The sequence below is a fragment of the Oceanobacillus massiliensis str. N'diop genome, assembly GCF_000285495.1.
GTDB classification, from domain to species: Bacteria; Bacillota; Bacilli; order Bacillales; family Amphibacillaceae; genus Oceanobacillus; species Oceanobacillus massiliensis.
Window position 1 is genome coordinate 74,858 of sequence record NZ_HE610977.1, and the last position, 115,343, is coordinate 190,200.

The 115,343-nt window shown below is 41.1% G+C and carries 119 protein-coding genes and 3 pseudogenes (1 of these 122 cut by a window edge); 4 read left to right on the forward strand and 118 right to left on the reverse strand.

Features of this window, described 5'->3' with window-relative positions:
- Positions 1–38 precede the first annotated feature (38 nt).
- The 105 genes and pseudogenes from rny to smc form a co-directional block, all read right to left on the reverse strand.
- Positions 39–1,601 (reverse strand): ribonuclease Y, encoded by a 1,563-nt coding sequence (gene rny / locus OMHG_RS05965; RefSeq protein ID WP_010649203.1) that lies wholly within the window; start codon positions 1,599–1,601, stop codon positions 39–41.
- 238 nt (positions 1,602–1,839) lie between these two features.
- The gene (recA, locus tag OMHG_RS05970; RefSeq protein ID WP_010649204.1) at positions 1,840–2,883 is read right to left on the reverse strand and encodes a recombinase RecA; all 1,044 of its coding nucleotides are present in this window, start codon (positions 2,881–2,883) and stop codon (positions 1,840–1,842) included.
- Positions 2,884–3,027: 144 nt separating this feature from the next.
- Positions 3,028–4,305 (reverse strand): competence/damage-inducible protein A, encoded by a 1,278-nt coding sequence (locus OMHG_RS05975; RefSeq protein ID WP_010649205.1) that lies wholly within the window; start codon positions 4,303–4,305, stop codon positions 3,028–3,030.
- Entirely contained in the window at positions 4,305–4,883 is a 579-nt protein-coding gene (gene pgsA, locus OMHG_RS05980) for a CDP-diacylglycerol--glycerol-3-phosphate 3-phosphatidyltransferase (RefSeq protein WP_010649206.1), read from the reverse strand. The genes OMHG_RS05975 and pgsA overlap by 1 nt, the downstream gene beginning before the upstream one ends.
- Positions 4,884–4,988: 105 nt before the next feature.
- Positions 4,989–5,927, reverse strand: coding sequence for a helix-turn-helix domain-containing protein (locus tag OMHG_RS05985; protein ID WP_010649207.1), 939 nt, complete (start codon positions 5,925–5,927; stop codon positions 4,989–4,991).
- A gap of 17 nt (positions 5,928–5,944) precedes the next feature.
- Positions 5,945–6,733: a YmfK family protein gene (locus OMHG_RS05990; protein WP_010649209.1), complete on the reverse strand. Its 789-nt coding sequence runs from the start codon at positions 6,731–6,733 to the stop codon at positions 5,945–5,947.
- Positions 6,734–7,009: 276 nt separating this feature from the next.
- The gene (locus tag OMHG_RS05995) at positions 7,010–7,258 is read right to left on the reverse strand and encodes a DUF3243 domain-containing protein (protein WP_010649210.1); all 249 of its coding nucleotides are present in this window, start codon (positions 7,256–7,258) and stop codon (positions 7,010–7,012) included.
- A gap of 78 nt (positions 7,259–7,336) precedes the next feature.
- Entirely contained in the window at positions 7,337–8,056 is a 720-nt protein-coding gene (gene ymfI / locus OMHG_RS06000) for an elongation factor P 5-aminopentanone reductase (protein ID WP_010649211.1), read from the reverse strand.
- A gap of 15 nt (positions 8,057–8,071) precedes the next feature.
- Positions 8,072–9,355, reverse strand: coding sequence for an EF-P 5-aminopentanol modification-associated protein YfmH (gene yfmH, locus OMHG_RS06005; protein ID WP_010649212.1), 1,284 nt, complete (start codon positions 9,353–9,355; stop codon positions 8,072–8,074).
- A complete protein-coding gene (gene yfmF, locus OMHG_RS06010; RefSeq protein WP_010649213.1) occupies positions 9,348–10,640 on the reverse strand; it encodes an EF-P 5-aminopentanol modification-associated protein YfmF in 1,293 nt (430 codons plus the stop codon). The genes yfmH and yfmF overlap by 8 nt, the downstream gene beginning before the upstream one ends.
- A gap of 153 nt (positions 10,641–10,793) precedes the next feature.
- Positions 10,794–11,747, reverse strand: coding sequence for an ABC transporter permease (locus OMHG_RS06015; protein ID WP_010649214.1), 954 nt, complete (start codon positions 11,745–11,747; stop codon positions 10,794–10,796).
- Complete coding sequence (locus OMHG_RS06020; RefSeq protein WP_010649215.1) at positions 11,748–12,794, reverse strand: ABC transporter permease; 1,047 nt, start codon at positions 12,792–12,794, stop codon at positions 11,748–11,750.
- Positions 12,781–14,319, reverse strand: coding sequence for an ABC transporter ATP-binding protein (locus OMHG_RS06025; protein ID WP_010649217.1), 1,539 nt, complete (start codon positions 14,317–14,319; stop codon positions 12,781–12,783). Before OMHG_RS06025 ends, OMHG_RS06020 begins: the two co-directional genes overlap by 14 nt.
- A gap of 158 nt (positions 14,320–14,477) precedes the next feature.
- Positions 14,478–15,596 carry a BMP family lipoprotein gene (locus tag OMHG_RS06030; protein ID WP_010649219.1) on the reverse strand — a complete coding sequence of 373 codons (1,119 nt, stop codon included), beginning with the start codon at positions 15,594–15,596 and terminating at the stop codon, positions 14,478–14,480.
- 105 nt (positions 15,597–15,701) lie between these two features.
- On the reverse strand, positions 15,702–16,427 hold the full coding sequence (locus OMHG_RS06035; protein ID WP_010649220.1) for a GntR family transcriptional regulator: 726 nt from the start codon (positions 16,425–16,427) through the stop codon (positions 15,702–15,704).
- 265 nt (positions 16,428–16,692) lie between these two features.
- A pseudogene (locus tag OMHG_RS06040) lies at positions 16,693–18,979 on the reverse strand (FtsK/SpoIIIE family DNA translocase).
- A 112-nt stretch (positions 18,980–19,091) separates the two neighbouring features.
- Positions 19,092–19,298 (reverse strand): YlzJ-like family protein, encoded by a 207-nt coding sequence (locus OMHG_RS06045; RefSeq protein WP_010649222.1) that lies wholly within the window; start codon positions 19,296–19,298, stop codon positions 19,092–19,094.
- Entirely contained in the window at positions 19,295–20,032 is a 738-nt protein-coding gene (locus tag OMHG_RS06050) for a ClpP family protease (RefSeq protein ID WP_010649223.1), read from the reverse strand. The genes OMHG_RS06045 and OMHG_RS06050 overlap by 4 nt, the downstream gene beginning before the upstream one ends.
- Before the next feature lie 136 nt (positions 20,033–20,168).
- Complete coding sequence (gene dapA / locus OMHG_RS06055; RefSeq protein WP_010649225.1) at positions 20,169–21,035, reverse strand: 4-hydroxy-tetrahydrodipicolinate synthase; 867 nt, start codon at positions 21,033–21,035, stop codon at positions 20,169–20,171.
- A gap of 64 nt (positions 21,036–21,099) precedes the next feature.
- On the reverse strand, positions 21,100–22,329 hold the full coding sequence (gene dapG, locus OMHG_RS06060; protein WP_010649226.1) for an aspartate kinase: 1,230 nt from the start codon (positions 22,327–22,329) through the stop codon (positions 21,100–21,102).
- Positions 22,330–22,405: 76 nt separating this feature from the next.
- Positions 22,406–23,452, reverse strand: a complete 1,047-nt coding sequence (gene asd / locus OMHG_RS06065) for an aspartate-semialdehyde dehydrogenase (RefSeq protein ID WP_010649228.1) — start codon at positions 23,450–23,452, stop codon at positions 22,406–22,408.
- Between the two features lie 58 nt (positions 23,453–23,510).
- A complete protein-coding gene (dpaB, locus tag OMHG_RS06070) occupies positions 23,511–24,116 on the reverse strand; it encodes a dipicolinate synthase subunit B (RefSeq protein WP_010649229.1) in 606 nt (201 codons plus the stop codon).
- Complete coding sequence (gene dpaA / locus OMHG_RS06075) at positions 24,113–24,997, reverse strand: dipicolinic acid synthetase subunit A (protein WP_010649231.1); 885 nt, start codon at positions 24,995–24,997, stop codon at positions 24,113–24,115. The genes dpaB and dpaA overlap by 4 nt, the downstream gene beginning before the upstream one ends.
- 147 nt (positions 24,998–25,144) lie before the next feature.
- Positions 25,145–25,387 (reverse strand): YlmC/YmxH family sporulation protein, encoded by a 243-nt coding sequence (locus OMHG_RS06080; protein WP_010649233.1) that lies wholly within the window; start codon positions 25,385–25,387, stop codon positions 25,145–25,147.
- 628 nt (positions 25,388–26,015) lie between these two features.
- A complete protein-coding gene (locus OMHG_RS06085) occupies positions 26,016–27,242 on the reverse strand; it encodes a M16 family metallopeptidase (protein ID WP_010649234.1) in 1,227 nt (408 codons plus the stop codon).
- Between the two features lie 58 nt (positions 27,243–27,300).
- Positions 27,301–28,245: a polysaccharide deacetylase family protein gene (locus OMHG_RS06090; protein WP_010649236.1), complete on the reverse strand. Its 945-nt coding sequence runs from the start codon at positions 28,243–28,245 to the stop codon at positions 27,301–27,303.
- A 149-nt stretch (positions 28,246–28,394) separates the two neighbouring features.
- Positions 28,395–30,509 carry a polyribonucleotide nucleotidyltransferase gene (locus OMHG_RS06095; RefSeq protein ID WP_010649240.1) on the reverse strand — a complete coding sequence of 705 codons (2,115 nt, stop codon included), beginning with the start codon at positions 30,507–30,509 and terminating at the stop codon, positions 28,395–28,397.
- Between the two features lie 239 nt (positions 30,510–30,748).
- Positions 30,749–31,018 carry a 30S ribosomal protein S15 gene (gene rpsO, locus OMHG_RS06100; protein ID WP_010649241.1) on the reverse strand — a complete coding sequence of 90 codons (270 nt, stop codon included), beginning with the start codon at positions 31,016–31,018 and terminating at the stop codon, positions 30,749–30,751.
- A gap of 150 nt (positions 31,019–31,168) precedes the next feature.
- Positions 31,169–32,107, reverse strand: a complete 939-nt coding sequence (locus OMHG_RS06105) for a bifunctional riboflavin kinase/FAD synthetase (protein WP_010649242.1) — start codon at positions 32,105–32,107, stop codon at positions 31,169–31,171.
- Between the two features lie 23 nt (positions 32,108–32,130).
- Positions 32,131–33,024, reverse strand: a complete 894-nt coding sequence (gene truB / locus OMHG_RS06110) for a tRNA pseudouridine(55) synthase TruB (RefSeq protein WP_010649243.1) — start codon at positions 33,022–33,024, stop codon at positions 32,131–32,133.
- Positions 33,025–33,120: 96 nt separating this feature from the next.
- Positions 33,121–33,462 carry a 30S ribosome-binding factor RbfA gene (gene rbfA, locus OMHG_RS06115; RefSeq protein ID WP_010649245.1) on the reverse strand — a complete coding sequence of 114 codons (342 nt, stop codon included), beginning with the start codon at positions 33,460–33,462 and terminating at the stop codon, positions 33,121–33,123.
- A gap of 30 nt (positions 33,463–33,492) precedes the next feature.
- A complete protein-coding gene (locus tag OMHG_RS06120) occupies positions 33,493–33,771 on the reverse strand; it encodes a DUF503 domain-containing protein (RefSeq protein ID WP_010649248.1) in 279 nt (92 codons plus the stop codon).
- Positions 33,768–35,921, reverse strand: coding sequence for a translation initiation factor IF-2 (infB, locus tag OMHG_RS06125; RefSeq protein WP_010649250.1), 2,154 nt, complete (start codon positions 35,919–35,921; stop codon positions 33,768–33,770). The genes OMHG_RS06120 and infB overlap by 4 nt, the downstream gene beginning before the upstream one ends.
- 20 nt (positions 35,922–35,941) lie before the next feature.
- Positions 35,942–36,241, reverse strand: a complete 300-nt coding sequence (locus tag OMHG_RS06130; RefSeq protein ID WP_010649251.1) for a L7Ae/L30e/S12e/Gadd45 family ribosomal protein — start codon at positions 36,239–36,241, stop codon at positions 35,942–35,944.
- A complete protein-coding gene (gene rnpM, locus OMHG_RS06135) occupies positions 36,238–36,513 on the reverse strand; it encodes an RNase P modulator RnpM (RefSeq protein WP_010649252.1) in 276 nt (91 codons plus the stop codon). Before rnpM ends, OMHG_RS06130 begins: the two co-directional genes overlap by 4 nt.
- Positions 36,514–36,524: 11 nt before the next feature.
- Entirely contained in the window at positions 36,525–37,628 is a 1,104-nt protein-coding gene (gene nusA / locus OMHG_RS06140) for a transcription termination factor NusA (protein WP_010649253.1), read from the reverse strand.
- Positions 37,629–37,647: 19 nt separating this feature from the next.
- The gene (gene rimP / locus OMHG_RS06145; protein ID WP_010649254.1) at positions 37,648–38,118 is read right to left on the reverse strand and encodes a ribosome maturation factor RimP; all 471 of its coding nucleotides are present in this window, start codon (positions 38,116–38,118) and stop codon (positions 37,648–37,650) included.
- Positions 38,119–38,368: 250 nt separating this feature from the next.
- Positions 38,369–39,199, reverse strand: a complete 831-nt coding sequence (locus tag OMHG_RS06150; RefSeq protein ID WP_010649255.1) for an STAS domain-containing protein — start codon at positions 39,197–39,199, stop codon at positions 38,369–38,371.
- A 354-nt stretch (positions 39,200–39,553) separates the two neighbouring features.
- The gene (locus tag OMHG_RS06155) at positions 39,554–43,843 is read right to left on the reverse strand and encodes a PolC-type DNA polymerase III (protein WP_010649256.1); all 4,290 of its coding nucleotides are present in this window, start codon (positions 43,841–43,843) and stop codon (positions 39,554–39,556) included.
- 127 nt (positions 43,844–43,970) lie between these two features.
- On the reverse strand, positions 43,971–45,245 hold the full coding sequence (gene rseP / locus OMHG_RS06160; RefSeq protein ID WP_010649257.1) for an RIP metalloprotease RseP: 1,275 nt from the start codon (positions 45,243–45,245) through the stop codon (positions 43,971–43,973).
- Between the two features lie 154 nt (positions 45,246–45,399).
- Positions 45,400–46,191 (reverse strand): phosphatidate cytidylyltransferase, encoded by a 792-nt coding sequence (locus OMHG_RS06165; RefSeq protein WP_010649258.1) that lies wholly within the window; start codon positions 46,189–46,191, stop codon positions 45,400–45,402.
- Between the two features lie 12 nt (positions 46,192–46,203).
- A complete protein-coding gene (locus tag OMHG_RS06170; RefSeq protein ID WP_010649259.1) occupies positions 46,204–46,965 on the reverse strand; it encodes an isoprenyl transferase in 762 nt (253 codons plus the stop codon).
- 252 nt (positions 46,966–47,217) lie between these two features.
- Positions 47,218–47,775, reverse strand: coding sequence for a ribosome recycling factor (frr, locus tag OMHG_RS06175; protein ID WP_010649260.1), 558 nt, complete (start codon positions 47,773–47,775; stop codon positions 47,218–47,220).
- Between the two features lie 2 nt (positions 47,776–47,777).
- Positions 47,778–48,500, reverse strand: a complete 723-nt coding sequence (pyrH, locus tag OMHG_RS06180; RefSeq protein ID WP_010649262.1) for a UMP kinase — start codon at positions 48,498–48,500, stop codon at positions 47,778–47,780.
- 136 nt (positions 48,501–48,636) lie between these two features.
- A complete protein-coding gene (gene tsf, locus OMHG_RS06185; protein WP_010649264.1) occupies positions 48,637–49,518 on the reverse strand; it encodes a translation elongation factor Ts in 882 nt (293 codons plus the stop codon).
- A 98-nt stretch (positions 49,519–49,616) separates the two neighbouring features.
- Positions 49,617–50,375: a 30S ribosomal protein S2 gene (gene rpsB / locus OMHG_RS06190; RefSeq protein WP_010649266.1), complete on the reverse strand. Its 759-nt coding sequence runs from the start codon at positions 50,373–50,375 to the stop codon at positions 49,617–49,619.
- A gap of 179 nt (positions 50,376–50,554) precedes the next feature.
- On the reverse strand, positions 50,555–51,010 hold the full coding sequence (locus tag OMHG_RS06195; protein WP_010649267.1) for a DUF6115 domain-containing protein: 456 nt from the start codon (positions 51,008–51,010) through the stop codon (positions 50,555–50,557).
- Between the two features lie 12 nt (positions 51,011–51,022).
- Positions 51,023–51,325 carry a hypothetical protein gene (locus tag OMHG_RS06200; protein WP_010649268.1) on the reverse strand — a complete coding sequence of 101 codons (303 nt, stop codon included), beginning with the start codon at positions 51,323–51,325 and terminating at the stop codon, positions 51,023–51,025.
- 22 nt (positions 51,326–51,347) lie between these two features.
- Positions 51,348–52,721, reverse strand: a complete 1,374-nt coding sequence (locus tag OMHG_RS06205; protein WP_010649269.1) for a DUF342 domain-containing protein — start codon at positions 52,719–52,721, stop codon at positions 51,348–51,350.
- Between the two features lie 48 nt (positions 52,722–52,769).
- Positions 52,770–53,549 carry a FliA/WhiG family RNA polymerase sigma factor gene (locus OMHG_RS06210; RefSeq protein ID WP_010649270.1) on the reverse strand — a complete coding sequence of 260 codons (780 nt, stop codon included), beginning with the start codon at positions 53,547–53,549 and terminating at the stop codon, positions 52,770–52,772.
- A 40-nt stretch (positions 53,550–53,589) separates the two neighbouring features.
- Positions 53,590–54,087, reverse strand: a complete 498-nt coding sequence (locus tag OMHG_RS06215) for a chemotaxis protein CheD (RefSeq protein ID WP_010649276.1) — start codon at positions 54,085–54,087, stop codon at positions 53,590–53,592.
- The gene (locus OMHG_RS06220; protein ID WP_010649277.1) at positions 54,080–54,715 is read right to left on the reverse strand and encodes a chemotaxis protein CheC; all 636 of its coding nucleotides are present in this window, start codon (positions 54,713–54,715) and stop codon (positions 54,080–54,082) included. Before OMHG_RS06220 ends, OMHG_RS06215 begins: the two co-directional genes overlap by 8 nt.
- Before the next feature lie 3 nt (positions 54,716–54,718).
- Positions 54,719–55,189 (reverse strand): chemotaxis protein CheW, encoded by a 471-nt coding sequence (locus tag OMHG_RS06225; protein WP_010649278.1) that lies wholly within the window; start codon positions 55,187–55,189, stop codon positions 54,719–54,721.
- Positions 55,190–55,239: 50 nt separating this feature from the next.
- Positions 55,240–56,292, reverse strand: coding sequence for a protein-glutamate methylesterase/protein-glutamine glutaminase (locus tag OMHG_RS06230; protein ID WP_010649279.1), 1,053 nt, complete (start codon positions 56,290–56,292; stop codon positions 55,240–55,242).
- A gap of 5 nt (positions 56,293–56,297) precedes the next feature.
- The gene (locus OMHG_RS06235) at positions 56,298–57,164 is read right to left on the reverse strand and encodes a MinD/ParA family protein (protein WP_237566154.1); all 867 of its coding nucleotides are present in this window, start codon (positions 57,162–57,164) and stop codon (positions 56,298–56,300) included.
- A complete protein-coding gene (gene flhF / locus OMHG_RS06240) occupies positions 57,151–58,062 on the reverse strand; it encodes a flagellar biosynthesis GTPase FlhF (RefSeq protein WP_237566155.1) in 912 nt (303 codons plus the stop codon). Before flhF ends, OMHG_RS06235 begins: the two co-directional genes overlap by 14 nt.
- Positions 57,987–58,268, reverse strand: coding sequence for a hypothetical protein (locus OMHG_RS18990; RefSeq protein ID WP_237566156.1), 282 nt, complete (start codon positions 58,266–58,268; stop codon positions 57,987–57,989). The genes flhF and OMHG_RS18990 overlap by 76 nt, the downstream gene beginning before the upstream one ends.
- A complete protein-coding gene (flhA, locus tag OMHG_RS06245; protein ID WP_010649281.1) occupies positions 58,265–60,298 on the reverse strand; it encodes a flagellar biosynthesis protein FlhA in 2,034 nt (677 codons plus the stop codon). The genes OMHG_RS18990 and flhA overlap by 4 nt, the downstream gene beginning before the upstream one ends.
- Positions 60,299–60,317: 19 nt before the next feature.
- Positions 60,318–61,397, reverse strand: a complete 1,080-nt coding sequence (gene flhB, locus OMHG_RS06250) for a flagellar biosynthesis protein FlhB (RefSeq protein ID WP_010649285.1) — start codon at positions 61,395–61,397, stop codon at positions 60,318–60,320.
- Between the two features lies 1 nt (position 61,398).
- Positions 61,399–62,178 carry a flagellar biosynthetic protein FliR gene (gene fliR / locus OMHG_RS06255; RefSeq protein WP_010649286.1) on the reverse strand — a complete coding sequence of 260 codons (780 nt, stop codon included), beginning with the start codon at positions 62,176–62,178 and terminating at the stop codon, positions 61,399–61,401.
- A gap of 3 nt (positions 62,179–62,181) precedes the next feature.
- A complete protein-coding gene (fliQ, locus tag OMHG_RS06260) occupies positions 62,182–62,451 on the reverse strand; it encodes a flagellar biosynthesis protein FliQ (RefSeq protein ID WP_010649287.1) in 270 nt (89 codons plus the stop codon).
- 18 nt (positions 62,452–62,469) lie between these two features.
- The gene (fliP, locus tag OMHG_RS06265; protein ID WP_010649288.1) at positions 62,470–63,135 is read right to left on the reverse strand and encodes a flagellar type III secretion system pore protein FliP; all 666 of its coding nucleotides are present in this window, start codon (positions 63,133–63,135) and stop codon (positions 62,470–62,472) included.
- Positions 63,128–63,787, reverse strand: coding sequence for a flagellar biosynthetic protein FliO (locus OMHG_RS06270; RefSeq protein ID WP_161603060.1), 660 nt, complete (start codon positions 63,785–63,787; stop codon positions 63,128–63,130). Before OMHG_RS06270 ends, fliP begins: the two co-directional genes overlap by 8 nt.
- 7 nt (positions 63,788–63,794) lie before the next feature.
- Positions 63,795–64,157 carry a response regulator gene (locus OMHG_RS06275; RefSeq protein WP_010649291.1) on the reverse strand — a complete coding sequence of 121 codons (363 nt, stop codon included), beginning with the start codon at positions 64,155–64,157 and terminating at the stop codon, positions 63,795–63,797.
- Positions 64,158–64,180: 23 nt separating this feature from the next.
- Positions 64,181–65,344, reverse strand: coding sequence for a flagellar motor switch phosphatase FliY (fliY, locus tag OMHG_RS06280; RefSeq protein WP_010649292.1), 1,164 nt, complete (start codon positions 65,342–65,344; stop codon positions 64,181–64,183).
- The gene (fliM, locus tag OMHG_RS06285) at positions 65,334–66,329 is read right to left on the reverse strand and encodes a flagellar motor switch protein FliM (protein ID WP_010649294.1); all 996 of its coding nucleotides are present in this window, start codon (positions 66,327–66,329) and stop codon (positions 65,334–65,336) included. Before fliM ends, fliY begins: the two co-directional genes overlap by 11 nt.
- 33 nt (positions 66,330–66,362) lie before the next feature.
- Entirely contained in the window at positions 66,363–66,782 is a 420-nt protein-coding gene (fliL, locus tag OMHG_RS06290) for a flagellar basal body-associated protein FliL (RefSeq protein ID WP_010649297.1), read from the reverse strand.
- Positions 66,779–66,994: a flagellar FlbD family protein gene (locus OMHG_RS06295; protein WP_044476848.1), complete on the reverse strand. Its 216-nt coding sequence runs from the start codon at positions 66,992–66,994 to the stop codon at positions 66,779–66,781. Before OMHG_RS06295 ends, fliL begins: the two co-directional genes overlap by 4 nt.
- Before the next feature lie 51 nt (positions 66,995–67,045).
- Entirely contained in the window at positions 67,046–67,924 is an 879-nt protein-coding gene (gene flgG, locus OMHG_RS06300) for a flagellar basal body rod protein FlgG (RefSeq protein ID WP_010649300.1), read from the reverse strand.
- A 91-nt stretch (positions 67,925–68,015) separates the two neighbouring features.
- Positions 68,016–68,390: a TIGR02530 family flagellar biosynthesis protein gene (locus tag OMHG_RS06305; RefSeq protein ID WP_010649301.1), complete on the reverse strand. Its 375-nt coding sequence runs from the start codon at positions 68,388–68,390 to the stop codon at positions 68,016–68,018.
- 25 nt (positions 68,391–68,415) lie between these two features.
- Entirely contained in the window at positions 68,416–68,874 is a 459-nt protein-coding gene (gene flgD / locus OMHG_RS06310) for a flagellar hook assembly protein FlgD (RefSeq protein ID WP_044476810.1), read from the reverse strand.
- 9 nt (positions 68,875–68,883) lie between these two features.
- Positions 68,884–70,269 carry a flagellar hook-length control protein FliK gene (locus OMHG_RS06315; RefSeq protein WP_010649303.1) on the reverse strand — a complete coding sequence of 462 codons (1,386 nt, stop codon included), beginning with the start codon at positions 70,267–70,269 and terminating at the stop codon, positions 68,884–68,886.
- A gap of 31 nt (positions 70,270–70,300) precedes the next feature.
- Positions 70,301–70,858: a MotE family protein gene (locus OMHG_RS06320; RefSeq protein ID WP_010649304.1), complete on the reverse strand. Its 558-nt coding sequence runs from the start codon at positions 70,856–70,858 to the stop codon at positions 70,301–70,303.
- A 37-nt stretch (positions 70,859–70,895) separates the two neighbouring features.
- Positions 70,896–71,342: a flagellar export protein FliJ gene (fliJ, locus tag OMHG_RS06325; protein ID WP_010649306.1), complete on the reverse strand. Its 447-nt coding sequence runs from the start codon at positions 71,340–71,342 to the stop codon at positions 70,896–70,898.
- Positions 71,343–72,665 (reverse strand): flagellar protein export ATPase FliI, encoded by a 1,323-nt coding sequence (gene fliI / locus OMHG_RS06330; RefSeq protein WP_010649308.1) that lies wholly within the window; start codon positions 72,663–72,665, stop codon positions 71,343–71,345.
- On the reverse strand, positions 72,662–73,423 hold the full coding sequence (gene fliH / locus OMHG_RS06335; RefSeq protein ID WP_010649310.1) for a flagellar assembly protein FliH: 762 nt from the start codon (positions 73,421–73,423) through the stop codon (positions 72,662–72,664). The genes fliI and fliH overlap by 4 nt, the downstream gene beginning before the upstream one ends.
- The gene (gene fliG, locus OMHG_RS06340; protein WP_010649312.1) at positions 73,416–74,429 is read right to left on the reverse strand and encodes a flagellar motor switch protein FliG; all 1,014 of its coding nucleotides are present in this window, start codon (positions 74,427–74,429) and stop codon (positions 73,416–73,418) included. Before fliG ends, fliH begins: the two co-directional genes overlap by 8 nt.
- Before the next feature lie 11 nt (positions 74,430–74,440).
- Positions 74,441–74,998, reverse strand: coding sequence for a hypothetical protein (locus tag OMHG_RS06345; protein ID WP_081498503.1), 558 nt, complete (start codon positions 74,996–74,998; stop codon positions 74,441–74,443).
- 23 nt (positions 74,999–75,021) lie between these two features.
- Positions 75,022–75,327 (reverse strand): annotated as a pseudogene (gene fliE, locus OMHG_RS06350) (flagellar hook-basal body complex protein FliE); the annotation flags it as partial.
- Positions 75,328–75,352: 25 nt separating this feature from the next.
- Positions 75,353–75,802 (reverse strand): flagellar basal body rod protein FlgC, encoded by a 450-nt coding sequence (gene flgC, locus OMHG_RS06355; protein WP_010649318.1) that lies wholly within the window; start codon positions 75,800–75,802, stop codon positions 75,353–75,355.
- Positions 75,803–75,805: 3 nt separating this feature from the next.
- The gene (flgB, locus tag OMHG_RS06360) at positions 75,806–76,201 is read right to left on the reverse strand and encodes a flagellar basal body rod protein FlgB (protein ID WP_010649319.1); all 396 of its coding nucleotides are present in this window, start codon (positions 76,199–76,201) and stop codon (positions 75,806–75,808) included.
- A gap of 435 nt (positions 76,202–76,636) precedes the next feature.
- Positions 76,637–77,416, reverse strand: a complete 780-nt coding sequence (gene codY / locus OMHG_RS06365; RefSeq protein ID WP_010649321.1) for a GTP-sensing pleiotropic transcriptional regulator CodY — start codon at positions 77,414–77,416, stop codon at positions 76,637–76,639.
- A 27-nt stretch (positions 77,417–77,443) separates the two neighbouring features.
- A complete protein-coding gene (gene hslU, locus OMHG_RS06370; protein WP_010649323.1) occupies positions 77,444–78,841 on the reverse strand; it encodes an HslU--HslV peptidase ATPase subunit in 1,398 nt (465 codons plus the stop codon).
- Positions 78,842–78,862: 21 nt separating this feature from the next.
- Entirely contained in the window at positions 78,863–79,408 is a 546-nt protein-coding gene (gene hslV, locus OMHG_RS06375; protein WP_010649328.1) for an ATP-dependent protease subunit HslV, read from the reverse strand.
- 25 nt (positions 79,409–79,433) lie between these two features.
- Positions 79,434–80,342, reverse strand: coding sequence for a tyrosine recombinase XerC (gene xerC / locus OMHG_RS06380; RefSeq protein ID WP_010649330.1), 909 nt, complete (start codon positions 80,340–80,342; stop codon positions 79,434–79,436).
- Positions 80,343–80,652: 310 nt separating this feature from the next.
- Entirely contained in the window at positions 80,653–80,967 is a 315-nt protein-coding gene (locus OMHG_RS06385; protein WP_010649331.1) for a hypothetical protein, read from the reverse strand.
- Positions 80,968–81,075: 108 nt separating this feature from the next.
- Positions 81,076–83,154, reverse strand: coding sequence for a type I DNA topoisomerase (gene topA / locus OMHG_RS06390; protein WP_010649333.1), 2,079 nt, complete (start codon positions 83,152–83,154; stop codon positions 81,076–81,078).
- A gap of 128 nt (positions 83,155–83,282) precedes the next feature.
- The gene (dprA, locus tag OMHG_RS06395) at positions 83,283–84,215 is read right to left on the reverse strand and encodes a DNA-processing protein DprA (protein ID WP_237566157.1); all 933 of its coding nucleotides are present in this window, start codon (positions 84,213–84,215) and stop codon (positions 83,283–83,285) included.
- 101 nt (positions 84,216–84,316) lie between these two features.
- Positions 84,317–85,219 (reverse strand): succinate--CoA ligase subunit alpha, encoded by a 903-nt coding sequence (gene sucD, locus OMHG_RS06400; protein ID WP_010649337.1) that lies wholly within the window; start codon positions 85,217–85,219, stop codon positions 84,317–84,319.
- A 41-nt stretch (positions 85,220–85,260) separates the two neighbouring features.
- The gene (gene sucC, locus OMHG_RS06405) at positions 85,261–86,421 is read right to left on the reverse strand and encodes an ADP-forming succinate--CoA ligase subunit beta (RefSeq protein WP_010649339.1); all 1,161 of its coding nucleotides are present in this window, start codon (positions 86,419–86,421) and stop codon (positions 85,261–85,263) included.
- 107 nt (positions 86,422–86,528) lie between these two features.
- The gene (locus OMHG_RS06410; RefSeq protein WP_010649340.1) at positions 86,529–86,801 is read right to left on the reverse strand and encodes an EscU/YscU/HrcU family type III secretion system export apparatus switch protein; all 273 of its coding nucleotides are present in this window, start codon (positions 86,799–86,801) and stop codon (positions 86,529–86,531) included.
- On the reverse strand, positions 86,798–88,576 hold the full coding sequence (locus OMHG_RS06415) for a hypothetical protein (protein ID WP_010649342.1): 1,779 nt from the start codon (positions 88,574–88,576) through the stop codon (positions 86,798–86,800). The genes OMHG_RS06410 and OMHG_RS06415 overlap by 4 nt, the downstream gene beginning before the upstream one ends.
- A 24-nt stretch (positions 88,577–88,600) precedes the next feature.
- Positions 88,601–89,371, reverse strand: coding sequence for a ribonuclease HII (locus tag OMHG_RS06420; protein ID WP_010649344.1), 771 nt, complete (start codon positions 89,369–89,371; stop codon positions 88,601–88,603).
- A gap of 87 nt (positions 89,372–89,458) precedes the next feature.
- Positions 89,459–90,310, reverse strand: coding sequence for a ribosome biogenesis GTPase YlqF (ylqF, locus tag OMHG_RS06425; protein ID WP_010649346.1), 852 nt, complete (start codon positions 90,308–90,310; stop codon positions 89,459–89,461).
- A 3-nt stretch (positions 90,311–90,313) separates the two neighbouring features.
- Complete coding sequence (lepB, locus tag OMHG_RS06430; RefSeq protein ID WP_010649347.1) at positions 90,314–90,886, reverse strand: signal peptidase I; 573 nt, start codon at positions 90,884–90,886, stop codon at positions 90,314–90,316.
- A 156-nt stretch (positions 90,887–91,042) separates the two neighbouring features.
- Positions 91,043–91,387 (reverse strand): 50S ribosomal protein L19, encoded by a 345-nt coding sequence (gene rplS / locus OMHG_RS06435; RefSeq protein WP_010649349.1) that lies wholly within the window; start codon positions 91,385–91,387, stop codon positions 91,043–91,045.
- Between the two features lie 154 nt (positions 91,388–91,541).
- Positions 91,542–92,282, reverse strand: a complete 741-nt coding sequence (gene trmD, locus OMHG_RS06440) for a tRNA (guanosine(37)-N1)-methyltransferase TrmD (RefSeq protein WP_010649351.1) — start codon at positions 92,280–92,282, stop codon at positions 91,542–91,544.
- On the reverse strand, positions 92,282–92,794 hold the full coding sequence (gene rimM / locus OMHG_RS06445; RefSeq protein WP_010649353.1) for a ribosome maturation factor RimM: 513 nt from the start codon (positions 92,792–92,794) through the stop codon (positions 92,282–92,284). The genes trmD and rimM overlap by 1 nt, the downstream gene beginning before the upstream one ends.
- A gap of 11 nt (positions 92,795–92,805) precedes the next feature.
- A complete protein-coding gene (locus OMHG_RS06450; RefSeq protein WP_010649355.1) occupies positions 92,806–93,192 on the reverse strand; it encodes a YlqD family protein in 387 nt (128 codons plus the stop codon).
- A gap of 143 nt (positions 93,193–93,335) precedes the next feature.
- Complete coding sequence (locus OMHG_RS06455; protein WP_010649358.1) at positions 93,336–93,563, reverse strand: KH domain-containing protein; 228 nt, start codon at positions 93,561–93,563, stop codon at positions 93,336–93,338.
- Between the two features lie 13 nt (positions 93,564–93,576).
- Complete coding sequence (gene rpsP, locus OMHG_RS06460) at positions 93,577–93,849, reverse strand: 30S ribosomal protein S16 (RefSeq protein ID WP_010649363.1); 273 nt, start codon at positions 93,847–93,849, stop codon at positions 93,577–93,579.
- A 176-nt stretch (positions 93,850–94,025) separates the two neighbouring features.
- Positions 94,026–95,369: a signal recognition particle protein gene (ffh, locus tag OMHG_RS06465; protein WP_010649365.1), complete on the reverse strand. Its 1,344-nt coding sequence runs from the start codon at positions 95,367–95,369 to the stop codon at positions 94,026–94,028.
- Between the two features lie 13 nt (positions 95,370–95,382).
- Positions 95,383–95,700 (reverse strand): putative DNA-binding protein, encoded by a 318-nt coding sequence (locus OMHG_RS06470; RefSeq protein WP_010649367.1) that lies wholly within the window; start codon positions 95,698–95,700, stop codon positions 95,383–95,385.
- 78 nt (positions 95,701–95,778) lie between these two features.
- Complete coding sequence (gene ftsY / locus OMHG_RS06475) at positions 95,779–96,771, reverse strand: signal recognition particle-docking protein FtsY (protein ID WP_010649369.1); 993 nt, start codon at positions 96,769–96,771, stop codon at positions 95,779–95,781.
- A 14-nt stretch (positions 96,772–96,785) separates the two neighbouring features.
- A complete protein-coding gene (smc, locus tag OMHG_RS06480; protein ID WP_010649370.1) occupies positions 96,786–100,352 on the reverse strand; it encodes a chromosome segregation protein SMC in 3,567 nt (1,188 codons plus the stop codon).
- A 176-nt stretch (positions 100,353–100,528) separates the two neighbouring features.
- On the opposite strand from smc, the gene OMHG_RS06485 reads away from it, so the two are divergent.
- Both OMHG_RS06485 and OMHG_RS18265 read left to right on the forward strand, forming a co-directional pair.
- Positions 100,529–100,750 (forward strand): DUF1128 domain-containing protein, encoded by a 222-nt coding sequence (locus OMHG_RS06485; RefSeq protein WP_010649372.1) that lies wholly within the window; start codon positions 100,529–100,531, stop codon positions 100,748–100,750.
- 306 nt (positions 100,751–101,056) lie between these two features.
- Positions 101,057–101,446 carry a hypothetical protein gene (locus OMHG_RS18265; protein WP_147629025.1) on the forward strand — a complete coding sequence of 130 codons (390 nt, stop codon included), beginning with the start codon at positions 101,057–101,059 and terminating at the stop codon, positions 101,444–101,446.
- 4 nt (positions 101,447–101,450) lie between these two features.
- On the opposite strand, the gene rnc is transcribed toward OMHG_RS18265, so the two are convergent.
- The 9 genes and pseudogenes from rnc to sdaAB all read right to left on the reverse strand — a co-directional run bounded on the left by rnc (position 101,451) and on the right by sdaAB (position 109,533).
- Positions 101,451–102,134 carry a ribonuclease III gene (gene rnc, locus OMHG_RS06490; RefSeq protein ID WP_010649374.1) on the reverse strand — a complete coding sequence of 228 codons (684 nt, stop codon included), beginning with the start codon at positions 102,132–102,134 and terminating at the stop codon, positions 101,451–101,453.
- A gap of 65 nt (positions 102,135–102,199) precedes the next feature.
- Positions 102,200–102,433 (reverse strand): acyl carrier protein, encoded by a 234-nt coding sequence (gene acpP, locus OMHG_RS06495; protein ID WP_010649376.1) that lies wholly within the window; start codon positions 102,431–102,433, stop codon positions 102,200–102,202.
- Positions 102,434–102,574: 141 nt separating this feature from the next.
- Entirely contained in the window at positions 102,575–103,315 is a 741-nt protein-coding gene (gene fabG / locus OMHG_RS06500; protein ID WP_010649378.1) for a 3-oxoacyl-[acyl-carrier-protein] reductase, read from the reverse strand.
- Positions 103,315–104,253, reverse strand: a complete 939-nt coding sequence (gene fabD / locus OMHG_RS06505; protein ID WP_010649380.1) for an ACP S-malonyltransferase — start codon at positions 104,251–104,253, stop codon at positions 103,315–103,317. Before fabD ends, fabG begins: the two co-directional genes overlap by 1 nt.
- 4 nt (positions 104,254–104,257) lie before the next feature.
- The gene (gene plsX, locus OMHG_RS06510; RefSeq protein WP_010649381.1) at positions 104,258–105,256 is read right to left on the reverse strand and encodes a phosphate acyltransferase PlsX; all 999 of its coding nucleotides are present in this window, start codon (positions 105,254–105,256) and stop codon (positions 104,258–104,260) included.
- Position 105,257: 1 nt separating this feature from the next.
- Positions 105,258–105,834 (reverse strand): annotated as a pseudogene (gene fapR / locus OMHG_RS06515) (transcription factor FapR).
- A 91-nt stretch (positions 105,835–105,925) separates the two neighbouring features.
- The gene (recG, locus tag OMHG_RS06520; RefSeq protein WP_010649382.1) at positions 105,926–107,959 is read right to left on the reverse strand and encodes an ATP-dependent DNA helicase RecG; all 2,034 of its coding nucleotides are present in this window, start codon (positions 107,957–107,959) and stop codon (positions 105,926–105,928) included.
- A 15-nt stretch (positions 107,960–107,974) separates the two neighbouring features.
- On the reverse strand, positions 107,975–108,850 hold the full coding sequence (gene sdaAA, locus OMHG_RS06525; protein ID WP_010649383.1) for an L-serine ammonia-lyase, iron-sulfur-dependent, subunit alpha: 876 nt from the start codon (positions 108,848–108,850) through the stop codon (positions 107,975–107,977).
- Between the two features lie 20 nt (positions 108,851–108,870).
- Complete coding sequence (gene sdaAB, locus OMHG_RS06530; protein WP_010649384.1) at positions 108,871–109,533, reverse strand: L-serine ammonia-lyase, iron-sulfur-dependent subunit beta; 663 nt, start codon at positions 109,531–109,533, stop codon at positions 108,871–108,873.
- 213 nt (positions 109,534–109,746) lie between these two features.
- On the opposite strand from sdaAB, the gene OMHG_RS06535 reads away from it, so the two are divergent.
- The gene (locus OMHG_RS06535) at positions 109,747–111,018 is read left to right on the forward strand and encodes an NCS2 family permease (protein ID WP_010649385.1); all 1,272 of its coding nucleotides are present in this window, start codon (positions 109,747–109,749) and stop codon (positions 111,016–111,018) included.
- Positions 111,019–111,070: 52 nt separating this feature from the next.
- Here the strand turns inward: OMHG_RS06535 and OMHG_RS06540 are convergent, their stop codons facing one another.
- From OMHG_RS06540 to OMHG_RS06550, 3 genes are all read right to left on the reverse strand, one after another.
- Positions 111,071–111,577: a DUF1648 domain-containing protein gene (locus tag OMHG_RS06540; RefSeq protein ID WP_010649387.1), complete on the reverse strand. Its 507-nt coding sequence runs from the start codon at positions 111,575–111,577 to the stop codon at positions 111,071–111,073.
- A gap of 371 nt (positions 111,578–111,948) precedes the next feature.
- Positions 111,949–113,610, reverse strand: coding sequence for a DAK2 domain-containing protein (locus OMHG_RS06545; protein WP_010649388.1), 1,662 nt, complete (start codon positions 113,608–113,610; stop codon positions 111,949–111,951).
- Positions 113,611–113,637: 27 nt separating this feature from the next.
- Positions 113,638–114,000, reverse strand: coding sequence for an Asp23/Gls24 family envelope stress response protein (locus OMHG_RS06550; RefSeq protein ID WP_010649389.1), 363 nt, complete (start codon positions 113,998–114,000; stop codon positions 113,638–113,640).
- 816 nt (positions 114,001–114,816) lie between these two features.
- Here OMHG_RS06550 and rpmB point away from each other — a divergent pair.
- A complete protein-coding gene (rpmB, locus tag OMHG_RS06555) occupies positions 114,817–115,005 on the forward strand; it encodes a 50S ribosomal protein L28 (protein ID WP_010649390.1) in 189 nt (62 codons plus the stop codon).
- Between the two features lie 284 nt (positions 115,006–115,289).
- Here rpmB and spoVM read toward each other — a convergent pair whose 3' ends face one another.
- Positions 115,290–115,343 carry the 3' portion of a stage V sporulation protein SpoVM gene (gene spoVM, locus OMHG_RS06560; RefSeq protein ID WP_010649391.1) on the reverse strand. The gene runs 30 nt beyond the window's last position, so the window shows 54 of its 84 coding nt (coding positions 31–84); its start codon lies beyond the right edge, outside the window; the stop codon is at positions 115,290–115,292.

Sequence of the window (115,343 nt, forward strand, 5' to 3'; positions counted from 1 at the left end):
AAAATAAAAACAAAAGCGATCATAGACCGCTTTTGCTTCTATTTTGCATATTCAACTGCTCTTGTTTCTCTGATTACAGTTACTTTAATGTGACCAGGATAATCGAGCTCTCCTTCGATTCGTTTCCTTATATCACGTGCGATGCGAACGGATTCGATATCATCAATTTCATCAGGTCGAACCATAATTCGAATTTCTCTACCTGCCTGGATGGCAAATGATTTCTCTACCCCTTCAAAAGACTCGGAAATTTCTTCCAGTTTTTCCAGTCGTTTGATGTAATTCTCCAAAGTTTCGCTTCTAGCACCCGGTCTTGCAGCAGATAAAGCATCAGCTGCAGCAACAAGCACCGCGATAACGGAAGTAGCTTCTTCATCACCATGGTGGGAAGCAATCGAATTGATGACAACCTCATGCTCTTTGTACTTCATTGCAAGCTCTTTACCGATTTCAACGTGACTGCCTTCTACTTCATGATCAATTGCTTTACCGATATCATGGAGTAATCCGGCTCTTCTTGCCAGTGTTACGTCTTCACCAAGTTCTGCAGCAAGCAATCCTGACAAGTAAGCAACTTCAGTTGAGTGTTTCAGTACATTTTGTCCATAGCTTGTACGATATTTTAAACGACCGAGTATTTTCACTAAATCCGGATGCAGTCCATGCACACCAACTTCAAACGTTGTTTCTTCTCCAACTTCCCGTATATATTCGTCAACTTCACGTCTGGCTTTATCCACCATTTCTTCGATTCTTGCAGGGTGGATTCGTCCGTCTTGTACCAGTTTCTCTAATGCCATACGGGCTATTTCCCGCCTGATTGGATCAAAACCGGATAAGATTACTGCTTCTGGTGTATCATCAATGATTAAGTCGATACCTGTTAACGTTTCTAATGTTCGTATATTACGTCCTTCACGACCTATTATACGACCTTTCATTTCATCATTAGGCAGGTTAACAACAGATACTGTTGTTTCAGCAACATGATCTGCGGCACACCGCTGCAAGGCAAGCGATAAGAGATTTTTCGCTTTCTTATCTGCTTCTTCTTTTGCACGATTTTCAGCTTCTTTAATCATTACAGCAGATTCATGTTGTATTTCACTTTCGATTCGTTCTAAAATAATCTGTTTAGCCTGGTCAGATGTATATCCTGAAATGCGCTCAAGCTCAGTTTGCTGCTCTTGTTTCATAGCTTCCACTTTGCTTTTCATTTCTTCAATTTGTTGTTGTCTCTCTGTTAGGGAGTGTTCTCTCTTCTCTAACATAGATTCACGTTTGTCTAATGTTTCACTTTTTCTGTCCAGATTCTCTTCTTTTTGCATCAGACGGTTTTCATGTTTCTGAGCTTCCATACGCCGCTCACGCAACTCTTCTTCTGTCTGTTGTCTAAGCTTATGATTTTCATCTTTTGCTTCAAGAAGCGCTTCTTTTTTAGTAGCATCTGCATTTCTATGTGCTTCCTCGACAATCTGTTTTGCCAAGGCTTCCGCACTTGAAATTTTAGCTTCTGCAATAGATTTACGTATCAGATAACCAACAACAATACCGACGATCAGAGCAAGCAAAATGGAGATGACTAAGAGAATAATGTCCATGATTTCACCTCCTATTGCTATAAAATTGTACAATTCATATTTGTCGGCATGTAACATTTCTGAATGCATAAAATACCAATTAATTTCATAATAAAAATTATAAAATTATACATCTTTAATATTAATTCCCATAACGAGTAATGTCAAGGAAACGTCACAATTATTTATACTTTCTCTTATTATGGGAAAAGACCTTTTCCACTAGTACTCGGAAAAGGTCTTTTTAACTGCCATGAAATTATACGTCAAGACTGTCCTGAACAGATTCTTCTTTTTCATTTTCTGTATTTGGATCCTCGTCAAGGCTGTAATGTTTACGGATTGCTGCGTGAATCTCACCCATAATGTCTTCATTTTCACGCAGGAAGATTTTTGCGTTTTCCCGTCCTTGCCCGAGTCGTTCTCCATTGTAGGAGTACCATGCACCACTTTTGTCCACAATATCCAGCTCGGAACCCACATCGAGTATTTCACCCTCTTTAGAGATTCCTTCACCATACATTATATCCACTTCCGCTTGTTTGAACGGCGGTGCTACCTTGTTTTTAACGACTTTGATTCTTGCCTTGTTACCAACCATTTCATTACCTTGTTTTAACGTTTCTGCACGGCGCACTTCCAGTCTTACAGAAGAGTAGAACTTAAGCGCACGTCCGCCCGGTGTCGTTTCAGGATTACCGAACATAACCCCGATCTTTTCACGGACCTGGTTAATGAAAATGGCAGTTGAATGTGATTTGTTGATAGCTCCTGAAAGCTTTCTTAAAGCCTGTGACATCAGACGTGCCTGCAGACCCATATGGGAATCTCCCATCTCGCCTTCAATTTCGGCTTTTGGAACCAATGCAGCAACAGAATCGACAACCAGAATATCCACTGCACCGCTTCGAACAAGAGCTTCAGCTATTTCCAATGCCTGCTCCCCTGTATCCGGCTGGGATAGAAGCAATTCATCAATATTTACTCCCAATGCCCTTGCATAGGTTGGATCAAGTGCATGTTCTGCATCGATAAATGCTGCTTGTCCGCCCTTTTTCTGAGCTTCCGCAATTGCATGAAGCGCAACCGTCGTTTTACCGGAAGATTCTGGACCATATATTTCAATAACTCTTCCGCGCGGATATCCGCCTATACCTAATGCAACATCCAATGCCAGCGATCCACTGGGAATCGTGTCCAGTTTTTGCATGGGAGTTTCACCAAGCTTCATCACCGAACCTTTACCGAATTGTTTCTCTATTTGTCTCAAAGCCATATCTAAAGCTTGTTTTCTATCACTCAAAGAAACTACCTCCTTAAATTATCTATCTCCATCATACATTGTTTTAATCTATTTAACAAGAAAAAAACGAATGGATGTTCTTATATTTTTAAACTTAAAATAATGAAACAATAGAATCCTGCCACTTAAACATGGCATCAAAATTCAATTTTGGCCATTGAACTGTTTCATAGATTGCGATTTCAAGTAATTATAAATTATTTCCAGCCCTTTAAGGCAGGCCCTTTTTCTTATCGAGGAACGATTGCCGGTAAATAAATATTGATTCGTGCTGGTGTAGCCATCTTCATCACTGATCGAAATAAATACAGTGCCAGCCGGCTTCCCTTCCAATAGATCTGGCCCTGCAACCCCGGTAAAGCTGATGCCAATCTGTGTTCCAAATAACGTCCTTGCCTTTTCAGCCATCTCCTGGGCACATTCCTCACTGACTGTTCCCTTCGTTTGAATTGTCCGTTCCGATACACCAAGAATATTATGCTTGATTTCAGCAGCATAACTGACGATTCCACCGGGGCATACACTTGATGCACCGCTGACCGACACAATTTTTTCTGTGAAAAGTCCGCCCGTCAAGCTCTCCGCTGCTGAAAGCTGCTTATTCTGCTGTTTAAGAAGATCAACAATAACCTGCTCAATGGTTTGGTCATCAGAACCGAAATAGTAGTCTCCGACCTTACCTAGAATCTGTTCTTTTGATTTTTCCAGCAGATTGACAAGCTGTGCTTCCGTTCTCTCTTTTGCTGTCAGCCTTATAACTACGCCATCTTCCTGGGCAAGCGGTGCAATTGTCGGATTGCTCTGTCCCTGAACGATATCCTTTAGTTCATGTTCCAGTGCAGATTCACCAATGCCAATAAATTTTAGAACTAAAGATTTTATCCTTTGTTCATTACCTGTCAGCCTGCTTAAATATGGCATTATTTCATCAGCTGCTATTTGCTTCATTTCTTTGGGAACACCTGGCAGGAAGAACCATGTCTTGCCTGCTAGTTCAACTCTCATCCCAGGCGCCATTCCAACGTTATTTGCCAGTACAGCAGAACCCTTGAAAACACGGGCCTGCTTGCGATTGTTGGCAGTCATGTTTAATTTGTGGTTCTTAAAGAATAATTCAATCTTGTTCATGGAAGCACGATCTTCTGCCATTTCCAGTCCGCTTATCAGCTGAAAGGCTTCCCTCGTCAAATCATCTTCAGTCGGTCCAAGGCCGCCGGTAACAATAATGATATCGGATCGGTCCTGAGCCTGCCGGAAAACTTCTTCAACCCGTTTCAGGTTATCTCCCACAACAGCATGATTATAGACGTTAATCCCATATAAAGCTAACTGCTGTGATAACCATTGTGCATTGGTATTGGCTATTTGTCCAAGCAATAATTCTGTTCCAACGGCAACAATTTCCGCTTTATACTGTTTCATTATTTGGAATCCTTCATCACATGCCAGTTTTTCACGAAATAATCAACACCCGATACGATGGTAAAGAATAGTGCAATATATAATATGATTATTCCAAATGGGAAATCAATAAAGGAGAACGGAAAATTATGCAATAATAAAACGGCAATGGCAATCATTTGTGTTGCCGTCTTCAATTTCCCCATCTGACCTGCAGCAAGTACGATTCCTTCTCCGGCTGCAACCAGTCGCAAACCTGTAACAGCAAACTCTCTACTGATTATAATGATGACAACCCATGCAGGCGCAAGTCCCATTTCAATCAGCAGGATAAGTGCAGCAGACACGAGCAGTTTGTCTGCCAGAGGATCCATAAATTTCCCTAGATTTGTAACCAGATTATATTTTCGGGCATAGTACCCATCCACCCAATCGGTACCCGCTGCAACGATAAATAACAATGCTGCAATAAAATGTGCTACCGGCAATTCAGCCGCTCCGATGTCCCAACTGCCAAATTCAAAAGGCACCGATAACAAAATGATGAAAACAGGAATCATAAAAATTCGTGATAAGGTTAGTTTATTTGGTAAGTTCATTGGTAAAATTCCTCCTAGTTTTGATTGTGTGATCTGGCTTACAATCAGATAAAACCCTTCCGAAATAATCAAAGGAAGGGTTTTATCTGAAAAAAAACTGTATTGCTATTCGGCCTTGTTGATATTTAAATGCAATCTCTGGTGTACCTTAGAGATATCAACCGGATATTCGAGCGCTTCTCCATTGATTAGAATGTTAAGTGCCGGCGCGTTACCTACATTAAAGTAAATCGCTTCTGCATCACTGACATCCAGTTCCACTGGAGAGGTTTCCGCATTAAAATCAGCATTATATAGAGACTCATCCGTACCTTCATTTCTGATTTCGAGCCATGTGTGGTCATCAGCATTTGAAGATTCCAGTGTGATAATCACTTCATCCGGGGCATCATTCAATTCCAGTGTAGATTCTGGTGATTGACCTGTTCCCTCTTCGGCAACGGTTATTTCGGCTTCCGATGGTTCTTCTTCAGGATCATCGGATGCATCGCCATCTTCTGAATTTTCCTCATCAGTATCTGTTTCTTCTGCATCTGTTGCTCCCTCTTCACTTTGATTTTCGTCACCAGAATCAGATCCCGTATTATCCGGATTTGTGATGATGACATTATTGTCTTGAGGCTCTTCAACAGGTTCAGATCCATTTTCAGACGTATTTTCCCTGATAAACCACCATGTAACTGCCACAATCCCTATTATAAGCAAAGCGACAATTATCATTGGTATGACAGAAGAAATTCCGGGCCCCTTGTCAGTACTCTGTTCTTTCCTTGTACGCTGCATTCTTGTGTATTGGACATTTTCCTCTTCCGTGCTGGGTATTTCTTCTTTATATTCCTCCAGCAGTTCATTGGAGTCCAAGCCGACTGCATTGGCATATTCTTTTATGAACGCCCTTGCATAAAATTTCCCTGGGAGAATATGCAGATTTCCCTCTTCAATAGCAAGCAAATATCGTTTTTGTATCTTTGTTGTCTCCTGCAGGCTGTCCAGCGACAGTCCGCTTGCAAGACGTGCTTCCTTAAGCTTCGCCCCTACATCCATAAATAACACCTTCCATTTTAGAAATCGAACATAGATAAGCCGCTTTGTTCACTGAATTCCTTCTTAATCGGCTCATATGTAATTTCTTCCTCTTCATCTGTTCGTAATTCAATAATATAATCAAAATCATCCATATTATATTCTGTAGACTGCACAAAAATATCCGGATGCTCCACAACCTTAATGGCGGGAAGCTGCATGATTTCCCTTATCAATTGCCAATGCTTCTCATTAGCCTTCCTTTTGGAAACTACTCCATCAATAATATAAATATTATCAGGGTTATATTCCCCTTCAATCAACTGGCTTCGCACCGTCTGCTTTATCATCGTACTGGAGACAAATAACCATCGCTTATTTGCACAAACACTTGCAGCAACAATCGATTCCGTCTTCCCGACCCTTGGCATGCCGCGTATTCCAATTAGCTTATGTCCCTCTTGCTTATACAGTTCAGCCATGAAATCGACGAGCAGTCCGAGCTCACCCCGAACAAAACGGATTGTTTTTTTATCATCACTATCTGTATGGATGTACTTCCCATGGCGGACAGCCATTTTGTCCCTTAATTTCGGCTTCCTCAATTTAAACAATTTGATCGTATCCATTGTTTGCAGAATCGATTTTAACCTTGAAATATTTTCATCATATTGTGAAAGAAGCAGCATTCCTCTGCGGGAATTCTCAACTCCATTGATTGTTATGATATTAATGGACAGCATTCCTAATAAAGAGGAGATATCTCCTAATAATCCAGGACGGTTTATAATATTTTCATATTCGAGATACCATTCTGTTTTTTCCATAGCGAACCCCTTTATTTTACCACTTTCCCTATTTTAAGCAATTAATACCTATACATATTCAATCATATAAGATTCTTTCTATTAGTAATATAACATTATTTTCTATTTTTCTAAATAGCATTGCCGTATGTTTCCAAATTTTTTAATCATAGAAAAATCCGCATATTTCTGGAGAGACCTAATTAAATGAGACAGAGGAAAAAGCACCCCTTAGTCGTATATAAACACTAACGACTATTAGGAGGTGCTTTTTTCGTGGATGATTTTATTTACTCGTCACTTATTGTGTACAAGCTTGATCATAATATTTGCGATTGCTTGTTGTTCCTGTTCAGATGCAGCACTCCATAGCTCTTTTAAAACAGCCTCTTCGCCATTTTTGGCATCTACACTTTGCGCCAGGTAATCTCCCACTTCAGCAGCAACGTTTGAAATGGTTTTCTGATCCATTCCTTGCTGCTCTGCCTGTTGAAGCCGATCAGCCAAAAAACCCTTCCATGAATCGAAATTATCAAGAACTGACATTGGCATGCCTCCTCTATTCATTTTATCCTGCATAGTATTTGATGTTTCCGATTATTTATGCAGGATAAACAGCGTTTTCTACCATCCTCCCGTAATATTGATAATTTCGCCCTGAATATAGCTTGATCTTTCATCGAGCAGAAAGCTGACAGAGTGGGCAACTTCACTGGGAAGTCCAGCTCGGTTCAAAGGTATTTCGCCGACGATTGTCTGCCTTTCTTCGTCAGTTAGATGACCATTCATCTTCGTATCAATAAAGCCTGGGCTGATTGCATTGACAGATATTCCAGAAGGTGCAGCCTCCTTTGCAAGGGCTTTTACAAAACTGTTCTGTGCACCTTTAACCGATGAATAGATGACTTCAAAGCTAGCCCCCGTGTTCCCCCAAATAGATGTAATTAAGATTATCTTCCCGCGTTTCCGTTGTATCATGGAAGGCAATAGATATTTGGAGATCATCCACGGGGCCTTCACATGCAGCGTAAGCATGTTATCCATGACATCCTCCGCAGTATCCTGAAACAATCCGTAGTGCGCACTTCCGCCGGCAAACACAACATGGTCAACAGGCAATACAAGCTTTGTAAGGAAATGTCTGATTTCATCACTCCTGCTTAGATCTGCCTGAATAACGGAAAGTATTGTCTCCGCACTCAACTTTTCTCTTAATGCATCTATTTTCTGTCTGTTTTGATTATAGTGAAGCAGAATATTATAGCCATCCATTGCAAGACGTTCTGCAATCGCAATCCCGATATCGCCGCTCGCACCGATGATTAAGACATTCTTCCCCGTCATATAACTATACGCTCCTTACTCAGCAGCAATCGTACAGACTGCCAAACGCTCTTCGCTTATCCAATTTTTCATAAAATCATTGGCATCATCCAATGTCAATTTCTGAATGGCAGGAATAACCTCAAATAGGTTGATGCCTGCTGTATGATAGGAAACATATTTATTTGCAATAAACTCCAAGGAATTCATCGCTCTTAATAATTGTCCTATTTTCTTTTTCTTCATCCGTCCAAATTCTTCGTCTGTTAGCTGCATCTGATTGGTGGACAACAATAAAGCCTTAACCTTGCCAGCAAATTTATCCGGATCAGCGGTATTGCTCCCAACCATGGAATAACCGAAATTCCTTTCCAGATTCGATTCAAAATAGAAACTGTCATCGATGAGGTTTGTCTTATACAATTGCTGATAAAACGATCCACCCGTCGAAAAGAAATGGCTAAGCATCATATTTCCCAAGAGATCACGGCGCAGAAATTCATCTGCTGCCAGTTCTTCACTTGCATCCTTAATACCAACTGTACACTTCGGAATGGAAACCGGCATGATGATTTTATTTTCTTTCATAGCAACTTCTTCTGGTTCCTCAGGAAAGGTTCGCTTAAGCTCTGCCATATCCATAAATGATTTCTTTTTCTGATTAGTTTTAATCATCTCCATCATCTTGTCCGCATCAAAATTACCTGCAACAAATAACGACATATTCTCGGGATGATAGAAGGTATTATAGCAAGTGTACAGATCATCTTTCGTAATCGACATAATGGAATCCACTGTCCCAGCAATATCAATCTTTACCGGATGGTTCTTGAACATGCTTTTAATGGTGCCCATAAATGACTGCCAATCCGGCTGGTCATCATACATTTTGATCTCCTGAGAAATAATCCCTTTCTCCTTTTCGACAGATTTCTCGGAAAAATAAGGATCTTGTACAAAATCGATTAACGTCTCCACGTTTTTTTCAATCTGGTCTGTTGCCGAAAATAAATATGCAGTCTTGCCAAATGAGGTGAATGCGTTCGGCGAAGCACCCAGCTTTCCAAAATCTGCAAACACATCCCGATCTTCTTTTTCGAAAAGTTTATGTTCCAGAAAATGGGCGACCCCTTCCGGCACATTAATTTCCTCTGTTTCACCTATTGGCACAAAGGTTTGATCAATCGATCCGTAATTTGTGGAAAAGATGCCATAAGCCTTGGCCATTTCCGGCTTTGGCAATAAAAAAACGGTCAGACCATTATCCAGTTTTTCCGAATAGATTGTCTCGGCTATATCCTGATATGTCTGTTTATTCATCATTTGACCCTCCTTCACTCGTCAATAAGTACACCGTATCCTCTTCAATTTTTTCCGCTATCTGAACAACCTGTTCCTTTGTGACATTTCTTATTCCATCGATTAATTGTTCTGGTGGCATCGTTTTATTTCCGACAACCTGCTGATACAGCATTTCAATCAAACCTTGAGGGTGGTCCATTGTTTCTTTCAGCTGATTGATAATCAATTCCTTTGTCTCAGACAGTTCCGTTTCAGTAAAGTCACCATCTTTCATGGCTATGACCTGTAAACGAATAATATCCCTTGCCTTCTCGAAATCCTCCGGCGCAATTCCGCTGAACACAAACAATAATCCCTTATGGCTTTCGAGTCGGGAAGATGCATAATAGGCGAGGCTGTTTTTTTCCCTGACATTAATAAACAGTTTCGAGCTTGGAAATCCGCCGAATATGCCATTGAACACCTGAAGTGCGAAATAATCGTCATCCTTGAACAATGTATTGGTCCGATATCCGATATGCAGTTTGGCCTGCTGGACATTCTGCTTTTCGATGACTTCCTTCGGTTCTTCCGACTTTTTATTGGCTTTGGATATTACCTGGTTCTGATTGTCCTGTTGCTGTTCTCTATGCATTTCGGATGTAAGCTTTTGCTTTATTGAGTCCTCATCAAAATCACCAAGAACATATAGATCCAATTCATCCTGCTTCAGAATTGATTTATAGTAAGCATATAACGCTTCGTTCGTAAGATTATTCAGATCTTCCTCATATCCATGGACATGGAGCTGGTATGGTTCATCTTTACACATTTCATCAATGAGTCTCCTATTGGCATAGCTCATCTTATCGTCCTTAACTGCATGTATCTTTTGCTTTAATGTATCTTTTTCCCGATTGAATATCGCCTCATCAAATCCATTTTCTTTGATGTTCGGCTTAAACAATACTTCACTGAAGAGACTAAGCGCATCATCGATAATTGCCGATTCATCTGGAATGAATTTTTCATTCGCAACTTCCAGGCGAATGGAAATGATATGGTTCTCCCCTTTTTTCGATCCATCAGCAGATAGCACTGCTCCATATAAATCATCCAATTTCAGCTGAAGCTCACTTCTGCTCGGATAATTTTTGGTCGCTTGCTTCAGGATATAAGGCAGAAGTGCCCGTTTGGTGATGGTTTCCCTCTCCAAAGGTGCCCGTAACTTAGCTACAATGTTAATTGTTTTGTATTTTTTGCTTTGTATAAAATGAAGTTTCAGACCGTTTTCTTGTAATTTCTTTTCCTGAATGGTATCCATATATATCCTCCGATACTATGTAAGTTTAGTTCCCCATCGAATATTTTGCACATTTTTACCAGTTGTCATCCATTATACGGCAAAAAAAACGGACTTGCTATTAAAAGCAAGTCCGTTCGCACACTATATTCTTTAAAAATCTTCGTAAAAAATTTATCTGTTCCCTTTTATATACGGCTCTCCATTAGCCCGTGGTGCATCCGCACGGCCGATAAATCCTGCAAGGGCCAGAATGGTCAATACATATGGCGCAATCAGCAGGAATATTTGCGGCACATCCTGAAGAACAGGGATGCTTGAGCCGATAACACTCAAACTTTGAGCGAAACCGAAGAATAATGCTGCACCCATTGCTCCAAGCGGATGCCATTTTCCAAAAATAACGGCCGCCAACGCCATAAATCCTTGTCCGACAATAGTCGAATGCGAGAAATTTGAAGCGATTGTGAGCGCAAATATGGATCCGCCCAATCCACCAAACGCCCCGGAAATGATTACTGCTGTATAACGCATACGCGAAACATTAATACCGTTCGTATCTGCAGCCATCGGATGTTCGCCCACCGCACGGAGCCTCAGACCGAATGGGGTTCGATACAAGATAAACCAGGCAGCAAAGGCAACGATAATCGCCAAGTAGGATGTAATATAAATTCCTTGGAAAAAGATAGAACCGATAACAGGAACCTCAGAAAGAAAAGGAACATCGGTTGTATAAAATGGCCGGTCCACCATATCTGTCTGTCCTTTACCATACCACTGTTTCGTCAGATAAACACCAATACCTAATGCAAGCATATTTATCGCCACACCACTTACCACCTGACTTGCATGGAAGGAAACGGATGCAATAGCATGGATGATTGAGAAAATAGCGGAGACAACCATCGCTGTAAGGATTGCCAGCCATGGTGTCCAATCTCCAAAAACATCTGCAAACGTCAGATTGAAGACGATACCGACAAATGCGCCCATTACCATAAGACCTTCAAGTCCGATGTTGACGACACCGGATCTTTCACTGAACACTCCACCTAATGCGGTGAAAATCAGTGGTGCTGAATAAAATAGCGTTGTAGGGATGACTGACTGTAATATTTCAATCATTTATTTCCCCTCCTTTTTAAAGCGAAGAATAGCCCAGCGAATGATATAGCCAGATGCTACAAAGAATATGATCAAGGCAATAATAATATCGACAAGCTCAGTTGGAACACCGGCACCGGTAGGCATTTCTCCTGCACCCTCTTTTAGAGCACCAAATAGGAAGGCAGCGATAACTACACCAAAGGCAGTGTTCGCACCGAGTAATGCAACGGCAATTCCATCAAAGCCCATGTTCGGAAAGCTCGACATTACGGAAATAGTTCCATAGGTTCCAAGACCTTCCATCGCACCGGCAAGACCAGCGAATACCCCTGCGATTACCATCGACAATATGATATTTTTACTTACATTCATTCCTGCATATTGTGAGGCATGCTGATTAAATCCAACTGCCTTCAATTCATATCCGATTGTCGTTCGTTGGATGATGAACCACATAATCACTGCAGCAAACAATGCAAGCAAGATTCCGTAGTGAACCCGGGAATAAAACGTTATGCTCTGCAAAAACTCAGATGCAAGCGATGCTGATGCCGGAATAGCCTCCGTTGTAGTCTGACCTTCTGTTAAAACAGATCTGATAATTTCATTCGTCACATATAAAGCAATATAGTTCATCATGATCGTAACAATTACTTCGTGCACACCAAGCTTCGCCTTTAGGATCCCAGGGATAAATGCCCAAATTGCACCTGCAATCGCCGCCGAAAGAATGGCAAGCGGCAGATGAATATAAATCGGTGCATCAACAGCCAGTCCAACCCAAACAGCCGCCAGCCAACCTACGATTACTTGGCCCTCAGCTCCAATATTAAATAGTCCAGTACGAAAGGCAAAAGCGATGGAAAGACCCGTCAGAATATAGGGAGTCGATCTTCTAATGGTTTCACCTAATGTATACGAGTCACCAAATGCCCCGTTCCATAACGCTCCGTAGCCCTCTATCGGATTAAAACCCGATACTAGCATAATAATAGCACCCGCCAATAATCCAAGAATAACGGATACAATCGGTATTAATAACGTATATAACTTATTTGACGACATTCGTTTCACCCGCTTTCACTTGACTGCCAGCCATCAATAAACCAAGCTCTTGTTCAGTCGTTTCTTCGGGCTTCACTTCGGCCACGATCTTTCCATCAAACATGACTGCTATCCGATCACTTACATTCATGATCTCATCCAGTTCGAAGGAAATAAGAAGGATGGCTTTACCTTTATCCCGCTCTTCTATCAATTTTTTATGAATGAATTCAATTGCACCTACATCAAGTCCTCTCGTAGGCTGAGCAGCTATCAGCAGGTCCGGCGAACGGTCCACTTCACGTCCGATGATTGCTTTTTGCTGATTTCCGCCCGAAAGCGCCCTCGCCTTTGTGAAAACACTTGGAGTTCGCACATCATATTCTGCGATGAGCTTTTCAGCCTTGTTGAAAATCTCTTTATAGTTCAAGACTTTCGCTTTTGAATATGGCTTTTTATAATAGGTTTGAAGGACCATGTTCTCGCCGATGGAATAGTCCAGCACCAAACCGAATCTATGTCTGTCCTGCGGTATATGACCTACGCCGCTTTCGGTTACTTTTCTCGGACTTTTATTGGTAATATCTCTATCATTTAATTTTATTTTGCCGGATACCGATTTTCTCAGTCCGGTAATTGCTTCAATCAATTCAGATTGCCCATTACCATCCACACCCGCGATGCCAACAATTTCACCAGCATGCAGTTCTAGATTAAGACCTTTAACCAATTCTACTTTTCTCGAATCTCTTACAACTAGATTATCCACCGTAAGGACTGTTTTCCCCGGGGCAGCCTCTGTCTTTTCTGTTTTGAAATTAACTTCCCTGCCAACCATAAGGGAAGCAAGTTCATTGGCATCTGTATCGGCAACATCTACTGTACCAATACCTTTTCCTTTGCGGATAACTGTACATCGATCACAGACATCCATGATTTCCTTAAGTTTGTGCGTAATCAATATGATGGATTTTCCTTCTTTTATAAGGGATCGCATAATGCTCATCAATTCGTTTATTTCTTGTGGGGTCAGTACTGCCGTAGGTTCATCAAAGATAAGTACTTCCGCTCCGCGATACAAAGTTTTCAGAATCTCTACACGCTGCTGCATACCTACAGAAATATCGCTAATTTTAGCATCTGGATCAACTTTAAGACCATAGCGGTCAGAAATTTCCTTAATCTCATTTCTTGCTTTTTCAATATCAATTATTCCAGTCTTTTTGGTCGGTTCGTTTCCCAGAACAATATTCTGAGTTACTGTAAATGGCTCCACAAGCATAAAATGCTGATGCACCATTCCGATTCCTAGGTCATTAGCAATATTCGGATTCGTAATGTTTACCTTTTCACCATTAACACGAATCTCACCCTGTTCCGGTTGATACAATCCAAATAAAACATTCATTAAAGTAGATTTCCCTGCACCATTTTCACCCAATAAAGCATGGATTTCTCCTTTTTTCAGCTGAACAGTAATGTTGTCGTTAGCAACAATACCCGGAAATTCTTTTCGTATGTTCAGCATCTCAATGACATATTCCACCGGTCTTCACCCCTTTATAATCTAGTATATCTTTTACTGGTTATTTGCTCTGTGAAAAAATCACCAAATAAAAAGGACGGCAATCCCCATCCTTTTTAGTTGAAGATTTTATACAACATAATGGAAGAAGGCTTATGTAAGCCTTCTTCCTCAATTATTTAAAGTGCTTCTTCAAATGCTGCCAATTCTTCGCGGGTCTGCGGTACTTCAATCTCACCGTTTAGAATTTTTTCTTTCCAATCGTTTACCGCATTTATAATATCTTCTGTCATTGCCTCTGTGTTTGTTTCAGCAATAGCAATACCTTCTTCTTCAATACCGAATTCAATTTGCTCTCCACCAGGGAACTCATCGGATACAAGCAGTTCAGAAACTTCTTGTACTGCTACGTCTACACGCTTGATCATAGAAGTCAATGTAACATTATTATCATCAATTTGACCTTCTTCGTGCTGGTCACGGTCAACACCAATTACCCAGATTTCACGTTCAGGATCATTTTGCTTAATGTCTTTAGCTTGGTTGAATACACCATTACCAGTACCGCCGGAAGCATGATAGATAACATCTATTCCATTGCTGTACATATTTGATGCAATCAATTTACCTTTGGCTGGATCTCCAAAATGTTCGGCATACTGGACGTCAACTTCAATGTCCGGATTAATAGATTTGGCACCAGCAATAAAACCAGCTTCGAATTTATTGATTAACGGAGAATCTACACCACCGACAAAACCTAGCTTGTTAGTAGTTGTTTTACTTGCTGCAGCAACACCAGCAAGGAATGACCCCTCATGCTCTTTAAATGTAATGCTTACTGCGTTGGGAGCCTCTACAGTTTCATCCACCAACGCGAATTTTGTATCAGGGAATTGCTCAGCAGCTGTTTGAAGATCCTCTTTTAAAAGGAATCCTGTTGCAATAACCAAGCTGTACTCATCACGAACAAGACGGGTAATGTTCGGCATGAAGTCTGCAGGTCCTGCTGACTGTGCATAATCATAGCCATCGCCTTTTGATAGACCGTACTTCCCTCCCCATGCTTCAATACCTTCCCAAGCAGATTGGTTAAATGATTTATCATCTACCCCACCTTGGTCTGTTACTAAACCAACACTATAATCTGTTGAAGCCTCTTCTTCTGTTGCGGCAGAATCATCTTCACCGTTTTCCGGTTCTGCAGTTTCTTCTTCATCCGAACCACTGCCACAAGCAGCCAATACAAGTACAAAACCAAGCAATAAAGCAAATAATAACAACTTACTGTTCTTCATTTAAATGCCCCCTCAATAAATTATTGTTGATAATTCTGACAAAAAAATCAATGAAACCCGCTGCCATCTATTTGTGCCCATCACCTCCCAAAAACTGCCCGGGTTCTACACTCGTTTTCTTAGAACATGGAAACTGAAAACATCTGAACGAAAATAATTGGAAGAATAAAGCACGGCTTCATCATTGCTTGTATAGTGTACCTGTTTAAGCAAAAGCAGTGACTGATCCGGCACACAATCCAAAATGCTGTAGATGCGCTCATGATAGCTGATTGGTTCGATGTATGTAACAGCATAAGATATTCTTTTATTTGCGTTTTCTTCCAATAATCTGAAAATGGAAGCATTCTCGTGCACGTGTTCAATCGGGATCAGGTCAGCAGGCACTTTGTCAATACAAAATACAACAGGTTTATTGTCAGCTGTTCGGACTCTTTCAATTTTGGCTAGGGTATCTATCTTTTTTGGGGAGAACCTTGTTCTGTCTTCTTCAGTCGCTTCTATTAATTCAGCAGATAAATATTGAGAACCGGCAGTCTTGCCTGAATGCTCAATCATTTGCGTGACGCTTTTCAATTCTTCAATACCCGACGAGAAAATGGGCTTCGCATTCACAAACGTTCCAACACCGTGCCTTCTCTTTACCACATTGTCTTCTTCCAGGATACGCAGAGCCTCTCTCAGAGTCGCTCGTGATACACCAAGTTGCTTAGACAGCTGATATTCTGACGGCAGTTTTTCCATTTCACTGTACCTGCCATTTTCAATATCTCTGGTAATTTCATCGATAACCTGTAAATACAGGTGTCTTGAATCTGTTTTAATCGACACAAAATCCCCTTCTTTCCCGCCCCTAAAAAATAAAGAGATCTGACCTCTGACGTATGACTCTTTGTCCGTCATTAATATTACCATTATTAAATATATAAATAAATAGGAATAGGATAAATTTCTTAAAAAAATCGCCCATATCTGACAATTATAGACATAAAGAGGCAGACTGATAGAATCATTTTCTACCAATCTGCCTCTTTTCCGGTCTTTCACATATGGGAATGGATACGGATTTCCCTCTCACTTTTCATGTTGGAAAATCTCAGGAAGTTTTCTCTTCTGTAGCTGATTGAGAGACTAATACCGTTCTTGGCTTACTTCCTTCATACGGACCAATGATGCCCCTTGCTTCCATTGCATCAATCAGACGGGCAGCACGAGTGTAGCCGATTCTGAATCTTCGCTGCAGCATGGAAACACTGGCGCTTTGCATCTCAATAATCATCTGGACAGCATCATCATAGAGTTCGTCATCCACCTCTTCTACCATTTCATTCGTATCCTCTGGAATCATTTCCTCTTGATAGGAAGCCTTCTGCTGGTCAATACAATGGTCTACAATTCGCTCAACTTCTTCATCTGACAGGAATGCCCCTTGAACACGGGTTGGTTTTGAAGAACCAACCGGCATAAACAGCATATCCCCTCGTCCGAGCAATTTCTCCGCTCCGCCAAAATCAAGTATCGTACGCGAGTCCGTCTGGGAAGACACACTGAAGGCAATTCGTGACGGAATATTCGCTTTGATTACTCCTGTTATTACATCGACTGATGGCCTCTGTGTGGCGATTATCAAATGGATTCCAGCAGCTCTGGCCATTTGTGCCAATCTCGTAATCGAATCTTCCACATCACTGGAGGCAACCATCATTAGATCGGCAAGCTCGTCCACCAGAACAACAATATAGGGCAAGTTAGGCTGTATTTCTTCTGAAGATAGATTGAACTTCCGGATATATTCGTTATATCCTTCTATATTACGTGTTCCAGTATCAGAAAAAAGATCATATCTTCTTTCCATCTCTGAAACTACCTTTTTGAGCGCTCTTGATGCTTTTTTGGGATCTGTTACAACCGGAGCCAATAAATGCGGGATACCATTATATACATTCAGCTCCACCTTCTTCGGATCGATCATCATCATTTTCACTTCGTGTGGCTTTGCACGCATTAGGATACTTGTAATAATGCCGTTTACACAAACACTTTTCCCGCTGCCTGTGGCACCTGCTATCAGCAAATGCGGCATCTTATTCAATTCACCGACAACGGCTTCACCAGAAATATCCCTGCCTAAGGCATAGAGCAGTTTAGCCGTTTTGTTGCTCCACGTCTTGTCCAATACTTCCCGCAGAGATACCATGGCAATTTCCTGGTTAGGCACTTCAATCCCTACAGCGGATTTTCCAGGTATAGGTGCTTCAATCCGAATATCTTTTGCAGCTAGTGCCAGTGCAATATCATCATGAAGTCCCACGATTTTGCTAACCTTGACACCAGCCTCTGGTGAGACTTCATATTTTGTTACGGCAGGACCTACATGTACCTTTGTAATTTTTGCCTTTACCCCCGAAACTCTTAAACGTCCGGTCCAGCTTTCTGGCTGTTGCCTGAATCTGGGATTTTTCCTGCTGCTGGGAATTATGGGCTGGTTCAGCCAAGAGATTAGGAGACGGCAAGACATAATCGTAATTTTCAGTTGCAGTCATCGGCATTGGATGATCAAGATCTTCTGCTTCCTCCGGCTCCTGTTGTTCTGATTCAGCCATATCTGTTCCCTCCGGCTCACTATCCGGCTCGGGTGCTGCATAAGCAATATCTGTAAAATCATTGATGAAAGGTTCCTCCTGCTCCTGGAGTCCTTCTTCGCCCATTTCCTCTTCTGGCTCCGTCTGCTTCCTTTCTGCTTTATGCTGCTTCTTTTCAGTTCTCGACTCTTTCCATTTCATTATCTGATTGGCAAAAAATAACCTTACTTTTGCAAACAGTTTTGCAAAAAGATCACCAACAGACAGCTCCGTTATAAATATAATACCTATTAGCATGGAAAATACAGCAACAATCTTCGCACCTGCCAATGAAAAAAGATAATTGCAAAATGCAAAGATGATTGCACCAGCCATTCCCCCGCCTATCTGGATCGCTGTACCAGTTCCATTCATATAGGTGACGAAATTCGTCCATGTTGTACCAATAACGGAGGTATTTTCAACAGATACTCGTAAACTTTCAAACATTTGAATATGTGTAAGCAGTAATATTCCTGCAAACAAAATATAGAAACCTACCATTTTTCTGCTCCAGAAATCCGGAAATTTCCGTTTAACCAATAATAGCATCCCTGTAATAAACAGAAAAACAGATGCAACAAAATACCAGATTCCTAGAAACAATTGAAAGAAATGCTCAAGCCAGCCTGGAATTGCTCCATCACTGATTGCACTTGCGCCACTTCCGAATATGGACAGAAAGATAAATAGTAGTCCAAGCAGCTCCAATTTCATTAGTTTTGATTGCTTTTTAGTTCTTCTTTTCTTTTTTCTAGCCATCTTTCCACCTCAATCATAACAACTTATCTGAATAGTAAACCCTTGCTTTCAAATTGGCAAGGGTGTAAATTACTACATGCAATTATATCACAAATATTGGTATTTATTGGTCTCAGGATAAGATTCTCCCGGGTGCAAATTCCGAGTTAAGATAATCCTGTGGATCGGTGGACAATAATTGCTGGATCTGATAGGACCCGTCCTGCTTCCTTAAAGCAAACAATGTCCTGCCTTTATAAAAGACACTCTCCATACTAGCGTAGGCATCCATCTCCACTGGAAAAATATCGTTATGCGCTAATGGGGTATATAAAATCATTGGACAACACTGCCTTCCATGTCCGAATCGGTTCCTATCAATTCATTTAATTTATTCATTGCTTCCTTTACCCCGCCAACTTCATTGATCAAACCATATTCAACAGCATCTCTGCCCACAACATTCGTCCCGATATCTCTTGTCAGATTACCTTTTGCAAACATTAGATCCTTGAATTTCTCTTCTTTGATATTGGAATGCTCGACAACAAATTGGATCACCCTGTCCTGCATCTTATCGAGATATTCAAAAGTCTGAGGAACTCCTATTACCAATCCTGTCAGCCGTACAGGATGGATGGTCATCGTAGCAGTAGGAACGATAAACGAATAATTTGTAGCGACAGCTATCGGCACGCCAATCGAGTGACCGCCTCCAAGTACGATGGAAACAGTCGGTTTGGAAATCGAACCGATCATTTCTGCAAGTGCCAACCCTGCTTCGACATCACCGCCGACCGTATTCAGTAAAATGATAAGCCCCTCAATTTTAGGGTTCTGCTCAATAGCAATCAGCTGTGGCAGTAGATGTTCATACTTTGTTGTTTTATTTTGGGGTGGCAGCTGCAAGTGCCCTTCAACCTGGCCAATTATGGACAGAACATGAATATTTGATTCAGGTGCCTGAGGAATATTTGATTGGCCAAGCTGTTGAATTTTCTCAACGAGTGATGATGCATGTGGCTGATTTTCCTGCTGCTGGTTTTTATTTTGACTTTCTTTCTCTTCTTTCATTTAGGAACACTCCCTTCATCACAATGGCTATAAAGATAGTATGGACCTAAATATACAAAAAATACCGGCTGACTGCAGCCGGTATTTTTTTAATTTCGCTCATTTGGATCAGAGTCACTCATATAGTCTTCGTCTATTATTGTTGCAAAAGGATTTTCAATTGATCGGTTTCTTCCTCTGTAAGGCTAATCAATGGCAGCCGGACACCGCCTGATTCAATCCCTTTGATTTGCAGTGCAGCTTTAACTGGGGAAGGATTTGGAGCGGTAAAAAGTCCGTTCATGATTGGAAGCAATTTACGGTGCTTCGATGCCGCATCGCGGATGTTTCCTTGCTGAAAATCATCCATCATTTCCTTCATTTCATTACCAATAATATGAGAGGCAACGGACACAACCCCTTCAGCTCCTATCGCCAGCATTGGTAATGTCAGTCCATCATCACCACTGTATACACTAAATTCTGCTGATGTGTTCTCGATTATGTCTGCTATCTGGTCCAGATCTCCACTCGCTTCCTTGACCGAAACAATATTATCGATTGAACTTAAATTGATAATAGTCTCCGCAGTCATCTTCACGACAGAACGGCCAGGGATATTATAAAGCATGACCGGTAAACTTGTTTCCTTGGCAATCGCGGCAAAATGCTCGTACATCCCTTGCTGACTCGGCTTGTTATAATAAGGTGCTACAAGCATCACCGCGTCAACGCCACACGCTTCAGCTTCCTTCGTAAGACTTATCGATGCTGCCGTATTGTTGCTTCCTGTTCCAGCAATCACCGGTACTCGTTTATTAACATGCTTTACCACATGCTGATACAAACTGATTTTTTCATCTTCTGTCAGTGTTGGCGATTCTCCGGTAGTTCCCGCAATCACCAGTCCATCCGTTCCATTCTCAAGCAGATAGTCAATCAAAATGCTTGTTTGTTCAAAATCTATTCCACCCTTTTCATCAAAGGGAGTAATCATTGCGGTCAATATTTGCCCAAAATTCATTCCTAATCACCTTTCTTCTGTACGGGCGTAAAGACAGAGATACCATATTTTAAAAGGCCATGTCTCAGACTGGTTCATTAATTTCACTCAATCCAAAAACCTCATGCAAGGCATTAACTGCTGTTATTAGATCGTTTGCACGAACCAAAACCCAGATTGTTGTATGACTATCCGCTGACTGTAATATCTGTACGCCTGCATTTGTCAATGCTTGAACTATTTTTGATGCAACCCCGGGAACGCCATTCATCCCTGCACCTACTGCCGATACCTTGGCACATCCTTCTGTAATTTCAGGATGGAACCCCAGTACTTCCAGTATATCAATTGCCTTCTCAGTTAGTGCAGCCGGTACTGTATAGACCACACCAGTAGGCGAAATGTTTATAAAATCGACCGAAATTCCTGCTTCAGCCATTGCCTTGAATACTTCAGATTGCATACGGTAGGCTGATTCTTTTGTTTGAACTTTAATCTGTGTAATCGATGATATATGGGCAATTCCTGTAATCATCCTGTCGGGTATATCCATTCCCATTTCCAGAATCCTTGATGACGTAACTAACGTTCCAAGTTCATCTGAGTAGGTTGACCTTATACGCATTGGAATTTTACCCTGCATTGCAATTTCCACTGCACGGGGGTGGATTACTTTTGCACCTTGATAAGCCAGATTACAAATTTCATTGTAAGTGACAACATTTAGCGGTCTGGCATTTTTTACCACTCGTGGATCGGCTGTCATAATTCCATTCACATCAGTAAAGATTTCTATCCTTTCAGCCGCAAGGGCAACTCCAAGAGCCGCTGCCGATGTATCGCTCCCGCCGCGGCCAATTGTTGTGATTTCACCAGTTTCCGATTCACCTTGAAAGCCAGCTACAACGACCACATCATTTTTTTCGAATTCCTTTAGGATGCGCGCAGGATTGACTTCTTTAATTTTAGCTTTATTAAAGTCCTCGGTTGTTAAGAATCCGGCCTGTGCACCTGTTAATGCAACGGAGGAAATATGGTTCTTTTGGAGTTCATTGGACAGGACTACCGCTGAAATTATTTCTCCGCAGGACATCAGCAAATCCAATTCGCGTGCCGAGTTCTTATTTGCTGGATAATCAACGAGGCCGAGCAGCGTATCCGTTGCATATGGATCGGGTTTTCTGCCCAATGCCGACACGACAACTACCAGTTTATAATCCTTTACTAAGGCATCTTTTATATGTTTTATTACATGTTCTCTGTTTTCTGCCGTTTGGACGGAAGTTCCGCCAAACTTTTGCACCAATACTTGCATCATAACACCTCTATTATTACCGGATACTGTATGTTCAAAGAGTCTCACCTGAGCAGTGAAACCTTTTGAACAACAATTATAGCCAATTATTTTTAATCAATGATTGCGCAATTTGAACCGTATTCCATGCAGCCCCTTTAAGCAGGTTGTCAGATACTATCCAGAGATGGAATCCTTTTGAATGATCAGGATCTTTGCGGACACGGCCGACAAAAACTTCCTCTTTGTCTGCTGCCGCTAAAGGAGTAGGGTATTCCTGTACCGCTGGATTGTCCTGAAGTACAACACCGTCAGCAGTTTTCAGTACTTCCCATAAGTCTGCTACCTTGACATCTTCCTGATCGAGTTCAATGTATACGCTCTCCGCATGTGAAGTGAAGAATGGCAGTCTTACACATGTTGCAGCAACGGATAATGCATCATCATGCATGATTTTTTTGGTTTCATTCATCATTTTCATTTCTTCAAATGTATATCCATTATCACCGAATACATCAATCTGCGGAAGTGCATTAAATGCGATTGGATAGTGATTCTCGTCACCTTTAACAGGGAGAAGATTAGCCACCATTTCTTCTTCATTCAGATATTGCTGCGACTGGATCTTTAATTCCTCAGCAGCCTTAGCACCAGCACCGGATACGGCCTGGTAGGTGGAAACAATGATTCGATTGATTCCGAATGCGTCTTTAATTGGTTTTAAAGCAGCAACCATTTGAATGGTCGAGCAATTAGGATTTGCAATGATGCCATTATGTTTTGCAATGTCCTCACTGTTCACTTCCGGTACTACAAGCGGGACATTCTCATCCATCCTGTAGGCACTTGTGTTATCGACGACAACTGCACCATGTTTTACAGCTTCAGGTGCAAGTTCCTTAGAAACAGATCCCCCTGCAGAAAAAAGAGCAATATCGATACCTGCAAAGCTCTCCGGCGTTGCTTCTTCTACAATAATTTGTTTATTACCAAAAGCAACCCTCTTCCCGGCTGACCTTTTTGAGGAGAGCAATTTTAATTTATTTATAGGAAAACGTTTATCTTCTAATAGTTGAATGATTTTCTGTCCGACTGCTCCTGTTGCTCCGACGACTGCAACATTATATGCTGTTTTTACTGGCATTTGCCATGACTCCCTTCAAAATGGAAAATAACTAGCTTCAATTAATTGTACTAGTTTTTTATTTTAACATATTTTCAGCCGTATAAGGAATAATAATAGGCTGGAGTTGCTGATCATTTAAAGCAGCTTTGACACTATCAACCAGATAATCCAATTTAGCTGATACGGAATTTGGTTTATTGTATGGGTCATCCTGTCCAAAAGGGATGAAATAGATATTCTTGCTGTTCATCAGTTTCATCAAATTGGTCCCATTCAATCCCAATGCATCGTTTGTCGTCACACCAAGCAAGACCGGATTCTGATTTCTCAAGGTGGATTTCGCGGCCATCAGAACCGGATTATCTGTTTGGGCGTTTGCCATCTTACTCAATGAATTTCCAGTAAGCGGCGCGATTACCATGCAATCAAGCGGCGACTTTGGTCCAAGGGGCTCCGCTTCCGGAATCGTTTTAATGACCTTATTTCCTGTAATACGTTCCAGTTCGTTAATATGATCTGTGGCTTTACCGAATTTTGTATCCGTGTTTTGGACAGTGTAGGAAACAATTGGAATGACTTCGGCCTGTTCTCTCATCAACTTTTCTAGCTGCACAAACACCTGTTTAAATGTGTGATGCGAACCAGTCAATCCAATTCCAATCCGCTTTCCGGCCAGATTCATAGTGCTTCCCTCTCTTCTTCCAGAATTTGTGTTATAACGTCTGCCAATATCTTTCCAGCCGTTCGGGGTGCTACAATTCCGGGAAGACTTCTTGCCAAAATCGCTTTAATTCCCCTTTTATCGGCAAACTCAAAATCCGTACCGCCTGGCTTGGATGCCAAATCGATAATAATTGCGTTTACCGGCAGATTCTGAATTGCTTCCTTTGTGACAATCGGAGATGGAATGGTATTTATTAATACATCACAGTTATGCGTGTTCTCAGAAAGCTTTTCCAACGGGATTGCGCGCAATCCCATTTCGGTAATCCGTGCGAGGTCCCTGATGCTTCTTGCACAAACGGATACGTTTGCACCGAGTGCTGAGAATTTATTGGCAACCGTATTTCCAACCCGGCCAAACCCCGTCACCAATACATTTGATGAATGTATGGTATGATCTGTCTGTTCGAACGCCATCATGATGGCCCCTTCTGCAGTAGGAATTGAATTATAAATAGCAACATCGTCTCTTTCCAGCAATGGAATTAATGTGATTCCTGTTTCATTTGCAGACTGCGATAGATAATCATTTGTTATTCCTGTAAATACAATGGAAGTTTTTTTTAGTTTATGAAACCATTCCTTATTCAGATTAATAACTTTATCCGAAAATACGGTTTCAATATTTCCTTTTGCATCCGTACCTGTGATGGGAAGAACAACCGCATCGAGCTTAGACTGATCCAGTTCATCTAATTCCATTTCATTTAATTCCATAAATCCTTGTTCCAGTTTGTCAAACCCAACGAGAATTATCGTAGTGTCAGGTAATTGTTTTAGTTGCCTGATCAGCTCCAGATATCTTGCGTCCCCGCCAATCACAGCTATTAATTGACTCATTGTTGTGTTTACCCTCCAGACATACAATTCCTGTAATCATTTTCTTTATAGCTTATGTGAGAGCACTGTGGGAGTGATTGTCAGTTTAAAAAAAGATAGAAAAAGGCTGCTATCACAATCGTGATAGCAGCCTTGATTTTTAAGGTATTAACCAAAATGATTTGTTTCAATCATAATCATATCTTCACCGATTTTTTTGATCGATTTCCAGGGGATTTTCGTTTCATCCCCTTCTTTCACTAAACCAAACCATTTATAATTGGGAATGATAAAGGATTCTATCTGACCTGACTTCTCATCGATTTCCAAATCGGTCTGCCCCAATATTCCAAGTCTTGTTCCCTCATTAACGTTAATGATCTCCTTGTCACTCATCTCTTTGAACCGCATGTTCCAGCCTCCCGAAAACTGTTTATATCATATATATGTTTCTATGAAAAAGCTATGTATAAAACAGGACGACGATGCATTAGAATGCTGCTGTCCCATGAGATTTTCTGACTAATAAAAAGTGCTTCAATACGCCAATGCGGATTGAAGCACACTTTAAGTAAACTTTGTTGTTAACCTTCTCTGTTAATATAAACTATGAAGTAATTTGATGAATAGCTTTATCCCCACTCCAGAAATACGATGCGATTTCCGCGGGCATGCGCTAAGCCAGGGTACTGCTTGCGATTGCTCCCTTGTTCCCTTGCACCGAGGAACCCTGCTTCGAAGCGTTGCTGGCAGACCAAGGTTCATCTAGTGGGGCTGTGGTAATCTCCGCTCCGGAAATACACTCGCTTTCCCGCTGGAGTCTACGTGTATTTCCTCCGCTATGGATTGGAGTGCAGGGCAGTCGACTCCAGCGGGAAAAGCAACAGCTGAAGATCCCCCAGGAAGTGGGTTTCTTCCGAGGAAGCTGAGAGCGCCCGCCACGGAAAGCGACTGCCCGGAGCGGAGATTGGCCGTTGCTATTACTTCGCAGTTCTATCTTCTATGTCAAAATAACAATCAATTAGAGAAAAGTGTTTGCTTATTCAGGATTCATTGCGGGTGCAATTAATGCACTTGAAGCAGGATGATTGAATACTGTTTTAATCACTTGTTTCACGGAATTGTGGCTGACTGCATCAATATCCCTGATTGTCTCATCCAATGTGCGATGCCGCTGAAGCAAGAGTTCATTTCTGCCATTTCTGGACATCCGGCTGTTTGTGCTCTCCAGGCTAAGCATTAGGCTGCCTTTCATTTGTTCCTTGCTGTTGCGCAATTCCTTATCTGAAAGTCCTTCTTTAATTAACGTATCTACTGTTTTGCTAATCGTATCTCTCAGCAGCGGCAGCTGATCCTTACCAGTACCTGCGTATATCGTCAACAGCCCGTGATCCAAAAATGTCGAATGATACGAGAATACGGAATATGCAAGTCCCTGTTTCTCCCTTACATCCTGAAACAGTCTAGAACTCATGCTTCCTCCGAGTACATTGTTCATGATGATAAGGCTATATATATCCTTATCCCCTTGAGGAAGGCCCTGGTAGCCTAAACAAAGATGTGCCTGTTCGGTATCTTTGTTTCTTTCAATCGATTGTGCTAGAAATGATGGCTTTACGATTTCCTTATTGTCTGCAGGTGACTCGTACGATCCAAAATAGCCTTCCACGGAATGGATAAATGAGCTATCTACATTTCCAGCTACCGAAATGACAACATGGTTAGGTGTATAACGCTGTTCGACATACCTTCTGAGGATATCCGGATTGAATTCCTTTAAATGTCCCTCAGTACCGAGAATCGAATAGCCTAGCGGATGATCTCCATACGATGCTTTTGCCAGGAGATCATGGACGATATCATCGGGAGTATCCTCATACATTTTTATTTCTTCATATACCACTTTCTTCTCCCGTTCCATTTCCTCCGAATCAAAAGTCGAATTAAAGAACATGTCAGCAAGTATTTCCAAAGCGAAATCCTTATGTGTATCCAGCACCTTAGCATAATAGCAAGTGTATTCTTTCGATGTGAAAGCATTTATTTGACCGCCGATGGAATCGAAGGCTTCTGCAATATCCTGTGCTGAACGGGTTTTTGTCCCTTTAAAAAACATGTGCTCCAGAAAATGCGAAATTCCGTTATTTTCACCAGTTTCGTTTCTTGATCCAGTTAGGACCCATATACCAATCGTAACAGATCGCACTGCAGGTATTTTTTCCAGTACAATCCGAACTCCATTTTTGCTTGTATGCTTATCAATCACTATTTTTCCTCCTAATGTGTCCCATCCGTATAATTAAGGATAGACTGATACATGAAGATTATCTGTCTTCACTGAGAAGTGTTTCAATTGTTCCAAGTTTATATCCGCGCTCTTTAATAAGTTTGATTAGTTGATCCAATCCATTCGCAGTGGATGATGTAGGATGCATAAGCACCGTTGCTCCTGGATGAATTTTTTCTGTTACCCGGTTTATCATAACAGAAACGGATGGATTCTTCCAATCAATCGTGTCAACAGTCCATAGTATGGTTTCCATATCCATGCTATGTGCCGATTGGACAACCTGATCATTGAAACTTCCACTAGGAGGGGCAAACCATTTCGGTTTTTCTCCTGTAATTGCCTTTAATATCTGGTTTGTCTGATTAATCTGTTCGACACTATCCCCACTGGACAATCTGGCCATATCGGGATGGTTATAGGCATGGTTTCCGATAACATGTCCTTCCTCATCAATCATCTTCACAAGGTCGGAATTTTCCTTTGCCCATTTTCCTTCAATAAAAAATGTCGCTTTCACTTTATTTTCTTTTAATATACTTAGCATTTCCGGAATATATGATTCCCCCCATGACACGTTAACGAGTAACGCCACCATGTCCTTTTCAGGATGTCCGCGGTAGATTGGGGAAGCAGGCAGATCATCCAACGAAATATTCGGACTGATCTGTTCATAAACAATCAAGGATTCATCATAGACACTCTTTTTTTTCATTTGTTCGTAGGATTTCTCCACGTTGACTTTTAAGCCATTTCTTCCAGCAGTCTTTTTCCATACATCATCAATATAAGCATCTTGGGGTTTCTCGCTTAATGTATTGCTACGCTCCTCAATTTCCTTATATAGGGCATCGCTTTGAATCGATAGTCCCGTTCCAAGGGTTGCGACATTGCTCTCAAACGGATTATATTCTGTACGAAAGGCCGCAGCGACCAGTATAATAAATAAAAACAAATTAACGTATTTTCGGTAATCCCTCATACAAACCCCTCCCCTTAACAAATCTATGCTGAGAAAGGACAAGTATGATTATTTATAAGGGTGATGCTGGTTATAGTTTGACCTGCAAACAGATAAAAAAATCCATAAAAAAAGAAACTGCATCCAGCTTCTTTTTTCATCTTGCATTATTATTGTTTTGCTTTTTCTTCTCGTTCTTTCTCTTCAGTCAATACCGCTTTGCGTGAAAGGTTCACTCTGCCCTGACGATCGATTTCTTTTACCTTGACCATAATCTGATCGCCGATAGAAACAACGTCTTCCACTTTATTTGTACGCTCCTCAGCCAATTCGGAAATATGAACCAATCCATCTTTTCCTTTGAACAATTCTACGAAAGCACCAAATTTCTCGATACGTTTAACCGTGCCTAAATACATTTGACCAACTTCAACCTCACGGACGAGATCTTCAATGATCTTCTTCGCTTTATCGTTCATGGAAGAATCTGTAGAGGAGATGAATACCTTGCCATCCTGTTCAATATCAATCTTCACACCGGTTTCATCGATAATCTGATTGATCTGTTTGCCACTTGGCCCAATTACATCGCGAATTTTATTCGGATTGATGGACATTGTAAGAATTTTAGGCGCAAACTCTGAAAGCTCTGTTTTAGGCTCATTAATCGTTGCAAGCATAGAATCAAGGATCTGCATACGTCCTTTTTTCGCCTGTGTCAATGCCTCTTCAAGAATTTCTCTCGATAAACCGGAGATCTTAATATCCATCTGCAAGGCAGTAACACCTTCTGAGGTTCCGGCAACTTTAAAGTCCATATCTCCAAGAGCATCTTCCATCCCTTGAATATCGGTAAGAATTGTATAATCTTCACCTGTTTTGACAAGACCCATTGCAATACCGGCAACAGGTGCTTTAATTGGAATACCAGCGTCCATCATTGCTAGTGTGCTTGCACATATACTTGCCTGTGAAGTTGAACCGTTTGATTCAAGAACTTCTGAAACCAGACGAATGGTATAAGGGAAGTCCTTTTCAGATGGTATGACTTTTTCTAGTGCGCGCTCACCTAATGCGCCATGACCGATTTCACGACGACCAGGTCCTCGGATCGGCCCTGTTTCCCCAACACTATATTGCGGGAAGTTATAGTGATGCATAAACCGCTTCGACTCTTCCAGATCAAGCCCGTCCAAAATCTGAACGTCACCTAAAGCCCCTAAGGTACAAACACTTAATGCCTGGGTTTGTCCACGTGTAAACAATCCTGAACCATGCGTTCTTGGCAGTACATGAATTCTGGAAGAAAGTGGACGAATTTCATCTGGCTTACGGCCATCCGGGCGAATCTTTTCTTTTGTGATCAATCGGCGAACTTCCGTCTTGACCATTTTATCGAGAATCGATTTCACTTGTTTGATGACATCTGCCTCTTCTTCAGCATATGCTTCAAGCACTTCGTCTTTTACACTTGCAATCGCATCTTCTCTTGCATGCTTTTCCTGCACTTGAATCGCTTCTGTTAATTTGTCTTTTGCCTCTGCTTCCACTTTAGCAAACAACTCTGCATCTAACTCAAACAAGGTTACTTCTGATTTTTCCACTCCGGCTGCTTTAACAATCTCTTCCTGAAAAGCAACTAAGCGTTTTATTTCATCGTGACCGAACATGATCGCTTCAAGCATCACTTCTTCGGGAACTTCGTCAGCTCCTGCTTCAACCATATTGATGGCACTTTTGGTTCCGGCAACAGTTAGTTCAATATCACTTTTCGCTTCTTGCTCGATTGTAGGGTTGATGATAAACTCTCCATCTACTCTTCCTACATGAACTCCGGCAATCGGTTCTGCAAATGGAATATCGGATACGCTAAGCGCAATTGATGATCCAATCATTGCAGCAATTTCAGATGGGCAATCCTGGTCCACACTCATAACGGTACTGATTACCTGAACTTCATTCCTGAAGCCATCAGGGAATAACGGACGGATCGGACGGTCAATCAAACGGGAAGATAAGATTGCTTTCTCGCTTGGACGTCCTTCGCGTTTGATAAATCCACCTGGAATTTTACCTACCGCATATAATCTTTCTTCATAGTTAACGGTCAATGGGAAAAATGGTAGATCCTTTGGTTGCTTCGACGCTGTCGCTACAGACAGTACGGATGTATCGCCATAATGGACCATACATGCACCATTTGCCTGTTTTGCCAGCTCTCCAATCTCGATGGTGAATTTCTTCCCGGAGATTTCAGTGGAGAATACTTGTTTTTCTTCTGCCATTAGTAATAGTGCTCCTTTCAATACAACATGCTATTTTCATTTTATAATTTATTGACATCCATGTGAAGGCTATCTTGCATCAAGTATACCAATTAATTCCTCTCTATAGAATAAACGATAGAAGTACAGGAATCAAACTGCAAGTATATATTGATTCTGGTTTATCCAGAAAAAGGTTATGTATTATAAAAAAATAATCCTAATAGAAAAAGCAGGATTTCTCCTGCTTTTTAAAAAGACTATCGGCGTAAACCGAGTTTTTTAATTAATTCACGGTAACGGGAAACGTCATTGTTACGTAGGTAAGTAAGTAAGTTACGACGTTTACCAACCATTTTCAAAAGACCACGGCGTGAATGGTGATCCTTCTTATGAACACGTAAATGTTCGTTCAATGCGTTGATATCCTCAGTAAGTACAGCGATTTGTACTTCCGGAGAACCAGTGTCAGTATCATGAACCTTGTATTCATTAATGATTTCATTCTTACGTTCTTGAGTAATAGCCATCTGGTGCACCTCCTAGTATTATTATTATAGCCCCGATCTCCCAGCAAACGTCGGAGTTACGATTTGCCAAGGGATGGTTTTACGTTTACTAGCATAACGCTTCCGCAAGAAAAAATCAAGTCCCTGTGCTCTATTCTTTCTGCTGGATTTTTAATCAGCAAAATAGGAACGAATCATTTTTTCATCGAGTGCCATCTGCTTAATCAACGCTTCCGCGCTCTGATATTTCTCTTCTTCCCGAATATATCTATGCCACTCGACCTGAAGTTCTTCACCATACAAATCATTATTATAATCAAATATGTTCACTTCAACGGAAAGGTCCTGTCTATCTTCTGTGAAGGTTGGATTGGTACCGATGTTGGCCATTCCTTCATATATTTCACTTTTATAGATGACCCGAACTGCATATACTCCCCGCTTTGGAAGCAATACATCTTCGTGCAGCTGGAGATTTGCGGTAGGATATCCTAATTCTCTGCCCCGCTGTTCTCCTCGCACAACGATACCGCTAAACTTCAATGGCCGTCCAAGTAAATGATTTGCTTTATCTATTTTTCCAGCTTTCAATAATTCCCTGATTCTCGTGGAACTTACTTTTTCTTCTTCCAAGGCTACTTTGTCAATGGTTGTAAAATCGAAAGCATCTCGGGTGTATTCCCTAATGTTTTCCATATTGCCTTGTCCTCGATGACCAAAGGAATAATCAAAGCCCGCCACAAGGTGCTTTATGTTTAAACCAATAATGAAGTGATCGATAAATTCTTGCGGCGACAATTGTGAAAGTTCTTTGTTGAATTTGATAATGTATAGACGGTCAACATTCAAATTCTGCAATAATTCCTTTTTTTGCTTCATCGGAGTGATATATTTCACGTGCTGTGTGCCTTTTTTTAAAACTACAGATGGGTGTGGATGAAAGGTAATGACAGCACTCTCCATATTTTGATTTGCTGCTTCATTTACAGCCGTTTTAATGACCTGCTGATGTCCTTTATGTATACCATCAAAGAATCCAATGGCACTGACAGTCTTTGGCAGTTCTTCCATTCCCAATGTATGTGGATACGTCAATTCAATCGTTCTCATAATCATTCACCTGCACTTTTTAATCATTCGCTGAAAACACGGACCGGCTTAATCTGATCAGGATTCTCAGGATGTTGTTGATAGATTGCTAATAATTGATCATCATGCATGACAGCAAATGGGTCTGTTTGAAGCGTTTCCTCCGGTTTCGGAAGCTTCTGCCCATTCATCACTTTAACTTTTGTTGTTTCATTTACGGTTAGCTTGTCCATATGGGTCAGACCCGCTGTTATCGGATGGAGGAGATTATCTTGTGTGTTATTTTCCATCGCTTCTTCTATAGTATCAAATGTTACTGAATTTTTCTCTGAAAACGAACCGGTTTTTGTTCTTACCAAAGCAGACATATGCGCAGGATATCCCAGTTCTTTACCGATATCCACACAAAGTGTTCTTATATATGTACCTTTTGAACAGATGATCTTCATACGGATTGTCTGTTGTTGTGGATCAACTGATAATTTATCAAGTTCATAAATGGTTACTTCCCGTTTTGGCCGTTCCACTTCCTGGTTTGCTCTGGCATATTCATATAGTTTCTTTCCATTCACTTTTACCGCTGAATACATCGGCGGTACTTGCGTAATCTTTCCGGTAAATGATGCAAGTACATCATCAATCACAGAAACAGCCGGAAAATCCGTCAATTCCTTTTGTTCGATCACACTTCCATGTGCATCCTCTGTATCTGTTGTAGATCCAAGCTTCAGCTCAGCAATATAGGTCTTACTGGTTTCTGTAAGGAAAGGAACGATTTTCGTTGCCTGCCCAATGCAGATTGGCAGTATGCCCTCCACTTCAGGATCAAGTGTACCAGTATGTCCTACTTTTTTAGTTTTAAAGTATCTTCGGCATTTCATGACACAATCATGTGACGTGAATCCTTTTGGTTTCCACAATGGTAAAATCCCATCCATTCAACCAGCCTCCATTAAATCATAATCCTATAAGAATGTAAGGAAAAATCTGACCCGTATTAATCTCTAGAAAAAACAGGCCAGATTCTGATCTTATTATTTATTTAAATCCCGCAGAATCGATTCAATCCGATTCCCATATTCATAAGCTTCATCAAATTCAAAAGTTAGTTCCGGAGTTTTACGGAGTCGGATACGATTACCAATCTCCGAACGGATAAAGCCCTTTGCCTTGGCCAGACCCATTAAGGTATCCTGCCTCTTCTTTTCGTCACCAAGCACAGAAATAAACACCTTTGCCTGCTGGAGGTCACCAGTAACTTCAACGTCTGTTACGGTGACAAATCCTACTCTCGGGTCTTTTATCTTCCGAGTCAGGATATCACTCAGTTCTTTTTTCATTTGTTCCGCCACTCTGTTTGCCCTTAATTCAGCCATTTTTATTCACCTCAGTTAAAATGAGACTATTTAAAGTCGCTCCACATTTGTTATGGTGCGCTCCAGTTCTGTAAATCCATCGACGGTATCCAATGCTTTTTGAATCACCTTTTCCGCATGGATATAGTCGGTGGATATTGCAACAATTCCGATTTTCGTGCGCTGCCACAGGTCATGATAATCAAGCTCTGTGACAGCGACATTGAAATTAGAGTGCAGTTTTGCAAATAGTTTTTTCATAATAGAACGTTTTGCCTTTAGAGAATGCCCTTCGTACATGATACACTCTACTTCAGCATAGACGATCATTTCCGTTCGATTTCTTCCATGACGAAGGCCTCGATGATGTCGCCTTCTTTAATATCGTTAAAGTTTGAAATCGTTATACCGCACTCATAGTTTTGCGCAACTTCCTTCACATCATCCTTAAAACGTTTAAGTGCCAATAATTCCCCTTCATAAAGAACGACACCATCACGGATAAGTCTTACTCCAGCATCCCTGGTTATTTTACCGTCTGTTACATAGCTTCCGGCAATCGTACCAATTTTGGAAACCTTAAATGTTTCACGGACTTCAGCCTGCCCAATGACCTTTTCTTCAAATTCAGGGTCAAGCATCCCCTTCATGGCAGATTCAATTTCCTCAATGGCATTATAAATGACACGATGAAGTCGAATATCCACTTTCTCAGACTCTGCAGCATTTTTCGCATTGACATCAGGACGAACATTAAATCCGATAACAATTGCATTTGATGCAGAGGCAAGGATGATATCTGATTCGGTAATCGCGCCTACACCTGTATGGATGATTTTGATGTTGACACCTTCCACTTCAATCTTGCGAAGCGATCCAGCAAGTGCTTCAACCGAACCTTGAACATCTGCTTTAACAATGATATTCAATTCCTTCATTTCACCTTGTTTAATCTTATCGAACAGGTCTTCCAAGCTAACGCTGGACTGTTCTCCGCGGCTCGCTACAATATGATTCTGCTGGCGGGCTTCACCGATTTGACGGGCTTTCTTCTCATCATCAAATACCAAGAATTGATCACCAGCCTGCGGCACATCATGTAGTCCTGTAATCTCAACCGGTGCAGATGGACCAACCTCTGTAACACGTTTACCAAGATCGTTTACCATCGCACGGACACGTCCATACGTATTACCGACGACAATAGCGTCTCCAACATGTAATGTACCATTTTGTACAAGCAGTGTGGAAACAGATCCTCTTCCCTTATCCAGTTGTGCATCAATTACGGTTCCTGATGCATTGGCATTAGGGTTTGCCTTTAATTCTTCAACTTCAGCGACAAGCAAGATCATTTCCAGCAGGTCATCGATCCCCTCATTCTTGATTGCAGAGAGATTGACAAAGATTGTACTGCCGCCCCAATCTTCCGGAATCAGTTCATATTCCGTCAATTCCTGCATCACGCGATCCGGGTTTGCCCCTTCTTTATCCATTTTATTAACAGCCACAATAATTGGCACTTCGGCTGCCTTTGCATGGTTAATCGCTTCAACCGTCTGCGGCATCACGCCATCATCAGCCGCAACAACCAGGATAGCAATATCCGTTACCTGTGCACCGCGTGAACGCATGCTTGTAAAGGCAGCATGTCCTGGTGTATCAAGGAACGAAATCTTTTTACCTTCGTTTTCAACCTGATATGCCCCGATATGCTGTGTGATCCCGCCTGCTTCGCCTGCTGTAACTTTTGTATGGCGAATCGCGTCAAGCAATGTTGTTTTACCATGGTCAACGTGTCCCATTATCGTAACAACTGCAGGTCTTTCAATCAGGTTTTCTTCTTTTTCTTCTTCTTTGTATTTATCAAAATCTGTATCTTCCAATACGATTTCTTTTTCTACTTCGACATCGTATTCACTGCAGATCAATTCGACTGCATCATCATCGAGATCCTGGTTTTTCGTTGCCATAACACCCATAAACATCAGTTTCTTAATAAGTTCTGCAGCTTCTTTATTTAATTTGGCTGCCAAATCACTTACTGTCAGCGTATCACTGTACGTAATTTTTTTCGGTGTTTCTTTGATTGGCTTTTGTACAGCAGCAGGCTGCTGTTGTCCTTTTTTAGGACCTTTTTGTTTCTTGTTTTTGTTATTTGCTTTGTTTTGCTGGCCATTATTTCGGAAGCCGGAATGGTTAGGATTGCCATTCTTGCCTTGATTATTATTCTGTGGCTTCTTTTGATTGCTATTGCTGGATGCTTGCTGATTTGAATTGCTTTTTTCAGCTGGTTTGGCTGTTTTCTCGGATTGCTTTGGTTTTGCACTAAACTTTTCATTCAGTTTCTTTACTGTGTCATCAGATATAGTTGACATATGGTTGGAAACTTCCACATTGATACTAGTTAAATAATTGATTACATCTTTACTTGTTGTATTGTTTTGTTTTGCATATTCATATACACGCATTTTACTCATACGTTCACCCCCGAATTTGATTACCCGAGCAACGATTTTATCTTGGTAGCAAAGCCTGCGTCCAAGATAGCTATTGCGACTCTATGGGATTTACCGACTGCATGTGACAATGTTTCTCTATCATCCGCAATCAGAAATGGTACTTTATAATATTGACATTTATCCATTAGTTTTTTCTTCGTCTGTGGTCCGATATCGCTGGCCAGCAGTACCAATTTTGCACGGTTAGAGCGTATATCCTTTAAAATTGACTCTTCACCAAGGGTACACTTGCCTGCACGATAGGCAAGACCGATCATATTTAAATAATTGCTTTTCATGTTGTTTTACCATTTACGAGCTGCTTCAATTCCTCATAGATGGAGGCATCCACTTCCGTACTGAATATCCGGTTCAGCACATGCGATTTCTCCGCCTTTAAGACAACATCCAAATCACGGCTTAAATATGCGCCTCTCCCATTTTTCTTTCCGGTTGGGTCCACAAAGACTTCTCCTTCTTTGTTCCTGACCACCCGAATCAGATCTTTTTTTGGCTTCATTTCATTTGTAACGACACATTTTCTTTCAGGTACCTTTTTCTTCTGAACCATTTTATCCCTCCTTATTCAAACAAATCCTCGTCATTGTCGGAATAGGAATTATCGCTTTCAGATACTGTTAACAGTCCTTCTTCTTTTGCTTCTGTTTCACTCTTGATGTCTATTTTCCATCCTGTTAACTTTGCAGCTAGCCTAGCATTCTGTCCTCTTTTTCCGATTGCAAGCGATAATTGATAGTCTGGAACGATGACCGTTGTTGCCTTTTCTTCCTCATTTACCAGTACATCAATGACTTTGGAAGGACTGAGGGCATTGGAAACATAGACAACAGGGTCCTCTGACCATTCAACAATATCTATCTTTTCACCCTTCAGCTCATTTACGATTGCTTGTACACGCTGTCCACGCTGTCCTACACACGAACCAACCGGGTCAACCTCAGGATCCTGTGCATGAACGGAAATTTTAGAACGGTCTCCAGCTTCCCTTGCAACGGATTTTATTTCTACTGTTCCATCAAAGATTTCCGGAACTTCCATTTCAAATAGTCGTTTTAATAGACCCGGATGGGATCTGGATATATATATTTGCGGTCCTTTGCTCGTGTTTTCCACTTTTGTGACAAATACCTTCAAACGGTCGTGAACATTATATTCTTCCGTTGGCATCTGTTCGGCCTCGGCTAACTTAGCCTCAATTTTCCCGAGATTGACATAAACAAAACGTGGGTCTTTCCGTTGGATGATACCTGTCATCACGTCTTCTTCGCGATCAATATATTCTGAGAAGATAACACCACGCTCTGCTTCTCTTACCCGTTGTGTAACTACTTGTTTAGCAGCTTGGGCTGCAATCCGGCCAAAGTCTTTCGGTGTTACTTCCACTTCGATAATATCTTCAAGTTCATAGTTTGGATCCATTTTCTTCGCTTCTTCTACCGAAATCTCCTGCTGACTGTCTTCTACTTGCTCTACTACCGTTTTTCTGGAAAAGACACTCATCTTTCCGGATATTTCATTAAGTTCGACTCTAACGTTTGTTGCAGATTTGAAATTTTTCTTATAAGCAGAGATAAGGGCAGCTTCCAAGGCTTCCATAAGTATGTCCTTTTCAATCCCTTTTTCCTTTGCCAAATTATCAATCGCGTCAAACAGCTGACTGCTCACTTTTAGTTTCCCCCTTCAATTAAAACATAACAGCAAGTCTTGCTTTTGCTATCTTGTCATATGGTATTTCCACACGTTTTTTTCTTGTTTTTATTTTATACTCAATTATAGCTGTGTCTTCTTTGAAATCTTTTAAAATACCTTCAAATTCTTTTTCACCATCGATGCGTTCATAAAGTTTCACAAAAACATTCTTATTTAGATTTTTTATGAAATCCCCTTGTGTTTTTAATGGCCTTTCCACCCCTGGTGAGGAAACTTCCAGAAAATAAGGGTCTTTTATCGGATCCGTTTCATCCAGTTTTTCACTCAGCTGTTCAGAAACTTCACCGCATTCAACGATATCAACGCCGCCTTCCTTATCGATATAGACTCTTAAAAACCAATTCTTTCCTTCTTTTACGTACTCGATATCGGCAAGTTCAAGATTCTTTTCCTCGAGAATGGGCTGTACCAGTTCTTCTGTAATTTTAATTACCTGGGAGCTCAAATTTCATCCTCCTTTAAATCGCTGTATTTATGACTTATAGTAACTATACTATCCAATTTCATATTGACACATCCAAGGTCAATATAAAACCCCTGCCGGATGTTGTGGCTAGGGGGGAAGCTTGGAGATTGGCATAACACTATGAAGAAAGAGTGGGCTGGAAACCCACTCTTTCAATCGTCCGTATCATTACTTTCCAAAAAAAGTATATCATAAATGCTATAGCAGTGCAAGAAATGACCCTGCAGGCTTACTTCGGCTCCAGAAAATCCTTCAGTGCCTGCTGAAGTGTGGCCTTTGTTTCGATATTTTTTCCAAAGGAAAGATCCTGTTCGATAAAAAGCGGAACAACTTCAGGCCGTACTCCGGTAATGATTGCTTTACACCCCATCATCGTAATGCCATCAAGCAGTTTCATAAAGAAATGGATAGCATTGCCTTCCATCTGTGCAAGCCCTGAGAAATCCAGCACGAGGACCTGCACACCTTTCTTGCCAATATCATTCAATACCTTTTCTTCAATAATATTCCCGCGGAATTCATCAAGCATACCGATTAATGGCAGAACACTGATCTTTTCACTGATTGGTATGATCGGTGCAGATAAACTTTCAACCAGTTTATTTTTGGACTCCAGCAATTTATCTTTATAGGAGGAATAACTTAAGAAAAATGAACGGAAAAATTCATCAACCAAGCCATTTATTTTAATTTGCAGGTTATAGTATTCATCCTTTTGACTTAACTTATCTCCTTCTTTATCGTATTCATACAGAAATTCCCACAGCGTTTTCCGGATCGCCTGAATCCATTCCAGCTTAAAGGCAAGAGTCAGACTATGGCCTGCCCAGGCTACTCCTTCTTTGGTTCCGAGCGCGGTTACCTCATCTCTTTTGTTTTGTACAACACTTAGTGCAAGATTGTACGCATTATCAAGCAAATTAATATTCCCTATTATATTTATCTGGTCAACCTTATCGCGAACCTGTACTGCCTCATCCAGCAATTTCCGCTCAAATTCTTTTCTGTTATCTCTAATAAAATCTTTCATACCCTGATCCCCGTCATAATGCAATTCCATATTTTCATCCCCTAATAGTAGTAGTAATTGTTATTTTAGCATTAGTCTGATCGATGGATTTATGATTTCCACAGCTATTATATCATAGGCTTTTACGATAAATACAGGCTGGGCTTCCGAGTGAAACTAATGCATAGAAGTATAAAGGTTTTGCATAAAACCGATTTTGAAATAATCATAAAGCTTTTGATGATTGACATGTTTCTATTGATGAACCATTCTCTATGCATGCTTTCAGTAATTAATCGAATCGCTTAATAACAACAAAAGCGGTACCCTGCAAATCATTGCGGATACCACTCTTATTTTAATACGCTTTAATTAAACTGCTTGTCTGATTTTTTCTGTATGAATTCAGAAGAGTGATAATTGGTTTTTATCGGCCATACCTTCCAAACAGCCATGATTGTCCAAGTATTCAAGGACTGTTTTGGAAATCTTGCTTCGCTCCCTCAAGTCTTCTTTGGAAAGGAATTCACCCTCTTCACGTGCTTTCTCAATATTAAGGGCAGCATTTGTCCCCAAACCATCAACTGCATTGAATGGAGGAAGCAAACTGTCGCCATCGACAATAAAGTCAGTCGCACTGGACTTATAGAGATCCACTTTTTGTAATGAGAATCCACGTTCACACATTTCCAGCGAAATCTCCAAAACTGTCAGTAAACTTTTCTCTTTTGGTGAAGCATCATTGCCTTTTACCGTAATGGTTTCAATTCGATTGCGGATAGCATCCGGACCTTTGATCATAGTGTCCAGTTCGAAATCATCAGCCCTTACAGTAAAGTATGCCGCGTAAAAGAGAATTGGATGATGCACTTTAAAATAGGCGATGCGGATTGCCATCAATACATACGCCGCGGCATGGGCTTTTGGAAACATGTATTTGATCTTTTTACAGGATTCAATATACCAATCAGGTACATTGTGCTTTCTCATTTCGACAATCCAATCTTCCTGCAGGCCCTTTCCTTTACGGACAAATTCCATAATTTTAAAAGCAAGTGATGGTTCAAGTCCTTTATGCATCAAATAAACCATAATATCATCACGGCATCCGATTACATCCGGCAATTCGCATATTCCGTCGTTAATCAGTTCTTGCGCATTTCCCAACCATACATCGGTACCATGTGAAAGACCGGAAATGATCAACAATTCTGCAAAGGTGCTTGGCTTTGTATCTTCAAGCATTTGGCGAACGAATTTTGTTCCGAACTCCGGAACGCCAAGGGTACCTGTCTTACAGTTAATCTGCTGCGGAGTTACACCAAGAGATTCTGTTCCAGAGAATATCTTCATCACTTCGGCATCGTCGGTTGGAATATCTTTTGGATCTATGCCGCTTAAATCCTGCAGCATCCGAATTACGGTTGGGTCATCATGACCAAGGATATCAAGCTTCAGCAAGTTATCGTGGATGGAATGGAAATCAAAATGTGTTGTTCTCCATTCACTATTACGATCATCTGCAGGGAATTGTATTGGTGTAAAATCATATATCTCCATATTTTCCGGCACAACAATAATACCCCCGGGATGTTGTCCCGTCGTTCGTTTTACGCCTGTACACCCTTGAACGAGCCGATCAACTTCGGCATTTTTATAAACCAATTGTTTATCTGAGGCATAGCCTTTCACATAACCATAGGCAGTCTTTTCCGCAATGGTTCCTATTGTACCTGCACGGTATACATAATCAACTCCGAACAGCTCTTTTGTATAATTATGTGCTCTCGGCTGATATGCTCCGGAGAAGTTCAAGTCAATATCAGGTACCTTGTCCCCTTTAAATCCAAGAAAGGTTTCAAATGGAATGTCCTGTCCATCTTTCTTCAGCGGTGTATCGCATTCGGGACATGCCTTATCAGGAAGGTCAAATCCACTAGCAACAGATCCATCGGTAAAGAATTCGTTGTAATGGCATTTTTCACAGACATAATGCGGAACCAATGGATTCACTTCCGTTATCTCTGACATGGTCGCAACCAAGGAAGAACCAACGGAACCCCTTGAACCTACCAAATAACCATCGTCCAGTGATTTTTTTACCAGTTTATGGGAAATAAGATATATAACCGCAAAACCGTTCCCTATAATACTATCCAATTCTTTTTCCAAACGATCGACCACAATCTGCGGAACAGGTTCACCATATATTTTCTTGGCACGGTTGTAGCAGAGATCCCGCATATCCTGCTCAGCTCCTTTAATCGTAGGAGTATACAGACCGTCTCTTACTGGTGATATTTCTTCAAGCTGATCAGCAATGGCATTGGTATTCTTCACTACGATATCATACGCAGTTTCTTCACCCAAGAACTTAAAGCAATCGAGCATTTCATTTGTTGTCCTGAACGGTGTATCAGGCAATGTCTGTCTGTTTAATGGGTTCCCGGCCTGTGCCCCAATCAGAATTTGACGGTATTGTTTATCATGATCATCAATATAATGTACATTTCCTGTAGCCACAACAGGTTTATTCATCCGTTTTCCCAGATCCACCAATTTCTTGATGATATCGAGTATTTGCGATTCATTCTGTACAAGGTCCTTCTCTATCAGGTGAGCGTAATTGGCCGGGGGCTGCACTTCTATATAATCATAGAATTCTGCAGCCTGTTCCGCTTCTTCTGCCGACTTTTGCATCATTGTTTCAAAAACTTCCCCTTTATCGCATGCAGTCCCGATAATGATTCCTTCCCGGTGTTTCCTTAACAGGGATCTTGGAATGCGGGGCACCCTGTAGAAATAGTCGATATGTGCACTGGAAACAAGCTTATAAAGGTTTTTCAGACCTTCCTGGTTTTTGGCAAGTATTGTGCAATGGTATGGTCTGGACCGCTGATAGGCGTTTCCTTCTCCCATATGATTGTTTAGTTCATTATGGTTCGTAATATTTCTTGTTAACAATCTTTGGACAAGCTTCCATAGTAAATAACCAGTTGCTTCTGCGTCATAGATTGCCCTATGATGCTGTGTCAGTTCAATGTCCAAGTGCTTACAAAGCGTATTCAGACGGTGATTTCGCAGCTCTGGAAATAGGAATCTTGCCAGTTCCAAGGTATCGACGACAGGATTTTTTGCTTTATCATAATCAAACCGTTTTAGACCTTGATTCAAAAAGCCCATATCAAAGCTTGCATTATGGGCAACGAGAATATCGTCCCCCATCCACTGATGGAAATCCTTTAATACCTCTTCGATTTCTGGTGCATCTCTTACCATATCATCTGTAATGCCTGTCAGCTCAATCGTTGTTTGTGATAACGGATGATGCGGATTGGCAAATGCCTCGAAGCGGTCGATGATTTCCCCTTTTTGTATTTTGACTGCCGCCAGTTCGATAATCGTATCGTAAACTGCCGATAGCCCTGTAGTCTCCACATCGAACACAATATAGGTATCATTTTCCAAATCCCGATTGGATTCGTTATATGCGATTGGAACACCATCATCTACCAGATTGGCCTCCACCCCGTATAGAATCTTGATGCCATTTTTCTTCCCGGCAGCATGTGCATCAGGGAATCCTTGAACACCAGCATGGTCGGTGATAGCAATGGCCTTATGTCCCCATTTTGCTGCCTGGCTCACAAGCACTTCCGGAGATACGACAGCATCCATCTGGCTCATCGTAGTATGTGCATGGAGTTCGACCCTTTTCTCTTCCTCTGGGGCTTCATCCATCCGGGAAGCAACTTTGATTTCATGTATATCATTGGCCATCATCGCCAGTTCATTGGTATACATATCGGTCTGGATGCTTCCTCTTGCTTTTATCCACATGCCTTTTTTCACATCTGCAAATTTGGCCGCATCCTCGTCACCTTTAGAAAACATCTTAATTTGCAGAGAGTCTGTATAATCAGTTGCTTTAATGATCAGTAGACTTCTGCCCGAACGTAATTCTCTTACTTCTGAAGCAAAGACGTAACCTTGCACGGTAATTCGTCTCTCTTCCTCAAGAATTTGCTCCATTGTAATCGGTTCCTCCTGTATTTTGTAACCAATAGCGAGACGACGATTATCGTGGTTTGCTTTATCTTTATCTCTTTTCTCTTTTTCCTGTACAGTCTTTAATACTAGCTGCTTATCTTCTAATGCCTTCTGATCTCTGAACTTCTGAATATCGGAAGCATCTGTTTTAACATTTATTTCAAGCGTATAGGCGAGCAGACCGGCTTTATTGCAATAATTCTTGAAGTCAGCTTCCAGCCGTCTCTTTAAAGCACTTGCCTCCGCATCATTCCTGGAAGTTAACATAATCTTATTATTGTTAACTTCAGGGACCTGGTTTTGAATCAGATCTTTATATGCAGGAGATAATTGGGTGAGCGATGTAATAAAATGCTTCCAATAGCCTCGAAGTGATTCATCGTTACAGTCTTTCTTATCCGCTTCTATCGTTAACTCTACCTTGGCAATCTGCTGAAATGCTTCTTGCAGTTTAGAAGTGAACATCAGGTACGCTTCAAAGGGCAGCACGTTATCCACATGGACATGAAAATGCCATGTTTTTGTTTTTTTAAATACTTCCAGTTTATCTAAGTAGCTTGATTTAAAATAATTTGCAATGTAATCATCGGACACTTCTAACTGTTTCAAAAGCAAATCCATTTTCTCTTTTTTGGATATATCCATTTATTACACCTCCCAAAGTGAATAAATATCTTCAATCATATATGCCCTTGTCTTTTTTCGACAAGGGCATCACTAAAATTTTTAAACAAGCTGTTTACTAAATGTTGATAGGATCCATTCTTGATTATTAAAGGAATAGGCGCTGGATATCATTCCATGTCACAACAATCATCAGCAGCATCAGAAATGCGAAACCAACGAAGTGAAAGATTCCTTCTCTTTCCGGCGCAATCGGTTTGCCGCGTACAGCCTCAATCCCGATAAACAATAACCGTCCGCCATCGAGTGCCGGCAATGGAACCAGATTGATGATTCCTAAGTTGATGCTTAACATTGCCGTCCAAAGCAGCAGATTCATAAAGCCTGTCTGTACCACTTGATCTGTGGCATCATAAATACCAACAGGTCCTGACAGCATATCAATTGGAACCTGACCAGTGACAAGCATGGCGAGATTCGTAATAATCAATCGAGTGGTATCGTATGTTCGTTCAAAACCATATTGGAATGTTCCTATCAAGGATTTTTCGAATGCCTGGTAAACCCCAATTTGACCAATGGAAACAGGTTCTCCCTTTTCATCCACCGTCTCAGCTTCATCCGGAACAACGGTTACCGTTTCTTCCTGATTATCCCGCAAAACAACCATATTTAATTCCTGTCCAGGATTCTCTCTCACAATCGAAGTGAATTCCTGCCATGTGGAGATTGAGTTATCATCGATTTCAATTATAGTATCATTCGGCTGGAGTCCAGCTTCTTCGGCAGGCGTATCCGGCAAAATTTCGCCCATTTTAGCTTCATCGACCGGAACACCTTGTACAAAACCGATAACAACAAAGATAAAAATAGCCAAAATAAAGTTCATCATCGGACCGGCGAACAGCTGCATGGCCCGTTGTCCGATCGTTTTTGAAGCGAACTGACGATCATATGGCGCAATCTGCGTCTCTCTTTCATCCATCACAAAAAATGCTCTTGGATCAACCTGGAAACGAAGCTTTTCATCTTCATCATCAATTTCATAGCCTTCAATAATCAGCTGATGGTCAAGATCAACATGCTCAACTTCAATCACTCGAGCGTTTGGATGTTTCGATTTATTGTTAACGATAATTCTGGAAACACTGCCTTCGTCCGTGAATTCAAGGCCAATATGATGTCCCGGTTTCAAGTCAATGATTTCAGGATCTTCCCCAGCGACCCGCACGTATCCGCCTGCAGGAATCAGACGGATGGTATATAACGTTTCATTTCTTGTAAAAGAGAATATTTTAGGTCCAAACCCAATTGCAAATTCACGTACAAGCATACCTGCCCGCTTTGCGAATATCATATGTCCCCACTCGTGGATAAACACAAGTAAACCAAACATGAAAATAAATGCTATTACAGTAGTCAATAGAAGCACCTTCCTTTTATTGGAGCAGGTATATTTTTGTCCTTATCAGTCAACTTGCACTCCGATAAAATTATAATTCAACTTTAAACAAGTTTAACCTGTTTCTATTAATATGTTCAAGTTTTTTAGACATTCCTTTTCATTATTTTCGTGTTTAGAAAAAGTGAATAAGATGAAGTAAAGGCAGAACAAATAATAGACTGTCAAACCTGTCCAATATTCCTCCATGCCCCGGTAATATCTTCCCGGAGTCCTTCACACCGTAATTGCGCTTAAAGGCAGATTCCACAAGGTCGCCAATCTGGCCAAAAATGGATGCAAGGATGGTTACTCCAATAACAATGATCAGCGAATGCGGAAAAGGGCTTATCAAGTGAAATACTACCGCCACGACTACTGCAAGAACCACTCCACCGATTGCCCCTTCTATCGTTTTGTTTGGACTGATCATCGGCCACAGTTTTCTTTTTCCAAATGCTCGGCCAAATAGATAGGCCCCCGTATCAGTGGTCCAAATAATAAAAAACGCATATAGAATATTATTTAGCGCATTATTTCCGTTTCTTGTCTCTAGCAAATACAAAAACCCAAGACCGACATATAGCGCCGTCAGCAGGATAAATCCAACATGGTCGAAGGTAAATTTATTCTTAACCAGCACCGTATAGGCAAGCAGCAACAGGATGATCAATGCTATCATCTCAAATTTAGTGAACCAGCCTGCAAAAGACATCGAATCTCCAGAAGGCAGCAGTACTAACCATAGCAAAAGGATAGCTAAAATATAGGGAATCAGGTAATCTCCTATATTTCGCATCCTTATTAATTCAAGCAATCCTACCGTTGCTATACCATATACAAGAAAAGTAAATACATGTCCTCCAATAATGACGAATGGAAGGAACACAACTAGTGCGAGTAATGCTGTTATCGTTCTTTGCTTCATATGGCCATCACCTTATATACCTCCATAACGTCTTTTACGCCGCTGATATTCTTCTAGTGCTACCGAAAAGCTTTTTTCATTAAAATCTGGCCAAAGCTCGTCTGTAAACCAAAACTCGGTATATGCAAGCTGCCAGAGGAGAAAATTGCTTAACCTCTGCTCGCCACCTGTTCTGATCAGCAAATCAGGGTCTGATAGCCCATTTGTAAACAGGTACTTGGAGAATTCATGATCATCCAATGCATCCAACGAGATCTTTGATTGATCGATATCGTCAATGATTTGCTTGACAGCTCTAATAATTTCCAATCTGCTTCCATAATTCAAAGCAAAGTTCAAAACCATGCCGTCATTATCCTTTGTTTTATCGACAGCATATTGAACAGCGCTTTTCGTGTGTTCCGGCAACTCGTCAAAATCGCCAATCGTGTTTATTTTAACATTGTTGGCGATCAGTCCCGGCAAGTAGATATGTAAAAATTCTTTAGGAAGCTTCAAGATAAAGTCGATTTCAGATCTTGGTCTCTTCCAGTTTTCAGTGGAAAAGGTATAAAGTGTAAGAATTTTAACATTTGCTTTCACTGCTGCTTTGACAATCTTATTTACAGCAGATACACCTTCCTTATGCCCTGCTATTCGCGGCAAACCGCGCCTTTGAGCCCAACGCCCGTTTCCGTCCATAATAATAGCAACATGATCCGGAACATTTTCAGGCTTTTCCGTATCATTTTCTTTTGTTTGTTTATTATTTAAAAAAGGAATTTTCATCGACATATTCTGTCCCCCGAAATGTTGTTGATCCATTTTCCCTTACAGCACGTTTACATAAAAGGAATAAATCAAACTGGTTAAATCTATATTATATCACTATGATACTTACTCATTATAACGATTATCACGGAAGAATACAAAAGCCCCCTTAATTAAGAGGGCTTTAGCATCTTACTCCAACATGAATCACTGAGCACAAAAAATAATTACATAAAAGATAACAAATGAAGGGACACGAATGTTATCCGGAATCCGTTAAACTTCCATTATTTCTTTTTCTTTATTTTTTGCAAGTTCATCTAATTTGCTTATATAATCATTGGTTGCCTTTTGCACGTCATCCTGAAAAGCACGTAAATCGTCTTCGGTAAGATCGCCATTTTTCTCTGATTTTTTCAAACTATCATTGATATCACGACGTATGTTACGGATTTGCACGCGGGATTCTTCAACATATTTGCCCACTACTTTAACAAGGTCTTTACGTCTTTCTTCCGTAAGTGGTGGAATATTGATGCGAATCATATTTCCATCATTGGATGGTGATAAGCCAAGATTGGCAATTTGAATAGCTCTCTCAATATCGGAAAGCACTGTTTTATCATAAGGTGTAATGGTGAGTAGTCTTGCTTCAGGAGCGCCAACAGTGGCCAGCTGATTTAATGGAGTAGAGGCACCATAATAATCTACGTAGATGCTATCCAGAAGACTTGGATTTGCTCTACCAGCCCTTACAGATGCTAGGTTTTTGGAAAAAGCCTGTACTGCCTGTTCCATTTTTTCGTTCATTTCATTCATAATTGCTTCTGACATGGTTATTTCCCCCTTATTGTTGTGCCGATTGTTTCACCCTCGACAACTCTTTTAATATTGCCTTCTTCCGTAATAGAAAATACAACTAATGGGATGTCATTATCCATACATAGTGATGATGCAGTTGAATCCATTACGCCAAGTCCTTCATTAAGCATTTCCATATAGGTAAGGCTTTCGTACTTTTGCGCGTCCTTATTTAGCTTTGGATCGTCCGTATATACACCATCAACATTATTTTTGGCCATCAGAATAACTTCTGCTTCTATTTCTGCAGCACGCAATGCCGCTGTTGTATCCGTTGAAAAATAAGGATTCCCTGTACCTGCTGCGAAAATGACAACACGCTTTTTCTCTAAATGGCGAATTGCTTTTCTCCTTATGTATGGCTCCGCTACCTGCCGCATTTCAATTGAAGTCTGTACTCTTGTTTGGACACCGATTGTCTCCAAACCATCTTGAAGTGCAAGTGAATTCATGATCGTTGCAAGCATCCCCATGTAATCTGCTGATGCACGATCCATTCCCATTTCACTTCCAACTTTTCCTCGCCATATGTTTCCGCCACCAACAACAATGGCAATTTCAACACCAAGCTCAGCGACAGCCTTCACTTGTTTTGCGACGGATTGAATTATTTTCGGATCAATGCCATATCCTTGTTCACCACTTAAAGCTTCACCACTTAATTTTAACACAATTCTACGGTACCGTGCTGTTGTCATAATAACCTCCATAGAAATTTAATCGAAATTGAATTGTTATTGTTTTTGTAAGCTATTTACCGAATACAGAAATTTGAACTGTAATGGTTGTAAAATAGGGAACAATTAATTGTTCCCTATTTCCAGAATGGATACCTTATTTTTTAATTTGGCTCATAACTTCTTCTGCAAAGTTTTCTTCGCGTTTTTCCATTCCTTCGCCTACTTCATAGCGTACGAATGCCTTAACGGAAGCACCTTTATCAGCAACATATTTTTTTACTTTCTGATCTGGATCTTTGACAAAGCTTTGCTCCAGCAGAACGATTGTCTCGAAGAATTTGCCTAGACGGCCTTCAACCATCTTCTCAACGATATTTTCAGGTTTTCCTTCATTAAGTGCTTGTGTTTTTAATACTTCACGCTCACGGTCCACTTCTTCTTCAGAAACTTCATCACGAGACACATAACGTGGATTTACAGCTGCAACATGCATCGAAACATCTTTTCCGACTTGCTCATCTGTAGTACCTTCTAGCAGGGATAGCACACCAATGCGTCCACCCATGTGAAGATAGGCGCCAAACGCGTCATTATCTGTTTTTTCGATTACAGTAAAGCGACGAAGGGAGATTTTTTCTCCAATTGTAGATACAGCTGAATTGATAGCTGTTTCAACCGTTTCTCCACCATTAAGCTTTTGCTGCAGGGCCTCTTCTACTGTTTCAGGCTGTTCACTGATGATATGTTTGCCAAGATCAGTAAGCAGTGTCTTGAATTGCTCATTTTTTGTAACGAAGTCTGTTTCGCAGTTCACTTCAATGATTGCCGCTTTATTGCCTTCGATTTCAATGTGTGTTAATCCCTCTGCTGCAATGCGGTCTGCTTTCTTAGCAGCCTTTGCAATACCTTTTTCACGCAGGAAATCGATAGCAGCTTCAATGTTTCCGTCTGTTTCCTGAAGTGCTTTTTTACAATCCATCATTCCAGCACCTGTTTTTTCGCGTAATTCTTTAACCATTTGAGCAGTAATAGCCATGATAGATCCTCCTTTAAGTAGTTAAGCTTCAGTTATTTGGTCTTTAAAAAAGGTGATAAAAGGCTCATATCCTCTTATCACCCTGACCTTTTCTAAAATTATTCTTGAGTTGAATCAGCAGTAGTAGCTTCTTCAGAAGATTCTTCTGCTTGTGCTTCTGCTTCTTCTATTTCTTCTCCCTGTTTCACTTCTAAAATAGCATCTGCCATTTTTGAAGTCAAAAGTTTAACAGCGCGAATAGCGTCATCGTTTGCAGGGATAACATAATCGATTTCATCAGGATCACAGTTAGTATCTACAATACCGATGATAGGAATGTTTAATTTGTGTGCTTCAGCAATAGCGATACGCTCTTTACGAGGATCGATTACAAATAATGCATCTGGAAGCTTTGTCATTTCTTTAATTCCACCAAGGAATTTAACTAAACGATCTTTTTCTTTTAATAAGTTTACAACTTCTTTTTTAGGTAGAACTTCAAAAGTACCATCTTCTTCCATTTTTTCAATGGATTTCAATCGATTGATACGTTTGCGGATTGTTTGGAAGTTAGTAAGTGTACCGCCCAACCAGCGTTGGTTAACATAGTACATACCAGAACGAGCTGCCTCGTCACGCACTGAATCCTGCGCTTGTTTTTTTGTACCTACGAAAAGAATGGTACCGCCGTTTGATGCGATTTCTTTTACATAGTTATAAGCTTCATCTACCTTTTTAACTGTTTTTTGCAGGTCGATGATATAAATCCCGTTACGCTCCGTAAAGATGTATTTTTTCATCTTTGGATTCCAACGGCGAGTCTGATGTCCAAAATGTACACCAGCTTCAAGCAGTTGCTTCATTGATATAGCTGCCATAATAAATTCCTCCTAGTGGTTTTTTTCCTCCGTTCAGATCATCTCTGTATATAGACTATTCATTTGAACAGCACCGAACATACAAATCACTGGACGTGTGTTTTTAAGACTTGTTTCATCCGTAAAGATAAACATAGTATTTACACCAAAAGTTACTATACCATATGGGATGAAGGTAATCAAGCATTTATATTGTTTTTTTGATGCATTTTAACAATAATCTCTGCCTCCGTCTTTCCACAATTCAATTTCCTGGCAATTTCGCCAATTGACAGCCCTTCTTGGTGCAGCTGAAGTACCCTTGATTCCAGCGAGGCTTCCATTGTATCCGTATATTCAATATCAGCAGGCAGAAAGTCTGGTTCGATATCTGAGTCCGCTTCAGACTTGTCTGCAGGTTCTGCTGCTGCAGCAGGTTCTGATTTAACTGGTCTCTGTATATGCTTCTCCTGCTGCAGTTCTTCCTGCAATCGGCTGTTTTCTCTTTTTATCTCCTGCAGGTATTTATCAAATAGTGCTTCTATTTCTGTTGAATCCTGTGTTTTAAATGTATGAAGCTGCTGGAAAAGCTTATATATCGCAGCGATGGCGACCAAATGCAATAAAAAACTGATGATTAATAGGAAAGATACCATTTTCGTTCTCCTTTAGCCGTTAATATCAATTCGCTTACCCAAATATGGATGATTGGCAATTGGTTCATCATTTTCCTGTTCCAATTGACTGTCACCCGATTCGGATGACTCTGATTCACCCTTGTTTGCCTTTACTTTATATGTATCTTCCAATTTATTTACCTTTGTCCTCATTAATTCCTGCTGTTTTACCTGTGCTTGTCCTAGCGATTCCTGGAAATGCTGACCTTGTTTCGTTATATTTTCCTGAATTTTGCCGATATCCTGCGTCCTGGGCAGTGCAACCTGCATTTCTATCGATTTCCAGCTCAACATAATCAGCCCCTTTAACGATGATTTAATCAAATAAAGGATGAATCATTATTTCATTATTAACCAGATTAATCTTCACGTAATGATATTCGGTTTTAATTTTCTTCTTATATTTACCAAAGGCAATGATAGTATTATGATGAATGAAATTTCTGACTATTAGATCGGCATCTTTTTCACTGCCGATACGAGCATTGATATTTTCTAAGTCACTCTCAATATGTAATAATTGTTCTTTTACTTTCTTTACTGAGTTCTTTTGTCTCAGGAGTGAAATACGCAGTTTGGAGTTGGAAGAGATATCCTGCTGTTCCAGTTTGCTCCCGATAATCGATAGCTTTCGCAGCTTATCTTCCAGTTCTTTTTGCTGTCTCTTTAGCGCAGCCTCTTTATCCGAAATACGCTTATTGACTCCAAATACAATTTCTGTGATTGTACTTAAACGATTCCCGATATCTTTTGCTTCTATTCGTTTTCCGGCCGATAGCGTACCACCAATGATATTACCCCTTTGGCAGAAGATATGCCCTTCAGCGATGCACTCACTATGCAGAATGGAGTTCTCAACATATAGATCACTCGATGTCTCTACAGTCCCCTGGTTGATATATCCGATTGTTACATTTCCAGATGCCTTTACCAGCCCGCTTCCTTGCCCGGCAAGTCCCTCGGCTATATAAACAGAACCGCCCGCAATTATGGTAGCCGATTCCACCATGCCATAGATCTTGATATCTCCTTCAGCCTGCACTTGAAAACCATTCGGCACATCTCCGTGGATGACGATTGTTCCCACAAAATTCAAATTTCCTGTTTTCATGGATAATGTTTCATGTACCTCATAGATTGGGAAAACGTGAATATATCTCCCGACTATACTGATCTGCCCATCTGTCACAGCATAGAATGACATATTTTCTTCTCGGTAGACAACATTATTTCCTGCCCTTACTTTAACTGGCTTTCCTGACTTTGGCTGGACCGTATTCCCGCTGACATCGATGCCTTCAATCCCTTCCTTTGGATTAATGACAACAGCCAGTTTCTGTCCCTTGGCAACACTTGGTATCCGCATGACGTTCCGAAAGTCCCATTCCGACGTTCTCTCGTGCTTTGTGTCGAGATTAAGCTCGTACTTAATGTAACCATCCTGCCCATCTACTACTGCAAGACCCTTGGCAATCTGCAATGGAAATAAGTCATTTGAATGGCTGGATAGGATTTGATTGACCGCAGTCTGATCGACACCATATAAAACATTATTAGCATCAAAAAACCGGCGAATCGATGCTTCATCAGTTTCCAAGTCCTTACAAACGCCACTATCTTTACAGTGCATGAAGGCTGTCATTTTGTCGCGGGAGATGTCAATATAGAAATTATCTGTTAGTTGATTCATACCTTTCTCCCCTTTGAAATCATATAATTTCTCAAACAGTGATCTATATTAATTGAAAACTTGCATCTTCGTTAATGACTTTCTTAATTTAAAAATCGACCGTTTGTGTATCTGTGAAATTCTTGATGTTGTCAATCCAATGATTTGCCCAATTTCAGTAAATGTCAATTCTTCATTATAGAAAAGACTGATGACCAATTGCTCCTTTTCATTCAAGTATTTTATCCCCTCAATAAGTTCGCCTTTCATTTCATCCTGCATGACATGCCTATCAGGAAGAATAGCAGTATCATCTGGAATGGAATAGCCTATTCCCTCTTTAAGATCTGTCTTGCCGCCTTTTGGTTTCTCTTCAATGGAAAGAATATTCCCAAATAGAGAATCCTTTATTGCCGTTTCGACTTCATCGGCCGACATTCCAGTTATCTCAGCGATTTCTTCAGAGGATGCCTCCCTTTGATGCTTCTGCTCGAAATGCTCTGCCGCCTGTTCCACTTTTTTCGTCTTCTCCCTTATCGACCTCGGGAGCCAATCTTCCTTTCTCAGCCCATCGATAATAGATCCTTTAATTCTAAAAGATGCATAGGTATCAAACTTCAAATCCCGCCCCGGGTCAAACTTCTTTAAAGCATCATAAAGCCCCAGAAGCCCGAAGCTTTTAACATCATCCTTACTCACACGGCTCGGAAGGTGACTTGAAATACGCTCTGTATGAAAATTAACGAGATACATGTAGTTAGCAATCAGTTCATTGGCAGCATCGCCGCTCCTATTCTTTATCCAATCTTCCCAAAGCTCCTGTTCAAGAGGAGAATTTTTTGAATTCATAGGTTGTGCTCCCCCTTCTGTTTTAGATAATGATGATAATTCAGATAAAGAATTCCTCTTTATTGATCTTTCTGATTTTCATCTTGCAGTCAATAGGGTCAAATTCGATTGTTCTTCCCACGTTCCCGCCTACATCCGAAGCAATGATGGGGATTTGAAATTCATGCAGCTTTTGCTGAACAGCTTCTGCATTTCTTGGACCGATTCGCATAATATCAGAGCCTGAGCTAAACTGAAACATCTGTGCGCCTCCTGCCATCTTTGCTTTTAATCCAAACTTTCTTGCACCATTTTCGAGCAGCAGGTCAACAAGACATGGGATGGCAGTGTCGGCATATTTGAATTTATTGATTTTTGTCTGTTTGGCTGCATGTGAGTCAGGAAGCAGAACGTGGGACAAACCGGCAATCATCTTAGATTCGTCATATATGACAACACCAATACATGAACCAAGGCCAGAAGTTCGGATGATATTGGGCGGCTTCACAATATTTAGATCGGCTATACCGACTTTTATGATTGTAGTTGTTTCACTCATCATCATTAATTCCCAATGCATTGAATAATTTGGAAAATGATTCCGGGTCCGGGAGCAGGAAGAAGTTCCCATGAATGCCTTCTGGTGAATCATCATTATTGATCTCTGTATCAATAATGATTGCATAATCGGTTACTTGCGAGATTTCCAGTAAGCCTACCGTTAGAATCGCCCCAGCCATGTCAATACCAAGATAGGGTACGGAGGGCTGCATGTTGATTTTGGTAAAATCAGATAATGCTGTCAAATAGGAACCCGTAACGATATTACCGATTTCATGAAGAGCGGACATTGCTAGTTCGTTTTCCCGTTCCCCGTCAAATAATGAATAGCCCGGATCATTGGTAAGTATTCTAACCAGATATTCGGCCTCGTCTACGGAAAGGATTAAATAAACCGTTCCCGGAGCTTCACCCAAAATTCGAAACATGAGGCCAACAATCGTTTCATCTGGCCCGCCAATCAATTCCATTATTTCATCATAGCTTACAATGTTGACGGACGGAACATTCATTTCGACTTTTGTGTTCAATAACTTGGATAGAGAAGTCGCAGCATTACCCGCTCCGATATTGCCGATCTCCCGAAGTACATCCTTCTGTTCATATGTTAGATTAATATATTCCATTATCTAACCTTCAAGCGATTTCAGTTCGTTTATGTCTTGCAGGGAAAGCACCTTTTCTAAATCAAGCAAAATCAACAAACGGTCTTCCAGTTTGGCAACCCCTTCAATATAATCTGCATCCACAGAACCAATCACTTCGGGAGCCGGTTCAATCTGATCCGCAGGGATATCTATTACATCATTTGCCGAATCAACAATCAATCCCACTTCCGCTTCATTGATCTGTGCAATGATAATTCTATTATTCTCATTTAATTCGATGTCCGTCATGCCGAATCTTAGCCTTAAGTCAATGACAGGTATTACCACACCACGGAGATTGATTACCCCTTTAACAAATAAAGCGGTTTGTGGGACTCTGGTGATTGGCAGCAGTCTTTCAATAGAACCGATTTGATTGACTGGCACAGCATACTCCTCGTCTTCAAGTTGAAAGATAATCATCTTTTTAGTTGACGCTGATACATTTTCCAATTTCTTCTCCTCCTAAAAATGAAATATTTTATGTAACTGGATTACTAGTCTCACGTCTTTTTAGTCCATTCCATCATTATGTCCGCCACTTCATACAATGGCAATACATAATCTACATAGGATGTCTTTATGGCAGCTTTTGGCATTCCATAAACAATCGAGGTCTCTTCTGATTCAGCAATAACCAATGTTCCAGGATCTGTTTCCTTCAAATTGATTATCCCCTCTGTACCATCATTTCCCATACCAGTCAGGATGATGGGGATCTTATTAATCTGCTTCAATAACGCCATAGAGTTGAATAAAATGTCTACAGCAGGACGGTGGCCTTTTACAGGTGGCTCCTTTGTTAAATAGATAACCAAGGAAGTCCCAACATTCTTGGCCGTCATATGATGATCACCCGGTGCAATATAGGCTACTCCCTTTTCAATGATTTCTCCATGCTCCGCCTCTTTCACACGGATTGCACACATTAAGTCCAGTCGATCTGCCAATGACTTGGTAAATCCTGCCGGCATATGCTGCACAATGAGAATCGGAGCTGCAAAAGTTGCCGGCAAGTGAGTCAATACTTTCTGCAGAGCTCTTGGCCCGCCGGTTGATGTCCCGATTGCTATAACCGTTTTTTCAAACTTATTCCTAACAGATGCCTTCTGCAATCTGTCAGACGTTAGTTTCTCAGATTTACGGTTTTCCAAGTCTACCATGGAAGCGGTGATAACCTTTGAAATAATTTCCTCTTCAATCTCTCGTATATCGAGAGAAATCGATCCAGAGGGCTTTTTAATGAAATCAACTGCACCATTGGAAATTGCCTGAATCGTTTTCATTGTGCCTTCTTTTGTCACACTGGAAAGCATGACAACGGGTACCGGATGAACTTGCATAATTTGCTGCAGGGCATCCATACCGTCCATTACTGGCATATGGACGTCGAGAGTAACGACATCGGGGGACAATTTCTTGATTTTATCAATCCCATCTGCTCCATTTCGAGCAGTTGCAATCACTTTGATTCGTGAATCACTTTCCAGGATATCAGCAACCATTTTTCTCATAAATGCTGAATCATCAATAACAATTACCCGGACCTGCTCCATCTGGCTCACCTCGCAATCAATTGTTTTAATTTCTGCACAAAAGAAGACGATGCAGTCCGGTTGAGTTCTTTTGAATTGGACAGATAATTAAATGTAATCTCTTTTATTGCTCTTGCTGCACTTGATTTATCATTGAACAGGACATAGGGGACTTGCCGGATGACAGCTTGTGTAACTGTTTTATCGTCAGGAATGATCCCCATCGCTTTGATATCGATATTCAAAAAAGTCGATATGACATTATCAAACTGTCTAAGCGTACGGATCCCGTCCTGATAGCCTGCCGAACGGTTCATGACTACCTGGATCGGCATCATACTATCATGGCTGACGACATGCTTTATCATTCCGTATGCATCGGTAATCGATGTTGGTTCAGGTGTTGTAATCACGATACATTCGTCAGATGCCAGAATAAAAAACAACCCGTCTTCTGTAACACCAGCCCCCATATCGAACAGGATATAGTCATACATCTCAACGAGTGCTTTGTACTGATCATAAAAATAGGATTTGTCGGCCTCCTCCATTTTAAAGAAATGATTCAGGCCGGAACCCGCTGCAATATAGGACAGCCCATTGGGTCCCGTCTCTATAATATCATGGATTGTTAATTGCTCCTCGAACATATCGATTATCGTTCTCTTGGAACGCATCCCCATTAGAATATCGATATTGCCCATGCCTACATCAAGATCAAATAAGAGCACTTTCTTTTGATGGCTGAGCAGCTGCAATGAAAAATTCAATGCAAAATTGGACTTTCCGACTCCGCCTTTGCCACTGATGACAGAAATGGTTTTTGCCTGTTTTGGGATTCTCTGATTATCCAGTTTCCGTCTCAGTCCTTCTGCCTGGTCATGCTTCACCATCATCACCTGCCAAAAGCTTACTAATGTTTTCAGGTGTTGCCTTCATGAGATCTTCCGGAACATCCTGTCCGTTCGTAATACACGTTATCCCGATCCGTTTTCCTAAAACAATATTTAATATACTGCCGTACTGCCCTGTTTCATCCTGCTTCGTAAAGATGACACTGTGCACTGGGAGCTGCTGAAACTGATTAAAGATATCCTCCATGTCTTTCGGTTTCGACGTTAGCGAGAGAACGAGATGCGTGTATACCTTATCCATATCCAGCATCGACTTGAGTTCATTGATATAGCGTCTATCCCGAAAGTTTCTGCCGGCTGTATCAACCAAAATGACGTCGAAGGATGAAAACTTTTCGATAGAATGATAGTAATCCTCAGCCGTATAGGCTACCTCGAGCGGGACGTTTAAAATCCTCGCATAGGTTTTCAATTGTTCCACGGCAGCAATCCGATACGTATCTGTCGTAATAAAAGCAACTTTCTTTTGATCTTCAAACATCATTTTTGCTGCAACTTTAGCAATTGTGGTGGTCTTCCCTACTCCGGTAGGTCCAACAAACTGCATTACTTTCTCCTTATAGCGAATGCCGTAATCCCCAATTTGATCCAGTCTTGCTTCAATGCCCGACTGCAGAAATTGCATGATTGTATCAAAATCAGGATTTTCACTTTCATTCTCATTGGCATTAACTAGCGATTGGACAAGTTCCGCTGCTATCTCTTCATTCACTTCCTGATCTATCAAATGGTTGTAAGCTACTTGGTAGACCGGGGCAAACTTTTGATTTTCCGCTTTCGTCTGTACTTGAAGGATCTTCTTTAGATTCTGAATCTCCTGAAGTACATCCTGGTCTTTCGGCTTTTCGTTTTGCCTGGTCTTGTTAGTAGAGGGCACGTGCGTACGATGCGTACTTTTTTTGCTGGTAATGGCTGCGGATCAAGCGCCGCTACAACTTCAATCTCTTTTTTTCGAAAAAAGCCAAGGAAACCGCCTTTTGTAATTTCCTTTGAATTAAGAATTACTGCATCCGACCCGAGTTCTTTACGAATTCGGTTCATGGCTTCCGGCATCGTTTTCGCTACATATTTTTTTACCTTCATGCTATATTCACCACCCCAACACTCTGTACCTGTACGTCCGGCTCCAGCTCATTGTAGGATAAGACAACAACCTGTGGAAGAAAACGATCAAGTAACTGCTTCAAATACATTCTGACTGCTGGAGAGCAAAGCACAACAGCCGATTCTTCCTGCATGGAAAGCTTTTCTGCTTCCGTATGGATTGTTTTGATAATTTCCTGCTGTGACTCCGGGTCAAGGGAAAGGTAATTCCCATGTTCTGTCTGCTGAATATTTTCGGCAATCAGCTTTTCGACCTTACCGGATACTGTAATTACTTTTAGAGACATATCATCGTTCGCATATTGCTTGGTGATTTGGGACGAAAGAGCCTGTCTAACGTATTCCCCAAGAAGTTCGGTGTCATTCGTCATTTTTGAGAAATCTGCCAGGGTTTCAAAAATAACAGGCAGATTGCGTATCGATATATTCTCTCGCAGCAATTTGGCAAGAATCTTTTGAATCTCCCCAATCGCCAAAGGTTCTGGTGTCACTTCTTCCACCAGGATTGGATAGCTCTCCCTTAAGTGATCAACAAGCTGTTTTGTTTCCTGTCTGCCAAGTAACGTATGGGCATTGCTCTTAATAATTTCTGTTATATGGGTTGAAACAACCGACGGCGGGTCGACAACTGTATACCCGGAAAGTTCGGCTTCATCCTTGTTTTCCTCGCTTATCCACTTTGCAGGCAGTCCGAATGCCGGCTCTTTCGTATCGATGCCCTCGATTTCATCGTCACTGAAATCAGGGGCCATCGCTAAGTAGTGATCCAGCATCAATTCACCGGAAGCAACCTCATTCCCTTTAATTCTCAGCCGATATTCATTAGGGCTCAACTGAATATTATCCCGGATTCGCACTACTGGTATCACTATTCCAAGCTCGATGGCAAGCTGTCTCCTTATCATAATGATCCGGTCAAGCAAATCTCCTCCCTGACTTGTGTCTGCCAAAGGAATGAGGGCATATCCAAATTCGAATTCAATCGGATCCATGTTCAATAAACTAACAACATTCTCAGGTGACTTCATGGCTGAGCTTTCTGATTGATCAACTTCCTCCATATCAGGTACATCCGGCTCCTCCGTCTGCTTCTGCATATAGTATGCACTTGCGGCCAGTAGCGCGGCCAGCAATGTTGTCAAGAAGAAATTGATTGGAGTGAGACCAAGTAAAAATATAGTTCCGGCTGCAATATAAAGCAGCTTTGGAAACTGTAAGAGCTGGCCGGTTACTTCTGAACTCAAATTACCTGCACCGGCAGACCTTGTAACCACAATACCGGTTGCGGTAGAAATCAACAGTGCAGGAATCTGACTTACGAGACCATCCCCTACTGTAAGCCTCATGAATGTATCGATCGCATCCTGAAACGGCAATCCCATTTGCACAATTCCGATTATAAGTCCGAACACAATATTAATCAGTACGATAATGATACCAGCAATCGCATCTCCTTTGACAAATTTGCTGGCACCATCCATGGAACCATGGAAATCCGCTTCTTTTTCGATTTTTTCTCTTCTTTCCTTGGCCTGTTTTTCAGATATAAGTCCAGCATTTAAATCTGCGTCCACACTCATCTGTTTCCCGGGCATTGCATCGAGTGAAAAACGGGCAGCGACTTCAGATACCCGTTCAGAGCCCTTTGTAATAACAAGAAAGTTGATAATGACGAGAATAATGAACACCACGAAACCCACAAGCGGATTATCGCCAATTACAAAAGTACCGAACGTTTCGACAACTCCCCCTGCATCGGCTTCCGATAATATGGATCTCGTGGTTGAAACATTCAGCGCGAGTCTAAATAAGGTCAATAACAATATTAATGTTGGGAATACCGAAAACTGTAATGGCTCGGTTGTATTCATGGATACGAGCACAACAATCAGCCCCAAAATAATATTGATTAAAATAAATAAACTTAATAGCCAACCCGGAAGAGGGATGACCAACATTACAATTACTAGAATTACTGCTAAAAGTACTGATATATCCCGCGCTTTCATTGATGTCTCTCCTTATTGCTCAAACTTTTTTCTCCAATCGGTATACATATGCAAGAACCTCGGCAACTGCTTTGAAAAATTCTTCCGGTATCACGTCACCAATTTCTGCTGCATTGTACAGTCCTCTGGCCAGTGGTCTGTTCTCCACTGTCATTACACCATTTTCCCTTGCTATTTCTTTAATCTTCTGGGCAGTCAGGTCTGTTCCCTTTGCAAGGACGTAAGGGGCATCTGCTTTTTGTTCGTCATATTTGATTGCAACTGCATAATGCGTCGGATTGGTAATGATGACATCAGCATTTGGAACCTCGCTCATCATTCTTCTTGTCGCCATTTGCCTTTGCTTCTCTCTGATTTTCGATTTGATTAAAGGATCCCCTTCCATGTTCTTGTATTCATCCTTTATATCCTGTTTGGACATTCGCATGTTTTTTTCAAAATCGTATCGCTGATAAGCGTAATCAAAAACAGCCAAGAACAACAAAGCAATAATTGCTGAAATCCCCATAATCCCGGTTACCCTTGCGAAAAACGCAAGAGCATCCTCAGCAGTAGTGAAGGACATCATCAGCATATCATCCTTATATATCCAGATGACCGCAAATGTGATGACACCAATCAGAACAATTTTAAACAGTGACTTCAGAAGTTCCACAAGTGCCCGGATGGAGAATATCCGTTTAGCGCCCTGTATGGGATCGATTTTTTTCAAATCGAATTTCAATGTCTCGGTTGTAAATAAAAAACCCACCTGCATAAAATTTGAAGCAAAGCCGGCAATAATCGCCACCAGCATGATTGGTGCAAGCATTTTTGCTGCTTCCACAGCTGCACTGTTGAAAATCTGCTGAACGGATAATTCGGTTAATTCCCACTGGATGAACTCTGTAAAGGAACGCTGATAAAGGCCCGTCATCTGTTTTAGCATAAACTCGCCAAAAATAAATAATGCAGCAAAACAAAATAACAATAAAATGGCAGTATTAATATCCTGACTCTTGGCGACCTTTCCTTTTTTCCGTTCATCCTGCCGCTTCTTCGGAGAGGCTTTCTCTGTCTTTTCACCGGCAAAAAATTGCAAATCAAGTTTCAAAAACAAATTAAGCACCCCCAAATAGCTGCATTAGACCACGCATCGCTTCAAACATTGCCTCAAAGAGATTTTGTACGAGGGTTATGTATAATGCGAGAAACACCAGGATTGCAGCAAAACTGACTAAGATTTTAAGGGGCAGTCCCACTACAAATACATTCATTTGCGGTACAGTCCTGGCAATGATACCTAATGCCACATCGACTAGAAATAAACAACCTACAATTGGGATCGATATCTGAAAGGCAATCAAAAACATCGTATTGAACGTTGTGATGACAAAATCGGCAATAGACCTGTTTCCAAGTGGGATAAATGAATCAATGGGAATATAATTATAACTATTGAATATCCCATCTATAATCAGATGATGCCCGTCTACCGACAATAGGAACAATAACGCGAAAATATATAGATATTGTCCTGTCAGGGGACTCTGGGCGCCTGTTTGCGGGTCCATTACATTAGCAATGGCAAATCCCATCTGGAAATCGATAAATCCACCGGCAATCTGTAATGCTGAAACAATAATAAAAGCAATGAGGCCAATCAGCAGACCAACAAGTGCTTCTTTTAAAATTAAAAATATATACAAATCATCTACCACGACTGCTGATGCATCAATGGAAGAGAACATAATCATCGCTAAAAAGAAACTAAAACCTACTTTAAATTGAAATGGAACTGTCCGATAGGAAAATAAAGGCATTGTTACGAAAAAGGCCAGAACCCGGACCAATATAAGCATAAAAACTGGAAGACTATTAATATTAATTATTTCAAGCATGATTTACCCTACAAACTGATTGATATTTTGTAAAATATTTTTTGTGAATTCCACCATTGTCGTGAGCATCCACGGTCCAAAGAAGATAAGACCGACCAAGACAGCAACAATTTTAGGGATAAGAGCCAATGTCTGCTCCTGTATCTGGGTGGTTGCCTGAAATATACTTACCAGCAACCCTACGGCGAGAGCCAATATAAGCAATGGTCCTGTTACAAGCAAAACCGTATAGATTCCTTGTTCGGCCAATGTTAATACGAATTCACTGCTCAATTGCACAAACCCCTTTCACTAAAATCCACCAAGTAATGACTGCGTAATTAAGTACCAACCATCTACTAGTACAAACAGCAGAATTTTAAATGGCAATGAAATCATTACAGGGGGAAGCATCATCATACCCATTGACATAAGTACACTGGCAACAGCCATATCGATTATAAGAAATGGAATAAAGATCATAAATCCCATTTGAAAGGCTGTTTTCAACTCACTTATTGCAAACGCAGGAACTAATGTTGTCAGCGGAATGTCCTGGACCGTTTCCGGTGATTCCGCCTGTGTGTAATTCAAAAATAACGCCAAATCCTTTTGTCTTGTGTGCTGTGCCATGAAATCTTTCAATGGAGCACTGGCGTTTTCATATGCCTCATCCAGTGTTATTTCTTCATCGAAAAGCGGCTGCAGGCCCTGTTCATATACCTCACTGAACGTAGGCGCCATAATGAAAAAGGATAAAAACAATGCCAACCCGATCAGAACTTGGTTCGGCGGCATTTGCTGTGTGGCCAATGATGTTCTGACAAATGACAGAACGATAATGATTCGTGTAAAGCAGGTCATCATAATCAGTATTCCGGGTGCCAATGAGAAAATCGTCAAAAGCAATAATAATTTAACTGATGTTGACACACTAGCTGGATCTGAATTGGAAAACATATCTATAAATTCATTCATGGGTATCTTCCTTGTGCTTATTGATCATTTTATTTCTGCTTTTCTTCAAGTTATCCAGCTCTTTGGAAAACAATGCTTTAAAATCATTTCCAGAGGAATCAGGACTTGCGTTTTTCTTTTTTGGAATCAGCGAGGACAGAAGCGCCGCACCGGGCAGCTCATCCGAATTGCTCTCCTTGCTGCGCAGAATCTCCTGGATGACCTCTTCATCCGTGATTTCCTGCAGCATTTCCACATTCTCTCCAACACCAATCAGATAAAGTCTGCTTCCAAGACGGACAATCTGCAGTGATTTACTCTGACCGATTGATATACCGCCCATGTTCTCCAATGCTTTAACCTGATTGAATATTTTATTCCGCTTCTGCAAAAATTTGAGCAGAAGGTAAATCAAGCCAAGTACAAGGACTAGTGCAAAAAACATTTTAACCAATTCAAAGGCTAATGAACCCGTACTTTGATCCTCAGACAGCAAATCACTATTCGTCTCATCGGATTCGTTTGCCGGGACATCCTGCTCCGAACATTCAACCTCACCTTCCATGCATTCCGCAACATTTGGTGCCGCTTCTGCCTGAAAAGTGAAAAATAGTGTATGGATGAAGATGCTCAAACAAATACTGTATAGAATTTTTTCCTTCAAACTACTCACTCGTTTCTTAACTTAAAGCTTTTTGGATTGCTTCGATTACCCTGTCTGCCTGGAATGGCTTGACGATAAAATCTTTCGCACCAGCCTGAATCGCGTCAATTACCATGGCCTGCTGTCCCATTGCTGAGCACATAATGATTTTAGCATCGCCATTTACCTTTTTTATTTCCTTCAATGCAGTGATGCCATCCATTTCCGGCATTGTAATATCCATTGTCACCAAATCAGGTGTCAATTCATTATATTTTTCTATTGCCTGGGCACCATCCTGCGCCTCTCCTACTACTTCGAATCCATTTTTTGTCAGAATATCTTTGATCATCATTCGCATAAATGCTGCATCATCTACAATTAAAATACGTTGTGCCATTGTTAATCCCCCTATAGTCTCTATTATTTAAGTTTCATGATACGATCAGATTGACTGATAATATCTGTTACACGCACACCAAAGTTTTCATCGATTACAACAACTTCACCTTCAGCAACCAGCTTCTCATTAACGAGTATATCGACTGGTTCTCCTGCAAGCTTGTCAAGTTCAATAATGGAACCGGACGACAAATCCAATATATCTTTTATCGATTTCTTCGTACGGCCAAGCTCAACCGTAACCTTTAGAGGAATATCAAGAAGCATGTCCAGATTACGATGCTCATTATTATTCAATTCTACTTTATTAAAGTTAGAAAAAGCGGCCTGCTGAACTTGTGCAGACTGGGTTATCTTCCCATTGCCAATATATTGCTGCTGAGCCGGTTCTGTTGATGGCTTCTCCTCTTTGGCTGGTTCCTGGTAAGGCTGTGGACTACTGCCTTGACGATCTTCAAACTGATCAGCAGGAGCCGGCTCCAATGCTAATGCAGCTGCAGCTTCGTCACTATCAGTCTCATTTAAAAGCTGATCGACTAATTGTTTAGCGAACGGCAAAGGAATCAACTGCATCATATTGGAATCTATTAAATCACCGACAGTCAGTCTGAAGAATACTTTTACATATACGTCTTCTCCAAATACCTCTTCAAGTTCTTTACCGTCCTTATTATCCAAGATCGAAGGCGGCGATATATCCACCCGCTTATTGAAAACGGTTGACATGCTTGTCGCTGCAGCACCCATCATTTGATTCATGGATTCCTGAACAGCACTAATGTGAATTTCATTTAATTCGGTATCCGGATTGGTGCCATCACCACCAAGCATAATGTCAGCAATGATTGCTGCATCTGTCGCCTTGATCACAAAAACATTTTTCCCAGTAAATCCTTCTATGTAATTTACTTGGACACTTACAGGTTCAAATGTAAACTCATCATTTAACTGACTCTTTTCAATTACATCTACTACTGGAGTGGTAATTTCGACCTTTTGTCTTAATAATGTTGATAGTGTTGTAGCAGAGCTGCCGAATGAAATATTTCCTATCTCACCCAAAGCATCTATTTCTATGCTGGAAAGATAGTTTTGCCCTTCAGGTTTTGACTGCTCTTCACTATTATCCGAGATATTCAATAATGCATCTATTTCATCTTGAGAAAGCATTCCATCATTCATCATCTTCGTTCACCCCATTGATTTCTTCTAAAATTTGCACAGACATCTTATTCTTATACTTACCCGGCTGTGCAAGGAATTTCGGTTCGTTATTAACAGTCAGGGTAAGCGGCTGATCAATTTGCTGATCCAAAGCGATGACGTCATTTTTATCGAACTTTAAAAATTCATTAATTGAAATGGTAGTTTCACCTAGAACTGTTCGCACTTCTACCTCAGCCTGTTTCAGGTTTTTGGATAGCTTCATAAATGCGTCACTGTCTCTATTCGTCTTCCTCGACTGCATCCAATAACTAGCAGATAATTTGGGAATTATCGGTTCCAAAATGATGTGCGGTATACAGATATTGATCATTCCCGTTGTTTCACCAATTGCAGTTGTCATCGATACTACAACGACTGTTTCATTAGGTGATACCCTTTGCATAAATTGCGGATTCTCTTCGAATTCTTCCAAGACCGGAGTGACTTCGATTATTGAACTCCACGCCTCTTGCAATGTTCCTACTGCCTTTTCAAAGATTTGACTTAGCAGCAGCTGTTCAATCTCTGTTAAGCCATCACTTTTGTTTATTGTATTGCCTTTTCCTCCGAGTATCCGATCAAGCAGTGCATATGCGATGTTCGGGTTTACTTCCATAATAAGGTTTCCATCAAGCGGGGCAACACTATATACATTCAATACGGTCATTTTTGGTATAGAGCGAATAAATTCCTCGTATGGCACCTGATCAACAGATGTCACGGTAATATTCACATAGCTCCTTAACTGCGATGAAAAAAAAGTTGTCAGCATTCGCGCGTAATTTTCATGTATTCGCGAAATGCTTCTTATCTGATCTTTTGAAAATCTTAGTGCCCGTTTGAAATCATAGACTCTTACTTTTTTCTCCTGTTCTTCTTTCTTTAATTCTTCTGCATCCATCTCACCTGAAGTGATTGCAGACAACAGGGCATCGATTTCATTTTGTGATAATACTTCATCCATTAACCATACTCACCTCCCAAAAGGAGCTTACATCTATTGAAGTATTTTATTGATTGTATATACTTCTGTAATCTGTCCTTCAGTCATCAATTCATTCAGCTTGTTCTTAACCACTTGTTCGAGCTCACCAAGTCCTGCTTTAAAGTCCTCTTCAGACTTTGTGGCCAATTCTTTAATCAGGATATTTTTAAGCTGGAAATCTCGTTTGCTGATTTCCTCTTTTGCTTCTTTGCCATCCGTTACAATCTGGAACTGGATTCGTACAAAGGCACCATCTGCCAAATCGGTTGTAATTTCAGGTGTTTCATATGAATATTCCACAATGTCATCAATGGACCGCGCTTCGCCTTCTTTATTTTCACCGGCAATATTAAGTACAACGACAAGCGCTGCGACTGCTCCTATTAATAATACCACTAATGAAGTGATCATTGTCTTCACTAATTTACTCATTTGTCTTCACCTGCCTCTTTTTGTACATGCTGCAATCCAATCCTTTGATAATATGCTGTAATCATTTGGACGACCTCATCCATCTTGTCCTTTACGACAATCTTTTTGCCATTGATCAGGGAAATCGTAGTATCCGGCAAAGACTGCACTTGTTCAATCAAGACTGCGTTAAGCACAAAAGGTTCATCGTTCAGTCTTCTTAATGTAATCATAATTATTTGGCGGGAGCACACTGTCTCTATCATGTGCTCCCTACCCCCTTATTATCGTTTTAAGTTCACTAGCTCCTGAAGGATTTCATCCGAAGTAGTAATAATTCTAGTATTGGCCTGGAAGGCACGCTGTGCTGTAATCATCTCCGTAAATTCTTCTGAGAGATCAACATTGGACATTTCCACAGAGCCAGAAATGATCGATGCAGCGCCATCTGCTTCTGGAGTCACTAATCCATCGACTAAGCCCGCATTCTCACTATTCAGGTATAGGTTGCTTCCATCCTTCTGCAGTCCAGCAGGATTTGAGAAATTCGCTAAGGCCACTTGTCCTGCTATTCTTGTATTCCCCGCAGCGTCAATATAATTGACAGTACCGTTCGTCTGAACACTGAAGCTTTGAGCGTCGGTAGGGATCTCTATTTTCGATAACACATCACTGTTGATGGTTTCTGGAGTATCCTCTGTTTCTTCTGTGACACCGAAGCCTATTAAGTAAAGTCCCTGTGGATTTACAATAGCTCCTTCATCATCCAGGTAGAAGTTTCCTGCACGTGTGTATGCCGTGCTTGACTCATTTAAGTTGATTGATTCCCCATCTGGGACAAGATCACTTGCAACAACAAACATTCCATCCCCTTCAATTGCGAAGTCGAGCGGATTATTGGTAGTTTGCTGGAATCCTTGAGTATGAATATTGCTGATTGTTCCCAGTTTCGAACCCAATCCAACCTGTGACGCGTTAATTCCGCCGCGATTTTCTGTAGCCCCTTGCGCACCAGTGGTTGTTTGACTCATTAAATCCTGGAACGTGACGGTCGCTTTCTTATAGCCAGTCGTATTTACATTGGCAATATTGTTGCCAATAACATCTAATTTTGTCTGGAAGTTCTTCATTCCTGATATACCTGCATACATTGAACGTAACATAATTTTATATCCCCTTTAGTAGTTTATATTTTTAAATTCAGCTGTATCTGTCAGTCAACAGCTGTTTTATGGCTTCCCAGAAGGGTCCAGCCTAGTCATTGATCAAAATTGTTCCATCGATATTTGTAAAAATTCTGCTTGTTGCTTCCTGTCGATCCATTGCGGTAACAACTGTTTGATTTTTGGCATTTACAAGCAATGCCGCATTATTGGTTACAACCAGCGAATCTGTAATGCCTTTTTGTTTTGCTTCCTGCATCTTTTCCCCAATTGTTTGCCAGAGCTGTTCATCTATATGGATATTTCGTTCAGATAAACGATGTGAAGCATGCTTACTTATTTTCAATGGCTGTTGCTCTACAGCTAAAAGCTCTTTAAAGTTAGCGGATGCTTCTGTTCTCTTCGGTTTCTGGATCGTTGGGTATTGCAATGCATGTTGCGGGACATGGTGTATCCGTTGATCCATTGCAAACACTCCCCTATTCACTTACTTATTCATCTGATTCTCCATCTTCGGCGCGATCACTTACTTCAGTTACTGCATCTGCATAAATCTTGTCTCCGTTTTCCAGTTCCAGTACGGCCCAGCCTTCATGCTGACTGACTGCTACTACCTTGCTGGAGGTGTTTCCCAATGCTTCACCTGTCTCCTGATCGGTTGCTTCGTAGGATACTTCTTTTCCAATCATATGACTATACTCAATCACAGGAGATATCAGCTGACTCTGAACGAGTGTATCGATGGAATTCGTCATGTTCATCATCTGTTCCAGTGAGGAGAATTGAGCCATTTGCGAGATAAATTGGGTGTCATCCATCGGCTGTGATGGATCCTGGTTCTGCAATTGTGTCATCAATATTTGTAAAAATTCATCTTTACCAAGATTTGCGCTTGGTGTTCTTGTTGTATTCTGGTTGCTTAAATATAACGAAGGATCAATTGTTGTCATTTCCTCCACCTACACTTTCTCATTCATTAGCAATTCTTCAAACTGCAGTTCAAAGCTATTGTCGCCATTCTTTCTGTCCTGCTGATCGGATTGGCCTGATTCCTGTTGGTTAGCCTGATCCTTTAATTGACTATTACCCTGTTCTTTCTGTGCATTTGCTGTCTGGATCGTCAAATCTTGTTTTTCAACAACTACCTGGTGTGGAGAGAACATATTTTTTAACTGATGAACATTCGATTCCAGCATTTCTTTAGCTGCTGCTGAAGATACTAGAATTTTCACTGTCATTTCCCCGTTGATTTGCGTAAACCGCACCATCATTTCTCCAAGATTATTCGGACGCAATGCAATCGATAGTTGATTTGTACCATTTGGCATTGCAGAAAACTTACTCGTATTCATGATTTTTTGGAACTGTTCAATCAATTGCCGATCAGGTGACTGGTTTGTTTGCGATTGGTTAATATAGATTGCATATTGCTCCAGTTTTGAAATCGGCAATGCTGTTTGAATTCCTGCCGTCACATTGTTTACTGGTGTCCTGTCTAACTCCAATGCATTGCCAAGCCATTTGGATACATCTGTAACCGTTACTTTTGAATCGGTGTTATATAACTGCTTCCCGGCAAAGTGCTCTCTTTTTTGATAGGTCTCCAATAGATTTTTCCATACTGCAAGATCCTCCGATTGCTCATTATTCGGTGCAACCAATGATTGCAAGCCGCTGCCATTACTAGATTTGGCTAATTCCTGCCATTGCCGCAGCATTTCGAGCATTTTCGGTGCTGCTTTTATCGCTTCTTCCTTTGTCTGGATGCTCGACAAAAGCTGATTCACTTGTGCAATCAAAGAGGCGAACTGCTTCTGCATTACGGACTGTTCTTCCGTATGATTTGTGTTCAGATCTCCATTTGTAGCAGTCAGAGTTAACGGATTGCTTGCAAACAACTGGGAAAGCAGCGGATTATTATTGATCATTTCCTCTACAGTGGCTGTGCCAGATTCCTTCCCATCAGGGACTGCAGCTATCAGCTGATCCACATAATCTGCCAATTCATCTGGTAGTGTGCCTTGTTCAAGTTCTTTAACGATCTCCTGTTCTTCACCTGCTGCAATGCGGCTGATAATATCAGAAAAAGCCGTTGCAAGGAAGTCGTTATCCAAGAGTAATTGCTTTAGCTCATCCGGTAAATTATCGATACTGTGTGAAGTATCTCCGGCGGCATTCGCTGCCTCCATATCACTAGGCGAATCTTCATTCCTATCTTCTGCAGTATTTTTTCCGCTAAGCAGTTGCTTAAATTCCATAGCGGTTTCTGCTGAAACTGCCTTTGCTTTCCCACTGGGAACTGCAGTGGAAGGGGTTTGCTGATAAATCATTCCGACGCTGTTCAATTTATCACCTCCTTTCAATAGCTATAAAGTGTTATTCCCCGTCTGAAATTAGGAGCTGTGTAAATTCGGCAGCTGATTCAGGCTCCATCGCCTCAAGAATCTCTCCCCTCGCCTCAGTGGAAATTTCCTTCAATATCCTAACAGCCATATCACTATCCAGATTTTGAATGATTTGGGCAGCCCGATCACTTTTCATTTCCTCATAAGGACCTACGACAATTTCAATCCCTTGTTCTGCTGTATCTTCTTCAGCCGCTTCTTCTGTGGAGGTTTCCTGTTTGTTTTCCAGCTTCACATTTTCCTGTTCCAGCTGATCGACGTTTGCCTCCAGGTCACGAATCGTCTGATTCAGAACTTCTATTTCTTGGTTTTTATCGTCCATTGCATCCTGCACCTGCTGTTCTTCTTGTTCCACACTGCTTTCTTCATCAGTGGTAACCATTTCCGAAACAACCGGGATATCATTTCCTTTTTCCTTGGCCCAATCAATGACATTGAATCCAGCAACACCCAGTACAATAACTGCGAGTGCAATTAGAATGATTACAGGAATCACGATGGCAAATAGAAACCATAGGAAAGGATTCATTTTCTTTTTTGATTATTTGTATTCTCAACCATTCGCTTCACCTGTTTTTGTGGTTTAAATATTGTGTAATGGATAGTTCATCCATAAAATCACTTTCCACTCTTTTTTTATGCTTTTCCTCAGAGTCCTTACGAATCTCGATAATCTTCTCAAACTTTTTGACTTCTACATGGGCATCAGAAAGCGTTACTTGTTTGGATTCCATATCATTTCGGGCTTTTTGGACGTGCTTTTGCAAATCATTTATTTGCCTCGATAATTTTTCTATATATACGGCCTGTTCTTTAATCCGCTCAATTGGTGTCACGGATTGAATAAAATGATCATAATGCTCTTCCGCATTTTCTTTTTTTCTTAAAAGATTATAAAGTTCTGTTGCTATCTTCTCGAAAGAGTCCAATGATTGATGGTATGCTTTTTGAGCTACTTTCTTTTCACTTTCCCGTATGTCCAGAATCTTTGTCAATGCAATTGTTTCAGCCATCTAATTCATACCTCCATTAAGCAGGGTTTTCATTATTTGGACAGTTTCCTCCAAAGATTTGTATTCATAGACATCCTGCTTTAAGAAATCCTGTATCTTTGGATAATAGGAAATGGCCCGGTCTATCTCCTGATTCGTCCCCCGTTTATATGCGCCAATATTAATCAATTCGCTGTTTTCTTCGTAAACTGCGATAAGTCTGCGCATCTGCTGGGCAATTTCTTTATGTTCGGGATCAGCCACCAAATTCATAACGCGACTGATCGACTTTTGTACATTTATTGCAGGAAACTGCCCTCTTTCCGCAAGCTTCCGGTCCATTATAAAGTGTCCATCAAGAATACCTCGTACAGCATCGGCAATCGGTTCATTCATATCATCTCCGTCAACCAGCACGGTGTAGAAGGCTGTAATGGTTCCATTGGTATTCGTTCCGGTTCTTTCCAGAAGCTTTGGCAAAATAGAAAAGACGGATGGTGTATATCCTTTAGTTGTAGGTGGTTCACCGATTGCCAATCCTATCTCCCGCTGCGCCATTGCAACCCGGGTAACAGAGTCCATCATGAGATTGACCTTATACCCCAAATCGCGGAAATACTCACTAATCGCTGTTGCAGTATATGCACCTTTTATGCGCATCAAGGCCGGCTGATCTGACGTGGCGGCAACTACAATAGACTTTTTCAAACCTTCTTCGCCAAGGTCGTGTTCAATGAATTCTCTTACTTCACGGCCACGCTCACCAATCAATGCTATTACATTGATATCCGCACTGCTGTTTCTCGCAATCATTCCAAGCAATGTGCTTTTTCCCACTCCGCTTCCTGCGAATATGCCGACCCGCTGGCCTTCTCCCATTGTAAGCAAAGAATCAATCGCTTTTACCCCGACTTGTATCGGTTTTCTGATAGGAGGACGCGACATCGGATTTGGCGGCGTCTGATCCGTCATATAACTGGACAGCCCTTTTGGCGTTGATAATTCATCATCGAGCGGTCTGCCTAAGGAGTTGACGACTTGACCAATCAGCGCACGGCCTACTTTAACGGTAAGTGGTTTACCAGTGGACTCTACTAAACAACCAGGTCCGATTTCAGTAACCTCTGCATAGGGCATGAGAATTATTTTCTCATTATTAAAACCAACAACCTCTGAAATAATCGGTTTTCTGTCATTAGAGGATGCGTGGATGTAACATACTTCTCCTATATTGGCTGCAGGACCCTCCGACTCAATCATGAGTCCGACAACACGCAAGACTTTTCCATACCGTTTAAACGTGTCGGCATTTTCGATTACGGAAAAATAATCTGTTATATTCATGATCTTTTCTCCATCAGATAATCTTGTAATGCCTCCTGGATTTTTAAGAGCTGTGTATCGATGCTTGCATCAATCTTTCCAAACGGATGCTCAATCAGGCAGGCGTTTTCCTCCAGCTTATCGTCTATATAGACAGACAGCTTCGTATCATTTCCCAGACTTCTTCGCAGTTCTTCTTTATGCTGCATCACAAGGTCATAATTTGCCGGATGAAGGTTAATGGTAACTACTGATTGGTCCTTAATTTCCTGTATCGCTCTCCTGACAATCCCCATGAATGAGTTAGAATCATCTGTCAGCTGCTGATCGAGAATCTTATCTGCAACACCGATTGCGAGCTGCAGAATGATCTCATCACTTTTTTCAATGGTCGCATGGTAGTCATTTGTTGTCGCATCAATAATGAGATTGGCTTGCTCAAGCTTCTCTTTATATTCGTCGTAACCAACATTCTTACCTTGTTGAAACCCTGCGGTAAATCCTTCCTGCTTGGCGTTTTCGATCCATTGCTTCTTCTCGGTGTCCCAATCCTGTTTAGCTTGGCTTATCTCTTGGTTCGTCTGATCGATTAGCGCTGTCTTTCTTTGCGATAATTCAGTAAGCTCTTGCTGCATGTCGGTTATTTTTTGCAGAATAAGATCTCTATCCCGCTCCATATCTGCAGCAGGTTCCTCGGAGGTTTCCTTTTGCAATAGTTCGACCGGCCTTATTTTTATCAGCTTCTGACTTTGGAATTTCCGGTTTTCTGCATCAGACAATGATATCGTCTCCTCCGCCTCTGGCGATGACTATTTCTCCAATATCTTCGAGCCTGCGAATGCTTGATACGATTCTTGTTTGTGCTTCCTCGACATCCCGCAGTCTGACAGGACCCATATATTCCATTTCTTCTCTAAAGGTTTCTGCCATGCGCTGAGACATGTTCGAAAAGACAACATCTTTCACTTCATCACTTGCAACTTTAAGAGATAGTCGCAGATCATCATTTTCCACTTCGCGAATAACACGCTGAATGGCCCGGTTATCCAGAATAACAATATCCTCAAATACAAACATTCGTTTCTTGATTTCATCTGCGAGCTCCGGATCCTGTATTTCCAGTGCATCCAATATGGTACGTTCCGTGCTGCGGTCAACACCATTGAGCACTTCGACAACTGCTTGAATTCCGCCTGTTTGTGTATAATCCTCTGTAACAGATGACGAGATATTCCTCTCAAGCACCTGTTCCACCTGTGAGATTATTTCAGGAGATGTCGAATCCATTGTTGCAATTCTTTTTGCCACGTCTGCCTGCATCTCCTGTGGTAAAGAAGAGAGGATTTGCCCACTCTGCTCAGGATCGAGATAGGATAATACCAAGGCAATTGTCTGCGGATGCTCCCCCTGTATAAAATTAAGTACTTGCTGCGGATCCGCTTTTCTTGCAAAATCAAATGGTCTTACCTGTAAAGAAGAGGTAAGGCGATTGATAATATTGGATGCCTCATGTTTCCCGAACGCCTTTTCCAATACCGTCTTTGCATAACCGATTCCACCTTGTGTAATATAGTCTTGCGCGATAGCAATCTGATGAAACTGTTCAATGACATCTTCTTTCAGACTGGAATCTACTTTTTTCACAGATGAAATCTCCAAACTCAGCTTTTCAATTTCTTCTTCAGACAAATATTTATAGACCTGTGCCGAAACATCTGGACCTAAGGAGATTAAGAGAATTGCTGCCTTTTGTTTTCCGGTTAATGCACCTTTTTGTCTTACCATTTCTGTTCCCCCTAGTCTTCACCAATCCAGCTTCTTAATAATTTAGCAAAGTCTTCCGGTTTATCTTTGGCGATTTTTTCTAATTGTTTTCTTCTCACTACGGTTTCAGACTCTTCTTCCTGCGGTAATTCAGGAACTTCATCAATAGCGGTCTCTGTCACCGTTTCTTCTATTATCTCTTCTTCATTCTTTCGGTTTCGAATTAACAGGACTACGAGCAGTATGATAATAGCAAGCAAGACTGCAGCCGCTATATACATCCATATCGGTATAACAGGAGAAGGTGTTTCAATCGTTGCAGGGCTCTCAGAGAACTCCTGGAATACAATAGAAGTCTTCTCTTCCGGATTGACTTCCCCATATGCCGCATCAATTGTTGTACCAATAATGGAATTAAGGATAGAACCGATGCCGTCCTCGACAGCCATTTGTTCCTGCTGTGTCAAAAATTCGACCTCATCACCATCCACGTTTGATACATTATCGACAGCAACCTGAATACCGAGGTCCCTTACCTTATAAGGGCTCTCCACAATATCTTTTCGGATGCGGTTGAATTCATAGTTGATGGTTTCTTTATCAAGCTCATAATCACTTGCATTCTCATTATCTCGTTATAGGCATCGATAACTTTTTTCTGAACCTGCACTGTAGTTTCAAGTGTAACGCTCGCTTTTTGTGCTGTAATCATAACGTCGTGAAGATCATCGATATTGCCATTAGCCAAAGCTGTTGTTTTGGCGTCAGATTCCATTTGTATCGTATTAAGGTTTTCGATGGCTCCTTTAAGCGAATCCGCAAAGTTTGCCTGTGCATCTCCTGATGTTACAGAAGGTTTGGTAGCGTTAAGCTGTGTAGCATTATAGGCTTGCGATACATCATTTATTGAGATAGTCATTGTGCGTTCTCCTTATCTTCTACTTCTATTTTCCGATTTCTAAGGCTTTCATCAGCATACTTTTGCTTGCATTCAATGCTGTAACATTCGCTTCGTAGGATCTCGTTGCACTCATCATGTCTACCATTTCCTGAAGAGGGTCTACATTGGGCATTTCAACATAACCAGCTTCATTGGCATCTGGATGATCCGGATTATAAGTAAGCTTAAACGGTTCTTCATCTTCTGTAATTTCAGACACTTTAACTCCGGAAGCAGACGGTGCAGCAGAAGCATTTTGGAGCATGCTCTTGAAGCTGTTGTCAGCTGACTGCATAACGACCATTTTTCTTCGATACGGCTCATATTCTCCATTTTCGTTTAATACCGCCCTGGTCGATTGTGCATTCGCGATATTGGATGATACAACATCCATACGAAGCCTCTGGGCAGTAAGTGCACTTGCACTTGCATTAATGGAACCAAATATTGACATCGATTAGTTACCTCCTCTTATTACGGTCTGCAGGCTGCTGAATTTGCCATTAATCCGATCAACCACAGCATTATAATAGATTTGGTTTTTCGCAAGTTCGGTCATTTCTTTGTCAACATCAACATTATTTCCATTATGGTTATATGTGGTATTGGAATTAGTTACAATGCGGTAAGACGAACTTTGATCAGAATTAAAGGAGAGGTGTTTATCATTGGTTCGTTTTGCTTGTAGATTGGATGATATTGCATCATTCAAAACATCTTTGAAAACGACATTCTGTGATTTGTAGCCTGGTGTATCTGCGTTGGAAATATTATTTGAAATCGCATTGTTCTTTGCCGTTGCGTAATCCAGCGACTGGCCGAGCTGGTTAATTGTTCCTCCAAATAAGTCCATCAATAAACCTCCCGAAAAAAACTTTTTTATTATACGGACATAAAACACGTACCTTCTACGAATATTGTAGTTTATAACATTGACAAAGTCTATTACTTTTCGACATTTTCTAACACAAGAAAACAAAATAGTTAAATATAACTAGTCAATTTCTCTCATTTTTTATCCTTTTTTTGTCAATTTTCTTTTCAGAATTATTGTTCACTATGGATATATCTACTGCTGCATCAGCAATGGCCGGCCTTGGGAAGTCACTTTCTGTGATGGGGACCAGTTTTTATTAGGTAAGGTTTGTTTTCCGGCGGAGCTTTTTTGCAGAAATTTGCAAGAGCACCGGCAAGTTGATTTCGCTTCTATTTATAACTAAAATATTTAAAATAACCCAATAAAAAAAAGCCAGGAAATCCTGGCTTTTTTGTTTGGCAATTTATAAACTTATCTTGAACGAAGTTTTTCAAGCTCAACAAGGAATTTATCGTTAAGTACTTTGATGTAAGTACCTTTCATCCCTAATGAGCGGGATTCGATTACACCAGCACTTTCAAGCTTTCTAAGTGCGTTAACGATTACAGACCTTGTAATTCCGACTCTGTCGGCAATTTTACTTGCTACCAATAATCCTTCATGACCATTCAACTCTTCAAAGATGTGATCAATTGCTTCCAGTTCGCTGTAGGAAAGTGAACTGATTGCCATCTGTACAACTGCCTTGCTTCTTGCTTCCATTTCAATTTCTTCTGTTTTCTCATGCAGAATTTCCATTCCGACAACTGTTGCTCCATATTCCGCAAGAAGAAGATCGTCATCGCTGAAACTTTCATCAACTCTTCCAAGAATCAATGTTCCCAGACGCTCTCCACCACCAATTATCGGAACAATTGTAGTGAGGCCCTCTTTGAACAATTCTCTGTTTTCAACCGGAAACACTGTTTGCGGGCTCTCGATATCAAGGTTTGCAGTTGTTTCACGAATATCTTGCAATCCCAATGTATATTCCTCAGGAAAGCGTCTTTCTTCAAGCATTGATTTCATGCGTTCGTTTTCGATTTCCTGATTGACAGCAAATCCTAATAATTTTCCGCGTCTGCTGACAATGTACACATTGCCTTTGATTACATCTCTTAATGATGCAGACATTTCATTAAAGTTGACTGACTTTCCTGTTGCCTTTTGTAACATAGCGTTAATTTTTCTTGCGCGATTTAATAAATCCATGATGATCCTCCATTTCAATAGTGAAAATTATAGTATAAATTGACTTAAATCTTTATTTTGTACAATAGTATTTAGTTTTTGGTCCACATAGTCTTTTGTGATGTCTATCTGGTCCATCGAAATATCAGGTGCTTCAAATGATAAATCTTCCAGCAGTTTTTCCAATATGGTATGCAGCCTTCTGGCCCCAATATTATCTGTGTCCTGATTTACCTGATAGGCAATTTCTGCCAGTCTCTCTATAGCATCGTCCGTAAAAACAACATTTATACCTTCTGTTTTCATTAATGCCCGATATTGCTTGATCAGTGCATTGGAAGGTTCGGTCAAAATCTTCTTAAAGTCATCAACTGACAACTTTTCAAGTTCAACCCGTATTGGAAATCTCCCTTGCAGTTCGGGAATAAGATCGGACGGTTTGGCCATATGAAATGCCCCTGCTGCAATAAATAGCATATGATCTGTCTTAACAGGTCCATGCTTTGTCACAACAGTCGAGCCTTCCACAATTGGCAATACATCCCGCTGCACGCCTTCTCTAGAGACATTCGCAGTGGTTTCCTGTTTTCCTGCGACCTTATCGATCTCATCTATAAACAGTATACCCGTCTCCTCCGCTCGCTTAACCGCCTCTTGGGCAACTTCGTCCATATCGACCAGTTTCTGTGCTCCCTGTTGCGTGATTACTTTTCTTGCTTCAGATACTGGCAATTTACGCTTCTTCTTTTTCGAAGGCATAAATTGACCCAGGGCATCCTGCATGTTCATCCCCATCTGTTCCATACCTGAACCTTGAAGCATATCAAACATGGACGGCGGGATTTCCTCAATTTCAATGCTCACCATATGGTCTTCGAGTTCACCTAAAGCTAATTGATGTTCAATTCTCTGACGTTTGCTTCTGATCTCATCGTCTTTTTCCTGGTCATTTGAAGTTGTATCACTGTTGGCAGATTGATTTGGAAAAAGCATTTCAAAAGGATTCTTTACACTTGACTGTTTCTTGGCACTTGGAACAAGCAATTTCACAAGTTTTTTAGTCGCTTCCTGTTCAGCAGCTCCCATCACCTCGGTCATCTTCTCTTCCTTCACCATGCGGACAGCCATCTCTACCAGATCGCGAACCATTGATTCTACATCGCGACCAACATAGCCGACCTCCGTAAATTTGGTTGCCTCCACTTTCACAAACGGAGCACCTACCAGTTTTGCAAGTCTTCTTGCTATCTCTGTTTTCCCGACACCGGTAGGTCCAATCATTAAAATATTTTTCGGAACTATTTCTTCTTTCATCGTTTCATCAAGCTTCATCCTTCTATAACGGTTTCTAAGCGCTACCGCTACAGATCTCTTAGCCTGCTGCTGTCCAATTATATATTTATCCAATTGACCCACAATTTGTTTTGGAGTGTAATCTATTCCCATCCTTAGGAAAAACCTCCCTCATTAATCAAGTGCTTCCAACGTAATATGATCATTTGTGTAGACACAAATTTCACCAGCAACTTCCAATGCAGTCTGAGCTATTTCCTTTGCAGTTAAATCTCCTGAATGTCTGACAAGGGCTCTCCCTGCACTCAATGCGTAATTTCCGCCAGATCCGATTGCTAAGATTCCATCATCTGGTTCAATTACTTCACCAGTGCCTGAAACCAGATACATATTATCTTTGTTCATAACAATCAGCATTGCTTCCAGCTTGCGAAGTACTTTATCAGTACGCCATTCCTGGGCCAGTTCAACAGAAGCCCTGGTCAGGTTTCCATTAAAAGCCTGCAGCTTGCCTTCGAACTTTTCAAAGAGAGTAAAAGCATCAGCAACCGAACCAGCAAAACCCGCCAGCACTTTACCGTTGAATAATGTACGGACCTTTTTGGCCTTGTGCTTCATCACAACAGCGTTGCCTAGCGTTACCTGTCCGTCACCACTCATCGCACATTGCCCTTTATGCTGAATCGCAAAAATGGTAGTGGCATGCATTTCATTCGACATCCATTTCACCTCATTCGTTCAGGTTTTAATCATTTGCCCGCGGATGGCTTTTCATATAGACATCCCGAAGATGATCTTTTGTTACATGAGTGTATATCTGTGTAGAGGATAAACTTTCATGTCCCAGCAATTCCTGTACAGTACGAAGGTCTGCTCCTTCATTCAGCATATGGGTTGCAAATGTATGGCGCAATTTATGCGGGTGAACATGAACGGTCAATGCAGCTCTTTCGACAATCTTGTTCAGAATCGTACGAATTCCCCTTGCAGTCAGCGGTTTTCCCCGGGCATTCAAAAAGACAGAGTCCGATGAGCTATCGGATTTATGAAGTAACTTCACCCTGCCTTCATTTATGTATGTCTCCAAGGCAATTTCCGCAAATCTTCCAAATGGAACATAACGCTCTTTCCGGCCCTTACCTTTGACGAAAATAGTGCCTATAGAAAAATCAATATCCTCTAGTCTCATTCCCTGACATTCACTAACGCGTATCCCAGTCCCATACAATACTTCAAGTATTGCCTGATCGCGTTGACCGGCTGGCTTTGTCATATCATTGACGTCAAACAACTTTTCCAATTCTTCCATATATAGAAACCCGGGAACAGGCTTGCTTGTTTTCGGTAGATATATATGAATGAATGGATTGGTCTCAATCGATCTCTCACGCTCCAGAAATTTATAAAAACTTCTTAAGGAAGAAATTTTTCTGGAAACAGATTTCCTGCTTAATTGCTGATCATACAGCATTGTGAGAAATAGCCGTATTTCACGCTGTTCCACATTGTTCAGGCTCTGAATTCCTTCTTGATTGAGAAAGCCGAAAAACAGTTCAAGGTCGCTGCGATAATACTTGATAGTATAGGGGGAAGCATTTTTTTCAATCTGCAAATACTCTATAAAAGCTTCACAATGATGCTTGAAGTTATCCAAATTTTCACCCCATTGAACCGCGGATAAATAGTAGCACATTCTTTTAGAAAAAGCAATGAATTTAACTAAATTGTAACAAAATTCTGAATCGATATCAAACTCAATTATAACACAACATTTTAGTTTGTCATGTTAATTGTTGAATTTTGTCGATAAAAAGAGTTTGCCTGTAAAGTAAATTAGCTTACCAATGCGTTATTATATCGATTTGATAAAGCTTAGTCAACAAACTAATACCTAGTTTTTTCGAAATAGGCACTACAGTGAAAGTTTTGTGAACATTGCTATTCCATTAATTTCCAAGTTGTTGCTATATTATTCCCAATTCATCAATTTTTTTCTTTGTATCGGGTGTACCCAGCTCATATATCTTTTGATAAATCTTAATGAGCGAATCATGGTATACTTCTCTTTCACTGTCTACTTTATCTTCATCAAAAGGTCTGAAATGGAAATCGAGAATCGCTTCTTTTGATTCCCCTTCCATTGTTTTAAACAATTCTTCTATTTCCAGCAGCTCACTTTCTTCCGCCTCGATTTCATACTCCACCTGATTATCATCAATTGAAATTTCTCTTATCTCTTTTGAATCCACTGCAACGAAGTATTGCTTTTTATCAGCCATTTTTTTGCCTCCTCTGTATTATAGTAGACATCTTCCCAAATAGCAGATAAATGAAACTTTGCCGGAAAAGGATCAACCAAAAGGAAAAGCTGTTCATTTTATGAACAGCTAACTCTGTGCTACCTCTTTGTATTCACAATTCGTACACTGTACCTGTGCTTCTTTCTTCGTTTTCTTTTCAACGAGTAAAGAGTCACATTTCGGACATGGTCTTGAGATTGGCTTATCCCAGGAGACAAAATCACATTCCGGGAATCGATCACAGCCATAGAACGTCCTTCTTTTCTTTGATTTTCTTTCTACGACATTTCCTTCTTTGCATTTCGGGCATTTGACACCAATTTCTTTTAAAATCGGTTTTGTATTTCTGCATTCCGGAAAGTTGGAACAGGCGAGAAACTTTCCATATCTCCCCATTTTATATACCATTTCATGACCGCAATTCTCACAATCAATACCTGCGGGCTCATCTTTGATTTCAATTTTTTCGATTTCCTTTTCCGCTTTTTCCAGACGTTTACTAAAACCGCCATAGAACTCATCGATAATCTTCATCCACTCTATTTTACCCTCTTCAACGGAATCCAGGTCGTTTTCCATTTTGACGGTAAAATCGGCATCAATGATTTCCGGGAAGAATTCCTCTACCATCTCACAGACGATCGTTCCAAGTTCAGTAGGGATAAATCGCTTATTATCCATTGTTACATAGCCTCGGCGCTGGATGGTATCCAATGTCGGTGCATAGGTTGAAGGACGGCCTATTCCAAGCTCTTCCATCGTGCGCACCAGTCGGGCATCTGTATATCTTGGTGGTGGCTGTGTAAAATGCTGATTCGGAATAATTTCTTTTGAATCCACTGTCATACCTTCTGACAAATCAGGCAGTAATTTATCTTCCACCTTTTTATTATCATCCGTACCTTCCACATATACTCTCATAAAGCCTTTGAACTTAATCTTGGATCCAGTTGCACGAAATTCTACATCATTGTTTAATAAATGAACTGTCATCGTGTCCATTACCGCCGGTGACATTTGGCTTGCAACAAAGCGTTCCCAAATCAGTTTGTATAACCGCAGCTGATCCCGGGACAATAAGTCTTTTATGGTTTTCGGATCCCTTAATGTAGAAGTTGGACGAATTGCTTCATGGGCATCCTGGGCACCTTCCTTATTTTTCACTGGCTTTGATGTGCCGAGATACTCTTTTCCATAATTTTCTTCTATATAACCCTTTGCTTCTTGCTTTGCTGTTTCAGAGATACGGGTAGAATCCGTACGCATGTACGTAATTAAACCGGTAATGCCTCCTGCCTTTCTGCCTAAATCGATTCCCTCATACAGCTGCTGGGCAATCATCATTGTTTTCTTTGCCCGGAAGTTAAGCTTTCTTGCTGCCTCCTGCTGCAGGGAAGAGGTAATAAACGGCTGTGCAGGATTTCTTTTGCGTTCGCGTTTATTTACTTTATCGACCGTAAACTTATTGCCATCCATTTTAGCTTTAATATCGTTTACATCGCTCTCTGTTTTCAGTTCTGTTTTTTTGCCATTGATTCCAAAGAAAGACCCTTCAAAAATTTCCTTGTCTTTCTGGAACTGTGCATCGATTGACCAATACTCTTCAGGTTCAAATTTTTCGATTTCTTTTTCCCTGTCGAGGATCATCTTGAGGGCTACCGATTGCACCCGCCCCGCACTTAGTCCCTTTTTAACTTTTTTCCAAAGTAACGGACTGATGTTATAGCCTACCAGGCGATCAAGAATCCTTCTAGCCTGTTGCGCATCGACCAGATCCAAATCAATGGAACGGGGATGCTTAAATGACTCTTTAATGGCATCTTTGGTAATTTCATTAAATACCACTCGGCAAGGCGAATTTTCATCTACGTTCAAAATATGGGCTAAATGCCAGGCGATTGCCTCCCCTTCTCTGTCGGGGTCGGCCGCGAGATATATTTTCTTCGCCTTTTTCGCTGACTTTCTCAATTCCTTAAGGACGTCGCCTTTGCCTCGGATCGTGATATATTTTGGTTTATAATTATCATCCACGTCCACACCCATTTGACTTTTCGGCAAATCACGAATGTGGCCCATGGATGCTTTAACCGTATATTTTTTTCCTAAATAGCGTTCAATCGTTTTTGCTTTCGCTGGCGATTCAACTATTACCAGATAATCTGACATGATAGTGCCTCCTATAATGAGGTTGACAATTTACGATTGGAAATCTTTCCTAATACTAAATTCATAATATAAATTTGTCAAACTTACGATACTCCAAACTTTATTGCTATGCAATTTATTCATTATTCTCATTGCCAGTCTTCTTTAATATCGGCAGCTTCATGAACGAGCTTCGCCCCATCCTGGATCATCCTGTGGCAGCCTTTTGTCTGAGGATGTGCGGGCGACCCAGGAACAGCATACACTTCCCTTCCCTGATCAAGGGCCTGTTCGACAGTAATCAGTGTACCACTGCGTTCAGTTGCTTCAATAACAAGCGTTCCATAGCTCAATCCGCTTATGATACGATTTCTTTCAGGAAAATGATATCGTACAGGCGGAGTGTCTGGGGGATACTCCGTCAAGACTAAACCCTTCCTGGCTATTTGATGGAATAGAGAAATATTTTGCTTTGGATAGATATGATGAAAACCGCTGCCCAGGACTGCGATAGTCTTGCCGCCCTCTGCCAGGGCAATTTTATGTGCTAAACTGTCAATTCCTTTTGCCATTCCGCTTACGATAAGACAATTTTCTTTCAAAAGCGGCTTTACGATCAGTTCCATTTTTTGTACTGCATCTGGAGATGGTTTTCTGGTACCAATTACACTTAAGGCAGGAGAAAAGGATAATAATGACGTGTCGCCGAGAGCGTATAATACGAGGGGAGCGTCTTTTATTGTATTTAACACAGGTGAATATGATTCGTCAACTATTGTGATGATTTTAAATTTTTTCAAATCATCGAGGATCCGCTGTCTTAAAGCTAGATTATGAAGGTCGGAATAAAATAATGAAGCATTTTTATGAGGCAGTAAAAACTGTCTTGTTATTTCTGCGGGGGTATAGTTGTAGATTTCTTTAAGTGAAGGGTCCTGCTGAAGGAGACGATAGATAAACCTTCTCGATATTCCGCGGCAACGCTGCAAATGAACTATTCTTTCACGAACGGTTTCCAATAAACATCTATCCTTTCTTAAATAGAGTAAGAACCCGGCAGGAGTATTCTGCCAGGCACTCATTTTAAAACATGCTGCATAAAGACCATGGCCAAAGGCTGGTTTCCATCTCTATTAGTGCAAGTATGTCCCTGCCTATGCCACTTGCTAGTCCCCATTGCTATTTAATGTGTTTTACATTTTTCTTCCAGCCCTTTTTCTTTTAGGACTTTAATCATTGTTTCTCCCATTACTGCCGGGGTTTCGGCAACGGTAATACCGCATGCTTCCATTGCTTTTGTCTTTTCGGCTGCTGTTCCTTTACCACCGGAAATAATGGCTCCTGCGTGTCCCATACGTTTACCTGGAGGAGCAGTTGCTCCACCAATAAAGCCGACAACTGGCTTGTTCATATTTGCTTGAACCCATTCAGCCGCTTCTTCTTCAGCCGTGCCGCCAATTTCACCAATCATGATAACTGCTTCTGTTTCCGGGTCATCATTGAATTCTTTTAGAACATCTATAAAGTTTGTCCCGTTAACGGGATCTCCGCCAATCCCCACTGCGGATGTTTGACCATATCCCGCCTGAGTCAATTGATGTACCGCTTCATAGGTCAATGTTCCAGATCTTGATACTACTCCGATATGACCCTTTTTATGAATATAACCTGGCATTATACCGATTTTGGATTCATCTGCAGTGATGACACCTGGACAGTTTGGCCCGATCAAACGGGTTTTCTTACCTTCCAAATACCGTTTAACCTTTACCATATCCAGTACAGGAATATGCTCTGTAATACAAATTACCAAATCCAATTCAGCATCTGCTGCTTCAATGATCGCATCTGCCGCAAAAGGAGCAGGTACATAGATAACAGAAGCTGTAGCACCTGAAGCATCTACCGCATCTTTAACCGTATTGTATACCGGTACACCTTCTACTTCAGAACCCGCTTTTTTCGGAGTTACGCCAGCGACAATTTTTGTGCCATATTCGAGCATTTGTTTCGTATGAAATTTGGCTGTTCCACCTGTAATCCCCTGGACAATTACTTTTGTATCTTTATTTATATAAACACTCATTTTCGTCCGTCCTTTCTATATTAAGAAATATTTTCTTAAGATTAACCGACCATGGAAACGATTTTTTCAGCACCATCCGCCATTGAGCTTGCTGAAGTAATATTCAATCCGGACTCTTCTAGAATCTGTTTGCCTTTATCTACATTGGTTCCTTCCAGGCGCACGACAAGCGGTAATTCCAATCCTACTTGTTTCGTTGCTTCGACAACTCCCTCGGCAATAACATCACACTTCATGATGCCGCCAAAGATATTTACAAAAATCCCCTTAACATTTTGGTCGGACAGAATAATTTTAAATGCTTCTGTAACTTTTTCAGCTGTGGCACCGCCCCCAACATCAAGGAAGTTAGCGGGGTCGCCGCCATAATGCTTGATAATATCCATTGTGGACATTGCAAGACCAGCACCATTGACCATGCAGCCAATATTTCCATCCAATGACACATAGCTCAAATCGTACTTAGATGCTTCTGTCTCCTTCTCATCTTCCTCTTCTAAATCACGAAGCTCCTGAATTCCTTTTTGACGGTATAATGCATTATCGTCAAAATTTAGCTTCGCATCGAGTGCAAGCACCTCTCCATCACCGGTAGTCACGAGTGGATTGATTTCTGCAATCGAGCAGTCTTTCTCAATGAATGCATTGTATAAACCTGTCATGAATTTGACGGCCTTGCCTATTAATTCGTCAGGTATATTAATATTGAATGCCAATCTTCTAGCTTGGTAGGGTAATAGCCCAACAACAGGATCGATAATCTCCTTGAAGATTTTTTCAGGCGTAGCTTCTGCCACTTCTTCTATTTCTGTACCGCCCTCTTCAGATGCCATAAATACGACACGGGAAGTAGCCCTGTCAAGTACTGCACCCACGTAATATTCCTTTTGAATATCACAGCCTTCTTCAATAAGTAAACGTTTAACTTCTTTACCTTCTGGACCTGTCTGATGTGTCACCAAAGTTTTACCGAGAATTTCATCCGAATATGTACGAACTTCTTCCAAGTTCTTAGCAACTTTAACACCACCAGCTTTACCACGGCCACCGGCATGAATCTGCGCTTTGACAACGGTTACACTTGTGCCAAGTTTTTCCGCTGCCTGAACAGCTTCATCTACTGTGTATGCAACATAGCCCCTGGGAACCTTCACACCAAATTCGCGTAGAACTTCTTTACCTTGATACTCGTGAATGTTCATCTTCCATCCTCCTATCAATTTCATTGCAACTCTATTGTATTAAAAAAAATCAAATTTCACAAGAATTAGCGAAATTTGATTAATTTATAGTTTTATATTCTTAGCCATTATTTGTCACTCATTTGCTTGTCTGCTTGATAGACAAACGCAAACACTTCTGCTACCGCCTGGTACAATTCCTCTGGTATTTTTTCATTTATATTCAGTTCTGCCAGCAGTCCTACCAGTGAAGCATCCTCAAGTATCGGTACTTCACTTTCCTTAGCCTTCTTGATTATTTCGTCTGCAACTAGACCTTTCCCAGTTGCAGTAACCGTCGGAGCAAAATCCTTATCTTGATCGTACCGAAGTGCTGCAGCCATCTTACGTTTCATTGTCATATCCGATAATCCACTCCTTGATAGGTTGGCTGAAACGACGTTGCTTCCACATTCTTGCTATCCTTTTGCTGTTCCTGCAATGGCTTGAAATGGACCGAGGACAAATGATAATTTAACGTCGCCAGTCCTTGTGATAGTACAGGTTGGATAGAGACGGTATTCCTTTTTAAATCCTGAGCATCATTGTAAATGGTAACTGAAACAGAACGCTTTTGAATATGCATGTCTATCACTGTTTCTTTCAGCTGTTCCAGATCCAAATAAAACAGGATTCTGCAATAATCCGGATCAATCTTGCCATCCGCTGTCTTCCGGCTTTCAAATTCAAGCTCCATATCTTGCTTTAATCCCAGCTTTTCGGCTGGAACCTGAAGAGCAGCCTGGATGAAATTGGCAGATTCATTAACTGAATTTAGTTGCATTCCATTTATAAAATGCGTCAGCTGTGCAGCTTTGTCCCCCATAACACCTTCTCCCTGCTGTACGAGCTGGATCAGCATGGATTTGATACTCTGATTTTCTTCTAACGTATTCGTTGCAATCTGGCTTTCATAGGATAATCCGGTAAACTGCAGGATTTGATTCAACTGCTGCATGAATTGATCTTTTGGTGAAAGAAGCATAAATAATTTATCCAGATTTACAGAAGCCAACGTATTATTCAATTGGGCAAACGTTTGGGCTTTGCTGAAGGTTTCAAGCATAGTCAATAACCGTTCCAACTGAGGCAGGTCATTGGAAATAATTCTTTGTGACTGCCCTTGGTCCACGGCTAGCAGCGGCGCTATTTTCTGTGCCATATCATCACGGAGCTTCACAAAATCACTCTGTGTTAATACAGCACCATTTGATGTGGCCTGGTTCAGCTTGGATCCCCATATTTTCAGAAGCTCCTGTGACTCTGCTAGTAGCATTTGCTTGTTCGAATTGACTTGTTCAAGTACCTGCAAAACCGTCGAATGGTTTAACTGGAATGGTAACTTCACTTCCTGTAATGGTGGTGTATTTACCTTATCTGCCAATAATGGCTCCATCTGTTTCCATTCCGATTTCCAGGTCTGAAAATCCACATTTTGTGGGATCATTCCCATATGCTTTACGATTTGAAATAACTGCTGGCTATTGCTGCTATTGTCTGCAATAACCTGCCTGATCAAGGCCATTTTCTCACTTAATGGCGGCTCGATCAGCTGTTCAATCCGCATGGACAGCTCTGAAGTTGAACGCGATTTAAGCTGCTGCAGCATTTCGGACAGCTGGTGGCTGAAATCACTTGACTGTTTCGTATACAGAGCCTGGAAAACATTTTCTGTAACAGGCAGCCTGCGTGCTATCATTCCAATTAAAATCTGCTGGGCCTTCCCTTTATCTTTAACGGTATCAAGAATCTGCAACGCACGACTCACTTGCTCTCTGTCATATGGAATATTTGCATTCACGATAGCTTGTATAAAGGAACTGTTGCCTTTGCTGGATTTTATGCCTAGTTGATCCATAAGCTTCTCCAACGCCATCTGGGATTGCCCTTTCACTTGTTCACTAAGAACCTTCAGATGAATCATTTCATCTGAAGATTGAACCTGGAAGTGATATCTGTTATCTATCGTTAGGGAGGCTTCCAATTGAGCAATCAGCTTCTGCCCGCCAAGTTGAATTTGTGCTTTATTATCCGGATAAAGCTTCAGTATTTTCCCTTGAACTATTTGTCCGGGTCTTAGGCTCTGCTGTGTCTGGAGAACCTTAGCCATTTCTCCATTTATTTTAAATATACTCATTGGTTTACATCCCTCACTCTTCTATTATCCGAGAACATCCCGGACAGGTGCATATGATTTCCGGTGATATGGCGATGCGCCCGCTTCTCTTAATTTTTCCATATGATGCTTTGTCCCGTAACCCATATTTGACGCAAAGTCATATATAGGAAATTCATTATGTAACTCTTTCATCAGATGATCTCTCGTTACCTTTGCCAATATACTGGCAGCTGCTATCGAAATGCTCTTGGCGTCCCCTTTTATGATTGATTCGGAAGAACATGGCAACTGGTTCAGTTTAACAGCATCGACCAGTACATGGTCAGGTGCCGGCTGCAGCTGTTGACATGCCTCAAGCATGGCAAGCTTAGTTGCTTCAAAAATATTTATTTTGTCGATTTTATTATTATCGACAATGGAGATTCCGTAGCTTATTGCGTGCTCCTTGATATACATAAAATATCGTTCTCTTGTTCGTTCATTCAATTGTTTGGAGTCATTGAGACCAAGCAGCAGAAAATCCTCTGGAAGAACCACAGCGGCCGCAACTACTGGACCGGCAAGCGGACCCCTCCCGGCTTCGTCAATGCCCGCAACATACTTGCATCCATCGCTGTAAGCCTTCCGCTCATATGCTGTCATTGCCAAGAAATTCTCCTCAAGCTGCTTCTCTTTAAACTTTTGCTTTTCATAGCTTTTCAGCAAGGACTGAACTCCTTTTCTCTCATCCTTTTTCAGTTGGGACATCAGTTCGTCACTAAGCTTTCCTTGTTTTATTATTTCTTTCAATACGGCAATTGAATGCTTCTCCATCTTAACACCATTCTCTCTCTTTCTTATATCGGTACAATCATATCCATATAGTAGAAAAAATAAAACACACATCCTTGGATGTATGCCCTATTTTATTTCTGGTGTTTCCAATGTAATATGACCCAGTCTTCCTGTCCGAAGATCCTGTATCACAACATCCGAAACTTTATCAAAGTTCACATTTCCACCGCTCTCAAGCGCCCCGCGCTGCTTGCCGATCGCATTGAAAATTTCCAGCATATCATCCATCGTACGATCAATCGTATATCGCTCTTCAAGCTGCTCCGGATAATATTCTCTCATATAATCAATCACAAATGCTGTGATATCCTGTAAAGAAAGAAGCTGATCTTTTATTGTTCCAATAGCGGCCAGCCGGTAGCCAACTGTCTGGTCTTCGAATTTGGGCCACAAAATTCCTGGTGTATCCAGAAGTTCGAAATCCTTTTTGACTTTAATCCAAAGCTGCTGCTTTGTGATTCCGGGACGATCGCCAGTTTTGGCAATCTTTTTATTTGCAAGCCGGTTGATCAGTGTTGATTTCCCTACATTCGGGATACCCACAATCATTGCTCGTGACGGTCTAGGTTTAATCCCTTTTTTGAGCAGTTTCTCCATCTTCACCTGCCCAAGCTCTTTGGCCATTTGAATAACACGGTTAATATCCGCCTTGTTGTTCACATCGACCGCTATTGCAGGAACCTCTTTTTCTCTGAAATGATTGATCCATTTCTCCGTTTCGCGAGGATCAGCCAAATCTTTCTTCATTAGAACAATCATTTTCGATTTATGCTGCAATACTTGCTGAAGCATCGGATTTTGTGAGGATAATGGCGCCCGCGCATCGACTAGCTCCATTACAAAATCAACTAGCTTCAATTTTTCTTCTACTTCCCGTCTGGCCTTTGCCATATGTCCGGGAAACCATTGAATCGGCATAATTTATTCTTCCTCCTTTCCTATAATCTGGATGCGGTCGAACGGCCAATAGACAAGGTTCGTCTTACCGACAATCTGTTCCATCGGGATTACTCCCAGCATCCGGCTGTCCGTGGAATTACCCCTATTATCACCAAGCACAAATACATGTCCTTCCGGAATAACCTCATGTCCCCCAGGAAGTTCTTCAAGCAAGAAGTCGCTTGTCGATGTCTCATATGGTTTCATTTTATTCTTCTGTTCATCTAAAAATGGTTCCTCGACTGCTTCCCCGTCGATATACAGAACATTATCTTCCACGGCGACATGTTCCCCAGGCAAACCAATAACACGTTTAATAAAGTCCTTTTGTGCAGAAGCATGAAATACTACGATATCAAACCGTTCAGGCTCCTGAAAGTTATAGGAAAATTTATTCACGATCATCTGATCTCTATCATGCAGTGTAGGCTGCATAGATGGTCCATCTACCACTATCGGCGCAAAAAAGAACATACGGACTATAAATGCCAGAGCAAGCGCAAGCAATAATGCTTTTATCCAGTCAAACCATTCTTTATTTTCCTTCTTTGCCATGAATTCCCCTCCGACTTATGCTATGTATAATTTTATTGTAAGCCAGTATCATACATTCATACAACCTTAACTAAATATAGACTAAAAAATAAAAAGGAGCTTGTGCAATTTTGCCAAGCTCCTTTCCGATAGCGTTTTTTATTCAGCTCATGGATACTAGCGACGTTCTTTAATACGAGCTGCTTTTCCGCGTAGATTACGAAGATAGTATAGTTTCGCACGACGTACAATACCACGACGAGAAACTTCGATTTTTTCGATTCTTGGTGAATGTACTGGGAAAGTACGTTCAACACCTACACCGTAAGAAATCTTTCTTACTGTAAATGTTTCACTGATTCCACCGTTTTGGCGTTTGATTACAACACCTTCGAAAACCTGGATACGTTCGCGTGTTCCCTCTACTACTTTAACGTGAACCTTTAGCGTATCACCAGGACGAAAATCGGGATGATCTGTACGAAGCTGATCTTTTGTGATGTCTGCAATAAGTTGTTGCATTCTACTTCACTCCTTCCAAACCAATGCTCATTATTCTGATTCGAACAGCGGAACATCGTTTATATGTACCTAAACGAACTTAAGCACAATATCTAATATAACATATTGAATTTAATAGTTCAACACTATTTTCAAAGGACAAAGGAAGTTTTTATCATGTTCCCTCATCTTTTTTAATCTTTTTCAACAGCTCCTGATCTTCCTCACTTAAACGATAATTATCGAGAAGGTCGCTGCGGCGTCTATAGGTGCGTTTAAGGGACTCCGCCCGGCGCCAGTTTCTGATCTTTGCATGGTCCCCCGACATTAATACATCCGGGACCTTCATTCCGCGGAAATCAGCCGGTCTTGTATAATGTGGATGCTCCAGTAAACCAGTAGAGAAAGAATCCTCTGGGGCAGATTCTATATTACCGAGAACCTCCGGCAGTAACCGGACGACACTATCCACCACCACCATGGCACCTAGTTCTCCGCCGGTAAGTACATAATCACCAATGGACAGTTCATCTGTCACGAGATGCTCTCTTATTCTTTCATCATAGCCTTCATAATGGCCACAGATGAAAATTAAGTGTTCCTCCCCAGCCAGTTCTTCTGCTTTCTGTTGAGTAAACGTCTCTCCCTGCGGACACATGAGAATAACACGAGGCTTCACCGCGCTTTCCCCTTTAACAGCTTCAACAGCATCAAATACCGGCTGCGGCGTAAGCACCATTCCAGCACCGCCCCCATATGGGTAATCATCCACCTTCATATGCTTATTCTCTGTATAATCACGGAAATTAACGAGGTTATAGCTGAATTTTTCTCTTTCTCCTGCTTTTTTCAATATGGAAGAATTGAAAACACCTGAGAACATTTCCGGAAACAGTGTCAATATATCAATATGCATTAATCCAGCAGTCCTTCCATCGGCTCTATGACTACCTTCCTGGAATCAATATCAATATTTTTGACAACTTGTTCAATATATGGAATAAGCAGGTCTTTCCCTGATTCCTGTTTAACGACCCAAACGTCATTTGCTCCAGGAGAAAGTATTTCTTTGATTTTCCCTAACCGGCGCTCATCGGCAGTAAAGACTTCGCATCCTATTATTTCGTGGTAATAGAATTCATCCTCATCCAGTTCGGATAACTGATCTTCACCTATTTTTAATTCGCATCCCTTGAAGGATTCGACGAGGTTGATATTGCCGTAGCCCTCAAATTGAAGGAGATCAAAGCCTTTATGGATTCGGTGGGCTGCAATTTTTAATTTAATCGGCTGTTCGTCTTTGAAGACATATACCAATTCTCCCGGATTGAAGCGTTCATCAAAATCACTGATGCGCAGTACCTTCACTTCACCTTTAATGCCATGTGTATTAACGATTTTCCCTATCGTAAACATATTATCATTCATCCTATCACCTGCTATTTCTCAATTCTTATAACGATATCATCTTTTATCACAATTGCCTGACTCTCCAAATCATTCCAGTTTGAACCAATCTCAACCTCAACAAGAGCATCAACTTCATTTTCGATAATTTCACTTCCAATTTCCAGTGACTCCAATTGGTCAATTTTAAAATCGACCAGTTTAATCTTCTCCTTGCGGTTATTGATTTCCTGCTGAAACCGCTGCTCGATATCCTGTTTCGAAACACCTGGCTTATTCTGCAGTTTTCTTTTCTCAAAGAGGAGTTGTTGGCACTCTTGTTCAAGTCGCAATTTATGGTTGTGGAAATTGCCGTATATCTTTTCTTTGCTCTTCTCGGTAACAATTTGCTTGATAAGAACTTTTTTAATAATATTCACTGGTTCTCCTCGCTCCCACAAGAAATCTTTTTGTAAGCATATCGTGTCAATGCTTTCTAAACTCTTGAACAGCTAGCTTGTACACCGCATTGGAATGAGTAAAAAGGGAAAGAAGAACCCTCATGCGGGGGTCCGCTTTCCCTTTACATAATATCCAAATAAATACGTTTATTACCTTCTGTTTTAGCTGCATAGACAACCGTACGGATTGCTTTTGCAATACGCCCATTTTTCCCTATTACTTTTCCGACATCGTCCGGATTCACAGCAAGATGATAGATAATCTTTGCATCTTCCTCTTTCTCCGTAATGACAATATCTTCTGGATAATCAACTAAAGAGGCAACAATCGATTCTATTAGGGCTTTCATGATATCACACTACTTATTTAGTATTTTTTTGATCGTGGAATTTTTTCATGATGCCTTCATTTGAGAAAAGATTACGAACTGTATCACTTGGTTTTGCACCTTTTGTCATCCAATCAAGTGCTTTTTCTTCATCTATTTTAACTTCAACTGGACTAACCACTGGGTTATATGTTCCAATCTGTTCAATAGAACGTCCATCACGAGGAGAACGTGAATCAGCTACAACAATACGGTAAAATGGGTTTCTTTTAGATCCCATACGTTTCAAACGGATTTTTACTGCCATTATCTGCACCTCCAATAAAATGTTTTTCACAAGTTTAGATTCTATCAGAAAAAATTGAGTCTGTAAAGGGTTTTTACATTACAAGCAACAATTTGTTCTCCATGTCTGTTCGCCTAATGCAAAAACATGTCCGCAAAGCGATTTCTGCATAGTAATAGAGTTTTTTCCAGACTTAGTTAAAACGGGAATTTAAAGCCGCCCTTGCCTTTTTTGCCTTTTTGCATGTTGGTCATCTGTTTCATCATTTTTTTCATTTCACTGAATTGCTTGATTAGACGGTTGACTTGGGATACCGATGTTCCAGAACCTTTGGCAATACGTTTTCTGCGGCTTCCATTGATGATGGCCGGATCCTGTCTTTCATTTTTGGTCATGGATTGAATGATGGCTTCGACCTGGGACAACTGTTTTTCATCCAGCTGGGCATTCTTTAGACCTTTCATTTTGTTTGCACCAGGAATCATGGACATCAAATCATCCAGCGGCCCCATTTTTTTCACTTGGCCCATCTGCTCAAGAAAATCATCAAAGGTGAACGACATCGTCCGCATTTTTTCTTCAAGCTCTTTAACCTGCTTTTCATCTACATTGGACTGGGCTTTTTCAATTAATGAAAGGACATCTCCCATTCCAAGTATTCGTGAAGCCATACGTTCTGGATGGAATGCCTCAAGCTGATCCAGCTTTTCGCCCATACCGGCGAATTTAATAGGCTTATCCGTAACGGCTTTGATGGATAATGCTGCACCACCGCGAGTGTCCCCATCAAGCTTCGTAAGAACTACACCCGTAATATCCAGCTGCTCATTAAAGCTTTCTGCAACATTTACGGCATCCTGACCAGTCATGGAGTCCACCACAAGGAAAATCTCATCTGGTTTAACACTTGCTTTTATTTGCTGGAGTTCATCCATTAGATCACTGTCAACATGCAGACGCCCGGCAGTATCTATAATGACATAATCGTGATGTTCTTCTTTTGCCTTTTCGACAGCTTTCTGGGCAATATCGACAGGATTTGCTTCTGTACCCATAGAGAAAACAGGCATCTCCAATTGCCCACCAAGCGTTTCCAGCTGCGTAATTGCTGCAGGACGATATACATCGCAGGCAGCAAGCAAAGGGGATCGATTATGTTTTTTCCTCAACAGGTTGGCAAGTTTTCCTGTAGTCGTTGTCTTACCGGCACCTTGGAGACCTACCATCATAATTACCGTTGGCGCCCGGTCGGCAACAGCGATTTTACTTTGCTCTCCCCCCATCAAAGCAGTCAATTCTTCTTTTACCACTTTTATGACCTGCTGGCCAGGAGTCAGACTTTCCATTACTTCTTGACCGATTGCCCGTTCTTTTATACGGGCAATAAGATCTTTAACCACTTTAAAGTTAACATCGGCTTCCAATAACGCCAAACGAACTTCCCGTGTCATTTCTTTTACATCTTGTTCAGAAACCTTCCCTTTACCGGTAATCTTCTTTATTGTACTTTGTAAACGGTCGGCCAATCCTTCAAATGCCATAGAAGGTGTCCCCCTAATCCAATTCTTTTAGTTTATTGATCATATCCAATACAGCTTTATCGGACACTGTTTTCTCGATTTGGTCTATAAGAGAAGCCCGCTGCTCGAATTTACTGTATAAATGCAATTTTTCTTCATATGTTTCCAGCATCGCTTCAGTACGTTTGATATTATCATAGACAGCTTGACGTGACACTTGAAACAACTCGGAAATTTCACCAAGTGAATAGTCCTCCAAATAGTACATTTCCATATAATTGCGTTGTTTGGGTGTTAGCAATGCTTGATAAAAGTCGAAGAGATAATTGATGCGTGTTGTCTTTTCCAGCACTATATACACCCCTTGTTAAGTGAATCACCTTTACAATATCATAGCGAATGCATTGAATTACTGTCAAGGTTTTACCTCTTATTCTTCTACAGCTATATTCGCAAAAAGTCCATAAACAAATGCATTTGCATCAAACTCCTGTAAATCCTCCACCTGTTCACCTAGGCCTACATATTTCACCGGAATTTTTAATTCATTCCGTATGGCAAGTACAATGCCGCCTTTAGCTGTACCATCAAGTTTCGTCAGCACAATACCTGTAACATCGGTTGCCTCAGAAAAGGTTTTTGCCTGACTGAGGGCATTTTGGCCGGTAGTCGCATCGAGAACTAGCAGGACTTCATGTGGCGCAGCAGGAACCTCTCTTTCAATAACACGTTTTACTTTGGCAAGCTCATTCATCAAGTTAACCTTGTTCTGCAGTCTGCCTGCAGTATCACAGATCAGGACATCTGCATTTCGTGATTTCGCCGCCTGTATTCCGTCGAATATAACGGCAGCAGGGTCACTTCCTGCACTTTGCTTAATAACCGTCACACCAGCTCTTTCTCCCCAGATTTCAAGCTGCTCAATTGCACCTGCACGGAATGTATCCCCAGCCGCCAATACGACGTTTTTTCCCTGCTGTTTCAATTGATGTGCCAGCTTACCGATGCTTGTCGTCTTTCCAACACCATTCACGCCAACAACCAAGATAACGGAAAGCTCTTTTTCCTTAATATTTAATTTCTCAATTAGAGGTTCATCATCGCCATAATAGATTTCCACTAATTTTTCGGATATGACGTCCTTAATTCCGTTCGTATCCTTGATGTTCTGACGTTTCACTTCCATCTTCAGTTCTTCAACCAAATCCATCACTGTCGTTACACCAACGTCAGCGGTGATCAGAACTTCTTCCAGTTCCTCAAAAAAATCTTCATCCACTTTTCGATACCGGGCAATCAGGTCGTTCAGTTTGCCCGAAAATGAATTGCGGGTTTTCTTCATCCCTTCCTGATATTTTTTGGAAACTTCTTCTGTTTCTTCATTTTGTTTGAATCTATTTTTCAATTTATCCATGAAGCCCATTATATCTATTCCTCCTAGGATTTTATTAATTCTTTCGTATCCTCGAGCCTTACGGAAACAAGCCTGGATACTCCTGATTCCTGCATCGTAACGCCATAAAGGACATCGGCTTCCTCCATCGTCCCTTTTCGGTGAGTAATTACAATAAATTGCGTGTTTTCACTGTATAACTTAACATACTTTGCAAATCTGGCAACATTGGCCTCATCCAGTGCCGCTTCCACCTCATCCAAAATACAGAAAGGTACAGGGCGGACCCTTAAAATGGCAAAGAGCAATGCAATGGCCGTAAGCGCCCGTTCTCCACCAGAAAGCAGACCTAGATGCTGGAGCTTCTTGCCTGGAGGCTGGGCGATAATATCAACACCGGTATCAAGAAGTCGCTTCGGATCCGTTAATTTCAGCTCAGCATGTCCACCACCAAATAATTGTGTGAACACAACAGCAAATTCATCTTTAATTTTAGTAAACGTTGTATCAAAACGACTCTTCATTTCCTCATCCATTTCCGCGATTACCGTAAAGAGTGTTCCTTTGGCTTCTACGAGATCGTCCCGTTGTTCTGTAAGGAAAGTATATCGTTCTGAAACACGTTCATATTCTTCTATCGCCCCTAAATTGACCGTTCCGAGGCGCTCTATGCTCAATTTCAGCTGCTTTACCATCGATTTCGCATCCTCGATGCTATCCACCTTGCTATAGTCCTGCCGCGCCTTTTCATAAGTGATTGTATATTCTGTCTGCAGATGATTCAAGCGATTTTCCAGCTCAACATCCAGACGATTCGCTTTTACTTCTTTTTGCTGGATGCTCTGCAGAAGCTGCTGATGACTTGTATTATCCTCTTTCAGTTTGACCTCCATATCTTGCATATGCTTGGTCAATTCTGTCCGTTGATCCCGCCTCTGCTGAATCGATAGGGAGGATGACTCCTTGTCTGCCTTTGCCGACTGAATCATCTGATCGATTTCAGTCTCTGTCTCTTCGGAATCTTCCAATTCAGCCAAGTTGTTTAATTCCTTACAGTATTTATCATATTGTGCCTGCAGGCTTGCCAATTGTGATTCAGCTGTGGTCGTTTTCTCCCGCTGGCTTTTCACTCTTTCTTCCTGCTCTGCGAATGTTATTTGATATTTATGCAAGTCCCGTTGGAGCATTTCCTTGTTTTCTTTAAATTTCTCTTCCTGATTTGTAAGGATATCGATTTCTTTCTGTATCGATGCCAATTGTTCTTTTAACGCTGCCAATTCATTTGACAGCCGCTCATCACGGGTAGAAAGATCCTGACTGTCCTGGATAAATTGCTGCTTATCCAAATCATAGATGGAGAGATTATCATTTATCGATGATAATCGTATCTCTACCTGCTTAAAGTCAGAATGTAATGCCTGCAGCTCATTTTGAACAACGGCAATTTCATTTTCCTCCGATAGTTGCTTGGTCTCGAGATCTTTCACCTTATTCTTGGACGCTTTTACAACCGCTTCAAATTGTAACGCCTTTGTCTGAAACTCATTGAATCGTTCGGTCATTTCCTGCAGATCTTTTTCTCTTGTAAACAGGGACTGATTGCTCTTTTTCTGAGCTCCTCCTGACATTGCCCCTCCTGGGTTAACAACATCTCCCTCAAGCGTGACAACACGAAATCTCCTGTTTACAATTGCGGCAATTTCATTGGCATCCTTTAAGGTCTGAGCAATGATGACATGCCCCATTAAATGATTGACCGCCCTTTGATAGTACGGATCTGCTTTCACAAGTTCGGCGGCAATCCCGTGAAAGCCTGGATGTCCTTCAATTTTCTGCAGCATATCCTTGCTGATAAACCGTTCCTGAATGGATTCAAGCGGTAAAAACGTTGCCCTGCCGTTATTTGTTTTCTTCAACCAGGCAATCGCATTTCTGGCAGCCTTGTCATTGTTCACAACGATATGCTGTGCCTGCCCTCCAAGAACCGTTTCTATCGCCGTAATGTAATCTTTGGGAACTTCAATCAATTCAATGACTGCACCATAAATATTTTCAAGACGCTTCTCTTCACGGGCTTTCAGAATCGCTTTAACCCCGTGGAAAAAGCCCTGGAAATCTTCTTTCATTTCTTCGAGCATTTCCTTTTTCGATTTTAGCTTTTCGATATATTGATAGCCTTTATAGAGTTTGCTTTGTGAATCCTCGAAATGACGCCGTTCTGCTTGCAAATCATTTTTGATTTTCTTCAGCTGATTTTCTTTCTCCTTAAAAAGCCTTTCTTTTTCTTTATAGGCTTCTTCCACATGATTCTTATTTTCTGTCAGCTGTTTCCTTAATGACAGAAGGTCTTGGAACTTTTCGGACTGTTTATCCTTCTTCCCGCTTATTTGCAGTAATTGCTGTCCTATGGATTGTTTTTCATTACGCTTTGCAGCCTGCTTATTAAGCAATTCAATGAAATCTGATTTCAGATCTTCAATCTGTTCCGAAATACTCTCTTTGCTCATATTGAGCTGAGAATCCAAGGTATTTGCCTTTTCCTTCGTCTTCTGTCTTTCCTGCTGCAATTCAGCAAGCTGCTTTTTTTCCTTTTCTACCAGCTTCTGTAACGCATCGATACGTCCTGCCGTCTCTTTCTTCTGTAGTTCAAGTTTATCTTTATTTTCCCCAACATGCTTGGATCGCTCATCCAGCAGCTGCTTTCTGCCTTCATATTTTTCAAGCTGCTCTGTTGCCATTAAAAGATTTGCCTGAAGCTGTTCAATCTCCTCGTCCACACGCTGCATTGTCTGCTTTTGCTTGTCTAATTCCGCCTCTTTTTGCTGAATGGAATCCTGAAGCTTAATATCGGCAGATTTTTCCCTCTCAATATTTTGCAGGATCTGCTGCCATTCACTGTGAAGCTGCTCTATTTCAGTTATCAGAAAGGAGATTTCCTTTTCCTTTAGTGTGTCCTTCAATTCCGAATATTTCTTCGCCGTCTCGGCCTGCTCCTTCAATGGGTTTATCTGCTGCTCTATCTCATGGATGATATCTTCAACCCTGTTTAGGTTTTCTTGTGTCTCAGCCAGTTTATACTCGGCTTTCTTTTTCCTCTGTTTATACTTCAACACACCTGCAGCTTCTTCAAAAATTGTTCTTCTCTCTTCCGCCTTTGAGCTTAAAATTTCCTCAACCTTTCCTTGGCTGATAATGGAAAAGGCTTCCCGGCCCAGACCGGAATCCATGAAAAGATCAATTATGTCTTTCAGCCGGCAGGATTGCTTATTAATATAAAATTCACTATCACCTGAACGGTATACTCTCCGCGTAACACTAACTTCATCATAATCAAGCGGTACTCGCTTATCATGATTATCAAGCACCAATGTTACTTCGGCAATGTTTTGCGCTTTCCTCGTATCACTGCCCTGGAATATGATATCTTCCATTTTAGAGCCCCGTAATGATTTAGCCGATTGTTCACCAAGCACCCAGCGGATTGCATCTGTGATGTTACTCTTCCCGCTTCCGTTTGGTCCGACAACAGCTGTAACCCCAGGTACGAATTCAACATTGATTCGCTCAGCAAATGATTTGAAGCCCACGCTTTCCAATCTTTTTAAATACATATTCATTCTCCTACTATAAAAAAGAAACCTTTTCTATGTGTTCCTTATCATTTATATTCTAAAAAAATTTGGCATTTTAACTTATTTATTTTATCATAAAGTATGTCACAAAAGAAGAGCAGAACGTATTCAAACACTATGTATTGCAATGTTCTGGAGAAATAGGGGTGAGAATTATGAGTTTGGAAAAAGCAAATGAAGAAAATATGAAACTATTGCTTCATGAATTGGCAGAACGATTAAACGTTGTTAATCGTTCCATTATGGATCCGGAAGACTATGACCTGAACAAATATGAAGATTTAAAATTCATGTATGATATGGTTGTCCAAAAAGGGCAGCTCAGCGCTTCGGAAACACAAGCGTTTATTCAGGAACTGGCGACAATACGAAAGTAAGAATTATGTTAACAGGCAAGACAGGAAGCAATTTGCGGTGGAGTACGGTTCCCCGTTACGAAGGTTTCGCTAAAAATGGGATTTTCCCCACACAAATTAGTATTTAGTACAGGTACCAGCAAAGTAGCTCCAGCCAAGACCGCCACTATGGAGCACAACTAGTTGGTACCTATTATTTTGTGTGGCCTGCGTTGAACCGGTTAACTGGTTGGACCTGGGCGGGGCAAGACGGTGGATATATGGTTGGAATAGGAGACTAGTTTGTAACAGAACCGCGGAGTCAGGTACGGCGGGTGCGGTCGGGAGGTGCGCACGGGGGGGCGGGTTTTCCGCGCTTTTCTCGGGATTCCGCGGTTTTCCCGATTATTCCGCGCTTTTCTCGATTATTCCGCGCTTTCCCGGTTTTTTCCGCGCTTCTCCCGGTTTTTTCCGCGCTTTTCTCGATTATTCCGCGCTTTCCCGGTTTTTTCCGCGCTTTCCCGGTTTTTTCCGCGCTTTCCTGGATTATTCCGCGCTTTTCTCGATTATTCCGCGCTGCTCCCGGGTTATTCCGCGCTTTCCCCGATTATTCCGCGGTTTCCTGGATTATTCCGCGCTTTTCTCGATTATTCCGCGCTTTTCCCGGGTTTTCCGCGTTTTTCCCGGTTATTCCGCGCTGCTCCTGATTTTCTCGCTTTTTCCCCTGCTCTATTCTAAGGGCTTACATTTTATAATGATCGAGTGCGTATTTGGCAGCACGCTGCTCTGCTTCTTTCTTTGTTCTTCCGGTACCTTCACCTGCTTTGTTTCCTTTAATGACAGCATGTGCGACAAATTCTCTGTTATGTGAAGGTCCTTTTTCTTCTACAATTTTATATTCTATGGTTTGATTTTTATTCTGTTGTATCAGTTCCTGCAGTTGGCTTTTATAATCCATCGCATGCGAAAAAGCACCAGTATTGATTTTCGGAAAAACATGTTCCTTTAAGAACCGTAATGCTTCATCAAACCCCTGGTCTAGATAAAGTGCACCAAGAAACGCTTCAAACACGTCTGCCAGTATTGCTGGTCTTTCCCTTCCGCCAGTCATTTCTTCCCCTTTTCCAAGCAGAAGAAATTCTCCGAAGTTCAATTCTACCGCAAAGTTCATTAATGAAGGCTCACATACAATCGCTGCGCGCAACTTAGTCATTTCACCTTCTGGCATATCTTGATTCTTCCGAAACAGGTATTGGGAAACACCTAATTCAAGTACTGCATCACCAAGAAATTCCAAGCGTTCGTTGTCCGAAAATACGGTTTTCCGATGCTCATTCACATACGATGAATGTGTAAATGCCTGCTTAATCAGGCTGTGATCATGAAACTTGATATTTAGTTCATTTTCTAATTGATCTACATTCATAGCTGTCACCTCCACTTGCAATATATAGCGAAAGCCCCGCATAAACGGGACTCTCCATTGAATATTTAAGCTTTGCTGTTTATGTAATTCACAGCATCACCAACTGTATTTATTGATTCAGCATCTTCGTCAGCGATTTCCATGTCAAACTCATCCTCTAATTCCATTACAAGTTCCACTACATCCAATGAATCTGCTTCCAGGTCATCCTTAAAAGACGCTTCCATTGTAATTTTAGATTCTTCAACATCAAGACGATCAACGATAATAGCTTTTACACGATCAAATACATCTGCCATCATACTTCACCTCCCTTCAAGTAGTATAGAAGATTTCCTTCCAAATTTCTAGCAAGAACAGCAGCAGAGCTAACTGCACTTGACGAGAAGCGAAAAGCCACCAGAGTTTAAGCCCTAACGGATTTCCACTGTTTTTTTGCCCTACATTACCATTCCGCCGTCGACATGAATCGTTTGACCCGTTATGTAGCCGGCATCCTCTGTCGCCAGAAAACGGACCACTCTTGCTACGTCTTCAGGTTTTCCGAGCTTAGCTAGAGGAATTAAGCCCAGTGTTGCTTCTTTTTGTTCTTCGCTTAGTTCATCTGTCATCTCAGTTGAAATAAATCCTGGCGCGACCGCATTAACCAGAATATTGCGTGACGCAAGTTCTTTTGCGGCTGTTTTGGTCAATCCAATCACTCCAGCCTTTGCAGCAACATAATTTGCCTGTCCAGGATTTCCACTGACTCCAACGATTGATGCAACATTAATGATTCTTCCTGCTCTTTGTTTCATCATTTGTCTCGTAACTGCCTTTGTACAAATGAAGACACCTTTAAGATTAGTATTAATGACCGCATCAAACTCAGCTTCTTTCATACGCATGAGGAGATTGTCCCTTGTTATGCCTGCATTGTTCACTAAAATATCGAGGCTTCCAAATTCAGAAATAACCTGTTTTACCATATCTTTTACATTTGCTTCGTTTGCGACATCGGCTTGAACTTTGAATGCCTTAACACCCAGCTTCTCTATTTCTTCAACAACCGCCTGTGCCTTCGCTTCACTGCCCGCATAATTTACCGCAACATTTGCACCTTGTTTGGCGAGTTCAATCGCAATTGCTCTTCCAATTCCGCGTGATGCTCCTGTAATAAGTGCATTTTTCCCTTTCAGCATTATGAATCCTCCCTGTACCATGAAATGAATTCTTGCATGGATTTGATATCCTGTACGGCAAATGCAGGTACCTTTTTGTCTATCTTTCGTAATAATCCAGACAGAACCTTCCCGTTGCCTACCTCTACAAATGCATCGATGCCTTCGTTAATCATCTGATTGATTGACTCTTCAAAGCGGACGGGAGAATAAAGCTGCTTAAGCAACAGATCTTTAATCTCTACACTTGATGTAACCGCTTCTGCTGACACATTGGCATAAACCGGAATCGTTGCATCCTGAATCGGTGTTTTATCCAAATAGGCCGCAAACTCTTCATTGGCAGGTTTCATCAGCCTTGAATGGAATGGTCCGCTCACATTCAATGGCAGGACGCGCTTGGCACCTTTATCTTTTAATAAAGCTGCAGCCTTCTCAATCCCTTCCTTGGAACCAGAGATGACAATTTGACCAGGGCAATTCAAATTGGCAAGGTCCACTACTTCCTCGGTAATTTCCTGTAGTGCTTCGGAGATTTCTTTCTCATTTAATCCAAGCACAGCTGCCATGGTACCCTGGCCTTTTGGAAAGGCATCTTCCATCAATTTCCCGCGTACAGCAACAAGCGGCAATGCATCTTCCACGGTTAAAGCCCCTGCTGCCACTAGGGCGCTGTATTCGCCGAGACTGTGTCCAACAGTCATAACAGGTTCCACGTTTTCCTGCTGCAATAATTTATGTATGGCAATACTTGTTAAAAGCAGGGAAGGCTGGGCATTCTCCGTTTCGGTTAACGCTTCTGCAGGCCCATCAAACATAATTCCCCTTATATCCTTACCCAATACATCATTCGCTTTTTGGAAAAGCTCCTTAACCATCGGGTATTCATCATGAAATTCCTTCCCCATCCCAACGGCTTGTGAACCTTGACCGGGAAACATAAAAGCTACACGTTTCATAATCTCACTCCTTATCTGATTCAATCGATTCAACGGTCGTTTTGATCGTATTTGTCACATCGTTTTCAACCATATGGTTTGCCTGTTTAATCGCACTTAAAATGGCCCTGCTGTTCGATGAACCATGTGCTTTGATAACTGGAGCAGCAAGTCCGAAAAGGCCTGCACCACCATACTCCGAGTAATCCAGTTTGTTTTTCAGCCCTTTTAAATCATTTTTCAAAAGTCCTGCTGCAATTTTGGTTTTTGCAGTTGACATAAACGTCTCTTTCAATAATGTAAATACCGTTTGTGCAGTACCCTCAATCGTTTTTAGTGCTACATTCCCACTGAATCCATCTGTAACAACGACATCGGCGGCACCGCTGAGGATATCCCGTGCTTCAACATTGCCAACAAAGTTGATTGGGGCATTTTTCAGCAGTTCGAAAGCTTTTTTGGAAAGATCATTCCCTTTACCATCTTCTGTACCGACATTCAAAAGCCCGACAGTCGGATTCTTTATGTTCCGCACCTTTTCAGAATAAATGGAGCCCATGATTGCATATTGGAGCAGATGAATTGGCTTAGCATCAACGTTTGCGCCGACATCAAGCATGAGAAATCCTTTTCCGTCAACTGTCGGAAGTGTGGGACTTAGGGCTGGACGGTCTATTCCCGGTATCCTGCCAATTACAAATAATCCGGCACTCATTAACGCACCCGTATTTCCAGCAGAGATACAAGCATCTGCACGCCCTTCTTTCACTTCCTTAGCCATTAATACGAGTGAAGCGTTTTTTTTGCGTCTAACGGCTCTGACCGGTTCATCATCGCTTGTGATGACTTCATCCGTATGAACAACTGATATGTTTTTAGCATTTGTAAGTAATGGTTTGATTTTATTTTCATCGCCAAATAGAGTGATCGTCAGATTATTGACCTCTGACACTGCATCCATTGCACCGCGAACTATTTCCTTTGGTGCATTGTCGCCTCCCATGGCATCGATTGCCAGTCTCATTCTAATTTTCCCCTTTATTCTCATTTGATTGATACATATAGAATAATCCAGTAAATACCGTCTCATTATCTACAAAACTATTGACATGTACAACGGTTCGGCCTTTCTCATCCTGACCTTCGACGATGGCCTTTGCTATAACCCGTTCACCTTCAATAACCTGTCGTGTAAATTTAACTTCTGATTTTGCAGTGAGCGCAAGTTCATCATTGATAACTGCAACAGCCAAAGAATTTGCCTGCGCAAATAAATGATGGCCCCTGGCGATTTTATTTCTGGAAAAAACCAGTTCTTGTGTAATATCCATAATCGAAAATTGCCCGCTTGTCCAGTTCCAAATCAATGATTTCACCAATGACTTCATCAAGCGGCAATGCCTTTACGGTTTCATTCCATTGATTGGTAGCAACGTATTTAATGCGTTCTCTCAATTCAGGTATTGCGAGTTCCATTCGGTCGAGCCGTATCGTCTGAATGCTTACATCGAAATCTTTCGCAAGCTGTTCATCTGTAATGAAAGGGGTAAGATCTATTTTTTCTTTTAACAGTCGTTGACGCTCAGTTTTGGTTTTTTTCATAAAGGCACCATCCGTCTTTTCATTCTCAACAATTTTATGACTTGGTACTAATAGTAATATATAATACCATCTTTAATTATGCAAGTTAACCCTAATCCAACTTATCGGCAAAGGAAAACTCCTGCTCCAAATATTGCCGTAATCGGTAAAATTGCTCGTCATTTTCCAAGAGACTGTTCTCAATGATTTCCTGGGCATCGCTCCTCGCTGTTTCGAGTGCCCGGTAATCATGAATCATGTCAGCCACCTTGAACTCTGGAACACCACTTTGCTTTTTGCCAAAGAAATCTCCCGGCCCGCGGAGCTTTAGATCCTGCTCCGATAATTCGAAGCCATTTGTTGTTTCAGTCATAATCCGCATCCGCTCTTTGCCTACTTCGCCTTTGGGTTCGGCAATTAGAATACAATAGCTTTGCTTCTCTCCTCTGCCGACCCTTCCCCTCAGCTGATGGAGCTGTGATAAACCAAACCGCTCGGCATCATAAATCACCATTACGGTCGCATTTGGCACGTTTACCCCCACCTCTACAACTGTAGTGGAAACAAGCACCTGCAACTCGTTTGCAGCAAACCGCTTCATCACTTCCTCCTTTTCGATCGACGGAAGCCTCCCATGCATTAAACCGACTTTAACCTCAGGAGGGAAATAGTCCTGGAGCTGCTGGAACAAATCAACAGCGTTCTGGATATCCAGTTTGTCAGATTCCTCAATCAAAGGACTGATGACATATGCCTGTTCTCCTTTAGAAACGCGTTTTTCGATAAAGTCCAATATCCTTTCGAATGTATTTTCCTTCGCCCAAAGCGTTTCGATTTCTTTCCTTCCGAGAGGCATTTCATCAATGACCGAGACGTCCATATCCCCAAAAGCAGTTATGGCGAGCGTCCTTGGTATTGGTGTTGCTGTCATAAATAGCACATCGGGGTTCAGCCCTTTATCCCGCAGTGTCCTTCTCTGTTCGACACCGAACCGGTGCTGTTCATCGACAATTGCAAAACCCAGGTCACTAAAGATGACTTCATCCTGGATAAGCGCATGCGTACCTACGACAATATCCGCTTCATGGGCTTGGACAGCGGCTACTATCTGCTTTCTTTTCTTCCCTTTAACAGAACCGGTCAGCAGAACAACCCTTGCCCTATCCCCGAATAATTCAGTAAGTGACTGATAATGCTGTTCAGCAAGGATTTCGGTTGGCACCATTAATGCTCCCTGCTTTCCGGCAGTAATCGATGCATACAGGCCAATTGCTGCGACAGCAGTTTTACCTGAGCCGACATCCCCCTGCAGCAGACGATTCATCCGGTAAGGAGATTTCAAGTCTGTCAATATCTGATCAAGTGATTTTTTTTGCGCATTGGTCAGCGAAAAAGGAAATTCATTTATGAATTCCTCGATTTTATTTGAATCATAATGCTGGGAATTCCCCTGTGTGGATTCCCGTTTTATTTTTCGGAGAAGCTGCATTTTCAGCTGGAATATCAAAAATTCTTCGTATGTAAATCTGCGTCGGGCATGCTTCAGGGACATTCTCTCTTTCGGTAGATGCATCGTAAACACCGCATCTTTGCGATTTGGAATTTTATATGCTTCAAGGTATCGGTCAGGCAGCAATTCAATGATTTGCGATCCGTAATCCGTTAATGCCGCCTTTATCATTTTCTTTAATTTTATGTTGGTGAGATCGCCTTTTAGAGAATAGACGGGGTTTATCTTTTCCTGATCTTCTGCAGCACCAAGTTTATAGCTGCTGACAGTTATTTGAAGTCTATGGGCATCCCATTTTCCGATCAGTGTTATCATCTGATCTGCCTGTATCTGTTTTTTGGCGAAGGCCCTGTTGAACATGACAGCCTTAACAGCCACACCTTCTACTTCAATCGTGAAGTTCAGTCGGGACTTTTTTCTTCCATAAAAAGTAAGGGTGGGGTCATGAACCACCCGCCCTTCAATCGTCACCTTATCTTCATGTATCAATTCACTAAGCGGTCTAATCTCATATACATCGTAACGGTATGGGAAATAATCGAGTAAATCGGCTATCGTATGAATGTTTAGCGACGCCAAATCCTCTGCAGCTTTTTCTCCAACACCTTTTAATTGTGTTACTGGTTCACTAAGCACAGCAAATCACTCTTTCTACATAGTCATTCCAAATATTTTTTCCTTAAGTAATCTGCCGGTTGGTGTATCCGCCAAACCGCCTTCACCCGTCTCACGCAGACTGGAAGGCATTTGTTTTCCTATGCGGTACATTGCTCCGATCACTTCATCACATGGAATTCTGCTTGTTACACCTGCGAGAGCCAGGTCGGCAGAAACAATTGCCAGTGATGATCCGGCTGCATTCCTTTTGACACAGGGTACTTCCACAAGTCCTGCCACAGGATCACAAACAAGACCAAGCATATTCTTCAATGTCATGGCAAATGCCTCCGATGATTGCTGTGGGGTGCCGCCCGCCATTTCAACGATTGCCGCAGCCGCCATTGCCCCGGCAGACCCTACTTCGGCCTGACAGCCCCCTGCCGCTCCGGAAATAAAGGCATTGTTGGCAACAACAAATCCAAAAGCCCCCGCTGTAAAGAGATAACGGATCATTTGTTCACGTGTCGGATTAAGCTGCTCTTTTACCGCAAATAATGTACCAGGCACACATCCGGCGCTTCCAGCAGTAGGAGTTGCACAAATAAGACCCATCGCAGCATTCACTTCATTTGTCCCCATCGCTTTGCTTACTGCATCAAGCATAAGATTTCCTGAAAGCGGCGTTTTTTCCTTCATATATTTCTGAATGCGTACAGCATCACCGCCAGTAAGACCTGTTACCGACTGGACGCCTTTAAGCGCATCATCAATCGCTCGTTCCATTACATTAAGGTTCTTTTCCATTTCCGCAAAAACTTCTTCACGGCTTTTTTCTTTAACATCCATTTCCTGACGTATCATAACCTCGGAAATTAATATATTGTCTCTTTCAGCTATTTCAACCAATTCGGCGACTGTTCTGAACATCTTAAAACTCCTCTCCCCGATCAGCTGACAATTTTTGATATCTGTATGATATGGTCAGCTTCTTCCAGCTCTTCTAAAATGGCATCATCAACATTCTGATCCACTTCAATGACCATCAATGCTTCTTTACCAATATCTTTCCTATTTACTTCCATATGCCCAATATTGATTTCGTGTTTTGCCAACACCTTTGTAATGGATGCAATAGCACCGAAACGATCGTTATGCATAATCAAAATTGCTGGATGATTGCCGGATAAACGAAGTTCAAACCCGTTCAATTCTGTAATTTCTACTTTTCCTCCACCAATCGAGATTCCAACAAGTTCCATTTGTTCTGTGTCATCACCTATTGTAAGACGCACAGTATTTGGATGGACTGCAGAAGCACTGGCTTCAATAAAAGTGATTTCCAAATCATTCTTCTTAGCGATGTCCAAGGCTTTGCTCATTCGCAAATCGTCAGTTTCAAAACCCAGCAATCCTCCTGCCAACGCAAAATCTGTACCATGTCCTTTATATGTTTTCGCAAAGGATTCATATAAGTGAATCCTTGCCCATTTCGGCTGTCTTCCAAATAAATTTCGGGCTGCCTTTCCGATGCGGGCCGCCCCGGCAGTATGGGAACTCGATGGTCCCACCATTACAGGGCCAATAATATCAAATACTGAATTAAATTTCATTCCTATTCACCGCCTATTCCTAACCGTATAGATTTTGCTCTATTGTAAAGTATAACAAAAAAGACTATAATAATCATTTGTGGATTATAGAATTAGTGTATGTTCCGAATAACTTTCAGCTCGTTATTTCTAATGCGGATAATTTTTCCGAAAAAACACTGCTTCTATATAATCGGGTGGGAGAGGGAATGTAAGACATATGAGGAATTTATTATGAATAAACCAGGCAGTAAAGTGCCAGGGCTATTAAGAAATGAAATAATTGCTGGAGTGATCGGCTATTTTACGACTGTTTATATTGTCGTTGTCAATGGATCGATTTTGAGTGAAGCAGGAATTTCACTTGAAACCGGAATGATCGCTACAATCATGGCGAGTTTTACAGGAACCATGATGATGGGACTCTTTGGAAAACTTCCTTTGATTTTGATTCCCGGAATGGGCATAAATGCACTCTTTGCCTATTCCATAATCGGAAATAACGGATTTACATTTCAGGAAGGGCTGGCAGTCGTTTTCGTCGCTGGACTGATCTTCCTGTTTACCGCCTTCAGTAAACATGGCGTCATTTTAAAAAATGCAATCCCGGAATCATTGAAGCATGGAATTACCGTAGGACTCGGTTTTTTCCTAATATTGATCGGACTGGAAAAAAGCGGCCTTGTTATTAGCGGAGATACAACGATTGTTGCTATCGGTGACTTCACTTCATCGACTGTTATCGTCAGCCTTTTGACATTGTTCATTGCGATTTTCCTGTTTGTGAAAAATATTCCGGCAAATTTCTTGATTACCATGATTTCAGGAACATTATTGGCAGTACTTTTCGGTCTTCCTAAAACGGAAATGGAACCTGTTTCAGTAAATGTCAGCGAGCTTCTGTTCGTACCATCGTTTACTGCTATAGGAGAGCTTTCATTCTGGCTGGCGGTATTCCCTCTAGCATTAATTCTTATTTTCGAGAATATGGGAATTCTTAGCGGCCAGCTGCAAATGCTCGACCGGAATGACAGTTATACAAAGGGCTATCGGATTACGGCCCTATCTGCCCTGGCTTCCGGACTCTTCGGCACTTCGCCAACCGTTTCAGGAGCAGAAAATGCAGCGGTTATTGCATCAGGTGGCAAAACAGGCAGAGCGGCAATCACAGCAGGAATATTGTTCCTGGCTACCATCTTTATTATTCCGTGGATTTCAATCGTTCCGAATTCTGCCATCAGTCCGATATTGATTATTGTAGGCTTTCTGATGGCTCAAAATATCCGGCATTTGCCATTGAATAATTTGTCGGAAAGCTTACCAGCCATGCTCATTATTGTTATGATCCCATTCACATACAGTATTGGTGACGGTATGGCATTTGGTTTCATCGCATATCCAATCGTCAAAGCGGCTTTAGGTAAACAATATGAACTATCCAAACCATTACTGGCAATATCACTGTTATTTTCATTCAGTTTTATTATGAAAATCATAGGAATTTAAGAATTTGTACAAAAAATCACCTCCATTACTGGAGGTGATTTTTTATTCCGCTTTATCTGATCTTTGTCTGTTTTATTATTCCCAACACAATCGGGATAAAGGTACTTAATAATACAATTGGCAAAAACCATCCTCCAAATCCGTTCCCTAAACCTAATGCAATTGAAACGGATTCAATTAAGATCAGAGCAAAGATAATTAGACAAATATTTTTTGATTGATTTACTATTTTTCGGCTTATCAAGTAGAACTCTTTAGCATTCTCTTCATTTAATCGTTCTGGATAATTATGCAATTCCGGAAACCTTTCAAATAATTGCATTAACAATGCTATAAATGCACCTATTATCGGCAATATAAAAAGCTCCATTTTTGAACCCCAGCGATCTATCTCACCTAAAGCATTATAATGTGCCGGAACTTCGTTTGGAAGTTCATTCCAATTGTAGACTAAAAAAATTAACGAGCCAAAATAAAATGAATATCCGATAATATCCCAGATCCATTCACTGCCCGTTTTCAATATTTTAATTTTAGGCCTTTTCCGAGAATTCGACATTACCTTCAACTCCCTGCTTTATCCCTAACGAACAACTGCATAAAATGTATCCTTCTATTGTCCTTCATCAACAAACACCATTTATAAAAACAGCTTCTATTCTTCATACGATTGAAAAACAGAACGGTTTCACAGTTTTCGTTTTTTCACCGGCCAGATTTATCCAAGAATAAATTTTTATTCAACGGTACCACGAATATAGTAAATACATCCTTTTTGCTTCAAATCATGTCGGACAGTCTCTTTCCGCAGCGGCACTTTATAAATAATTTTAAGAAATCTGAATGGAAATCAGCCCGAAGGAAATACAGAGCCAAAAAAGCCGAGAGAGCTATCCTAATAGCTCTCTCGGCTTTATATGTTCAGAATCCTTATTCCACTGAAAAAATGTAGGAATAAATAGGCTGATTACCATGATGGATTTCGATTTCCACATCTTGATACGTTTCTTCTATAAAGGTGACAAGCTCTTTCAGCTCGGCGTCCTCTACATCTTCACCATATAAAATAGTCAGGATTTCATCATCTTCTGTGATTAGCTTTTCCAGCAATAGTTTGACAGCCTCTGATTTGTCCTTATGGGTTGCGACGATTTTCCCTTCATCAATACCCATAAAGTTTCCATTTTCAATGGTTATTCCGTCAATTTGCGTATCTCTGACAGCATAGGTAATCTGACCCGTTTTCACTTGCTTGCGGGCTTCATCCATCACTTCCCTGTTTTCATCAATATCGGATTCAGGGTGGAAGGAAAGCATGGCACTGATTCCCTGTGGAATGGTCTTGGTCGGTACTACTGCTACCGTTTCTTCCGCAAGTTCTGCCGCCTGATCTGCCGCCATCAATATGTTCTTGTTATTAGGTAAAATAAGAATGTTCTTGGCATTCGCTTTTTTGATTGCGTCAGTAATGTCCTGTGTACTAGGATTCATTGTCTGTCCACCTTCGATAACCACGGAGGCCCCAAGACTTTCAAACAATGCCTTCAATCCACTGCCCATTGCTACTGTAACAATTCCATACTCTGCCATTTCGTTTGGCACCGCTTTTTTCGGCTGCTCCCCAACAAGCGCAGTATGCTGCTCGCGCATATTCTCAATTTTCATATTGATTAAGCTTCCGAAGCGCTGACCTAGCGTCAAGCATGTACCAGGTGTCTCCGAATGCACATGTACTTTAACGATTTCTTCATCCGAAACAACTAACAGAGAATCACCGAGTTCACTTAATTCATTGCGGAAATCTTCTTCACTGAAAGGATTTTCCGCCAGTTTATCCTCTTCAAATTTCACCATGAATTCAGTACAGTAACCGAATACAATATCTGAAGTATCCATAAAGTCCTGCGTTACTTTATGATGTTCTGCGTTAACCATTTCTTCCATCTTCACTTCAGTGGTATCTTCTGGAAGTTCTTCACCCTTTAAAGCAGCCAAAAACCCTTCATAAATGGTTACAAGACCTTGACCACCCGAATCCACTACACCTACTTCCTTCAACACCGGCAGTAATTCAGGGGTGCGTTTTAAGGAAGCTTTCGCCTCTGCCAAAACCTTTTCCATGAAGACAATTATGTCACTCTCTTTTTCTGATTCACTGACCGCCTTCTTGGCAGCATCCTTGGCCACAGTAAGAATTGTACCCTCAACAGGCTTCATGACTGCTTTATAGGCCGTTGATACTCCAGCATCAAAGGCAATCGCCAAGTCGGCTACGTTCAGATCCTGCTTCTTTTCCATTCCTTTTGCAAATCCACGGAAAATCTGGGACAATATTACACCGGAGTTACCTCTGGCACCCATCAATAACCCTTTTGCAAAAGCATTGGCTACTTCAGATACGCTATCACTTGTAAGTTTTTTAACTTCATTCGCTCCTGAAGTCATGGAAAGATTCATATTTGTACCGGTATCTCCATCGGGTACCGGGAATACATTTAATGCATCAATTTTTTTGGCGTTATTCGATAAATGATGTGCTCCGGAGAGTACCATTTGTGAAAATGTAACGCCATCTAGCTTTTCAACCGTCACTGTGTTTCCTCCTCCAAACTGCAGCAATTAATCTTTTGCTACACGGACTCCTTGAATATATATGTTTACGGAGTCAATTGATAAACCTAATGATTGACTCAATGTATATTTGACTTGTGACTGCACGTTATTGGCCACCTCAGAAATCTTTGTGCCATAGCTTACAATAATATACATATCAATATGCAGTTTGTCATTTTCCTGACGTACAACGATTCCTCGAGAATAGTTTTCTTTTCTCAGCATTTCAGCGATTCCGTCTTTTATCTGGCTTTTAGATGCCATTCCTACAATACCATAACATTCCACTGCTGTTCCACCTGCAATGGTAGCAATAACTTCATTTGTAATGGTTACCTGACCATCATTCGTATTAAGTTCAATGGACATAATAATCCTCCTTAAATAACTACAAGAATTTCTCGAATTCAGCTTCTATAAAATACTTCCGAATGTCCTGTAATTCCTCAATTTCTCTTAAACATTTGAACAGAATATAAGCAAATTATACTATAGCCTGTATATATTTAAAAGCAACTACTAATATTTAGTAATAGCTCTTTTCGTATGTATTGTTGTTTCCACACAATACGTTTGAAAGAAACTGCGATATAACTAGGATTGGTGCTTTATCTTCACGCCGGTAATACACTGCGTTTTCCGCGGGCAAGCACTGCGCCAGGGCACGACTTGTATTTACTTCTTTGTTCCTTTGCACCTACGAACCTGCTTCGAATGCGATACTGGAAGACACAGGTCCATCAAGTGGGGTCTTAGCGTCTTCGCCGGAAGCCGGTTTTGATTCCGAGGAAGCTGATAGCGTCCGCCGCGTTAATCGGCCGTTGCTGTTGCCTCACAGTTTATATATTATGTAAAACAACAATTTTTGAGAAAACAGTCTTAATAATAGTAAAAATAATAACAGAAAAAATTCCCTCTATAACAATGGACGATATTGGTTTATCTGTCAAGTATTATTTCTTTATTTCCTGCAGTGTAATAAAAGCCTGAATATTTGAATCAGTTTCCTGAATTACCGTCTGAATCGCCATCATTAATATACCCATATATGTTTATAACCTTCAGAAATACACTTTCTGACGGTACCGTTTCCTCCAATAAAGAAAAAGATTAATTGCAATATCCGCTTACTTGTGATAAATTGTATAAGTAATAATGACACATGATAGAGTAAGGAGGGATAGCATGGCTAGAAAATGTGTTGTAACTGGACGTCAAACTCGCAGTGGAAACCAACGTTCTCACGCTATGAATTCCAACAAGCGTAATTGGAAAGCTAATGTACAAAAAGTACGTATTATGGTAGACGGAAAACCTAAAAAAGTTTATGTTTCTGCACGTGCCTTGAAATCAGGTAAAGTAGAGCGCGTATAATATACGAAATTTACATTAGTTGATAAGCTAAAAAACACCAAATGCATGCATTCGGTGTTTTTTATTTGCCTTATTTACTCTTAGCTTCAGATTGTATACTAGCGATAATGAAATCTTACACACATTCAAACTGCTGCTCTGCAATTGCGTCCAATATTCTATTCAGAAACCTTTCACTCTGTGACGCCGTATGGATCAGCTGCGGAGCGTAAAAACAACCATACTAGTAAAACAATAAAGAGAAAGCTTCTGCCAAACCAATTCGACAAAAGCCTGCTCCTTGATTATTTTTCTTTCTTGAACATCCCAATCACAATCTTTACAAATCCACCGACAAA

Excerpts from the sequence above, each read along its gene's own strand:
- ylqF (WP_010649346.1), bottom strand. The coding sequence starts at position 90,310 with ATGCCGATTCAATGGTTTCCCGGACATATGGCAAAGGCCAGACGGGAA.
- OMHG_RS06210 (WP_010649270.1), bottom strand. The coding sequence starts at position 53,549 with ATGAATTCAAAAAATTCTCCTCTTGAACAGGAGCTTTGGGAAGATTGG.
- fabG (WP_010649378.1), bottom strand. The coding sequence starts at position 103,315 with ATGCTGAAAGGGAAAAATGCACTTATTACAGGAGCATCACGCGGAATT.
- OMHG_RS05995 (WP_010649210.1), bottom strand. The coding sequence starts at position 7,258 with ATGTCAGTTCTTGATAATTTCGATTCATGGAAGGGTTTTTTGGCTGAT.
- sucD (WP_010649337.1), bottom strand. The coding sequence starts at position 85,219 with ATGAGTGTTTATATAAATAAAGATACAAAAGTAATTGTCCAGGGGATT.
- rny (WP_010649203.1), bottom strand. The coding sequence starts at position 1,601 with ATGGACATTATTCTCTTAGTCATCTCCATTTTGCTTGCTCTGATCGTC.
- OMHG_RS06535 (WP_010649385.1), top strand. The coding sequence starts at position 109,747 with ATGAATAAACCAGGCAGTAAAGTGCCAGGGCTATTAAGAAATGAAATA.
- OMHG_RS06170 (WP_010649259.1), bottom strand. The coding sequence starts at position 46,965 with ATGTCGATGAAAATTCCTTTTTTAAATAATAAACAAACAAAAGAAAAT.
- rpsO (WP_010649241.1), bottom strand. The coding sequence starts at position 31,018 with ATGGCTATTACTCAAGAACGTAAGAATGAAATCATTAATGAATACAAG.
- OMHG_RS06415 (WP_010649342.1), bottom strand. The coding sequence starts at position 88,576 with ATGAGTATATTTAAAATAAATGGAGAAATGGCTAAGGTTCTCCAGACA.
- yfmH (WP_010649212.1), bottom strand. The coding sequence starts at position 9,355 with ATGAATAAACAGACATATCAGGATATAGCCGAGACAATCTATTCGGAA.
- sdaAA (WP_010649383.1), bottom strand. The coding sequence starts at position 108,850 with ATGTTCAGAACAGTCGCCGAATTGGTTGAAATAGCTGAAAGAGACAAT.
- OMHG_RS06215 (WP_010649276.1), bottom strand. The coding sequence starts at position 54,087 with ATGAGTGAAACAACTACAATCATAAAAGTCGGTATAGCCGATCTAAAT.
- rimM (WP_010649353.1), bottom strand. The coding sequence starts at position 92,794 with ATGAATGATAATATGTTTACGATAGGGAAAATCGTTAATACACATGGC.
- OMHG_RS06455 (WP_010649358.1), bottom strand. The coding sequence starts at position 93,563 with ATGAAAGCCCTAATAGAATCGATTGTTGCCTCTTTAGTTGATTATCCA.
- OMHG_RS06120 (WP_010649248.1), bottom strand. The coding sequence starts at position 33,771 with ATGATCGTCTATGCTGAAGTAGAGTGTATCATGTACGAAGGGCATTCT.
- fabD (WP_010649380.1), bottom strand. The coding sequence starts at position 104,253 with ATGAAACGTGTAGCTTTTATGTTTCCCGGTCAAGGTTCACAAGCCGTT.
- OMHG_RS06205 (WP_010649269.1), bottom strand. The coding sequence starts at position 52,721 with ATGAATCAACTAACAGATAATTTCTATATTGACATCTCCCGCGACAAA.
- fliR (WP_010649286.1), bottom strand. The coding sequence starts at position 62,178 with ATGCTTGAAATAATTAATATTAATAGTCTTCCAGTTTTTATGCTTATA.
- rpsB (WP_010649266.1), bottom strand. The coding sequence starts at position 50,375 with ATGGCAGCTATATCAATGAAGCAACTGCTTGAAGCTGGTGTACATTTT.
- OMHG_RS06015 (WP_010649214.1), bottom strand. The coding sequence starts at position 11,747 with ATGATTGAAATATTACAGTCAGTCATCCCTACAACGCTATTTTATTCA.
- flgB (WP_010649319.1), bottom strand. The coding sequence starts at position 76,201 with ATGGACTTATTTGGAGGAACAATTAACCAGCTCGGCCAGTCGCTGGAT.
- ftsY (WP_010649369.1), bottom strand. The coding sequence starts at position 96,771 with ATGGGCTTCATGGATAAATTGAAAAATAGATTCAAACAAAATGAAGAA.
- rplS (WP_010649349.1), bottom strand. The coding sequence starts at position 91,387 with ATGCAACAACTTATTGCAGACATCACAAAAGATCAGCTTCGTACAGAT.
- flgG (WP_010649300.1), bottom strand. The coding sequence starts at position 67,924 with ATGTTACGTTCAATGTATGCAGGTATATCAGGAATGAAGAACTTCCAG.
- ffh (WP_010649365.1), bottom strand. The coding sequence starts at position 95,369 with ATGGCATTTGAAGGATTGGCCGACCGTTTACAAAGTACAATAAAGAAG.
- OMHG_RS06235 (WP_237566154.1), bottom strand. The coding sequence starts at position 57,164 with ATGGTGAAGCATGACCAGGCAGAAGGACTGAGACGGAAACTGGATAAT.
- fliJ (WP_010649306.1), bottom strand. The coding sequence starts at position 71,342 with ATGGCTGAAACAATTGCATTGACAAAGATTCTGGACATACGGGAAAGT.
- hslV (WP_010649328.1), bottom strand. The coding sequence starts at position 79,408 with ATGTCGAATGAAATGCATGCCACTACCATTTTTGCGATTCAGCATAAA.
- ymfI (WP_010649211.1), bottom strand. The coding sequence starts at position 8,056 with ATGACGGGGAAGAATGTCTTAATCATCGGTGCGAGCGGCGATATCGGG.
- fliP (WP_010649288.1), bottom strand. The coding sequence starts at position 63,135 with ATGAATGAATTTATAGATATGTTTTCCAATTCAGATCCAGCTAGTGTG.
- OMHG_RS06195 (WP_010649267.1), bottom strand. The coding sequence starts at position 51,010 with ATGGTATCTTTCCTATTAATCATCAGTTTTTTATTGCATTTGGTCGCC.
- sdaAB (WP_010649384.1), bottom strand. The coding sequence starts at position 109,533 with ATGAAATTTAATTCAGTATTTGATATTATTGGCCCTGTAATGGTGGGA.
- rpmB (WP_010649390.1), top strand. The coding sequence starts at position 114,817 with ATGGCTAGAAAATGTGTTGTAACTGGACGTCAAACTCGCAGTGGAAAC.
- OMHG_RS18990 (WP_237566156.1), bottom strand. The coding sequence starts at position 58,268 with ATGAAGGTAAAAAAATATGTAGCGAAAACGATGCCGGAAGCCATGAAC.
- OMHG_RS06165 (WP_010649258.1), bottom strand. The coding sequence starts at position 46,191 with ATGAAGCAAAGAACGATAACAGCATTACTCGCACTAGTTGTGTTCCTT.
- OMHG_RS05985 (WP_010649207.1), bottom strand. The coding sequence starts at position 5,927 with ATGGATGTAGGGGCGAAGCTTAAGGAAGCACGTCTTGCAAGCGGACTG.
- asd (WP_010649228.1), bottom strand. The coding sequence starts at position 23,452 with ATGCCAGTAAAAACAGCATATAATGTTGCAGTCGTCGGAGCAACAGGA.
- pgsA (WP_010649206.1), bottom strand. The coding sequence starts at position 4,883 with ATGAACTTACCAAATAAACTAACCTTATCACGAATTTTTATGATTCCT.
- OMHG_RS06090 (WP_010649236.1), bottom strand. The coding sequence starts at position 28,245 with ATGAGGGATTACCGAAAATACGTTAATTTGTTTTTATTTATTATACTG.
- flgD (WP_044476810.1), bottom strand. The coding sequence starts at position 68,874 with ATGACAACAATTGATCCTTCGTTATATTTAAGCAACCAGAATACAACA.
- dapG (WP_010649226.1), bottom strand. The coding sequence starts at position 22,329 with ATGCAAGTATTGGTGCAAAAGTTTGGCGGAACTTCCGTCCAAACGGCA.
- acpP (WP_010649376.1), bottom strand. The coding sequence starts at position 102,433 with ATGGCAGATGTATTTGATCGTGTAAAAGCTATTATCGTTGATCGTCTT.
- truB (WP_010649243.1), bottom strand. The coding sequence starts at position 33,024 with ATGGATGGGATTTTACCATTGTGGAAACCAAAAGGATTCACGTCACAT.
- dapA (WP_010649225.1), bottom strand. The coding sequence starts at position 21,035 with ATGAATTTTGGGCAAATATTGACCGCAATGATTACTCCCTTTGATGAA.
- frr (WP_010649260.1), bottom strand. The coding sequence starts at position 47,775 with ATGTCAGAAGCAATTATGAATGAAATGAACGAAAAAATGGAACAGGCA.
- rpsP (WP_010649363.1), bottom strand. The coding sequence starts at position 93,849 with ATGGCAGTAAAAATCCGTTTGAAACGTATGGGATCTAAAAGAAACCCA.
- sucC (WP_010649339.1), bottom strand. The coding sequence starts at position 86,421 with ATGAACATTCACGAGTATCAAGGTAAAGAAGTTCTACGCGAATTTGGT.
- flgC (WP_010649318.1), bottom strand. The coding sequence starts at position 75,802 with ATGTCAATATTTGGTTCCATTAATGCAAGTGCAAGTGCACTTACTGCC.
- OMHG_RS06540 (WP_010649387.1), bottom strand. The coding sequence starts at position 111,577 with ATGTCGAATTCTCGGAAAAGGCCTAAAATTAAAATATTGAAAACGGGC.
- topA (WP_010649333.1), bottom strand. The coding sequence starts at position 83,154 with ATGTCAGATTATCTGGTAATAGTTGAATCGCCAGCGAAAGCAAAAACG.
- codY (WP_010649321.1), bottom strand. The coding sequence starts at position 77,416 with ATGGATTTATTAAATCGCGCAAGAAAAATTAACGCTATGTTACAAAAG.
- fliM (WP_010649294.1), bottom strand. The coding sequence starts at position 66,329 with ATGGATGAAGTATTATCACAAAATGAAATCGATGCCCTGTTGTCTGCA.
- fliL (WP_010649297.1), bottom strand. The coding sequence starts at position 66,782 with ATGAGTAAATTAGTGAAGACAATGATCACTTCATTAGTGGTATTATTA.
- OMHG_RS05990 (WP_010649209.1), bottom strand. The coding sequence starts at position 6,733 with ATGGAAAAAACAGAATGGTATCTCGAATATGAAAATATTATAAACCGT.
- infB (WP_010649250.1), bottom strand. The coding sequence starts at position 35,921 with ATGAGTAAAATGCGTGTATATGAATATGCAAAACAAAACAATACAACA.
- OMHG_RS06385 (WP_010649331.1), bottom strand. The coding sequence starts at position 80,967 with ATGGCTGATAAAAAGCAATACTTCGTTGCAGTGGATTCAAAAGAGATA.
- OMHG_RS06200 (WP_010649268.1), bottom strand. The coding sequence starts at position 51,325 with ATGTTGAGCTGGAAATCGATAGAAATGCAGGTTGCACTGCCCAGGACG.
- OMHG_RS06275 (WP_010649291.1), bottom strand. The coding sequence starts at position 64,157 with ATGGCACAACGTATTTTAATTGTAGATGATGCAGCATTTATGCGAATG.
- OMHG_RS06320 (WP_010649304.1), bottom strand. The coding sequence starts at position 70,858 with ATGAATCCTTTCCTATGGTTTCTATTTGCCATCGTGATTCCTGTAATC.
- OMHG_RS06220 (WP_010649277.1), bottom strand. The coding sequence starts at position 54,715 with ATGGAATATATTAATCTAACATATGAACAGAAGGATGTACTTCGGGAG.
- OMHG_RS06420 (WP_010649344.1), bottom strand. The coding sequence starts at position 89,371 with ATGGAGAAGCATTCAATTGCCGTATTGAAAGAAATAATAAAACAAGGA.
- OMHG_RS06485 (WP_010649372.1), top strand. The coding sequence starts at position 100,529 with ATGAGTTTGGAAAAAGCAAATGAAGAAAATATGAAACTATTGCTTCAT.
- OMHG_RS06230 (WP_010649279.1), bottom strand. The coding sequence starts at position 56,292 with ATGGAGCAGGTCCGGGTAATTGTTATTGATGATTCAGCATTTATGAGA.
- dpaA (WP_010649231.1), bottom strand. The coding sequence starts at position 24,997 with ATGAGTCAATTAATAGCTGTGATTGGCGGGGACGCAAGATATCTGGAG.
- smc (WP_010649370.1), bottom strand. The coding sequence starts at position 100,352 with ATGTATTTAAAAAGATTGGAAAGCGTGGGCTTCAAATCATTTGCTGAG.
- fliY (WP_010649292.1), bottom strand. The coding sequence starts at position 65,344 with ATGATGAATGATGGAATGCTTTCTCAAGATGAAATAGATGCATTATTG.
- OMHG_RS06045 (WP_010649222.1), bottom strand. The coding sequence starts at position 19,298 with ATGATTTTATATACCCCATTAGCGCATAACGATATTTTTCCAGTGGAG.
- OMHG_RS06295 (WP_044476848.1), bottom strand. The coding sequence starts at position 66,994 with ATGATTACATTAAGAAGACTGAACGATGAACCTTTTGTGCTTAACGCA.
- fliI (WP_010649308.1), bottom strand. The coding sequence starts at position 72,665 with ATGAATATAACAGATTATTTTTCCGTAATCGAAAATGCCGACACGTTT.
- OMHG_RS06080 (WP_010649233.1), bottom strand. The coding sequence starts at position 25,387 with ATGCGGTTCAAAGAGATGAGTGACAAGGAGATCATTAACGTTAATGAG.
- OMHG_RS06305 (WP_010649301.1), bottom strand. The coding sequence starts at position 68,390 with ATGGATCAACGGATACACCATGTCCCGCAACATGCATTGCAATACCCA.
- rnpM (WP_010649252.1), bottom strand. The coding sequence starts at position 36,513 with ATGGTTCAGAAGAAAAAGGTACCTGAAAGAAAATGTGTCGTTACAAAT.
- OMHG_RS06410 (WP_010649340.1), bottom strand. The coding sequence starts at position 86,801 with ATGACAATGAAACGTAAGATGGCTGCAGCACTTCGGTACGATCAAGAT.
- fliG (WP_010649312.1), bottom strand. The coding sequence starts at position 74,429 with ATGGTAAGACAAAAAGGTGCATTAACCGGAAAACAAAAGGCAGCAATT.
- flhA (WP_010649281.1), bottom strand. The coding sequence starts at position 60,298 with ATGAAAGCGCGGGATATATCAGTACTTTTAGCAGTAATTCTAGTAATT.
- hslU (WP_010649323.1), bottom strand. The coding sequence starts at position 78,841 with ATGGGAATAGATTACACTCCAAAACAAATTGTGGGTCAATTGGATAAA.
- dpaB (WP_010649229.1), bottom strand. The coding sequence starts at position 24,116 with ATGAATCTGGCCGGAAAGCGGATTGGAATTGGATTGACTGGTTCGCAT.
- dprA (WP_237566157.1), bottom strand. The coding sequence starts at position 84,215 with ATGAGTGCCTGGCAGAATACTCCTGCCGGGTTCTTACTCTATTTAAGA.
- trmD (WP_010649351.1), bottom strand. The coding sequence starts at position 92,282 with ATGCATATTGATATATTGACACTGTTTCCGGAAATGTTCTCAGGTGTT.
- OMHG_RS06050 (WP_010649223.1), bottom strand. The coding sequence starts at position 20,032 with ATGAAAGAAGAGAAAGAAAGTCAAAATAAAAACCAGCAGCAGGAAAAT.
- OMHG_RS06550 (WP_010649389.1), bottom strand. The coding sequence starts at position 114,000 with ATGTCCATTGAACTTAATACGAATGATGGTCAGGTAACCATTACAAAT.
- OMHG_RS06020 (WP_010649215.1), bottom strand. The coding sequence starts at position 12,794 with ATGTCGTCAAATAAGTTATATACGTTATTAATACCGATTGTATCCGTT.
- yfmF (WP_010649213.1), bottom strand. The coding sequence starts at position 10,640 with ATGGATACCATTCAGGAAAAGAAATTACAAGAAAACGGTCTGAAACTT.
- OMHG_RS06105 (WP_010649242.1), bottom strand. The coding sequence starts at position 32,107 with ATGAGAACGATTGAATTGACGTATCCACATACATTGGGAATGGAAGAA.
- tsf (WP_010649264.1), bottom strand. The coding sequence starts at position 49,518 with ATGGCTATTACTGCTCAAATGGTTAAAGAATTACGCGAAAAAACAGGT.
- OMHG_RS06030 (WP_010649219.1), bottom strand. The coding sequence starts at position 15,596 with ATGAAGAACAGTAAGTTGTTATTATTTGCTTTATTGCTTGGTTTTGTA.
- OMHG_RS05975 (WP_010649205.1), bottom strand. The coding sequence starts at position 4,305 with ATGAAACAGTATAAAGCGGAAATTGTTGCCGTTGGAACAGAATTATTG.
- OMHG_RS06095 (WP_010649240.1), bottom strand. The coding sequence starts at position 30,509 with ATGGCAGAAGAAAAACAAGTATTCTCCACTGAAATCTCCGGGAAGAAA.
- lepB (WP_010649347.1), bottom strand. The coding sequence starts at position 90,886 with ATGGCAAAGAAGGAAAATAAAGAATGGTTTGACTGGATAAAAGCATTA.
- rbfA (WP_010649245.1), bottom strand. The coding sequence starts at position 33,462 with ATGGCTGAATTAAGGGCAAACAGAGTGGCGGAACAAATGAAAAAAGAA.
- OMHG_RS06130 (WP_010649251.1), bottom strand. The coding sequence starts at position 36,241 with ATGAAAAGCAATTATTTAAATATGATCGGTCTTGCCTATCGTGCAGGC.
- plsX (WP_010649381.1), bottom strand. The coding sequence starts at position 105,256 with ATGAGACTGGCAATCGATGCCATGGGAGGCGACAATGCACCAAAGGAA.
- rnc (WP_010649374.1), bottom strand. The coding sequence starts at position 102,134 with ATGAATGTAGATCAATTAGAAAATGAACTAAATATCAAGTTTCATGAT.
- pyrH (WP_010649262.1), bottom strand. The coding sequence starts at position 48,500 with ATGACAACAGCACGGTACCGTAGAATTGTGTTAAAATTAAGTGGTGAA.
- OMHG_RS06155 (WP_010649256.1), bottom strand. The coding sequence starts at position 43,843 with ATGGATATATCCAAAAAAGAGAAAATGGATTTGCTTTTGAAACAGTTA.
- OMHG_RS06150 (WP_010649255.1), bottom strand. The coding sequence starts at position 39,199 with ATGGAATTGCATTATGACGGGGATCAGGGTATGAAAGATTTTATTAGA.